The sequence below is a fragment of the Bradyrhizobium sp. CIAT3101 genome (assembly GCF_029714945.1).
In the GTDB taxonomy this organism is placed as follows: domain Bacteria; phylum Pseudomonadota; class Alphaproteobacteria; order Rhizobiales; family Xanthobacteraceae; genus Bradyrhizobium.
In genome coordinates this window covers 974,707-1,070,000 of the sequence record NZ_CP121634.1, presented here as the reverse complement: position 1 = coordinate 1,070,000, position 95,294 = coordinate 974,707, and the positions used below count along the sequence as shown (strand labels likewise).

88 protein-coding genes, 2 tRNA genes, 2 rRNA genes and 1 riboswitch (1 of these 93 running past the window's edge) are annotated in these 95,294 nt (G+C 64.4%); of the genes, 43 read left to right on the top strand and 49 right to left on the bottom strand.

The window, feature by feature from the left end; translation table 11 throughout:
• The 4 genes from QA645_RS04845 to QA645_RS04830 form a co-directional block, all read right to left on the bottom strand.
• Window positions 1–322 (bottom strand): 23S ribosomal RNA (locus QA645_RS04845) (it extends 2,524 nt beyond the left edge of the window).
• A gap of 406 nt (window positions 323–728) precedes the next feature.
• Window positions 729–804, bottom strand: a tRNA-Ala gene (locus QA645_RS04840).
• Between the two features lie 33 nt (window positions 805–837).
• A tRNA-Ile gene (locus tag QA645_RS04835) sits at window positions 838–914 on the bottom strand.
• Window positions 915–1,105: 191 nt separating this feature from the next.
• Window positions 1,106–2,592 (bottom strand): 16S ribosomal RNA (locus QA645_RS04830).
• The 16S and 23S rRNA genes sit together here with 2 tRNA genes alongside, the layout of an rRNA operon.
• Before the next feature lie 1,021 nt (window positions 2,593–3,613).
• Between QA645_RS04830 and QA645_RS04825 the strand changes: the two genes are divergently transcribed.
• Window positions 3,614–5,677 (top strand): M23 family metallopeptidase, encoded by a 2,064-nt coding sequence (locus QA645_RS04825; RefSeq protein ID WP_283048555.1) that lies wholly within the window; start codon window positions 3,614–3,616, stop codon window positions 5,675–5,677.
• Window positions 5,678–5,832: 155 nt separating this feature from the next.
• Window positions 5,833–7,452, top strand: coding sequence for an SMP-30/gluconolactonase/LRE family protein (locus tag QA645_RS04820; RefSeq protein WP_283048553.1), 1,620 nt, complete (start codon window positions 5,833–5,835; stop codon window positions 7,450–7,452).
• 94 nt (window positions 7,453–7,546) lie between these two features.
• Here QA645_RS04820 and clpB read toward each other — a convergent pair whose 3' ends face one another.
• A complete protein-coding gene (gene clpB, locus QA645_RS04815; RefSeq protein WP_283048551.1) occupies window positions 7,547–10,186 on the bottom strand; it encodes an ATP-dependent chaperone ClpB in 2,640 nt (879 codons plus the stop codon).
• Window positions 10,187–10,429: 243 nt separating this feature from the next.
• On the opposite strand from clpB, the gene QA645_RS04810 reads away from it, so the two are divergent.
• A complete protein-coding gene (locus QA645_RS04810) occupies window positions 10,430–11,233 on the top strand; it encodes an MOSC domain-containing protein (RefSeq protein WP_283048549.1) in 804 nt (267 codons plus the stop codon).
• 133 nt (window positions 11,234–11,366) lie between these two features.
• Here QA645_RS04810 and QA645_RS04805 read toward each other — a convergent pair whose 3' ends face one another.
• Window positions 11,367–12,026 (bottom strand): TIGR02594 family protein, encoded by a 660-nt coding sequence (locus QA645_RS04805; RefSeq protein WP_283048547.1) that lies wholly within the window; start codon window positions 12,024–12,026, stop codon window positions 11,367–11,369.
• Between the two features lie 216 nt (window positions 12,027–12,242).
• Here QA645_RS04805 and QA645_RS04800 point away from each other — a divergent pair, with 216 nt between their 5' ends.
• Window positions 12,243–13,106 carry an alpha/beta hydrolase gene (locus QA645_RS04800; protein ID WP_283048545.1) on the top strand — a complete coding sequence of 288 codons (864 nt, stop codon included), beginning with the start codon at window positions 12,243–12,245 and terminating at the stop codon, window positions 13,104–13,106.
• Window positions 13,107–13,120: 14 nt separating this feature from the next.
• Here QA645_RS04800 and metW read toward each other — a convergent pair whose 3' ends face one another.
• Both metW and QA645_RS04790 read right to left on the bottom strand, forming a co-directional pair.
• Window positions 13,121–13,783, bottom strand: a complete 663-nt coding sequence (gene metW, locus QA645_RS04795) for a methionine biosynthesis protein MetW (RefSeq protein ID WP_254134651.1) — start codon at window positions 13,781–13,783, stop codon at window positions 13,121–13,123.
• Between the two features lie 2 nt (window positions 13,784–13,785).
• Window positions 13,786–14,988 (bottom strand): homoserine O-acetyltransferase, encoded by a 1,203-nt coding sequence (locus QA645_RS04790; protein WP_283048542.1) that lies wholly within the window; start codon window positions 14,986–14,988, stop codon window positions 13,786–13,788.
• 92 nt (window positions 14,989–15,080) lie between these two features.
• A riboswitch (SAM riboswitch) is annotated at window positions 15,081–15,160 on the bottom strand.
• A gap of 194 nt (window positions 15,161–15,354) precedes the next feature.
• Between QA645_RS04790 and QA645_RS04785 the strand changes: the two genes are divergently transcribed.
• The 3 genes from QA645_RS04785 to QA645_RS04775 are packed head-to-tail and all read left to right on the top strand — an operon-like array spanning window position 15,355 to window position 18,270.
• A complete protein-coding gene (locus QA645_RS04785; protein WP_254134653.1) occupies window positions 15,355–16,203 on the top strand; it encodes a chorismate mutase in 849 nt (282 codons plus the stop codon).
• 34 nt (window positions 16,204–16,237) lie between these two features.
• On the top strand, window positions 16,238–17,332 hold the full coding sequence (gene hisC / locus QA645_RS04780) for a histidinol-phosphate transaminase (RefSeq protein ID WP_283048541.1): 1,095 nt from the start codon (window positions 16,238–16,240) through the stop codon (window positions 17,330–17,332).
• A complete protein-coding gene (locus QA645_RS04775; protein ID WP_283048540.1) occupies window positions 17,329–18,270 on the top strand; it encodes a prephenate/arogenate dehydrogenase family protein in 942 nt (313 codons plus the stop codon). Before hisC ends, QA645_RS04775 begins: the two co-directional genes overlap by 4 nt.
• Here the strand turns inward: QA645_RS04775 and QA645_RS04770 are convergent.
• From QA645_RS04770 to QA645_RS04755, 4 genes are all read right to left on the bottom strand, one after another.
• A complete protein-coding gene (locus tag QA645_RS04770; RefSeq protein ID WP_283048539.1) occupies window positions 18,267–18,710 on the bottom strand; it encodes a hypothetical protein in 444 nt (147 codons plus the stop codon). The genes QA645_RS04775 and QA645_RS04770 overlap by 4 nt on opposite strands.
• Before the next feature lie 17 nt (window positions 18,711–18,727).
• Window positions 18,728–20,305: a hypothetical protein gene (locus tag QA645_RS04765; protein WP_283048537.1), complete on the bottom strand. Its 1,578-nt coding sequence runs from the start codon at window positions 20,303–20,305 to the stop codon at window positions 18,728–18,730.
• 277 nt (window positions 20,306–20,582) lie between these two features.
• Complete coding sequence (locus QA645_RS04760; protein ID WP_283048535.1) at window positions 20,583–20,804, bottom strand: hypothetical protein; 222 nt, start codon at window positions 20,802–20,804, stop codon at window positions 20,583–20,585.
• Between the two features lie 139 nt (window positions 20,805–20,943).
• Window positions 20,944–22,128 (bottom strand): DUF2125 domain-containing protein, encoded by a 1,185-nt coding sequence (locus QA645_RS04755; protein ID WP_254195804.1) that lies wholly within the window; start codon window positions 22,126–22,128, stop codon window positions 20,944–20,946.
• A 110-nt stretch (window positions 22,129–22,238) separates the two neighbouring features.
• Here QA645_RS04755 and QA645_RS04750 point away from each other — a divergent pair, with 110 nt between their 5' ends.
• Window positions 22,239–22,838 (top strand): gamma-glutamylcyclotransferase, encoded by a 600-nt coding sequence (locus tag QA645_RS04750; protein WP_283048533.1) that lies wholly within the window; start codon window positions 22,239–22,241, stop codon window positions 22,836–22,838.
• Here the strand turns inward: QA645_RS04750 and QA645_RS04745 are convergent.
• From QA645_RS04745 to ftsE, 4 genes are all read right to left on the bottom strand, one after another.
• A complete protein-coding gene (locus tag QA645_RS04745; protein ID WP_283048531.1) occupies window positions 22,835–23,608 on the bottom strand; it encodes a lysophospholipid acyltransferase family protein in 774 nt (257 codons plus the stop codon). The two genes, QA645_RS04750 and QA645_RS04745, sit on opposite strands and share 4 nt — an antisense overlap.
• Before the next feature lie 11 nt (window positions 23,609–23,619).
• Window positions 23,620–24,324 (bottom strand): YdcF family protein, encoded by a 705-nt coding sequence (locus QA645_RS04740; RefSeq protein ID WP_283048529.1) that lies wholly within the window; start codon window positions 24,322–24,324, stop codon window positions 23,620–23,622.
• Between the two features lie 71 nt (window positions 24,325–24,395).
• Complete coding sequence (locus QA645_RS04735; protein WP_254134663.1) at window positions 24,396–25,364, bottom strand: ABC transporter permease; 969 nt, start codon at window positions 25,362–25,364, stop codon at window positions 24,396–24,398.
• Complete coding sequence (gene ftsE, locus QA645_RS04730; RefSeq protein ID WP_057746699.1) at window positions 25,357–26,016, bottom strand: cell division ATP-binding protein FtsE; 660 nt, start codon at window positions 26,014–26,016, stop codon at window positions 25,357–25,359. Before ftsE ends, QA645_RS04735 begins: the two co-directional genes overlap by 8 nt.
• A 161-nt stretch (window positions 26,017–26,177) precedes the next feature.
• On the opposite strand from ftsE, the gene QA645_RS04725 reads away from it, so the two are divergent.
• Window positions 26,178–27,053, top strand: a complete 876-nt coding sequence (locus QA645_RS04725; RefSeq protein ID WP_283048525.1) for an MJ0042-type zinc finger domain-containing protein — start codon at window positions 26,178–26,180, stop codon at window positions 27,051–27,053.
• Between the two features lie 34 nt (window positions 27,054–27,087).
• The gene (locus QA645_RS04720; RefSeq protein WP_027530607.1) at window positions 27,088–27,462 is read left to right on the top strand and encodes a response regulator; all 375 of its coding nucleotides are present in this window, start codon (window positions 27,088–27,090) and stop codon (window positions 27,460–27,462) included.
• Window positions 27,463–27,672: 210 nt separating this feature from the next.
• Here QA645_RS04720 and QA645_RS04715 read toward each other — a convergent pair whose 3' ends face one another.
• Window positions 27,673–30,282, bottom strand: coding sequence for a TIGR02302 family protein (locus QA645_RS04715; protein WP_283048521.1), 2,610 nt, complete (start codon window positions 30,280–30,282; stop codon window positions 27,673–27,675).
• A gap of 181 nt (window positions 30,283–30,463) precedes the next feature.
• Here QA645_RS04715 and QA645_RS04710 point away from each other — a divergent pair, with 181 nt between their 5' ends.
• The 3 genes from QA645_RS04710 (at window position 30,464) to QA645_RS04700 (ending at window position 34,002) form a co-directional block, all read left to right on the top strand.
• Window positions 30,464–30,847, top strand: a complete 384-nt coding sequence (locus QA645_RS04710; protein ID WP_014491654.1) for a carboxymuconolactone decarboxylase family protein — start codon at window positions 30,464–30,466, stop codon at window positions 30,845–30,847.
• 201 nt (window positions 30,848–31,048) lie between these two features.
• Window positions 31,049–31,957 carry an NAD(P)-dependent oxidoreductase gene (locus QA645_RS04705; RefSeq protein ID WP_283048519.1) on the top strand — a complete coding sequence of 303 codons (909 nt, stop codon included), beginning with the start codon at window positions 31,049–31,051 and terminating at the stop codon, window positions 31,955–31,957.
• Between the two features lie 311 nt (window positions 31,958–32,268).
• Entirely contained in the window at window positions 32,269–34,002 is a 1,734-nt protein-coding gene (locus tag QA645_RS04700) for a tannase/feruloyl esterase family alpha/beta hydrolase (RefSeq protein WP_283048518.1), read from the top strand.
• 39 nt (window positions 34,003–34,041) lie between these two features.
• Here QA645_RS04700 and lysA read toward each other — a convergent pair whose 3' ends face one another.
• From lysA to argH, 3 genes are all read right to left on the bottom strand, one after another.
• Window positions 34,042–35,307: a diaminopimelate decarboxylase gene (lysA, locus tag QA645_RS04695; RefSeq protein ID WP_254195811.1), complete on the bottom strand. Its 1,266-nt coding sequence runs from the start codon at window positions 35,305–35,307 to the stop codon at window positions 34,042–34,044.
• A gap of 23 nt (window positions 35,308–35,330) precedes the next feature.
• Window positions 35,331–35,621: a lipoprotein gene (locus tag QA645_RS04690; protein ID WP_254134669.1), complete on the bottom strand. Its 291-nt coding sequence runs from the start codon at window positions 35,619–35,621 to the stop codon at window positions 35,331–35,333.
• Between the two features lie 93 nt (window positions 35,622–35,714).
• Entirely contained in the window at window positions 35,715–37,112 is a 1,398-nt protein-coding gene (gene argH, locus QA645_RS04685) for an argininosuccinate lyase (RefSeq protein WP_283048516.1), read from the bottom strand.
• Window positions 37,113–37,213: 101 nt separating this feature from the next.
• Between argH and QA645_RS04680 the strand changes: the two genes are divergently transcribed.
• Window positions 37,214–37,879 (top strand): TlpA disulfide reductase family protein, encoded by a 666-nt coding sequence (locus tag QA645_RS04680; protein ID WP_254135550.1) that lies wholly within the window; start codon window positions 37,214–37,216, stop codon window positions 37,877–37,879.
• Between the two features lie 6 nt (window positions 37,880–37,885).
• Here QA645_RS04680 and QA645_RS04675 read toward each other — a convergent pair whose 3' ends face one another.
• The 6 genes from QA645_RS04675 to QA645_RS04650 all read right to left on the bottom strand — a co-directional run bounded on the left by QA645_RS04675 (window position 37,886) and on the right by QA645_RS04650 (window position 41,973).
• Window positions 37,886–38,080 carry a hypothetical protein gene (locus QA645_RS04675; protein WP_212297328.1) on the bottom strand — a complete coding sequence of 65 codons (195 nt, stop codon included), beginning with the start codon at window positions 38,078–38,080 and terminating at the stop codon, window positions 37,886–37,888.
• 193 nt (window positions 38,081–38,273) lie between these two features.
• Window positions 38,274–39,155 (bottom strand): 3-hydroxybutyryl-CoA dehydrogenase, encoded by an 882-nt coding sequence (locus QA645_RS04670; RefSeq protein ID WP_283048512.1) that lies wholly within the window; start codon window positions 39,153–39,155, stop codon window positions 38,274–38,276.
• Window positions 39,156–39,363: 208 nt separating this feature from the next.
• Window positions 39,364–40,314 (bottom strand): FAD-binding protein, encoded by a 951-nt coding sequence (locus tag QA645_RS04665; RefSeq protein ID WP_254134672.1) that lies wholly within the window; start codon window positions 40,312–40,314, stop codon window positions 39,364–39,366.
• Complete coding sequence (locus tag QA645_RS04660; RefSeq protein ID WP_283048510.1) at window positions 40,314–41,063, bottom strand: electron transfer flavoprotein subunit beta/FixA family protein; 750 nt, start codon at window positions 41,061–41,063, stop codon at window positions 40,314–40,316. Before QA645_RS04660 ends, QA645_RS04665 begins: the two co-directional genes overlap by 1 nt.
• A gap of 141 nt (window positions 41,064–41,204) precedes the next feature.
• On the bottom strand, window positions 41,205–41,777 hold the full coding sequence (locus QA645_RS04655; RefSeq protein ID WP_283048508.1) for a cob(I)yrinic acid a,c-diamide adenosyltransferase: 573 nt from the start codon (window positions 41,775–41,777) through the stop codon (window positions 41,205–41,207).
• 1 nt (window position 41,778) lies between these two features.
• Complete coding sequence (locus QA645_RS04650; protein ID WP_254134675.1) at window positions 41,779–41,973, bottom strand: twin transmembrane helix small protein; 195 nt, start codon at window positions 41,971–41,973, stop codon at window positions 41,779–41,781.
• Window positions 41,974–42,137: 164 nt separating this feature from the next.
• On the opposite strand from QA645_RS04650, the gene QA645_RS04645 reads away from it, so the two are divergent.
• The gene (locus QA645_RS04645; protein ID WP_254134676.1) at window positions 42,138–43,031 is read left to right on the top strand and encodes a YihY/virulence factor BrkB family protein; all 894 of its coding nucleotides are present in this window, start codon (window positions 42,138–42,140) and stop codon (window positions 43,029–43,031) included.
• On the opposite strand, the gene QA645_RS04640 is transcribed toward QA645_RS04645, so the two are convergent.
• The gene (locus tag QA645_RS04640; protein WP_283048503.1) at window positions 42,958–44,235 is read right to left on the bottom strand and encodes an ATP-binding protein; all 1,278 of its coding nucleotides are present in this window, start codon (window positions 44,233–44,235) and stop codon (window positions 42,958–42,960) included. The genes QA645_RS04645 and QA645_RS04640 overlap by 74 nt on opposite strands.
• Before the next feature lie 103 nt (window positions 44,236–44,338).
• On the bottom strand, window positions 44,339–45,211 hold the full coding sequence (gluQRS, locus tag QA645_RS04635) for a tRNA glutamyl-Q(34) synthetase GluQRS (protein WP_283048501.1): 873 nt from the start codon (window positions 45,209–45,211) through the stop codon (window positions 44,339–44,341).
• A gap of 102 nt (window positions 45,212–45,313) precedes the next feature.
• On the opposite strand from gluQRS, the gene QA645_RS04630 reads away from it, so the two are divergent.
• The 4 genes from QA645_RS04630 to QA645_RS04615 all read left to right on the top strand — a co-directional run bounded on the left by QA645_RS04630 (window position 45,314) and on the right by QA645_RS04615 (window position 50,025).
• Window positions 45,314–46,054 (top strand): DNA-3-methyladenine glycosylase, encoded by a 741-nt coding sequence (locus tag QA645_RS04630; protein ID WP_283048499.1) that lies wholly within the window; start codon window positions 45,314–45,316, stop codon window positions 46,052–46,054.
• Complete coding sequence (locus QA645_RS04625) at window positions 46,051–47,136, top strand: DUF2855 family protein (RefSeq protein ID WP_283048497.1); 1,086 nt, start codon at window positions 46,051–46,053, stop codon at window positions 47,134–47,136. Before QA645_RS04630 ends, QA645_RS04625 begins: the two co-directional genes overlap by 4 nt.
• A gap of 77 nt (window positions 47,137–47,213) precedes the next feature.
• Entirely contained in the window at window positions 47,214–48,989 is a 1,776-nt protein-coding gene (locus QA645_RS04620) for an NAD(P)/FAD-dependent oxidoreductase (protein ID WP_283048495.1), read from the top strand.
• Between the two features lie 58 nt (window positions 48,990–49,047).
• Window positions 49,048–50,025 carry a peptidyl-alpha-hydroxyglycine alpha-amidating lyase family protein gene (locus QA645_RS04615; protein ID WP_283048493.1) on the top strand — a complete coding sequence of 326 codons (978 nt, stop codon included), beginning with the start codon at window positions 49,048–49,050 and terminating at the stop codon, window positions 50,023–50,025.
• Window positions 50,026–50,030: 5 nt separating this feature from the next.
• Here the strand turns inward: QA645_RS04615 and QA645_RS04610 are convergent, their stop codons facing one another.
• Window positions 50,031–51,008, bottom strand: coding sequence for a tripartite tricarboxylate transporter substrate-binding protein (locus QA645_RS04610; RefSeq protein ID WP_283048491.1), 978 nt, complete (start codon window positions 51,006–51,008; stop codon window positions 50,031–50,033).
• Between the two features lie 162 nt (window positions 51,009–51,170).
• Between QA645_RS04610 and QA645_RS04605 the strand changes: the two genes are divergently transcribed.
• Window positions 51,171–51,728: an HNH endonuclease gene (locus QA645_RS04605; RefSeq protein WP_008142962.1), complete on the top strand. Its 558-nt coding sequence runs from the start codon at window positions 51,171–51,173 to the stop codon at window positions 51,726–51,728.
• Window positions 51,729–51,793: 65 nt separating this feature from the next.
• Here the strand turns inward: QA645_RS04605 and QA645_RS04600 are convergent, their stop codons facing one another.
• Window positions 51,794–53,422, bottom strand: coding sequence for a hypothetical protein (locus QA645_RS04600; protein WP_283048487.1), 1,629 nt, complete (start codon window positions 53,420–53,422; stop codon window positions 51,794–51,796).
• A gap of 280 nt (window positions 53,423–53,702) precedes the next feature.
• Between QA645_RS04600 and QA645_RS04595 the strand changes: the two genes are divergently transcribed.
• The 3 genes from QA645_RS04595 to QA645_RS04585 all read left to right on the top strand — a co-directional run bounded on the left by QA645_RS04595 (window position 53,703) and on the right by QA645_RS04585 (window position 57,359).
• Window positions 53,703–54,947, top strand: a complete 1,245-nt coding sequence (locus QA645_RS04595) for a glycosyltransferase family 87 protein (RefSeq protein WP_283048485.1) — start codon at window positions 53,703–53,705, stop codon at window positions 54,945–54,947.
• 108 nt (window positions 54,948–55,055) lie between these two features.
• The gene (locus QA645_RS04590) at window positions 55,056–55,277 is read left to right on the top strand and encodes a dodecin (RefSeq protein WP_254134686.1); all 222 of its coding nucleotides are present in this window, start codon (window positions 55,056–55,058) and stop codon (window positions 55,275–55,277) included.
• A gap of 180 nt (window positions 55,278–55,457) precedes the next feature.
• The gene (locus QA645_RS04585) at window positions 55,458–57,359 is read left to right on the top strand and encodes a diguanylate cyclase (RefSeq protein WP_283048483.1); all 1,902 of its coding nucleotides are present in this window, start codon (window positions 55,458–55,460) and stop codon (window positions 57,357–57,359) included.
• 189 nt (window positions 57,360–57,548) lie between these two features.
• On the opposite strand, the gene QA645_RS04580 is transcribed toward QA645_RS04585, so the two are convergent.
• Window positions 57,549–61,085, bottom strand: coding sequence for an autotransporter domain-containing protein (locus QA645_RS04580; RefSeq protein ID WP_283048482.1), 3,537 nt, complete (start codon window positions 61,083–61,085; stop codon window positions 57,549–57,551).
• Window positions 61,086–61,479: 394 nt separating this feature from the next.
• On the opposite strand from QA645_RS04580, the gene QA645_RS04575 reads away from it, so the two are divergent.
• Window positions 61,480–62,583 carry a helix-turn-helix domain-containing protein gene (locus tag QA645_RS04575; RefSeq protein WP_254195822.1) on the top strand — a complete coding sequence of 368 codons (1,104 nt, stop codon included), beginning with the start codon at window positions 61,480–61,482 and terminating at the stop codon, window positions 62,581–62,583.
• A gap of 89 nt (window positions 62,584–62,672) precedes the next feature.
• Window positions 62,673–63,296, top strand: a complete 624-nt coding sequence (locus QA645_RS04570; RefSeq protein ID WP_283048480.1) for an HAD family phosphatase — start codon at window positions 62,673–62,675, stop codon at window positions 63,294–63,296.
• A gap of 12 nt (window positions 63,297–63,308) precedes the next feature.
• On the opposite strand, the gene QA645_RS04565 is transcribed toward QA645_RS04570, so the two are convergent.
• The 7 genes from QA645_RS04565 to QA645_RS04535 form a co-directional block, all read right to left on the bottom strand.
• The gene (locus tag QA645_RS04565) at window positions 63,309–64,559 is read right to left on the bottom strand and encodes an MFS transporter (RefSeq protein WP_283048477.1); all 1,251 of its coding nucleotides are present in this window, start codon (window positions 64,557–64,559) and stop codon (window positions 63,309–63,311) included.
• Window positions 64,560–64,623: 64 nt separating this feature from the next.
• Complete coding sequence (locus QA645_RS04560; protein WP_254195824.1) at window positions 64,624–65,592, bottom strand: dipeptide ABC transporter ATP-binding protein; 969 nt, start codon at window positions 65,590–65,592, stop codon at window positions 64,624–64,626.
• Window positions 65,589–66,584, bottom strand: coding sequence for an ABC transporter ATP-binding protein (locus QA645_RS04555; RefSeq protein WP_283048474.1), 996 nt, complete (start codon window positions 66,582–66,584; stop codon window positions 65,589–65,591). The genes QA645_RS04560 and QA645_RS04555 overlap by 4 nt, the downstream gene beginning before the upstream one ends.
• A complete protein-coding gene (locus QA645_RS04550; protein ID WP_254134694.1) occupies window positions 66,584–67,501 on the bottom strand; it encodes an ABC transporter permease in 918 nt (305 codons plus the stop codon). Before QA645_RS04550 ends, QA645_RS04555 begins: the two co-directional genes overlap by 1 nt.
• Window positions 67,467–68,426 (bottom strand): ABC transporter permease, encoded by a 960-nt coding sequence (locus QA645_RS04545; RefSeq protein WP_254134695.1) that lies wholly within the window; start codon window positions 68,424–68,426, stop codon window positions 67,467–67,469. The genes QA645_RS04550 and QA645_RS04545 overlap by 35 nt, the downstream gene beginning before the upstream one ends.
• Window positions 68,427–68,455: 29 nt before the next feature.
• Window positions 68,456–70,246 carry a peptide ABC transporter substrate-binding protein gene (locus QA645_RS04540; protein WP_254134696.1) on the bottom strand — a complete coding sequence of 597 codons (1,791 nt, stop codon included), beginning with the start codon at window positions 70,244–70,246 and terminating at the stop codon, window positions 68,456–68,458.
• Between the two features lie 260 nt (window positions 70,247–70,506).
• Window positions 70,507–71,925: a M20 family metallopeptidase gene (locus tag QA645_RS04535; RefSeq protein WP_254134697.1), complete on the bottom strand. Its 1,419-nt coding sequence runs from the start codon at window positions 71,923–71,925 to the stop codon at window positions 70,507–70,509.
• A 286-nt stretch (window positions 71,926–72,211) separates the two neighbouring features.
• On the opposite strand from QA645_RS04535, the gene QA645_RS04530 reads away from it, so the two are divergent.
• From QA645_RS04530 to QA645_RS04520, 3 genes are all read left to right on the top strand, one after another.
• Complete coding sequence (locus QA645_RS04530) at window positions 72,212–73,201, top strand: S1C family serine protease (protein WP_254134698.1); 990 nt, start codon at window positions 72,212–72,214, stop codon at window positions 73,199–73,201.
• A 20-nt stretch (window positions 73,202–73,221) separates the two neighbouring features.
• The gene (locus QA645_RS04525) at window positions 73,222–74,292 is read left to right on the top strand and encodes a phospholipase (RefSeq protein WP_254134699.1); all 1,071 of its coding nucleotides are present in this window, start codon (window positions 73,222–73,224) and stop codon (window positions 74,290–74,292) included.
• Between the two features lie 81 nt (window positions 74,293–74,373).
• Window positions 74,374–74,580, top strand: coding sequence for a hypothetical protein (locus tag QA645_RS04520; protein WP_045005422.1), 207 nt, complete (start codon window positions 74,374–74,376; stop codon window positions 74,578–74,580).
• A gap of 78 nt (window positions 74,581–74,658) precedes the next feature.
• Here QA645_RS04520 and QA645_RS04515 read toward each other — a convergent pair whose 3' ends face one another.
• From QA645_RS04515 to QA645_RS04505, 3 genes are all read right to left on the bottom strand, one after another.
• A complete protein-coding gene (locus QA645_RS04515; RefSeq protein WP_254195829.1) occupies window positions 74,659–75,321 on the bottom strand; it encodes a DsbA family protein in 663 nt (220 codons plus the stop codon).
• A 98-nt stretch (window positions 75,322–75,419) separates the two neighbouring features.
• Window positions 75,420–75,896, bottom strand: a complete 477-nt coding sequence (locus QA645_RS04510) for a PaaI family thioesterase (protein ID WP_254134702.1) — start codon at window positions 75,894–75,896, stop codon at window positions 75,420–75,422.
• Between the two features lie 3 nt (window positions 75,897–75,899).
• Window positions 75,900–76,328 carry an acyl-CoA thioesterase gene (locus QA645_RS04505; RefSeq protein ID WP_283053660.1) on the bottom strand — a complete coding sequence of 143 codons (429 nt, stop codon included), beginning with the start codon at window positions 76,326–76,328 and terminating at the stop codon, window positions 75,900–75,902.
• Between the two features lie 106 nt (window positions 76,329–76,434).
• Between QA645_RS04505 and QA645_RS04500 the strand changes: the two genes are divergently transcribed.
• Window positions 76,435–76,983, top strand: coding sequence for a TetR/AcrR family transcriptional regulator (locus tag QA645_RS04500; RefSeq protein WP_283048466.1), 549 nt, complete (start codon window positions 76,435–76,437; stop codon window positions 76,981–76,983).
• A gap of 106 nt (window positions 76,984–77,089) precedes the next feature.
• On the opposite strand, the gene QA645_RS04495 is transcribed toward QA645_RS04500, so the two are convergent.
• On the bottom strand, window positions 77,090–77,596 hold the full coding sequence (locus QA645_RS04495; protein ID WP_283048465.1) for a hypothetical protein: 507 nt from the start codon (window positions 77,594–77,596) through the stop codon (window positions 77,090–77,092).
• A gap of 186 nt (window positions 77,597–77,782) precedes the next feature.
• On the opposite strand from QA645_RS04495, the gene QA645_RS04490 reads away from it, so the two are divergent.
• Complete coding sequence (locus tag QA645_RS04490) at window positions 77,783–78,064, top strand: PsiF family protein (protein WP_283048464.1); 282 nt, start codon at window positions 77,783–77,785, stop codon at window positions 78,062–78,064.
• A 100-nt stretch (window positions 78,065–78,164) separates the two neighbouring features.
• Entirely contained in the window at window positions 78,165–79,250 is a 1,086-nt protein-coding gene (locus QA645_RS04485) for an AbrB family transcriptional regulator (protein WP_283048463.1), read from the top strand.
• Here the strand turns inward: QA645_RS04485 and QA645_RS04480 are convergent.
• On the bottom strand, window positions 79,247–79,876 hold the full coding sequence (locus QA645_RS04480) for a pyridoxamine 5'-phosphate oxidase family protein (RefSeq protein WP_283048461.1): 630 nt from the start codon (window positions 79,874–79,876) through the stop codon (window positions 79,247–79,249). The two genes, QA645_RS04485 and QA645_RS04480, sit on opposite strands and share 4 nt — an antisense overlap.
• Window positions 79,877–79,999: 123 nt before the next feature.
• Between QA645_RS04480 and QA645_RS04475 the strand changes: the two genes are divergently transcribed.
• Window positions 80,000–80,884 (top strand): LysR family transcriptional regulator, encoded by an 885-nt coding sequence (locus QA645_RS04475; protein ID WP_283048460.1) that lies wholly within the window; start codon window positions 80,000–80,002, stop codon window positions 80,882–80,884.
• 3 nt (window positions 80,885–80,887) lie between these two features.
• Here QA645_RS04475 and QA645_RS04470 read toward each other — a convergent pair whose 3' ends face one another.
• Together QA645_RS04470 and pobA are read right to left on the bottom strand one after the other, a co-directional pair.
• Window positions 80,888–81,307 (bottom strand): PaaI family thioesterase, encoded by a 420-nt coding sequence (locus QA645_RS04470; protein WP_254134709.1) that lies wholly within the window; start codon window positions 81,305–81,307, stop codon window positions 80,888–80,890.
• Window positions 81,308–81,540: 233 nt separating this feature from the next.
• Window positions 81,541–82,710 (bottom strand): 4-hydroxybenzoate 3-monooxygenase, encoded by a 1,170-nt coding sequence (gene pobA / locus QA645_RS04465; protein WP_283048457.1) that lies wholly within the window; start codon window positions 82,708–82,710, stop codon window positions 81,541–81,543.
• Between the two features lie 265 nt (window positions 82,711–82,975).
• On the opposite strand from pobA, the gene QA645_RS04460 reads away from it, so the two are divergent.
• The 9 genes from QA645_RS04460 to QA645_RS04420 all read left to right on the top strand — a co-directional run bounded on the left by QA645_RS04460 (window position 82,976) and on the right by QA645_RS04420 (window position 91,753).
• The gene (locus QA645_RS04460) at window positions 82,976–83,992 is read left to right on the top strand and encodes a TRAP transporter substrate-binding protein (RefSeq protein WP_283048455.1); all 1,017 of its coding nucleotides are present in this window, start codon (window positions 82,976–82,978) and stop codon (window positions 83,990–83,992) included.
• Window positions 83,993–84,066: 74 nt separating this feature from the next.
• Window positions 84,067–84,573: a TRAP transporter small permease gene (locus tag QA645_RS04455; RefSeq protein WP_234684575.1), complete on the top strand. Its 507-nt coding sequence runs from the start codon at window positions 84,067–84,069 to the stop codon at window positions 84,571–84,573.
• Window positions 84,574–84,575: 2 nt separating this feature from the next.
• Complete coding sequence (locus QA645_RS04450; protein ID WP_283048452.1) at window positions 84,576–85,895, top strand: TRAP transporter permease; 1,320 nt, start codon at window positions 84,576–84,578, stop codon at window positions 85,893–85,895.
• An 11-nt stretch (window positions 85,896–85,906) separates the two neighbouring features.
• Window positions 85,907–86,368, top strand: coding sequence for a DUF3237 domain-containing protein (locus QA645_RS04445; RefSeq protein WP_283048450.1), 462 nt, complete (start codon window positions 85,907–85,909; stop codon window positions 86,366–86,368).
• Between the two features lie 227 nt (window positions 86,369–86,595).
• Window positions 86,596–87,405, top strand: a complete 810-nt coding sequence (locus tag QA645_RS04440; RefSeq protein WP_283048449.1) for a crotonase/enoyl-CoA hydratase family protein — start codon at window positions 86,596–86,598, stop codon at window positions 87,403–87,405.
• Window positions 87,402–89,285 carry a feruloyl-CoA synthase gene (locus QA645_RS04435; protein WP_283048447.1) on the top strand — a complete coding sequence of 628 codons (1,884 nt, stop codon included), beginning with the start codon at window positions 87,402–87,404 and terminating at the stop codon, window positions 89,283–89,285. Before QA645_RS04440 ends, QA645_RS04435 begins: the two co-directional genes overlap by 4 nt.
• 22 nt (window positions 89,286–89,307) lie before the next feature.
• On the top strand, window positions 89,308–90,069 hold the full coding sequence (locus QA645_RS04430) for an SDR family NAD(P)-dependent oxidoreductase (protein WP_254134716.1): 762 nt from the start codon (window positions 89,308–89,310) through the stop codon (window positions 90,067–90,069).
• Between the two features lie 22 nt (window positions 90,070–90,091).
• Window positions 90,092–90,511, top strand: coding sequence for a thioesterase family protein (locus QA645_RS04425; RefSeq protein WP_254134717.1), 420 nt, complete (start codon window positions 90,092–90,094; stop codon window positions 90,509–90,511).
• A gap of 90 nt (window positions 90,512–90,601) precedes the next feature.
• A complete protein-coding gene (locus QA645_RS04420) occupies window positions 90,602–91,753 on the top strand; it encodes an ABC transporter substrate-binding protein (RefSeq protein ID WP_283048445.1) in 1,152 nt (383 codons plus the stop codon).
• Between the two features lie 78 nt (window positions 91,754–91,831).
• Here the strand turns inward: QA645_RS04420 and QA645_RS04415 are convergent, their stop codons facing one another.
• Window positions 91,832–92,560 carry a glutathione S-transferase family protein gene (locus tag QA645_RS04415; RefSeq protein WP_254134719.1) on the bottom strand — a complete coding sequence of 243 codons (729 nt, stop codon included), beginning with the start codon at window positions 92,558–92,560 and terminating at the stop codon, window positions 91,832–91,834.
• 38 nt (window positions 92,561–92,598) lie between these two features.
• A complete protein-coding gene (locus tag QA645_RS04410) occupies window positions 92,599–92,862 on the bottom strand; it encodes a hypothetical protein (RefSeq protein WP_254134720.1) in 264 nt (87 codons plus the stop codon).
• Between the two features lie 112 nt (window positions 92,863–92,974).
• Here QA645_RS04410 and QA645_RS04405 point away from each other — a divergent pair, with 112 nt between their 5' ends.
• Window positions 92,975–93,673 (top strand): YafY family protein, encoded by a 699-nt coding sequence (locus QA645_RS04405; RefSeq protein ID WP_027530661.1) that lies wholly within the window; start codon window positions 92,975–92,977, stop codon window positions 93,671–93,673.
• Window positions 93,674–93,692: 19 nt separating this feature from the next.
• Window positions 93,693–94,007 carry a YkgJ family cysteine cluster protein gene (locus tag QA645_RS04400; RefSeq protein ID WP_283048439.1) on the top strand — a complete coding sequence of 105 codons (315 nt, stop codon included), beginning with the start codon at window positions 93,693–93,695 and terminating at the stop codon, window positions 94,005–94,007.
• On the opposite strand, the gene QA645_RS04395 is transcribed toward QA645_RS04400, so the two are convergent.
• Window positions 94,004–94,402 carry a hypothetical protein gene (locus QA645_RS04395; protein ID WP_283048437.1) on the bottom strand — a complete coding sequence of 133 codons (399 nt, stop codon included), beginning with the start codon at window positions 94,400–94,402 and terminating at the stop codon, window positions 94,004–94,006. The two genes, QA645_RS04400 and QA645_RS04395, sit on opposite strands and share 4 nt — an antisense overlap.
• Window positions 94,403–94,693: 291 nt before the next feature.
• Window positions 94,694–95,041 carry a DUF3307 domain-containing protein gene (locus QA645_RS04390; RefSeq protein ID WP_283053658.1) on the bottom strand — a complete coding sequence of 116 codons (348 nt, stop codon included), beginning with the start codon at window positions 95,039–95,041 and terminating at the stop codon, window positions 94,694–94,696.
• Between the last annotated feature and the right edge of the window lie 253 nt (window positions 95,042–95,294).

Genomic DNA, 95,294 nt, shown 5'->3' with positions numbered 1-95,294 from the left:
GTCTCTGTTGATGTCCTTTCCTCCAGGTACTTAGATGTTTCAGTTCCCTGGGTTTGCTTGAAACCTCCTATGTATTCAGAAGTCTCATACCTTCTCTTGATAACCGGAAATCCAAAACCTCGCGGTCAAGGATCCGATCATTTCTGGTCAAACCCCAAAACCAAAGGTCTTGGAGTTCCGGCTATCGAAGGTGGGTTTCCCCATTCGGAAATCCGCGGATCAAAGCTTCTTCGCAGCTCCCCACGGCTTATCGCAGCGTAGCACGTCCTTCATCGCCTCTCAGCGCCAAGGCATCCACCGAACACCCTTAAGGCACTTGATTGCTCTCATTATCAATGTCCACACACTCGGCAGAATGTTGTCTGCGAGATTGTCTTGCGACGCGCGTCCTCGATGAACGCTATTCTCGCAGCCGGACAATGATTAGAAAGACCAGCTTGCTTCGTAAGATCGTTCCGATAGCGAGGCGGTCAAGCTTCGCTAAAAGGATCATTTACAACTCGCTCGTCTTTCAGACGCAGCCTTGTGAGCCACACTGAAAAGCGCGCGAGCGCCGAAATGATCCGGAGATAATGAAGGCTCGCGCAGCAATCTGCTACACGACCCAACTCGGATCGATCTCCTCTTTACGATGTCAGAAAACACGCATCTTGCTGTCTATCCAGACTAGCAGGATGCGAAGTGATGTTTCGCGGACGACGGTACAAGATCTCGGTGATCAAACCATCTGGTGGAGCCAGACGGGATCGAACCGACGACCTCATGCTTGCAAAGCACGCGCTCTCCCAGCTGAGCTATGGCCCCGTAACCAGAAGACGAATGCTCACTCGATGAGTGTGGTGGGCCTGGGAAGACTTGAACTTCCGACCTCACGCTTATCAAGCGCGCGCTCTAACCAACTGAGCTACAAGCCCCTAACGCATATCCCGTTAAGGACCATGGGATCCTGCGCATGCAGGCCCAGCGCGTGTTCGTCCGCGAAGAAAGAGAAACGTAGACGGCGAAATCCCGCCAATGGAGCTCAACGATCTGGCGATCTGTTGGCCCCTGATGTTTCTAAAACGATCCGATAGTGAGCCGAAGCTCGCTGAAGGATCATCCTTAGAAAGGAGGTGATCCAGCCGCAGGTTCCCCTACGGCTACCTTGTTACGACTTCACCCCAGTCGCTGACCCTACCGTGGCCGGCTGCCTCCTTGCGGTTAGCGCACCGTCTTCAGGTAAAACCAACTCCCATGGTGTGACGGGCGGTGTGTACAAGGCCCGGGAACGTATTCACCGTGGCGTGCTGATCCACGATTACTAGCGATTCCAACTTCATGGGCTCGAGTTGCAGAGCCCAATCCGAACTGAGACGGCTTTTTGAGATTTGCGAAGGGTCACCCCTTAGCATCCCATTGTCACCGCCATTGTAGCACGTGTGTAGCCCAGCCCGTAAGGGCCATGAGGACTTGACGTCATCCCCACCTTCCTCGCGGCTTATCACCGGCAGTCTCCTTAGAGTGCTCAACTAAATGGTAGCAACTAAGGACGGGGGTTGCGCTCGTTGCGGGACTTAACCCAACATCTCACGACACGAGCTGACGACAGCCATGCAGCACCTGTGTTCCAGGCTCCGAAGAGAAGGTCACATCTCTGCGACCGGTCCTGGACATGTCAAGGGCTGGTAAGGTTCTGCGCGTTGCGTCGAATTAAACCACATGCTCCACCGCTTGTGCGGGCCCCCGTCAATTCCTTTGAGTTTTAATCTTGCGACCGTACTCCCCAGGCGGAATGCTTAAAGCGTTAGCTGCGCCACTAGTGAGTAAACCCACTAACGGCTGGCATTCATCGTTTACGGCGTGGACTACCAGGGTATCTAATCCTGTTTGCTCCCCACGCTTTCGTGCCTCAGCGTCAGTACCGGGCCAGTGAGCCGCCTTCGCCACTGGTGTTCTTGCGAATATCTACGAATTTCACCTCTACACTCGCAGTTCCACTCACCTCTCCCGGACTCAAGATCTTCAGTATCAAAGGCAGTTCTGGAGTTGAGCTCCAGGATTTCACCCCTGACTTAAAAACCCGCCTACGCACCCTTTACGCCCAGTGATTCCGAGCAACGCTAGCCCCCTTCGTATTACCGCGGCTGCTGGCACGAAGTTAGCCGGGGCTTATTCTTGCGGTACCGTCATTATCTTCCCGCACAAAAGAGCTTTACAACCCTAGGGCCTTCATCACTCACGCGGCATGGCTGGATCAGGGTTGCCCCCATTGTCCAATATTCCCCACTGCTGCCTCCCGTAGGAGTTTGGGCCGTGTCTCAGTCCCAATGTGGCTGATCATCCTCTCAGACCAGCTACTGATCGTCGCCTTGGTAGGCCATTACCCTACCAACTAGCTAATCAGACGCGGGCCGATCTTTCGGCGATAAATCTTTCCCCGTAAGGGCTTATCCGGTATTAGCACAAGTTTCCCTGTGTTGTTCCGAACCAAAAGGTACGTTCCCACGCGTTACTCACCCGTCTGCCGCTGACGTATTGCTACGCCCGCTCGACTTGCATGTGTTAAGCCTGCCGCCAGCGTTCGCTCTGAGCCAGGATCAAACTCTCAAGTTGGACTTGAACTTTGAACCGGCTGATCACAACGTTTGACGAGGTCCCACCATTGTCGACCGAAATCGACTTGCTGTCTGCGATTCACATCGCGGACAACGATGGTGTTTCCTTTGAAACGTGTACCGCCGAAGTCTTTCGTCCTCTCTCAGTACTCAAAAGCCGAAGCTCTTAAGTGGTCCGAGAGGCGCAAGGACTCCGCCGTCCACGTTTCTCTTTCTTCATCTTCACTTGTCAAACAGCCCGGGACCAGGAGGCCCCAACCTTCCAGAGTGGAAGGGTTCCGACACTCTTACCGACGTCGAATGACTCCAACCGATTGTGTCGGCTGTTGTGTCACTCAACAAGTTGAGGAGCATCAGTGGCGCGTTCGCTCGCCTTGGTCAGTGACCCGGCGGCGCCGCGCTCAGTGGTTGGGGTTATAGGCCCCACCTTCCGGGCTGTCAACGCCAATCGTCAACAAATCGTCGCACAGTGGATTGTGGAAAATAATCCAGCGATTCCAGTCAATTAGAAGGGCACTGGTTCGCCGAAGCGACGCCGCCCGGCAAAAAATCTGAAAAAAAGTTTGGGTCCCAGGGGGCTCGGAAGGGGCTCGGAAGGGGCTCCGGAGGGACCCGGGTGGGGACTCCGGAAGCGGCTTGGGGCGACCCTCTGCCTGGGGCCCTGGCGCCCGGCCGTTCAGGAAACTTTTTCCATATTAGGCGCCGTACTAGAGCCACAATCCCGCGGCGTTCTGGTATGAGACAAGCTTGAATCGCGGAATGCCAGTGGGGGCTGCCGGCGATTTTCATGGGGTTCAGAGAAGGCGATCTGATGATGACGCGGCCTTCTTCGGACCTTCGAAAGACATCGAGAGACCTTCACCTTCCCAGCTGTTCGTAATTTCGGCCGGGCCCTGCATCGGGGCCTTCTGAGCGCGAACACCTGTACGGCTCGGCTTTTCCCGCGATGCCCCTGCAAGAGGGCGACCAGGGAACAGCACGGAGCGAAGGGTCTCGGGTCGTTGATTGGGGGACTTGGGTTGAACCAGAGGACGTCACGCGGCGCTTACGGGCGTGAGACCGGGATCATCGATCTCGGCCACGAGCCGCCGCTGTCCGTCGATGGTTCCGAGGCCGCCGTGATTGATCGCCGTCGCGTCTCGGTGCAATGGTTCAGCGGTACAATTCTGACCGGACTCTGCGGCGCAGCCCTGATCGGCGGCGCCGTTTTCGCATCTCTCGACGGCGAAATGACCTTCGCCAAGGTTCCGGAGCGGGTCGAAGGCGCGCTGCGCGGTGCGTTCAGTGCCGCCGATCGTGCCGCCACGCTGCACAAGAGCGACCGCCTGCCGCCGCCGAACGATTCCACCGCCTCGCGTAACATCGTGCGCGTCTCGACGGTCGCCCGCGTCGGCAACCGCGACGTGATGCGCGTGCGTCCCTTCGTCCGGATCGCCGGCAATCTGTCGATGACGACGAGCGATCTGTCGGCGAAAATTCCGCCGTTCAACGCGCAGCGTCTGCTCACCGACGTCGGCTCCGATCCGAAGACCGCAACCGACGATCCGAACAATCCCGAGGCCGTCGAGCCCGACGCCGAGGTCTCCTTCGTCACGAAGGATCTCTCGCCGGTGCTGCCGAAGGCCAAGATTTCCGCCGTGGTGGCGCTCGACGACATCCTGATGCGGGTGCGCGATGCCGCCAATTGGCGCGGCAATGGCGGGGTTCGCTACGCCTCGCTCGCCAATGCCACCGCCGACATCTCCGGCGCGACCGGCCCGTCCGACATGAAGATGGCCTATGCCACCGAAGTGTCGCCGTCCGATCCCTATGCCGGCTTCGAGACCCGCGTGGTTCCGGAAAACGTCACGCTGCTGCCGAAGACCAAAGAGCAGATCACCGGCGGCAATCCCAACGGCGAGCGCGTCCACGTCGTCAAGAAGGGCGACTCGGTCTCCTCCGTGCTGCGCGATCTCGGCGCCACGCCCGACGAAATCAAATCGATCGCAGCAACCCTCGGCCCCCGCGGCCGCGACGGCGGCCTGAAGGACGGCGAAAAGCTTCGCATCCTGATGGCGCCCGCAAGCCCCGGCGCCAGGCTGCAGCCCTATCGCGTCGTCGTGGCCAACGACACCATGGTCGAGGCGATCGCGGCGCTGTCCGATCTCGGCAAATACGTCGCGGTCGACGTTTCCAGCATGAATACCGTCGCCGACGCCACGGCCAACGCCAACAGCGATGACGATGACGATGACGACGGCACCGGCGTGCGGCTCTACCAGAGCATCTACGAGACCGCGATGCGCAACAAAGTGCCGATGCCGGTCATCGACGACATGATCAAGATCTACTCCTACGACGTCGATTTCCAGCGCAAGGTCGCGCCGGGCGACTCGTTCGACGTGTTCTACGCGGGCGAAGACGAGGGCTCGACGGCGGTCGACAAGAGCGAGGTGCTGTTCGCATCGCTGACGGTCGGCGGCGAAACCAAGAAATATTATCGCTACCAGAGCCCCGACGACGGCGTCGTCGACTATTACGACGAGACCGGCAAGAGCGCGAAGAAGTTCCTGGTCCGCAAGCCCGTCAACAGCGCCATCATGCGCTCCGGCTTCGGCGGCCGCCGCCATCCGATCCTCGGCTATGTGAAGATGCACACCGGCGTCGACTGGGCTACCGCCTACGGCACGCCGATTTTCGCCGCCGGCAACGGCGTGATCGAAAAGGCCCAGCTCGAAGGCGGCTACGGCAAATACGTCCGCATCAAGCACAACAACGGCTACGAGACCGCCTACGGCCATATGTCGGCTTTCGCCAAGGGCATGGAGCCCGGCAAGAAGGTGCGGCAGGGCCAGGTCATCGGCTTCGTCGGCTCGACCGGCCAGTCGACCGGCCCGCACGTTCACTACGAAATCCTGGTCAACGGCCGCTTCGTCGATCCGATGCGCGTGAAACTGCCGCGCGGCCGTTCGCTGGAAGGGCCGATGCTCGCGGGCTTCGAGAAGGAACGCGACCGTCTCGACGGCATGATGAGCGGCCGCGGCGGCGCCATCGCCCGCATGTCGGACGCCACCGGCGGCCCGCTCCAGGTCAGCAACCGCTGATTGGATCAACGGTCGTAATCGACCGGACGTCTCCGCAAAAAAATGATCTGACATGACGTCGTGGTGCGACGTCATCCCACAGCGCTACAATTTCAAGTTTCGTTTGCCAAAGCGGTGCAACGGGCGAATACTTTCCAAAAAAGGGAGGTCTCGCCATGACGCACAGGCTCGCCTGCGCAGCGTTCATCGCTGCAATTTTCTCGAGCACGAGCACATTTGCGGAGAGCTGGGAGGTCACGAAGCTCGTCCCGGGCTCGGCGTTCCACGGCGTGCACGGACTAGGTATCGACAAGGCCGGCCATCTGTTTGCCGGCAGCGTCGCGGGCGCGGCCCTCTATGAGGTCGACATCGCGGGCGGCACGGCCAAGATCGCGATTCCCTCGCCGATCGGAATGGCCGACGACATCGCATTCGCGCCCGATGGCGCCATGGCCTGGACCGGATTCCTGGCCGGCGATCTCTATTCGCAAAAGGGCGACGGCCCGATCAAGAAGCTCGCCAGCGGCCTTCCCGGCATCAACTCGCTCGCCTACCGCAAGGACGGCCGGCTCTACGCCACCACCGTTTTCCTCGGCGACACGCTCTATGAGATCGACGTCGAGGGCGTCAAACCGCCCCGTCAGATCATGGAGAAGATGGGCGGCCTCAACGGCTTCGAGTTTGGTCCGGACGACAAGCTCTACGGTCCGCTCTGGTTCAAGGGACAGGTGGCCAGGGTCGATGTCGACAAGGCCGAGCTGACCGTCGTCGCCGACGGCTTCAAGGTCCCGGCCGCCGTGAACTTCGATTCCAAGGGCAATCTCTGGGTGGTCGATACCGCGCTCGGCCAGCTCGTTCGGGTCGATCCCAAGTCCGGCGCCAAGACCGTGGTCGCGCAACTGAAGCCGTCGCTGGACAATCTCGCGATCGACGACAAGGACCGCATCTACGTCTCTAACATGGCCGACAACGGCATCCAGGAGGTCGACCCGGCGACCGGCCAGGCGAAGCAGATCATCATCGGCAAGCTCGCTTTGCCCGGCGGCATCGGCGTCACCTCGGACAACGGCAAGGATACGATTCACGTCGCCGACGTGTTCGCTTATCGCACGGTGGACGGGGCGACCGGCGAGGTCACCGAGAAGGCGCGCATGCATGCCGACGGCGTCACCCTCGAATATCCGATGAGCGCGACCGCGAAGGGCAACGACGTGATCCTGTCGAGCTGGTTCACCGGCACGGTGCAGGTGATCGACGGCAAGACCGGCGCCACGCGCGAGATGATGCACGGCTTCAAGGCGCCGCATGATGCGATCGTGCTGGGCGACGGCACCATCCTGGTGGCCGAGCTCGGCACCAAATCGCTGGTCCGCGTCAGCGGCGAGCATGGCAAGGATCGCACCACGGTGATCGGAGGTCTCGAGGGCCCGGTCGGGCTCGTCGGCGGCTCCAGCGACGAGGTCTATGTCACCGAAGCCTTTGCCGGCACCGTCTCCAGGATCGACAAGAACGGCGAGAAAACCGTGCTCGCCAAGGAGTTGAAAATGCCCGAAGGCATTGCGCGCGCGAGCGACGGCAGATTGATCGTGGCGGAGGTCGGCGCCAAGCGCCTGATCGAGATCGCGCCCGACAGCGGCAAGGTCACCGAGATCGCGGCCAATCTTCCGATCGGCCTGGCCGGTGCGCCCGGCGGCCTGCCCAGCAACATCCCGACGGGCGTCGCCGTCGGCACCTCCGACGTCATCTATTTCAGCTCCGACATCGAGAACGCGATCTACAAGGTCGTGAAGAAATAGCGCGGTCCTCGGCCGGCCGACCGACGCCAACAAACATCGCCCCGGAGAGGATGACCTCTCCGGGGCGATTTTATCTAGTTGTGCGCGCCGATGATCAGTTCAGCTTGCGCTTCGATGTCGGCGCCTCGAACTGCGTGATCTCGGCGGTCTGCGACACCTTCCCGTTGAAGGTCAGCACATTGCCTGCCGACGAGATCGCAACATGATCGCCGTCCCTGACATCGCCGCCCAGGATCATCTCGGCCAGCGGATCCTGCAGATAGCGCTGCACCACCCGCTTGAGCGGCCGAGCCCCGTAGGCGGGATCCCAGCCCTTGGCGGCGAGCCAATCGCGGCCCGCAGCGTCGAGCGTCAGCACGATCTTGCGATCGGTCAGCAGCTTCTGCAGCCGCGCGAACTGGATCTCGACGATCCGACCCATCTCGCTCCTCTGCAAGCGATGGAACAGGATGATCTCGTCGACGCGGTTCAGGAATTCGGGGCGGAAATGTCCGCGCACCATCCCCATCACCTGCTCACGCACGGCAGAGGTGTCTTCGCCCTCGGGTTGATTCACCAAAAACTCCGAGCCGAGGTTCGAGGTCATGATGATCAGCGTGTTGCGGAAATCGACGGTGCGGCCCTGACCATCGGTCAGGCGGCCGTCATCGAGCACCTGCAACAGGACGTTGAAGACGTCCGGATGCGCTTTCTCGATCTCGTCGAACAGCACGACCTGATAAGGCCGCCGCCGCACCGCTTCGGTGAGCGCACCGCCCTCGTCGTAACCGACATAGCCCGGAGGCGCGCCGATCAGCCGCGAGACCGAATGCTTCTCCATGTATTCGGACATGTCGAGGCGGACCATCGCGGTCTCGTCGTTGAACAGGTACTCGGCGAGCGCCTTGGTCAGCTCGGTCTTGCCGACGCCGGTGGGGCCCAAGAACATGAACGAGCCGGTCGGCCGGTTCGGGTCCTGCAGGCCCGCGCGCGAGCGGCGCACGGCGGTCGCGACCGCACGCACGGCCTCGGCTTGGCCGACGACGCGCTGTCCGAGCTGCTCCTCCATCTTCAGGAGCTTCTCTTTCTCGCCTTCCAGCATCTTGTCGACGGGCACGCCGGTCCAGCGCGAGACCACCTGCGCGATGTGGTTGGCGGTCACCGCCTCCTCCATCATCTCGCCGGAGCCTTCACGCGCCTCGATGTCGGCGAGTTGCTTCTCCAGCTGCGGGATCCGGCCATAGGCCAGCTCACCCGCCTTCTGGAACTCGCCACGCCGTTGCGCATCGGCCAGATCGACGCGCAGGGCGTCGAGTTCCGACTTCAGCTTCTGGGCGTTGGAGAGCTTGTTCTTTTCCGAGCTCCAGCGCGCGGTGAGCGCCGCGGATTTCTCCTCGAGCTCGGCGAGCTCCTTCTGAAGCGACTCCAGACGGGTCTTGGAGCCGAGATCGCTCTCCTTCTTGAGGGCCTCCTGCTCGATCTTGAGCCGGATGATCTCGCGGTCGAGCGAATCCAGCTCTTCCGGCTTGGAATCGACCTGCATCTTCAGCCGCGCGGCCGCCTCGTCCATGAGGTCGATGGCCTTGTCGGGCAGGAAGCGGTCGGTGATGTAGCGATTGGACAGCGTCGTGGCCGCCACGAGCGCGGAATCGGTGATCCGCACGCCATGGTGCTGCTCGTACTTGTCCTTCAAGCCACGCAGGATCGAGATCGTGTCCTCGACCGAGGGCTCGCTGACGAAGATCGGCTGGAAGCGCCGCGCCAGCGCCGCATCCTTCTCGACATGCTTGCGGTACTCGTCGAGCGTGGTCGCGCCGATGCAGTGCAGCTCGCCGCGCGCAAGCGCCGGCTTGAGCAGGTTGGAGGCGTCCATCGCGCCATCGCCCTTGCCCGCGCCGATCAACGTGTGCATCTCGTCGATGAACAGGATGAAGGTGCCCTCGCTCGCGGTGACTTCCTGGAGCACGGCCTTCAGCCGCTCCTCGAACTCACCACGGTATTTTGCACCCGCAATGAGCGCGCCCAGGTCGAGCGACAGCAGCTTCTTGTCCTGCAGGCTCTCGGGCACGTCGCCATTGACGATGCGCAGCGCGAGCCCTTCCGCGATCGCGGTCTTGCCGACGCCGGGCTCGCCGATCAGGACGGGATTGTTCTTGGTCCGGCGCGACAGCACCTGGATGGTGCGGCGGATCTCCTCGTCGCGGCCGATGACCGGGTCGAGCTTGCCGTCGCGCGCAGCCTGGGTCAGGTCGCGGGCATATTTCTTCAGCGCCTCATAGGCATTCTCGGCGGTCGCGCTGTCGGCGGTGCGGCCCTTGCGCAGCGCCTCGATCGCGGCGTTGAGATTTTGTGGGGTGACGCCGCCCTTGGCGAGAATGCTGCCTGCCTCGCTGGTCTTCTCCAGCGTGAGACCGAGCAGGAGCCGCTCGACGGTGACGAAGCTGTCGCCCGCCTTCTCGCCGGCCTTTTCGGCGGCGTCGAAGGTGCGCGCGAGCTCGGGCGCCAGATAGATCTGGCCGGCACCGCCGCCTGAGACCTTCGGCACCTTGTTGAGGGCGTCCTCGGTCGCCTTCAGAATTGCGCGGGAATTGCCGCCGGCGCGGTCGATCAGGCCGGACGCCAGCCCCTCATTGTCGTCCAGCAGCACTTTCAGGACGTGCAGGGTCGAAAACTGCTGATGCCCCTCGCGCACCGCAAGCGACTGCGCGGACTGGATGAAGCCCCTGGAGCGTTCGGTATATTTGTCGATGTTCATGGTGTTTTTTGTCCCTCGGCCTGCCCCTGGGGCCCTCTAAGGCACCCCAAACGGCATCTTCATTGGGTTTCCGCATGCTGCGTTGACGTTCCTCAACCAACAGCGGTCGTTATCAGCCGACGCTGGCGCCGGCCTGACCCAGATGTGGGAAGCGTGCCCTCGGATCGGAAGAGGCGAGTTCACAATTTCGTGCTCTGATCAGCCTGCTTGGCGGCGGCGGGTCGAATCCCCATAAGTAGGCCCATGAACTTCAGCGCAAAGACAGCCAGCCGGACCGCCGAAATCACCGGCCTCTACCGCTACCCGATCAAGGGCCTGACGCCGGAATCCCTGCTCCGGGTTCCCCTGCGAACCGGCCAGACCCTCCCCGCCGACCGCCGCTACGCCATCGAGAACGGCCCGAGCGGGTTCGATCCGGAAGCTCCCGCCTGGAAGCCGAAAATCCAGTTCCTGATGCTGGCCCGCAATGAGCGGCTGGCGTCCCTCGATAGCCGGTTCGAGGACGCCACCAACAGCCTCACCATCCGCAAGGACGGCCAGGTCGTCGCCAGCGGCGATCTCGAGACCGCGGCGGGGCGCACCGCCATCGAGGGTTACTTCACGGAGAATTTCCAGCCGGAGCTGAAGGGGCCGCCAAAAGTGCTGTCCGGCCGGGACCACAGCTTTTCCGACGTCGCCCGCAAGGTCGTGTCGATCATCAATCTCAACAGCGTTCGCGCCATCGAGACCATGCTCGGCGGTGTCGCCGTCAATCCGCTGCGCTTCCGCGGCAATCTCTACGTGACGGGCTGGCCGGCGTGGTCCGAACTTGAGCTGGTCGGCCAGACGCTCGCGATCGGGCAGGCCCGGCTGAAGGTGGTCAAGCGCATCGTGCGCTGCCCGGCCGTCAACGTCGATCCCGACACCGCCATACGCGATCTCGAGATACCGCCGACGCTGTCGCGCAATCTCGGCCACATGGATTGCGGCATCTATGCCGAGGTGGTGGCGGACGGCGAGATCGGCGTCGGTGATGCTGTCGCGGTGGAAGAGCCGAAGCTCGTGTGAGCTGGCACCGGTCCCGTAGGGTGGGCAAAGCGAAGCGTGCCCACGTTCTTTCCGACTTCAGAGAGGTGGTGGGCACGGCGCGTGCGCGCCTTTGCCCACCCTACGACACCCTCGCTACGGCACTGTCACTCCGTCAATTCGGCATCACATACGCATAGATCCGGCCGCGCGAGATCGGAGCTTCGCGGACGCGGTTGCCGTTGTTGCCGGAGATCATGATCGGATTGCCCTGCGCGTCGATGCCGGTGATGATGCCGACATGACCGCCGCGGCGGCCACGCGACATCACCGCGATGGCGCCGACCTGCGGACCGGAGACGCGCGTACCGTAATGCGCGAACGAGCTCGCCATGTCGGAGCCGGTGCCCTGATGGCCGGTGTGCTGCAGCACCATGTTCATGAAGCGCGCGCACCACAGGCTGCCGCGACCGGTCGGGTTGCCGCCAATGTAGCGGCGCGCCTCGGAGACGAGACCGGACCCGCCGCCAACGCCGGCGCCTGCAGCCATGCCGTTATTGGCCATGCCACCGACATTAGCATTCGGATTGTAGCTGGCCTGGGTGTCGGCGAATCCGCTCGCCTGCAATTGCGCCGCGCCGCGCTCGAAGCGCGAACTGCGTGCATGATGGCGATAGTGATGATGTCTGGCGTGATGCACGTAAGCGTGCCGCTCTGCGCTATGACGATGATGCGGCCGCGCTGAGGCCGGAGAAACGAACACGGCAACCGCCGCGAAGAAAATCGCCAGCGCGATAACACAGCGCGACAGGCGAGACGCAAACAACTCCAACATTACTCATCCTTCGTTGACACCCCCACTTCCAATCGGCCCGTGCGGTGGCCGACCTCCGTCTGGCCGTTAAGCCGCCGGATGTGGCGAGAAAAAGACGCCGAGGGCGGCGAATAGCTGCGATGATCTTGCGTCAGTACTGGTGTGAAGCTGCCTCATTGCGGACAACAGCGTTAACTGCAATCCTGAAGTCACGGCCTGAAGAGAGGGAAACAGTTAATGCCCCACGCCACGACCAGGGACGACGTCCGCATCTATTTCGAAGAAGCGGGTCAGGGAACGCCAATCATTTTTCTGCACGAGTTCGCGGCCGACTACACCAATTGGGAGCCGCAGATGCGTTACTTCTCGCGCGGCCACCGCTGCATCACCTATTCCGCGCGCGGCTACACGCCATCCGACGTTCCGGCGGGCGAGGTCTACAGCTACGAACATTTCTACACCGATGCGCTCGCGGTGCTCGACCATCTCAAGATCGAGCGCGCGCATCTCGTCGGTCTTTCGATGGGTGCTTACTCGTCGCTGCAGATCGGATTGAACGCGCCGCAGCGCGCGCTGTCGATGACGCTTGCCGGTGTCGGCTCCGGCTCCGAGCTCGAGAACCTCGACAATTGGCGCAAGCAGTGCCGCACCAATGCCGAGCAATTCGAGACACTCGGCTCCGCCGAGGTCGCAAAGGTCACGCGCGAGGCGCCGAGCCGGATTCCCTTCCTGGTGAAGGATCCGCGCGGCCACGCCGATTTCTACGCCGCGCTGGCGCGGCACGATTCCAGGGGATCAGCGAACACGATGCGCGGCTTCCAGGGCGGCCGTCCCTCGATCTACACCCTGACGGATGCGATCAAGAAGGCCGCCACGCCGGCGCTGATCATCTGCGGCGACGAGGATGACCCTTGTGTCGGGGCGAGCCTGTTCCTGAAGAAGCATCTGCCGGCGGCGGGGCTCGCGATGTTTCCGAAATCGGGTCACGTGCTCAATCTAGAAGAGCCCGCGCTGTTCAACGCGAGCGTGGAGCGGTTCGTGGCGCTGGTGGAGGCCGGGAGATGGCCGGTGCGCGATCCGAGGTCGCTGGCGGCGCACTGACTGCCAGCTCCTCATCACTTCCCCTGCCCGCGGCTCAGCAGGAACACGCCCTGCTCGCCGAACAGATTCCACACCCACCAGGGCAATCGCAGCCGCAGCGGGCGGCCGTAGAGGTCGAGTGCCTCGGCGCGCTCCATCTTGACGCCGATGGCGTCGCAGAGCTCGACGAAGTCCTTGATGGTGCAGAAATGGATGTTGGCGGTGTCGTACCAGCTGGCCGGCAGATTCTCCGTGCGCGGCATGTGGCCGCCGACCAGGAGCTGCAGGCGCATCCGCCAGAAGCCGAAATTCGGGAACGACACGATGGCGCGACGGCCGATGCGCAGCAAATTCTCCAGCACGGCCTTGGGCTGCCGCGTCGCCTGCAGCGTCTGCGACAGGATCACGTAGTCGAAGGCGTCATCGGGATAGTTGACGAGGTCGGTATCGGCATCGCCCTGCACCACCGCGAGGCCTTTTGCCACGCAGCGGTTGACGCCCTCGCGCGACAGCTCGATGCCACGGCCGTCAATGCCGCGGGTCTCGAGCAACTGAAGCAGATCGCCGTCGCCGCAGCCGACGTCGAGCACTTTCGAGCCCGGCTTGACCATCTCGGCGACCAGCAGATGGTCGGCGCGAAACGGGCCGGACTGCTCCGCAGTGAGACCGTTGAGCGGCAGCACTTGCTGTACAGACATCGCTAGCCGTCCTTGCTGGTGAGCCCGCGCGCCTTGCCTGCCGATTGCAGGAAGGCGCGGGAGATGTCGAAGAATTCGGGCACGTCGAGCAGGAAGGCATCGTGGCCGCGGTCGGTCTCGATCTCGGCAAACGACACCCGCGCACTCGACGCATTCAGCGCGTGCACCAGCGCGCGCGACTCCGAAGTCGGGAACAGCCAGTCGCTGGTGAAGGAGACCACGCAGAAGCGGGTCTGGATTCCCGCGAACGCTTTCGCCAGCACGCCGCCATGGTCGCCGGCGATGTCGAAATAATCCATCGCGCGCGTGAGATAGAGATAGGAGTTGGCGTCGAAGCGCTCGACGAAGGACGAGCCCTGGTAGCGCAGATAGGACTCGACCTGGAAATCGGCATCGAACGAGAAAGTCGGCAGCTCGCGGTCCTGCATGCGGCGGCCGAATTTTCGATGCAGTGCTGCGTCCGAAAGATAGGTGATGTGCGCAGCCATGCGCGCGACCGCGAGGCCGCGATGCGGATGGATGCCCTGATCGGCGTAGGCGCCGTTGTGCCAGTCGGGATCGGCCATCACGGCCTGGCGGCCGAGCTCGTGGAAGGCGATGTTCTGTGCCGAATGCCGCGTCGAACAGGCAATCGCCAGCGCCGAGTAGACGCGCTTGGGATAGGCCGCGGTCCATTGCAGCACCTGCATGCCGCCCATCGAGCCGCCGACGACGGCGAACAGCGTGTCGATGCCGAGCCGGTCGATCAGCATCGCCTGCGCGCGCACCATGTCGGGGATGGTGATGACGGGGAAATCCAGGCCCCACACCTTGCCGGTTGCGGGATTGATCGAGGCGGGCCCCGTCGAGCCCATGCAACCGCCGATCACGTTGGAGCAGATGATGAAGTAACGGCTGGGATCGAGCGGACGGCCGGGACCGACCAGCGTCTCCCACCAGCCGGATTTGCCGGTGACGGGATGCACATTGGCGACGTGCTGATCACCGGTCAGCGCATGGCAGATCAGCACCGCGTTGGAGCGATCGGCGTTGAGCTCACCATAGGTCTTGTAGGCGATCTGGAACGGGGTGAGATCGATGCCACAATCGAGCCGCAGCGGCTGGTCGGCGCCGAACTGCGCGACCTCCGAACTCGGATGATCGACCTCATGCGACCGGTCGTCGGCACTGATCGCGGGACTGGGGACAGACTTGACGCCAACCATCTCTGACCATCGACCTCGTTTGCGATCAAACGTGAGACCGCGATGAAATCAGGCCATAAAAAACCCGGCCTGAACGATAGGTTCGGCCGGGATCGAAAGCGTCCCCGGCCTGTTTAGCGAGTTTTTTAACGTGGCTGCAAGCCGGCCGGCTCAAATGACCACGGAACAGGCAAAAACCTACCGGCTTGGGCCCTTTTCGTCAAGTCACGGTCCGGATAAGCCAAAATGGCCTCTCTGCGGGCTCCCTGGCAGGTCGTCATTTCTCTTTGCTTTCGCCGCCCTGACTGCCTAATCAAGACATCGACCGCAGCGGATCCGGCTTGCCCGATCCGCATTGGAACGCCACTCACAACAGCACTCGCAGATATGTCCCAACGTCCGCCCGCGCCACCATCTCTCCAGGAATTGCGCAAGGAGATCGACGCGATCGACGAGGGCATGCATCGCCTGCTGATGCAGCGCGGCGACATCATCGACCGCCTGATCCAGGTGAAGCAGACCCAGGAGGTCGGCTCGGCGTTCCGCCCGGCGCGCGAAGCCTCGATGATGCGTGACATCGTGCAACGCCACCGTGGCATTCTGCCGCTCGACACGGTCGAGAGCATCTGGCGCGTCATCATCTCGACCTTCACCTATGTCCAGGCGCCGTTCTCCGTGCATGCCGACATCTCGGTGAGCGAGCCGGCGATGCGTGATTCCGTGCGCTTCCATTTCGGCTTCACGGTGCCTTACGTCGCGCATTTCAGCGCGCAGGCGGCGGTCGAGGCCGTGGCGAAATCCAAGGGCGACCTGGCGCTGGTCTCGGCGACATCGAGCCGCACGCCGTGGTGGCTGGAGTTGGAGGCTGATGGTGCGCCGAAGATCATTGCGCGCATGCCCTTCGTCGAGCGCGCCGACCATCCGGCGGCGCTGCCCGTATTCGCGATCTCGCGCGTCGCCGACAGCGCCGTGGTGACGGAGGTCGAGACCTTCAGCGTGCGCGTGTCGGGGTGGAACGCCGAGGTCGCGCGGGCGCTGTCGCCGCTCGCCGATATCGTGGCGGTGCCCGATACCGCCTTCGACGGCGCAGCGTTGCTGGTCTCGGTCACCAGCGACACCAGCATCGACAAAATCAGGGCTGCTCTGATCGAGGCAGGGGCCTCGGTGCGCTCCACGGCTCTCGTCGGCAGCCACGCAACGCGCTATACGGTGCCCCCGACCGGGCCGAAATCGTAAATCGCGTACCGCCTAAGCCTATCCGGAGTTGAAGATGTCCCGCCCCGTGCCGAATCCCGGCATTCTCGATATTGCGCCCTACACGCCCGGCAAGACCCCGGTGCCGGAGCCGGGCCGCAAGGTGTTCAAGCTCTCGGCCAACGAGACGCCGTTCGGACCCTCGCCCAAGGCGATCGAGGCCTTCAAGCACGTCGCGGACCATCTGGAGGACTACCCGGAAGGAACCTCGCGCGTGCTGCGCGAGGCGATCGGCCGTTCTTTCGGGCTCGATCCGAACCGCATCATCTGCGGCGCCGGCTCGGACGAAATCCTCAACCTGCTCGCCCACACCTATCTCAGCCACGGCGACGAGGCGATCTCGACCACGCACGGCTTCCTGGTCTACCCGATCGCGACGATGGCGGTCGGCGCCAAGAACGTGGTCGCGGCCGAGAAGAACCTGACCTGCGACGTCGACGCCATCCTCAAGGCGGTGACACCGAAGACGAAACTGGTCTGGCTCGCCAACCCCAACAACCCGACCGGCACCTATATCCCGTTCGACGAGGTCAAGCGCCTGCGCGCGGGCCTGCCGTCGCACGTGCTGCTGGTGCTGGACGCCGCCTATTGCGACTATGTCTCGCGCAATGATTACGAGATGGGGATCGAGCTCGTCGCCACCACCGACAATACGGTGGTGACGCACACCTTCTCCAAGATCCACGGCCTCGCGGCCCTGCGCATCGGCTGGATGTTCGGCCCCGAGCACATCATCGACGCCGTCAACCGCATCCGCGGTCCGTTCAACGTGTCGACGCCGGCGATGTATGCCGCGGTCGCCGCGATCGAGGACACCGCGCACCAGGCGATGTCGAAGCAGTTCACCGAGACCTGGCGCAACTGGCTCACCGAGGAGATCACCAAGCTCGGACTGAAGGTGACCCCGGGCGTTGCCAATTTCGTGCTGATCCACTTCCCGCAGGAAGGCAAGACCTCGGACGCGGCCGATGCCTATCTCACCAAGCGCGGCCTCGTGCTGCGCGCGCTGAAGAACTACGGCCTGCACCACCAGCTGCGCATGACCATCGGCACCGAGGAGGCCAACCGCCTCGTCGTCGACGCCCTGCGCGACTTCATGGCCGACAAATGAGCGTGGACCCGCACTTCCAGCGCGTCGCGCTGATCGGCTTCGGTCTGATCGGCGGCTCGATCGCGCGTGCTGCCAAGCTTCAGGGCTTGGCTGGCGAGATCGTCACCACCGCGCGCTCGGAGAAGACGCGCGCGCGGGTGCTCGAGCTCGGCATCGTCGACCAGGTCGTGGCGACCAATGCGGAAGCCGTGAAGGACGCCGATCTCGTCATCCTCTGCATTCCCGTCGGCGCCTGCGGGCCGGTGGCACAGGAGATTGCGGCGCATCTCAAGCCGGGTGCCGTCATCTCCGATGTCGGCTCGGTCAAGGGCGCTGTCGTCAAGGACATGGCGCCGCATCTGCCGAAGCATGTCCATTTCGTGCCGGCGCATCCGGTGGCGGGCACCGAGCATTCGGGCCCGGATTCCGGCTTCGCCGAGCTCTTCATCAACCGCTGGTGCATTTTGACGCCGCCGGAAGGCACCGACGCCGCCGCAACCGCGCATTTGCGCGCCTTTTGGGCGGCGATGGGTGCCAAGGTCGAGGTGATGACGCCGGATCATCATGATCTCGTGCTCGCGATCACCAGCCATCTGCCGCATCTGATCGCCTACACCATCGTCGGCACCGCCGACGAGCTGCAGCAGGTGACGGAATCGGAGGTCATCAAGTTCTCCGCCGGCGGCTTCCGCGACTTCACCCGCATCGCGGCCTCCGACCCGACGATGTGGCGCGACGTCTTCCTCGCCAACAAGGACGCAGTGCTGGAGATGCTCGGCACCTTCACCGAGGATCTCGCAAAGCTCACCCGCGCGATCCGTCGCGGTGACGGCGAAGCGCTGTTCGATCACTTCACCCGCACCCGCGCCATCCGCCGCGGCATCGTCGAGATCGGCCAGGATTCGGCGGCTGCGGACTTCGGCCGCCAGCACGGGCAGCTCGACAAGAAACCCGGCTAGCCGCGGTCCTTGCCCCCTGCGATACGGCGCCGGCCGGCAAGACCGGCGCCGATCTGCATGCATACGCCCAGCATCCAGGTGGCGCCGAACAGCAGATTGCCAGCGGGATCGGACGTCTCGTCGAACACGAAAGCAAAGAGCGCGAGCAGGCCCGCTCCGGCGGCGAGGAACGTGCCGGTTGCGCTGGCGAGGCCGATCGCGGGCGATCGATGCGCCGGCCCAGGCCGAAGCTGCGGCCAGCGCGGGATGTCGATCCCGAGATAGGCGCCGATCATGCCGAGCACGATCAGCAAGACAGTGAATTCGACGGTGTCGAACCCAGGCAGCTCCGCCCGCATCAGCAATGCGGCGACGAAGGTGGCGCCGACTGCGCCCGTCATCGCCAGGCCAAGCCGGGCGACGACGTGCGCAAGCCGAAGGATCAGAAGACCGTCGGACAATGGCCGTCCTCTGGTGATTAGAACGGGTAGTACCGGACCTGCGTCATGACGATGTTGTCGTCGGTCTTGGGCGCGCCGCCGACACCGGCAAAGGCAAACCGCTGCGTGTACGAATACTGCACGCCGGCTTTGAGCGTGCCGTAATTGCCCTGGTAGATGGTGTCGTAGATGCCGGCGGTGATCTGCCGGACTTCCTTGGTGTTGCCGTTACAGGTCGCGGCCGGGGTGTTCTCGGTGAAGCAGCCGGTGTTGTTGTAGAGCGGATTGCCGTAGCCGAACGGCACCGTTCCGACATTGGCGAAGTTGGCCTTGGCTTTTTCCAGACCGGCGTAGCTGTAGACATCGAGGGTCGGCATCGCGTGCCAGACCAGGCCGACCGTGGCCGCCGTGATCGTTAGCGGCAGCACCGTCCCGTCCTGCGCCAACGCAGCGTCGGGGAACGGCGTTTGCGTAAAGCGTCCGAGCACACCGTGAGAGCCGTAGAGCTGGAGGTCGAGTGTTTTCGGAATCAGCTCGGCAAAGATGTGACCACCGAAGCTGCCGGTGTCGTAGGTGTGGTTGGCGCCGTTGAAACGGTCGAACAGCTGGCGATAAAGCGCCCAGGCTTCGACGTGCAGCTTGTAGGGCCCGAGCCGCGGGTCCCAGGCCGCCTTGACCGTGACGTCAGGTACCTGGTTGAGGCTTACATTGTTGAGGCTGTTGAAGAAGCTGCCGCCTGGCCCGGTCAGGTTGACCTGGAGGTTCGGATTGAGCACGCCCTGCGGCCCGACGGCGGGCGTGCCAACTGCCGGGACGTTACCGCCGAAGAACGACGTCTGGGCATTCTCGACGGAAGCAGCGAGCTTGAACTCAGGTCCGATGTCCTGCCAGACGCGCAAACCTGGCTGCCGCGCGGAGATGAATCCCGGGACGGATTCGAAATCGATCACACCGGGCGCATCGACGCCGCGTGGATCGATGCCCGCCTTGCTCGGCGAGTTCAACGACCATGATTGCCCGGCGAGGAAATGGAAACCGAGATCGCTGCGGTAGACCTCCAGGCTGAGCTGTCGCATGCGTGGATTGAACGAGTTGGTCGCCACTGAACTCGCCGTCTGCGCAGCGCCCTCGAAGTCGATTTCGCCGTAGCCGGCGAGATGCGTATCGGGATCGGCGTTGCCTTCAGCCAGCACCGAGAACCTGCTCTGGCGCGCGGAGAACCGCGTCTCCGGGACAAAGAAATTGTGAGCCTGCTGATAGGGAATGAAGTTGTAGACCGAACCGGTATCGGAAGCGATGTTGCGCGAGCGGTAGATGCCGGTGAGATCGACCCAGCCGCCGAATGTCAGCGTGATGCCCTTGTAGCAGATCTTGCCGGACGCCGACGCACAGGCATCGACGGGCAGCGCCTTGTAGGTCCCCGACATCGGCATGGCCTTGGCCTGCACGGCTTCGACCTGACGGGTCTTACGTGCCTCCGAGTCCACCTTCTGCTGCAGCTCCTTCAGCTTCGCCTTCAGCGCCTGGAGTTCGGTTGTGACATTGTCGTCGGCACGCGCCTGTCCCGAACAGGCAGCGAGTAGTCCCAGCATGAGTCCGCGAGTGATGATCCGCACGTAAGCCTCCCTCCACATGGGAAGCAGGTGCTGTTGGTTGCGCCCCCGGCGCGTGCATGCTTCCCTGGTGTGGAGTGATGCGAATGAGCGAGCTGTTATTCTCGGCGAGGCGCATCTTCTGCATCACGTTTTCCTGACGATCATGTTCGGAATATTTTCGTGGCTACCCCGATCCGCACGCGCGATTGCCGCGCTTACGACACAACGCGCATTGGGCCCGACCGGGACATGGCCGGGCCCAACTCCGCGACGCGCAAAGCCTCAAGGGGGATGGCGGCTATTGACCCTTGGTCGCGCGGATCACCGTGGGGCGCGGTGATTTCGCAGACGGCGCGTAAGCCATCGCATCGCGCGGCGCAGCGCTCGCGAGATGGCGGTCGCCGTTCGGATACTGGGCTTGGTGGGCGGCCGGCTGCTGCGATCGCCACTGCGCGAAGGCAGGCGTCGCGAGTGCGGTCGACATGGCGATGGCGGCAATGAACAGCTTGGACGTCGTCATGGGTATCTCTCCTGCCTCGGTGGCCCGCGTCATCGGGCAGCCGACATGGAGAGAGACCGGGCTTGGCGGCTCCGCATTCCCGGCGGACGATCACGATCCAGCGAAGAGACCGTGACGTCGCCGGTGAGAGCAACGACCGCTAGTACAGCGGCGGAATCTGGCCGACCGTGATCGGGCCGAGCAGCACGGCGCCGTCGACGAATTTCAGCGGGAAGCTGCGGGCCTTCTTGCCCTCGAGGGTGCTCTCGGTGCCGATCGAGTTGATGCCGGCGGCGACGCCGGCGTTGGCGTTCTGCTTGATGACCTTGCCGAGGCCGGGAACGGCACGGTCGAGCGCGCCGAAGAGATTGTTGAGGTCCTTCGACTTCACGCCGGGGGCGACGCGATCGAGCGTCGCCTGCGGTACGCCCTCTTCCAGCATCTTCTCGATCCCGAGCGCCGGAATGACGCGTTCGAGACCGGTCACGGTCATCTGCAATTCGCCATCGAGTCGGCCATTGGCCGACAGGCCCAGCGTGCCGGCCGCGACTGCGATCATCTCGCCCTGCTGGATCCGCGACTGCACGATTTCGATATGGCCGCCGGCGGCCTGGATCTCGCGGAAGCGCTGCGGCCAGGGTTTTGGGGTGAGATCGGAGAGCCCGGTGATCTTCGCACGCGTGTCGGCTTCGAACGGCTCGGCGAGCAGCGGGTGCACGCCCTGGATGCTGCCCTGCGCGACCTGAAGCACGGTCTCGATCACGGGGTGATCGGCCGGCGATCCGTCGGCGATGCGACCATGCAGCTCAATCTGCTTGGCGCGCGCGAGCGGCACCTGCACCGAACCATCGAGCCGGTTGATGCTGGGATCGTCGAACACGATGGAGGCGCGTTCCGGGATGGCCGGCAAGCCAACCACACTGCTGCGGCCATTGCTCCAGTTCACCACGAAGGTGTTTTGCGTGACGCCGTCGGTCAATGTTGCCGGCGCGGAAAACTCGGCGATGACGTGCTTGGGATCGTAGACCTGCGCCAGAACCAGAATGTTGTCGAGCTTGGCCGTGAACGGCGTCTTGCTCGCATTCTGTGACACCAGGGCGACGCTGGCGCCGGAGCACTGGACCTCGAAGCGGAACGGGAAGCCGGCAATCGAGCGCTTGGCGCAGTCATAGATGCGGCCGGATTTGGCCTCCTGCGCGCGCCAGGCATCGGCCGCGACCTCGGCCTGCGAGGCCGCATAGAACCAGAAGCCGCTCCAGGCGGCCGCAAGGATCAACAGGAGGACGGGAGCAATGAAAAGGCCCCAACGGGAGCGCCGGCCTGCGGCAATGGTCATATCGGACATGCGGCGACCCTTTGACCCCAGATTTTGTCAAATGTAAGCGAGGCTGGCCCCGGACGAAAGGCCGAGAATTCGCTTCGCTTGGAGACACGGTTCTGGTAGCCGTGCCCGAAATGTCGGAAATCACCCTTCCCACCGTCACGTCAGCCAAGGGCGACCTCTGGGTGTTCGGCTACGGATCGCTGATGTGGCGGCCGGGCTTCGAATTCGAGGAGCGCGTCCCGGCGCGGCTGGTTGGCGAGCATCGCGCGCTCTGCGTCTATTCCTTCGTGCATCGCGGCACGCCCGAGCAGCCGGGCCTGGTGCTGGGGCTCGACCGCGGCGGCGCCTGCCGTGGCATCGCCTTCCGTGTCGCTGAAAAGAACCGTGCCGACGTGGTCGCCTACTTGCGGGCGCGCGAGCAGGTGACGTCGGTCTATCGCGAGGTGATGCGCTCGGTGTGGCTGGAGAACGAAGCGCGCGAGCGCGTCTCGGCGCTCGCCTATGTCGTCGACCGCGGTCATGTGCAGTACGCCGGCCGGCTGTCGCTCGCCGACCAGCACCGCCATGTGCTGCAGGGTCACGGCCAGTCCGGCGCCAACCGCGACTACGTGACGGCGACCGTCAAGGCGATCGAGGCCGAAGGCTTTCGCGACACGCAATTGCATCAGCTCGCGACGATGCTGCATGGTGCGCACGCGCCGGATCCGGCGGAAGATCGAGAGAACCGCTAGCTCTCCGAGGGCGCGTAGCTCGGCGCGCTGCCGATCAATTGCTCCTGCTCCTTGCGGCCGGCCTCGACGAGGCGAGCGGTCGCATCCTCGATCGCCGTCTGCACGCGGGTGAGAAACTCATCCTTGGGCAGGCCCGGCGGCAACGGATCGAGGAACTCCACCACCAGCGTGCCGGGATAGCGCATGAACGTCCGGCGCGGCCAGAACAGGCCGGAATTGAGCGCGATCGGCAGGCACTGCACGCCGCAGGATGAATAGATCTGCGCAAACCCGGTCTTGTAATCCGGCGGCGCCCCCGGCGCACGGCGCGTGCCTTCCGGAAAGATCACGAGCTGGCCGCCTGCGCGCACCGCCTCGCGCGCGCGCCGCGTCATGTCGAGCAGCGCCTTGACGCCGGCATTGCGGTCGATCGCGATCATCCCGGTCTTGACCAGGAACTGGCCGAACACCGGGATCTGCATGAGCTGGCGCTTGAGGATGAAGATCGGGCGATGAAAGAAGCCCGGCAGCACGAACGTTTCCCAGAACGACTGGTGCTTCGCCACGATCACCAGCGGCCCCTGCGGGATCTTCTCGACCCCACGAAATTCAATTTTGATGTTACAGACCACGCGCATCAGGAAAAGCGTCGCCTTCGCCCACCATTCGGCGACCGTCAGCATCGCGCGCGGCGGCAATGCGAAGGTCGGCAGCGCCACGATCGCGAGGCACACCAGCACGGTGTAGAACAGCACGTTGAACAGCAGCGAGCGCACGAAAATCAGGAACATCGAAAATCCGATCAATTGGCCTGCGCCGTAGCCGGCCGCCTGGATTGCAGACCCGCAGGCTGCTCCGACACTTCGGGGGAAAGGTCAATGCCGAAATCTTCCAGCCGCACCCTGAGCTCGGCGGCGATGTACTTGACATATTCGGACAGGAGCAGCCGCAGCGTCGAGGCCGAGGTCCACCACGGTTCCTCGCGCCATTTGTCGCCGACCACGGCGAACGGGATCAGCGCGGTCTCCGGCATCGCATGCGAGAACTCCACCAGCGCGCGCGGCATGTGATAGTTCGAGGTCACCACGATCAGCGACTTGAAGCCGCGTCCGTCGGCCCAGCGCCGCGCCTCCGCAGCGTTGCCGCGGGTCGTCAGCGCAGTACGATCGAGATCGACGCAGCAGGTCATGAAGGACTGGTTCTCCGGCAGCGTCCGGGAGATGTCGCTCGCGGTCGAGGTCGGATGCACACCCGAGATCAGAAGCCTTTTGCCGTAACCGGCCGCCAGCAGCTCCATCGCATCCGAGACCCGCGAGGAGCCGCCGGTCAGCACCACGATGCCGTCGGCCTTGCGGTCGGGCGCCATCTCGGCGCCGCGCAATTGCGACAGGAACGCGACGAAACCCGCCGCCGCGCCGACAAAGGCGAATGCGATCGTCGACACGACGGTCGCGCGGAGCCAGCCGCGCGGCAGTTTCGGCGATCGATCGTCGGTCGGCGTGGTCATATGATGTCGGTGATCCCTTCCCGGATTATTTTAGGACGTTTTGAGGCGAAGTGGAGTCCGGTTTAACGGGCTCAATCCACGTCATTCAGCGTCGCGAACAGGGTCTGGCGCGAGGCGGCCGCTGTGATGGCACCGATCAGGACGGCCTGCACCGCGAGCACGACATAGCCGGACGGCCGCAGTGAGAAGGTGCCGAGCAGGGCTGCGAACTGGTCGCCGACCGGGGTGCCGGAGAACCAGCCGGCAATCGACTCGGAGAAGCCGAACAGCAGCATGGCGACGCCGCCGCCGATGACGCCGCCTTCGAGGCCGAGCCTGAGGAAGTGCCGCAGGAAATGATTGGCAATGTAGCGGTCGCCGGCGCCGACGAAATGCAGGACCTCGACGATCGGGCGGTTCGCCGCCATCGCGCCGCGGGTCGCGAACGAGACCGAGATGATGGTCGCGACGATGACGAGCGCGAGGATGCCGATGCCGGCGAACACGGTCGCATTGGTCATCGAGCGCATCCGTTCGATCCACGCGCGATGATCGTCGACGCTGGCGCTCGGTGCCACCTGCGTCACGCGGGCGCGCAGGGCGCCGAGATCGAGCGCGGTGCCCGGCTGCACGCGCGCGATGATCATGCGCGGCACCGGCAGATCGTCCATCGACAGCCCGGTGCCGAGCCAGGGCTCGAGCAGCTTGCCGCTCTCGTCCTTGGTGAACGGCTTGACCTCGACGATGCCGGCTTGCGCGCGCATCGCCTCGGTGACGGCGGCAGTGTCGCGCTCGATATCGCGGCCCGATTGCGGGCGAACCTGGATGGTGATCTCGCTCGCGACATCGGACTGCCATTCCGCAGCCGACGCGCTGACCAGCAGCACCGTGCCCGTCGTCATCGAGGCGAGGAAGGTCATGATGGCGACGACGGCGACCAGCGCGCGGCCATGGATCGAGGCGCGCGGCACGATCGGCGACATGTTGCGCGCCTTGGCGGGGAGCTGCGGACGTTCCTGTCCGAGATCGACCAATACGCCGCGCTCGTCGGTCTTACTCATAGACGTGCAACCGGCCCTGATGCAGCACGAAGCGGCGCGCTTCGTACTGGTCCATCAGCGCGATGTCGTGGGTTGCGATAATGACGGCCGTACCCGACTTGTTGAGCTCGATGAAGAGCCGCAGCAGACGGCGCCCGAGCGTCGGATCGACGCTGCCGGTCGGCTCGTCCGCGAGCAGCAGTTGCGGCCGCGAGATCACCGCGCGCGCGATCGCCGCGCGCTGCTTCTCGCCGCCCGACAGGATCGGCGGCAGTGCATCCATGCGGTCGCCGAGGCCGACCCAGCGCAGGAGGTCGATGACCTCCTTGCGGTAGCTGGATTCGCTGCGGCCCATGACGCGGAACGGCAGCGCCACGTTCTCGTAAGTCGTCATGTGGTCGAGCAGGCGGAAATCCTGGAGCACGATGCCGATGCGCTTGCGCAGATCGGCGATCTCATCCTTGCCGAGCGTCGAGATGTCGTGACCGAACAGATTGACGAGACCACGCGTCGGCCGGTGCGACAGGAACAACAGGCGCAGCAATGACGTCTTGCCGGCGCCGGACGGGCCGGTGAGGAATTGGAAGGAATGCGCAGGGATCTGGAAACTGAGATCGCGCAGGATCTCCGGCCCCAGACCGTAGCGTAATCCGACATTTTCGAACCGAACCAAGCTCAGCTCCGTTCGAGAGAGGACGCAAGCCGCACCGCGACGCACCGCCACAGACGTTCCACGGGTTTTGCGACCGTTATGGTTTCCGGTTCGTTAACGGTCGCCTTGTAGCATCCTGGCCGCCCGGTTTCGCACGACCGGGTTATCGTCGAGGCCCGTCCATGCATATCGTCTGTCCCCATTGTACGACATCCTACGCCATCAAGCTTGCGAGCCTTGGGGCCAACGGGCGGACGGTCCGCTGCTCCCGCTGCAAGGAAACCTGGATGGCGCATCCCGAGGATGCCATCGAGGAGGCCGTCGTGCCGGCGATGGCGGCAGCCAGCCAGGCTGACGACCAGTCCGACCTCGCCGAGCAGTGGAACTCCTATGCCAAGGACGACCCTGCTGCCGAAACCCCGATGGTCGAAAGCCCCTCGATTGCCAGCGACTGGCCGACCGAGAATGCCGAGCCCGAGGACGAGTGGTCCGCAGCGGCCCGCGCCGCCGAGGAGGACGTCGTCGGCGTGCAGCACCAATCCTGGTTCCGCGGCCTGTTCAGCCGGCGCGGGGCAAAGGTCAGCCGCCCGGCCCCGGCCGTGGTCCGACGCAAATCCTATTTTGGCCTGCCGACCGCCTGCGCGGCCATGGGCGCGCTGGTGCTGGCGCTGGTGATCTGGCGCGGCGACATGGTCCGCCTGCTGCCGCAGACCGCGGCGTTCTACAAGATGGTCGGCCTGGAGGTGAACCTGCGCGGGCTGGCCTTCAAGGACGTCAAGCTCTCGACCGAGACCGTGGACGGTAAGCAGGTGCTGGTGATCGAGGGCGTGATTGTCGGCCAGGGCAAGAAGCCGCTCGATATTCCGCGCCTGCGCTTTGCCGTGCGCGACGCGCAAGGCGCCGAGATCTACGCCTGGAATTCGGTGCTGGAGCAGACCGTGCTGCAACCCGGCGAGCGCGCCTTCTTCCGCTCGCGCCTGGCCTCACCGCCGCCGGAAGGCCGCAATATCGACGTTCGCTTCTTCAACCGGCGCGACATCGCCGGCGGCAGCGTGTAATCAGGCTTCGTAGAGTTCGCACGGGGTTGATCCCATGCCAAAAGTGTTGATCGCCGATGACGAGGATTCGATGCGCCAGTTGGTGGCGCGCGCCATCGCCATGGACGGCCACGAGACCGTCACCGCACAGGACGGCGCGGAAGCGCTCGAGATCCTGACCCGCGAGGACGGCGCGTTCGACCTGTTGCTCACCGACATCCAGATGCCCGTCATGGACGGCATCGCGCTCGCACTCTCCGCCGCGCGTGACTTTCCCCAGTTGACCATTTTGCTGATGACGGGCTTTGCCGACCAGCGCGAGCGCGCCTCGAACCTCAACGCGCTGGTGCATGACGTCGTGACAAAGCCGTTCTCGGTCGCGGATATCCGCACGGCGGTGGCCGATGCGCTAGCGGCGAAGAAGGGGTAGCGGCAGCGCCATTGCCGTTGTGAAGCAATCATGATTCCCCACAAATGGTGTCGTCCCGGCGAAGGCCGGGACCCATAACCACAGGCAGTGGTTTGGCGAAGGCTCTTGGTTAGCAGCTCGCGCAAGAACTGCTTCCCGGGAGTATGGGTCCCGGCCTTCGCCGGGACGACACTGAGATTGCGGCAACTTCGCAGCTAACTCACCAGAACCTCAAAAATCCTTCAGCAGCCGCTCGATGTAATCGAGCTCGATCTGCGGCCGCGAGGGGTCGCCGAGGCGACGGCGGAGCTCTTCGAGGATGCGGCGGACGCGCTGGACGTCGATCTCGCCGGGAATCTTGACCGTGTAGTCGTCGCCGAATTCGCGGCCATGCAGCGGACGGCCGAGCGGGTCGGTCTGGTTGCCGCCGCTCTGCTGGCGCCCGGCGCGATTGCCGGGACCGTCGCCCTGGCCGTCGCCGTCGCCCTGCTGCATTGCCTCGGCCATCTTCTGCGCACCCTTGCGCATCGCATCCAGTGCCTTGCCCTGGGAATCCACCGCGCCGTCGGCATTGCCGTCGCCGAGCTTCGAGCCCGCGTCGCCCATGGCGTTGTCGGCGGAATCGAGCCCGCCGTCATCATCGCCCTGGTCGGCGTCCTGATCGCCGTCCTGGCCCTGGTCGCCTTGCTGACCCTGCTGGCCCTTCTGTCCCGGCTGGCCTTTCTGGCCCTTCTGCGAGAGCCCGCGCTTGGCCATTTCGTCCTGGAGCTTCTTCAAGCGGTCGCGCAACGCCTGCTGATCCTGCTGCAGGTCCGACATCGACTGGTCGCCCTGCTGCTGCTTGCCGCGCATGCGATCGCGCCGGGAGTCCTGGCCCTGCTTGTAGGTCTTGTCGCGCAATTGCTGCTGCTTGCGGATCATGTCGCCGAGCTCGTTGAGCGCCTGCTCCATGTCGCTCTCGCCGGACTGTCCCGGCTGCGCCATCTGAAGGCCCTCCAGCATCTGCTGGAGCTGATCGAGCAGCTGCTTGGCCGCGTCCTTGTCGCCCGAGCGCGACAGGCGCTCCATGCGGTCGATCATGTTCTGGAGGTCCTGCTGGCGCAGGATTTTCGTGTTGGGATCGAGCGGACGCGCGAGCTGCTGGGCGTCCTTGTTGTTGCGGAACTGCTCGGCGAGCTGGCGCATGAAATTGTCGAGCGCCGCCCGCAGATCCTGCGTGAGCTTCTTGATCTCCTCGTCGCTGGCGCCGCGCTCCAGCGCCTGCTTCAGCGCATCCTGCGCCGCGCGCAATGCCTTCTCGACGTCGGAGATGTTGCCGTCCTCGATCGTCACGGCGAGCGCCCACAGGCTCGCCACGACCTCGCGCAATGCATCATCCGTGCGCGCGGCCTCGAGCTGGCGCGCGACGCTATAGAGGCCGAGATATTGCCCGGTCTCCTGCGTGAACAGCTCGGGCGCGATCATCAGCGCGTCGAGCGCGGTGTAGACGTCGGAATTCTTGTTGGCGTCGAGCGCGAGGATGCGGCGCTGCTCGATCAGCGCGCGCGCCAGGGGCTTGGTGAAGAGCCGCTCGGGCAAGCGCATGTTGAACGGCTCGCTCTTCGCCTCGTTGCCGGCCTCGTCCTTGGCGGAGAGCGTCAGCGTGACATCGGCGCCAGCATAGGGATCCTCGCTGAGATCCTTCACCGTCTGGCCGACACCGTTACGGGTCCGCGCATTCGGCAGCACGAGCGGGAATTGCGGCGGCTGGAACAGCGGCCGCGCGGCGGTCTTGGCGTCGCCGTCCTTGCCGGCATCGCTGGAGCGCGGAGCGACTTGCGCCTCGGCGCCGGTGACGCCGTAATCGTCCTCGATCTTGTAGACGAGCTGGAGCGCGCCGCGCGCCTGGCGCTCCGGATCCTTGGCCAGCGCGATCGTCGGCGGCCGGTCCGGCGTCGCCGCAAAAGCCCATTGCGGCTGGCCCGAAGGAGCGCGGACATGCGCCGTGCCGTCGCCGGTGATGGTGAAGTGCTTCTCGTTGGTGCCCTTGGGCGTGGCCTCGGTCGGCGCAACTTCCTTGAGGCCGCCGGACACAACGACATCCAGGCTGCCGCCGGAGGAGCGCACGATCAGCGTCGAGCCGGCGGGAACGGGAAGCGGGCCGGAGGCCGGAAGCGCTGCGGCTTCCTTGTTGGCGGCCGACAGGATCACCGGCGGCTTTCCGGTGTAGAGCGGCGGCGTGACCCAGGCGTCGACGCGGATATTGGCCGGCGCCAGCACGCCGTTCCAGTCGAAGGCGGCACCCAGCCGCATCGTGCGTTCGTCGCCGGCGGCAAAGAAGGTTGCGACCAGCATCACCATGACCAGCGCACGCAGCGCCCAGGGGTCGTGGATGGCGAGGCGCGGGTGCGGCAAACCGGCGCGGATGCGCTTGAGCGAGGCCAGCGTGCGCTCGCGCTGCGCCTGCCAGAGCGCCTGCGCGACCGGATCCTGCGAGGTCAGCGTGTCCGTGAGCGTCGTGGCCGGGCGATGACGGATGCCCGAGCCGCGGTCGAGCCGGGCGAGCGCCTCCTCGCGGCTCGGCCAGCGAAACCGAATCAGGGGGAACAGGGCGGCAGCCGCAAGGCCGGCGAAAATGACGAGACCGATGGCACGGGCGACGAAGGGCAGCGCCAGCCAGAGTCCGGCCCAGGACACCACCAGAAACAGGCCGACGACAGTGAGGACACGCGCCAAGCCGGGCCAGGCACGCTCCCACGCGATGGCATAAGTGGACCGCTCGAGGGCCTGCGCCAGCTTCAACCGCGACAGAGCATCGCCATCGCGGATCGGGTCTGACGGGTCGGGGGTGACGCCGTTCAATCAACTCTCCAGGTTACCCGGCAGAGTGGAGCGTACCACAACGGCAGCACTGAGGCATCCGTTCCTGTACGGGAGACACCCCTTTTCCCGCATAACACGAGGACGTGACTGCCCCGGCGCAACCCCGTAGTTTCCGCGGCGCAATTCCATCGGGACATGCAAGGGAAGTCGAGGAAACGCCATGGACAAGAAGATGCACGACAAGGGCCTGGAAGTCCGCAAAGCGGTGCTGGGCGAAGCCTATGTCAACAACGCGCTGAAGAACGTCGACGATTTCAACCGTCCGTTCCAGGAGATGCTCAACGAGTATTGCTGGGGCACGGTGTGGGGCCGCGAGGAGCTGCCGCGCAAGACCCGCAGCATGCTCAACATCGCGATGATCGCGATCCTCAACCGCCAGCACGAGTTCCGCGCGCATCTGAAGGGCGCGCTCACCAATGGCGTCAGCCGCGACGAGATCCGCGAGATCCTGATGCAGGTCGCGATCTATGGCGGCATGCCCGCCGCCGTCGACAGCTTCCGCATCGCGCGCGAGGTGTTCGCGGAGATCGACGGGAAGGCGTGAGGGGATCAGCCTCTCACCGTCGTCCCGGCGAAGGCCGGGACCCATAACCACCGTCGGATGTGGCTATGGGGACTCGGAGTCACCGCCATCACACAACGACTCCTCCCTGGGGTTATGGGTCCCGGCCTTCGCCGGGACGACAGCGGGGGATTGGGCGCGCACCTCGCTTCCAACAACGAAGAATCAAACAAAGGAAACACCATGGACATCGGATTCATCGGCCTCGGAAACATGGGTTTCCCGATGGCGCGGCGGCTGGTCGAGGCCGGGCACAAGCTCGTCGTGTTCGACACCCGCAAGGAAGCCGTCGACCAGTTGGTCGCGCGCGGTGCCATCGCTGCGACGTCGCCGAAGGACGTTGCCGACAAGGTCGAGACCGTGATGGCGAGCCTGCCGTCGCTGCAGGCCTCGCTCGAGGTTGCGACCGGCGCGAACGGCGTGATCGCGGGGAGCCGCGCCAAGCGCTTCATCGATCTGTCGACCGTCGGCTCGCAGATGGCTGCGAAGATTCACCGCCTGCTGGCCCAGCGCAACATCGTGCAGATCGACTGCCCCGTGTCCGGTGGCGTCGGCGGCGCCGAGAAGGGCACGCTGGCGGTGATGGTCTCGGGGCCGAAGGCGGAGTTCGAGCTGTTGAAGCCCGCGCTCGACGTGATCGGAAAGGTGTTCTTCATCGGCGAGAAGCCCGGTGCGGCGCAGACCATGAAGCTCGCCAACAATTTCCTCTCGGCGACCGCGATCGTGGCGACCTCGGAAGCCGTGGTGATGGGCGTGAAGGCCGGGCTCGATCCCGCCGTGATGATCGACGTCATCAATTCGGGCTCGGGCATGAACACCGCGAGCCGCGACAAGTTTCCGCGCTCGGTGCTGCCGCGGACCTTCGACTTCGGCTTCGCGACGGGACTGATGGTGAAGGATGTGCGGCTGGCGCTGGAGGAGATGAAGCAGCTCGGCCTGTCGATGGAGGTCGCGGATGCCGTCGGCCGCCTGTGGGAGACGGTGATCAGCGCGGAAGGCGCCGAATCCGATTTCACCGCGGCGATCAAGCCGATCGAGAAGAAGGCCGGCGTCGTGGTCGGCGGCAAGACCGGCGGGTTGGCGGGGAAATAGCGCCACCTTCTCCGCTGTCGTCCCGGACAAGCGAAGCGCCGATCCGGGACCATACCCACAGGGAGATGTTTGGCGAAGACTCGGAATGGGAGCTTTGCCCCACAGGCCTCCCTGGGGTTATCGGTCCCCGCGTTCGCGGGGACGACAGCGAGTTGATTGAACTGGCATCACACCTCATCACCGCTCGCGTCCTCGCAACCGACGCGCGAAGTCGTCGACCACTTCGCGACACCCTAATTCACCCTTGAGTTGTAATCTTCGTAAGTTATCCTGTCCGCCCTACACGACGGAAAAAAATCAGGGAGGACGGAATGAAGCGTCATCGACACTTACTTGTCGGTGCGACCACGGCCCTGTTTGCCTGTGTCGCATTCGGTACTTCGCCCGCCATGGCGACGGCGTGCACCAATCTTCGATCCTTGCAACTCCAGCACACGGTGATCAATTCGGCGGACGACAACACCACCGGCACCTTCGTCCCGCCTGGCTCGTGCCCGATCACCGGCCTTCCCGCATTCTGCCGCGTCACAGCAACCCTGATCCCCAGCTCGGACTCCGCCATCAAGATCGAGGTCTGGCTGCCCGAGACGAATTGGAACGGCAGGTTCCTCGGCACCGGCGGCGGCGGCTTCCAGGGCGTGATCACCTACAACGAGCTCGCCCTTGGTATCCAGGGCGGCTTTGCCGCGACCAACAGCGACCTCGGCACGGGATCGTCGGGATGCAACCCGCTGTTCTGCGGCTCGGCCGGCAACATGGGCAATCCGCTCGCGATCGACTTCGGCGATCCGACGGCGCCGTCGACGGGCCTGTTCGGACATCCCGAGCGGATCAAGGATTTCGGCTACCGCGCGATCCATCTGATGACCGAACGCGGCAAGGAGATCGTCAGCGCGTTTTACGGCCATCGATCGCAGCGGGCCTATTTCGCCGGCTGCTCCACCGGCGGCCAGAACGCCCTGATGGAGGCGCAGCGCTTCCCCAACGACTATGACGGCATCCTCGCCGGCGCCGCCGCCTTCAACCGCACCCACCTGCACATGGCGGGGCTCTATGGCTGGCAGAACACGCATGCGAGCCCCGGCCGGTTCATCCAGACCGGACAGATGACGCTGATCAACCAGGCCGTGCTCAAGCAATGCGTCGGCCAGGATGGCGGCGCCAAGACCGATCAGTTCCTGACCGATCCGCGCGACTGTCATTTCGATCCGAAGGTCCTGCAGTGCACCGGCGGCAACGCGCCGCCGGCCTGCCTGACCTCCGATCAGGTCACCACCATGCAGCGCTATTACGCCGGTACGATCGACCCGGTGAACGGACAGCTCGTCAATCCGGGCTCCGAGCGCGGCAACGAGACCGACGACATCCTTGCGCTTGGCCTGGCGTTCCAGGAGCGACTGCCCGAGCCGGGCTTCGACGGGTTGTTCTACTGGGTGTTCGGCCCGAGCTTCGGTTACCCCGCAAGCGCGACCAATTTTTCCAATTTCGATTTCCACCGCGACATCGACAAGGTCGACGACCAACTCGCCGCGGTGCTCAACGCGACCAGCACCGATCTCAGCGAATTCAGGGGGCATGGCGGCAAGCTGCTGATGTACCATGGCTGGGCCGACCCGCTGATCCCGTCGCAGAGCAGCATCAACTACTTCCTGGCGCTGGTGGGAAATGAAGGCCAGAGCGCCCAACCGGTCGGCTTCTTCGACCACGGCAACGGCAATCCGGCGCTGCGACGGACCCAGAGCTACGCGCGCCTGTTCATGGTGCCCGGGCTGTACCACTGTTCCGGTGGCCCCGGCCCCAACACGTTCGATGCGCTCACACCACTGGTCAAATGGGTCGAGGCCGGCGTCGCGCCGGAGACGATCCTCGCCACGAAATTCGTGGCCGATACGCCGCCCGCGGTTCAGATGACCCGGCCACTCTGCGTCTTTCCCAAGGTCGCGAGATACAACGGCAGCGGCGACACCAACGTCGCGGCGAGCTTCACCTGCGTCACCGACGAGAACGACTTCAACCAGAAGCCGGCTCCGAAATACGGGCCGTGAACAACAGGCAGCGCCGGCGAGTCCAACCTCGCCGGCGTCTCACAGCCACGGCGCCGGCGTGTCCATCGCGATGAGCTGCTCGACCTCGATGCGCGGGCGCACGACCGCGTATTGATCGCCCTTCACCAGCACCTCCGGCACCAGTGGCCGGGTGTTATAGGTGCCGGCCTGCACGGCGCCATAGGCGCCCGCGGTCATGATGGCGATGAGATCGCCCGGCTTCGGCGTCGGCAAGGTGCGGTCCAGAGCGAGGTAGTCGCCGGTCTCGCAGACGGGACCGACGACGTCGGCCATGATGGTCGCCGCACCCTTCGCCGGCTCCGTCACCGGCAGGATGTCGTGATGCGCCTCGTACAGCGTCGGGCGGATCAGGTCGTTCATCGCAGCGTCGATGATGACGAAGTTCTTGCCGTCGCCGTGCTTCACATAGATCACCTTGGCGACCAGGATGCCGGCATTGCCGACGATCATGCGGCCCGGCTCGAACATCAGCGTGCAGCCGAGATTGTGGCTGACGCGCTTGACCATCGCGGCATAGGCGTCAGGCGCCGGCGGCGCTTCGCGGTCCATGTAATAGGGAATGCCGAGCCCGCCGCCGAAATCGACGTGGCTGATGTTGTGACCGTCGGAACGCAGCGTCTGCACGAATTCGGACAGGATGCGGAACGCGGTCTCCATCTTGGAGAGATCGGTGATCTGGCTGCCGATATGCACGTCGGTGCCGGTCACCTCGATGCCGGGCAGCTTCGCAGCCCGCGCGTAAACCTCTCGGGCGTGGACGATCGGAATGCCGAACTTGTTTTCGGACTTGCCGGTCGAGATTTTTGCGTGCGTCCCGGCATCGACGTCCGGATTGACGCGGATGGAGATCCGCGCGGTCTTGCCCGTCTCGGTCGCGAGGCGCGACAGCAATTCGAGCTCGGGCTCGGATTCGACGTTGAGACAGAGGATGTCGGAGGCCAAGGCGGCGCGCAGCTCGGTCTCGGTCTTGCCGACACCGGAGAACACGATCTTGCTGGCGGGAATTCCGGCGGCCAGCGCACGCTTCAATTCACCGCCGGAGACGACGTCGGCGCCGGCGCCGAGCTTCGCCAGCGTGCGCAGCACCGACTGGTTCGAGTTCGCCTTCATGGCGTAGCAGACCAGCACCTTCTCGCCGGCAAAGGCATCGGCGAAGACGCGATAGTGCCGCTCGAGCGTGGCGGTCGAATAGCAATAGAACGGCGTGCCGACGGTCGCGGCCAGCTCGGACAGGTTCACCGCCTCGGCGTGCAGCACGCCGTTGCGATAGTCGAAATGGTTCATGGCGTTGGCTCAGTTGCCCCAGCCTATCGGCTGGGCTTTTCGTCCAGGAGCGGGTCGAGGATAAACGGTTTCTTCTTGCCCTTGGTCGCCGCCGGAGGGGCATCCGCGCCATAGGTCGGATTGAACACGCTCGGCGTTTTCTGGGCTTCGGTCTCGGTGTCGGTGGGCGCAGCGATGTTGGCCGTGGACGCGTTGGAGGCGGTCGGCGGCAGATCGAGCGGACCCTTGCGGCCGCAGCCGGCGAGCGCAAGCGCGCTCAGGCTCAAGACAATGATGGCCCACCCCGAGCCGGCCGGGCGAAACTTTGACGTCACGACGAAATCCCCACTACGCGGGCCGCACCATACAGAGATTGGCGCGCTCTGGCGAGAGCCGGATGACCATGAAACATAAGCGAAATTTTGCCTTCAGCCCAATTTTCGCTCTTTTTCCAACCGCTTCGCCCAGGCCTTGGCCTGCGACGTCACGTTCTTTGGCGCGGTGCCGCCGAAGCTGGTGCGGCTCTTCACCGACGATTCGACCGAGAGCACACCGAGCACGTCCTTGGTGATCTTCGGCTCGATCGCCTGCATCTCCTTCAGCGGCAGCTCGTGCAGCGCCACGCCGCCCTCGGCGGCCTTGGCCACGATGCGGCCGGTGACGTGGTGGGCGTCGCGGAACGGCATCTTCAGCGTCCGGACCAGCCAGTCGGCGAGGTCCGTCGCGGTGGCATAGCCCTCGCCGGCAGCCGCTTTCATCTTGGCTTCGTCGGGCACGAGATCGCGGACCATGCCGGTCATGGCGCGGATCGCCAGCGACAGCGCGGCAAAGCCCTCCATCGCGCCCTGCTTGTCCTCCTGCATGTCCTTTTGATAGGCGAGCGGCAGGCCCTTCATCACGATCAGGAGACCGTTGAGCGCACCGATGACGCGGCCGGTCTTGGCGCGCACCAGCTCGGCGGCATCCGGATTGCGCTTCTGCGGCATGATCGAGGAGCCGGTGGTGAACTTGTCGCTGAGGCGGATCATGCCGACCAGCGGCGAGGTCCAGATCACGATCTCCTCGGCGAAGCGCGACATGTGCACGGCGCAGATCGAGGCGGCCGACAATGTCTCCAGCACGAAGTCGCGGTCGGAGACCGCATCGAGCGAGTTCGCCATCGGACGGTCGAAGGCGAGCGCCTTTGCAGTGGCGTGACGATCGATCGGGAACGAGGTACCGGCGAGCGCAGCGGCGCCGAGCGGGGATTCGTTGAGCCGCTTGCGCGCATCCTGGAAACGGCCGCGATCGCGCGCAGCCATCTCGACATAGGCGAGCAGATGGTGGCCGAACGTCACGGGCTGCGCGGTCTGCAGATGCGTGAAGCCCGGCATCACCGTTCCCGCATGCTCCAGCGCGCGTTCCACCAGCGCCTGCTGGAACGCGGCGAGCGCGGCATCGGTCTCGTCGACGATGTCGCGGACATAGAGACGGAAGTCGGTCGCGACCTGGTCGTTACGCGAGCGCGCGGTGTGCAGGCGGCCGGCGGCGGGGCCGATCAGCTCCGACAGGCGGCTCTCGACATTCATGTGAATGTCCTCGAGCGCGCGCTTGAATTCGAAGCCGCCCTTGCCGATCTCTGACAAAATCGTGTCTAGACCCTTGCCGATATTTTTCGCATCAGAGGCCGTGATGATGCCCTGGCTGGCAAGCATCGCGGCGTGGGCCTTGGACGCGGCAATGTCCTGGGCAAAGAGGTGACGATCGACGTCGATGGAGACGTTGATCTCTTCCATGATCTCATCGGGACGTTCCGAGAACCGGCCGCCCCACATCTTGTTGCTCATGATCCCCTGCTCACGCCTTGCTTTGCCGCATGTTTGCTGGTGGAGGCCAGCCGTATTAAGAGGCCTCTGATAGCCATATCTGCGACCGGATGACAAACGATATGCTCGACAAGAAGCCCTCCGCCACGCGCCGGATCCCCATTGTCATCGCCACCGTGGTGGTCGGCGGACTGGCCGGCTTCGCCGCGCTGTATGGGCTCGGCCTGAGCCGGGCCCCGTCGGGCGATCCGGCCTGCCGGGCGGCGGTGGCGACGGCCCAAAAGATTGCTCCGCTCGCCCATGGCGAGGTGGCGGCACTGACCATGGCGAGCGCCCCCCTGAAGCTGCCCGACCTAGCTTTCGAGGATGCCGACGGCAAGCCGAGGAAGCTCTCGGATTTCCGTGGCAAGACCCTGCTGGTCAACCTCTGGGCGACCTGGTGCGTGCCGTGTCGAAAAGAGATGCCGGCGCTGGACCAGCTCCAGACCAAGCTGTCAGGCCCGAATTTCGAGGTGGTCGCGATCAATATCGATACCCGCGACCCCGAGAAGCCCAAAAACTTCCTGAAAGACGCCAATTTGACCAGGCTTGGCTATTTCACCGACCAGAAAGCCAAGGTTTTCCAGGATCTTAAGGCGATAGGCCGGGCCCTCGGCATGCCGACCTCGGTACTGGTCGATCCACAGGGCTGCGAGATCGCGACGATCGCGGGACCGGCCGAATGGGCCAGCGACGACGCGCTGAAGCTGATCCGGGCCGCGCTCGGGCCGGCCGCTGCGTCGCTTTAGGAAAGTTCAGGCGGTGACGTTGAGGTTGCCGCCGACGCCGGGGCCGACATTGGCAAGGGAGGGCTGACCGGCGCCCATCAGCGTCAGGACGGTGGATTTCTCCATGTCCATGTTCTGCTTCGTCAGCGTCGCCGCGATATTCGACTGCAGCGCGCCCTGCTGAGAGGCCAGCATGGTGCTGACCATCGCCATCATGTCCATACGCAAAACCCTCGTACCGCGCCGGACACTAGGGCGGATGGGTTAACGCGACATGAATTGATACACGGCAGAGCCACGGCGGAGGTGCCTTAGGGTGGGCAAAGGCGCGTTCGCGCCGTGCCCACGAGCTCTCTGGTTACAAAAAATGCGTGGGCACGCTGCGCTTTGCCCACCCTACGGCACCGAGACCGACTTATCGCGTCGGAACCGGCTTGGCGCCGCGGTAGTCGTAGAAGCCGCGCTGGGTCTTGCGGCCGAGCCAACCGGCCTCGACATATTTCACCAGCAGCGGGCACGGGCGATACTTGGAATCGGCCAGCCCCTCATGCAGCACCTGCATGATCGACAGACAGGTATCGAGACCGATGAAATCGGCGAGCTCCAGCGGGCCCATCGGGTGGTGGGCGCCGAGCTTCATCGCCGCGTCGATCGCCTCGACGTTGCCGACGCCTTCGTACAACGTGTAGATCGCCTCGTTGATCATCGGCAACAGGATGCGGTTGACGATGAAAGCCGGAAAATCCTCGGAGACGGCGACCTGCTTGCCGAGCTTGGCGACGAATTCCTTGGAGGCCTCGAAGGTCGAATCGTCGGTGGCGATGCCGCGGATCAGCTCCACCAGCTCCATCAGCGGCACCGGATTCATGAAGTGAATGCCGATGAAGCGCTCGGGCCGGTCGGTGGCGGCGGCGAGCCGGGTGATCGAGATCGAGGACGTATCGGAGGCGACGATCGCCTCCGGCTTCAGGATCGCGCAGAGGTCGTGGAAGATCTTGCGCTTGACCTCCTCCTTCTCGACAGCGGTCTCGATCACGAGATCGCAATCGGCGAGGTCGTCGAGCTTTTCGGCCAGCTTGATACGGGCGATCGCCTTGGCCTTGTCGTCCTCGGTCACGCCCTTCTTGGAGACCTGACGCGCCAGATTTCCGTTGATGGTCGCCATGCCCGACTTGAGGCGGTCGGCCGAGATGTCGTTGAGCACCACGTCAAAGCCGGCCAAGGCCGCGACGTGGGCGATGCCATTGCCCATCTGACCCGCGCCGATCACGCCGACCTTCTTGATTACTGCCGCCATAATGTCATCCACCGGAACGGCGCGCATATCGCGCCCTGCCTATCCCCTGAGCCGGGAGGTCTGATTGATCAGAAGCTCGATTAGATCAGAATCCTGGCTCGAAACCTAGATTGGATCGCTTCGAAGGCGTGCCCCACGCCAAAGAAAACGCCTCAGAAATGCGACACCGGCCGGAGTTTATGCCTCCGGCCGGTGTTTTTAACGCGTTTTACTTGCCGAGCTTGCCGAGTTCGGCCGTCAGCTCCGGAACCGCCTGGTAGAGGTCGGCGACCAGGCCGTAATCGGCGACCTGGAAGATCGGCGCGTCCTCGTCCTTGTTGATCGCGACGATCACCTTGGAGTCCTTCATGCCGGCCAGATGCTGGATCGCGCCGGAAATGCCAACCGCGACGTAGAGCTCGGGGGCCACGACCTTGCCGGTCTGGCCGACCTGCCAGTCGTTCGGCGCATAGCCGGCGTCCACCGCCGCGCGCGAGGCACCGACACCGGCGCCGAGCTTGTCGGCGAGCGGCTCGATGTACTTGGCAAAGTTCTCGCGGCTCTGCATGGCGCGGCCACCGGAGACGATGATCTTGGCCGAGGTCAGCTCGGGACGGTCGCTCTTGGCGACTTCCTCGCCGACGAAGGACGACAGGCCGGGATCGGCCACTGCCGCGACGCTCTCGACCGGCGCGCTGCCGCCGGCAGCTGCCGCCTGGAAGGTCGAGGTACGGACCGTGATGACCTTCTTGGCATCCTTCGACTTCACCGTCTGGATGGCGTTGCCGGCATAGATCGGACGCTCATAGGTGTCGGGGGCGACGACCTTGATGATCTCCGAGACCTGCATGACGTCGAGCAGCGCTGCGACGCGCGGCATCACGTTCTTGAAGCGCGAGGTCGCGGGCGCGACGATCGCGTCGTAGGACGGGGCCAGCGAGACGACCAGCGCGGCCAGCGGCTCGGCGAGATCGTGCGCGTAGGGCTCGCCTTCGGCGACCAGCACCTTGGCGACACCGGCGAGCTTCGAGGCCGCCTCGGCCGCAGCCTTGGTGCCCTGCCCGCCGCCTGCGACCAGCACGTGGACGTCGCCGCCGAGCTGGGAAGCCGCAGTGAGCGCCTTGTTGGTGGAGTCCTTGAGGACTTCGTGTTCGTGTTCAGCAATCAGCAACGTCGTCATCAGAGCACCCCGGCTTCGTTCTTGAGCTTCGACACCAGCTCGGCGACGTCCTTGACCTTGACGCCGGCCTTGCGGCCCGCGGGCTCAGCCGTCTTCAGAACTTCGAGGCGCGCGGTGACGTCGACGCCGTAATCGGCGACGGCCTTCTCCGCGATCGGCTTCTTCTTGGCCTTCATGATGTTGGGCAGCGAGGCATAGCGCGGCTCGTTGAGACGGAGATCGGTGGTGACGATCGCCGGTCCCTTCAGCTTGACGGTCTGCAGGCCGCCGTCGATCTCGCGGGTGACCTTGAAGTCGGCGCCTTCGACCTCGAGCTTCGAGGCGAAGGTCGCCTGCGACCAGCCGAGCAGCGCGGCCAGCATCTGGCCGGTCTGATTGCTGTCGTCGTCGATCGCCTGCTTGCCGAGAATGATCAGGCCGGGCTGCTCTTCTTCAGCGACCTTCTTCAGGATCTTGGCGACGGCGAGCGGCTCGACGGTGCCCTCGGCCTTCACCAGGATGCCGCGATCGGCGCCCATGGCGAGACCGGTGCGGATCGTCTCCGATGCCTGCGCCGGTCCGATGGAGACCACCACGACTTCGGTCGCCTTGCCGGCTTCCTTCAGGCGCAGCGCTTCCTCGACCGCGATTTCGTCGAAGGGGTTCATCGACATCTTCACGTTGGCGAGTTCAACGCCCGATCCATCGCCCTTGACGCGGACCTTGACGTTGTAATCGACCACCCGCTTTACCGGCACTAAGACCTTCATCGATCCTCTTTCACTCAATTTAGGAGGGGGGTTATTCAACTGGCGCGGAACCTAAAGGCCTGATCCGGCCCGGTCAACGCGCGACAGGGCCAAATTTTAGACCTTAGAAATGCGCGGCTCAATGGGTCAGTGACTTCGGGGTCAGCGGTTCTGGCCCGGAACCCAGAGCACGTCGCCGGCGCCATTATGGTTAGCGGCGCGGCTGGCCACGAACAGGAAGTCCGACAGGCGGTTCATATATTGGATGCCAGCGGCACCGACCGCCTCTCCGGGCTGGGCCGCCAGTTCCACCATCACACGTTCCGCCCTGCGGCAAATCGTGCGGGCGACATGGAGGCAGGCGGCGGCCGGCGTGCCGCCCGGCAGCACGAAGGACGTGAGCGGTGCGAGCTTGTCGTTGAGCGCGTCGATGTCGTGCTCGAGCCGCTCGACCTGGCTGGCCACCACCCGCAGCCGTTCCGCCTTACCCTCGCGTTCGGGCACCGCGAGATCGGCGCCGAGATCGAACAGATCGTTCTGAATGCGGCCGAGCATCGCATCGAGCTCCGGCGCATCGCTGGTGTGAAGGCGCACCACGCCGATCGCGGCATTGGTCTCGTCGACCGTACCGTAGGCCGCGATGCGCAGATCATATTTCGGACGACGCTCGCCGGTTCCGAGCGCTGTCGTGCCGTCGTCACCGGTCTTCGTATAGATGCGGTTGAGCACGACCATGTTAGCGCCCCATCGCCCAGACCGCGATCATCGCGATGACGATCGCGACGAACTGCAGGAGAACACGCAGGCGCATCAGCTTCTGCGAGGTGTTGGGCGAGCCGCCGCGCATCATGTTGACGAGACCGAGCAGCAGCACGATCGCCACGGCGCCGGCTGCCACCGGCAGGATGAAAGTACTCAGGAGAGATGCCATTTGGGGGTGATAACACCGTGTGCGGCGCTCCGCCATGGCGTTCCCAATCTGGCTTTTAGGCCAATAATATCAGAAGCTGGCTGGATGATTTCCGATTTGCGCGCATGGCCCGCCGTCTTCGCCTCTCCAGCCTTGTGGGGAGAGGGAGCATTACGGGGCAGGCTGTGAAGGTCATACGCACCGTCTATATCGTCGTTGAGGACGCCTTCTACACGTTCCTGGCCGACGACGGCTGGGCGATCTCGAGCCACATTGCGCTGTCGACGCTGATGGCGCTGTTCCCGTTCCTCATCGTGCTGACCTCGCTGGCCGGCTTCTTCGGCTCCAAGGAGCTCGCCGACCAGGCGGCCGGGCTGATGCTCGAGGTCTGGCCGAAGCAGGTGGCGGATTCACTGTCCGGCGAGATCCACGACGTGCTGACCACCACCCGCACCGGCGTGCTGACGATCGGCGCGGTGCTGTCGGTCTATTTCGCGTCCAACGGCGTCGAGGCGCTGCGGGTGGCGCTGAACCGCGCCTACGCGGTGGTCGAGATGCGGCGCTGGTACTGGCTGCGGCTGGAATCGATCGGCTACACGCTGGTCGCGGCCTTCACCGCGCTCGCCATGGCGTTCCTGATCGTGCTCGGCCCGCTCTTCATCGAGGCGGCGCGGCGCCATATTCCGCTGTTCGTCGAATCCAACGAGAGCATCCTCACCTGGCTGCGCTACGGCATCACCATCGGCGCGCTGGTGGTGGCGCTGCTTATCCTGCACGCCTGGCTGCCGGCAGGACGGCGCAGCTTCTTCCAGATCCTGCCCGGCATCGTCTTCACCATCGTGGCCTCGCTGATCTCGGGCATCGTGTTCGGACAATACCTGGCGCGCTTCGCCAACAATTACGTGACGATGTATGCGGGCTTGGCCTCGGTGATCATCGCGCTGGTGTTTCTGTATTTCATCGCCGCGATCTTCGTGTTCGGCGGCGAGCTCAACGCCGCGATCATCAAGTCGCGACTTCCTCACGGCGTTTCGCTTCAAGCAGCGCAGTCGCTAAGGCCCGCGGGGACACAGGCTTGACCAGGAAGGCGTCGGCGCCGGCCTCGCGCGACGCCGCCTCGTCCTCGCCGCGGCCGGACACGCCGATGATCGGGATCCGAGCCAGCGGCGCCTGCATTGTGCGGATCCGCCGGATCGCCTCGACGCCGTCGATGCCCGGCAACACCATGTCCATCAACACCGCATCGAAGCCGCCTTGCGCGAGCCGGTTCACGGCGTCCTCGCCGCGCCCGATGAACTCGGCATGATGGCCGAGCTCGGTCAGAATGGTGTTGAGCACGACACGGCCAAATGGATTATCTTCGACGCTCAGCACGCGCAGCGCCGCCAGCGCATCCGCCTCGCCGCGGCCCGGCTTGCGGGATTTCGCCGGCCCCGCCGCATCGAGAGAGACGGTCAGCGTGAAGGTGGCGCCACCGCCGCGCCGCGGCGCAACCACGATGTCGCCGCCCATCGCGCGCGCCAGTTGCTTCACCGAAGACAGACCGAGCCCGGCGCCGCCGAAGCGCGAGGCGATGGTGACATTGGCCTGGCTGAACGGGCGGAACAGCCGCTTGATCTCGGCCATGGTCAGGCCGATGCCGCTGTCGGACACCGAGAAGGCGACGCCGACCCGGCGCTTGTCCTTATCCCTGGCTTTGCCGCTTGCTTTGTCCTTGGCGGGACGCCAGGGCATAGCCGACATCGCTACGCCGCCCTGGTCGGTGAATTTCACCGCATTGTCGATCAGGTTCTCGAGCGCGGCGCGCAGGCGGACGGGATCGCCGACCACGAGGCCCGCCAGCTTGTCGGAGATCTCGACCTCGGCCTGGAGCCCCTTGGCGGCAGCGCGGCCGGCCAGCGAATCGCCGGTGCTGCGGGCGAGCGCCCGCAGATCGAACAGATCCTGCCGCAACGTGCTGCCGCCCGCACCCTTGCCGGTCTTGGCGGCATCGACGAACAGCGTGGCAAGGTTCGCCAGATGCTCGGCACCGGCTTTGATGGTGTCGGCCCAGCGCCGCTCCCGCTCGCCGAGATCGGAGGTCGACAGCAGATCGCTGATCGCGAGAATGCCGGTCAGGGGGGTGCGGACCTCGTGGGCAAAGGCTGCAAGCGCCGCCTGGATCACGTCAGGGGCAACGGCCTTGGTGCCGCGCTCGCGCAACCTCCCGGCTGCCCCGGACCGCTTCCGAGGCGGTTGCCTGGACTTTCGCGTGGTGCGCGCTGAGCGCGTTTTCGCCGCCATAAATCCCCTTCGAAGTATCCCTTCGAACCCCGGGCTATCGGCTCAGCATCGCACGGCGGAACCCCCGGAGTCACGGCGGCGTTTTGCTAACCCCCAGAGAAACTTAGCCTAATCCCACGGACCTGCGGATATCGGCAGGCGAGTGACCTGCAGCGCGCAACTCCCGCAGGCCGGTCGAGCGGTCCGATTTCGACAGCTTCCGCCCATCGGCGCCGCGAATCAGGGCGTGGTGGCGATAGGCGGGCTCCGGCAGGCCGAGCAAGGCCTGGAGCAGGCGGTGGACCGAGGTGGCGTGAAACAGATCCTGGCCGCGCACGATCTCGGTCACGCCCTGAAGCGCGTCGTCGACCACCACGGACAGATGGTAGCTGGTCGGGGTCTCCTTGCGGGCCAGGATCACGTCGCCCCACGCCTCGGGCCGCGCGGCGACCGTGCCGCGCTCGCCATCAGGGCCCTCGCCCAACTCGTTCCAACTCAGGCCGGTGACGCGCCGGCTGGCGGCGGTCATGTCGAGCCGCAGCGCATAAGGCGCGCCGGTATCGATCAGACGCGACCGCTCGTCGGCCGCCAGCGCTTTCGCCTCGCCGGGATGGAGCGGCGCGCCATCGGGATCGCGCGGCCATGGTCCACCGGCCTCGCGCGCAGCCACAAGCTTTGCGATCTCGGCACGGCTTTCGAAGGCGGGATAGACGAGGCCGAGCGCAGAGAGCTTCTCCAGCGCAGCGCGGTATTCGGCGAGATGCTCCGACTGCCGCCGCACCGGCATCTCCCAGCCGATCCCCAGCCAGGCGAGGTCTTCGTAGATCGCCGTCTCGAACTCCGGCCGGCAACGCGTCGCGTCGATGTCCTCGATCCGCAGCAACAGCCGCCCGCCGGTTTTGCGCGCGCGATCGAAATTGAGCAGCGCCGAGTAGGCGTGGCCAAGATGCAGATAGCCGTTCGGGCTGGGGGCAAATCGGAAAACGGGTGGCGGCATGTGGCAAGATCTCGTCATGGCCAAGACTCTGTATGACAAAGACTCTGTTACGATAGGAGATGGATGCGTGGGTCAAGCCTGTGCATGACAAGTAGAGCCATCATGACAATCCACCTCGAAACCCAGTCCGATCTCGAAGAGGCCGTCCACGCGCTGGTCAAGCGCGATCCGCGGCTCAAACCCGTGCTCGCGGTCGCGGGCATGCCGGCATTGCGGCGGCGTGAGCCGGGGTTTGCCGGGCTCGCCCATATCGTCTGCGGACAGCAGCTTTCGACCGCGAGCGCGGCTGCGATCTGGGGGCGGTTGTCCGCGGCCTTCGATCCATTCGACCACGAGGCCGTGCGCCGCGCCCGCACCGACCGGCTGGGACGGCTCGGCCTGTCGGCCGCCAAGATCAAGACGCTGAAACATCTCGCGCGTGAGCTCACCGCGCAGCGGCTGAACCTCGACGTGCTCGCGGAGGAGGATGCCGAGGCTGCGCACCACACGCTGATTGCACTGCCGGGCATCGGGCCGTGGACAGCCGATGTTTATCTGCTGTTCTGCCTCGGTCACGGCGATGCCTGGCCGGCCGGCGATATCGCCGTGCAAGAGGGCATCAAGATTGGCCTCGGCCTTTCGGCACGGCCGACGGAAAAGCAGATGGCACCGATCGCCGAGCCCTGGCGTCCGTTGCGTGGTGCTGCCGCGCATCTGTGGTGGAGCTATTATCGCGCGGTGAAGAAGCGCGAGGGTGTCATCGCTGGCGAAGTAAACGCCGTTTCAAACAATGTTGCTGTTGCAAAGCGCCCGCGGGTGAAAGAGAAGATCCCGGCACGGAAAAAGCCGGGACCCTCGCCATGACATCGACCGACTTCATCGTTGCGCGCAACGATCTCGGACAATGCAAGCTGATCGGGACCACCATTCCGGATGCAACCACACTCCCGGCCGATGCGCTTTTGGTGAAAGTCGAGCGCTTCGCCTTCACCGCCAACAACATCACCTATGCCGTGATGGGCGACGAGCTGAAATACTGGCAAATCTTTCCGGCCCCACAGGGCTTCGGCAACATCCCGGTGTGGGGCTTTGGCGAGGTGATCGCCTCGAAACATCCCGGCGTCGCGGTCGGCGAGCGGCTGTTCGGCTATTTCCCGATGGCGACCCATCTCGTCATCGAGGCCGCCGACGTCAGCAAGCGCGCTCTTCGTGACGGCGCCGAGCATCGCAAGCAGGTCTCGCCCGTCTACAATCTCTATTCCCGTGTCACCGACGACCCCGCCTTTGCGGGACATCGGGGCGATCTTCAGGCGCTGCTGCGGCCGCTGTTCATGCTGTCGTTCCTTGTCGACGACTTCCTCGCCGAGAACGACGACTTTGGCGCGAGCAGCGTGCTGCTCTCCAGCGCCTCCAGCAAGACCGCGTTCGGGCTTGCGCATCTCCTGCATAGCCGCGGCCGCAAGGTGATCGGGCTGACTTCGGCCGGCAACGCCGCCTTCGTCGGCTCGCTTCCTTGCTATGACGAGGTCATCACCTATGATCGCGTCAGTGCACTGGCGCCCGATGTACCCGTCGCCTTCGTCGACATGGCCGGCAGCAGCGCGCTGCGAACCGAGTTGCACCGACATTTCCGCGACCAGATGAAGTGCTCCGTGCGCGTCGGTTTGACGCATCGCGCCACCGATGCCGACGAAGCCGCGCTGCCCGGCGCGAAGCCGCGCTGGTTCTTCGCACCCGACCACATCCGCAAGCGGGCGAAGGATTGGGGTCCCGGCGGCATCGAGCAGCGCTTTGGCGCAGCATGGTCCGGTTTCGCACCGATGCTGGAGCGATGCCTGAGTGTCGTCGAAAGCTGCGGGCCCGAGGCGGTACGGCAAGTCTATCTCGACACGCTGAAGGGGCGCATTCCCCCTGAGCAGGGCCACATGCTCTCGCTGCTCGGGTAAAGCGCTTTTGACGTCGCCTGATCCAGTATAGCGTTCGACCTCAGAGGAAACGCCGCGAAGACGGCACGAGGTCGCGCATGCTGGATAAGACGAAGGATATTTCCGTCTCCGCGCAGGCCTGGCTGGACGGGTTCGAGCGCGCGCTTGCCAGACCCGATCCTGCTGCACTCGACCGCCTGTTCGTTGCCGCGTGCTTCTGGCGTGACGTGTTGGCGCTGAGCTGGAACCTGCAAACCATCGCCGGCCGCGATGAGATCGCACAAGAACTGACTGCACGCGCGCCCAACGCGTCACCGTCCAACTTCAAGATCGCCCCGAACCGCGCGGCGCCACGCTGGGTGACACGGGCCGGCACCAACAATATCGAGGCGATCTTTAGTTTCGAAACCGCGCTCGGCCGCGGCAGCGGCATCGTGCGGCTCGTGCCCGACACCGCCGACGGCGATCGTCTGAAAGCGTGGACGCTGCTGACCGCGCTCGAGGAGCTCAAGGGCTTTGAGGAGCAGCTCGGCACCTCGCGTCCGCGGGGACAAGCCTATTCGCGCGACTTCCGAGGGCCGAACTGGCTCGACCTGCGCAACGCCTCGCGCGACTATTCCGACCGAGATCCCACCGTGCTGGTGGTCGGCGGCGGTCAGGCTGGCTTGGCGATTGCCGCACGGCTGAAGCAGTTGCAGATCGATACGCTGATCGTCGATCGCGAAACACGCATCGGCGATAATTGGCGCAAACGCTATCACGCGCTCACCCTGCACAACCAGGTGCAGGTCAATCACATGCCCTACATGCCGTTCCCGCCGAGCTGGCCGACCTATATCCCCAAGGACAAGCTCGCGAACTGGTTCGAGGCATACGTCGATGCCATGGAGCTGAACTTCTGGACCGGCACCGAGTTCGAAGGCGGCGCCTACGACGAAGCCGCAGGCCGCTGGACGGTGACGTTGCGCCGCGCCGACGGCAGCAAGCGCACCATGCATCCGCGTCATGTGGTGATGGGGACCGGCGTCAGCGGCATCGCCAACGTGCCTGATATTCCAACCCTCGATCGTTTCAAGGGCACGCTGCTGCATTCGAGCCGCTATGAGGACGGCGAGAACTGGCAAGGCCAACGCGCCATCGTCATCGGCACCGGCAACAGCGGCCATGACATCGCGCAGGACCTCTATTCCAGCGGCGCCGCGGTGACGCTGGTGCAGCGTTCGCCGACGCTGGTCACCAACATCGAGCCGTCGGCGCAGCTCGCTTACGCGACCTACAATGAGGGCACGCTCGAGGATAACGATCTGATCGCGACCTCGATGCCGACGCCGCTTGCGAAGAAGACCCATGTGATGCTGACGGAGCAGTCGAAGGATCTCGACAAGGAGCTGCTCGACGGCCTCCGCCGGGTCGGCTTCAAGCTCGACTTCGGCGAGGCCGGCACTGGCTGGCAGTTCAAGTACCTGACCCGTGGCGGCGGCTATTATTTCAACGTCGGCTGCTCCAACCTCATCGTCGACGGCGCGATCAAGCTGACGCAATTCGAGGACATCGACAGCTTCACGGCCGATGGCGCGCAGATGAAGGATGGCACGGCCATCACCGCCGATCTCATCGTGCTGTCGACCGGCTACAAGCCGCAGGAATACCTCGTGCGAAAGCTGTTCGGCGACGGGGTCGCCGACCGCGTCGGCCCGGTCTGGGGCTTTGGCGACGGCTTTGAGCTGCGCAACATGTATGCGCGCACCGGGCAGCCCGGCCTGTGGTTCATCGCCGGCAGCCTCGCGCAATGCCGGATCAACTCGAAATTCCTCGCACTGCAGATCAAGGCGATCGAGGCAGGGATTTTGCCACGTGGGGTGGGCGCCGCTTGAGCCTCGCATCGACGCGGAGACAGTGTAGCCCCACGGCAGCGAATGAAGGAGAATACCAATGCCAGCCATTCTCGGTGCCGGCGAGCACCGCTATCGTGTCGTCGAAAATTTCGCAAAGCTTCCGGACGGCTGGCGGCTGACCGACGTCGCGTCCGTGGCGGTCGACAGCAAGGACCGGGTCTACGTCTTCAACCGCGGTGAGCATCCGATGGTCGTGCTGGACCGCGAGGGCAATTTCCTTCGCAGTTTTGGCGAGGGCCTGTTCTCCCGTGCCCACGGCCTGCACATCGACGCCGACGATAATCTCTACTGCACCGATGACGGCGACCACACCGTGCGCAAATGCACGACCGACGGCAAGGTGCTGCTGACGATCGGCATCCCGGCGAAGCCTACCCCCTTCATGAGCGGTGAGCCGTTCCACCGCTGCACCCACACCGCGTTGTCGCCGAAGGGCGAGATCTACGTCTCCGACGGCTATGGCAATGCGCGCGTGCACAAATACACGCCCGACGGCAAGCTCATCAAAAGCTGGGGCGAACCCGGCACCGATCCCGGCCAGTTCAACATCGTGCACAACATCGCCACCGACGCCGATGGCTGGGTCTACGTCGCCGATCGCGAGAATCATCGCGTGCAGGTGTTCAACGGCGAGGGCAAATACGAGACGCAGTGGAACAATCTGCACCGCCCTTGCGCGCTGTGCTGTTGCGGCGGGGGCAAGAACCCGACCTTCGTCATCGGCGAGCTCGGCCCCGGCCTGGCCGTCAACCGCAAGGTGCCCAATCTTGGTCCGCGCCTGTCGATCGTGGACGCCACTGGAAAGCGCATCGCGCGGCTCGGCGGCGAGGACGGCCCGGGTGTCGCTAGCGGCAAGTTTCTGGCACCACATGGCATCGCGCTGGATTCGAAGGGTGACATCTATGTCGGCGAAGTCGGCGTCACCGACTGGAAGACGAGCTTTCCGGACGAGGAGATGCCGGCCGTCGTGCGCGCGACGCGTTGCCTGCAGAAGCTGGAACGGGTGCGGGAGTAGTCCCCCTACTCCACCTTGATCCCCGACGCCTTGATGATCGGCCACCAGCGGTCCGCCTCCTCCTTCTGGTAGGCGCGCAGCGCGTCCGGTGACTGCTGCACGAGCGGCGAGACCTGGATGCCGAGTTCGGCAAAGCGCTGCTTCAGCTGCGGGCTCGCCAGGATCTGCACCATGGCGGCATTGAGCTTTGCGGTGATGTCCTTCGACGTGCCCTTCGGCACCCACAGGCCGTACCACAGCGAAGCGGAGTAGCCTGACAGACCTGCTTCATCCGCGGTCGGGATGCTCGGCCAGGATGGAGAGCGCGCCTTGCTGGTGACCGCGAAGGTTTTGATGCTGCCGGCGCCGACCAGCGCCTTGAAGTTCGAAGCCGGCTCGATCATCGCGTCGATCTGGCCGGCGACGAGGTCCTGCATCGCGGGGCCGTTGCCGCGGTAGGGCACGAATTGGAATTTCGCACCGGTCTCCTTCTGGAGCGCGATGCCGGCGAGATGACCGGTGGCGCCGACGCCGGCGATGCCGACCGACGCCTTGTCCGGATTGGCCTTCAGCCACGCGATCAATTGTCTGAGATCATCCGCCGGCAGATCCTTGCGTCCGACGATCAGCAGCGGCTCGCTGCCGATCAGGATCACCGGATCGAGGTCGCGCAGCAGATCGAACGGCAGCGCATAGAGCCCGCCGGTCAGCATGTGCGTGGTCGAGGTTCCGATCGACAGCGTGTAGCCGTCGGGGCTGGCACGCACCGCACGACCGACACCGAGCGAGCCGGCCGCACCGCCGACATTCTCGATCACGACCGGCTGTTTCAGCACGATGTTCAAGCGCTCGCCGAGGAACCGCGCCAACGTGTCGGTCGCCCCACCGGCCGGGAACGGCACGATCATGGTGATGGGGCGCGTCGGATAATCCTCAGCCGCGGCGGAGCCAATCGGCGCCGTGCCGAGCACGGCTGCGAGCAGCTTGGCGAACCAGCCTCGCATCGCCCCTCCCCAAATCGCGGCGTTTTTGAGCGTTTGCCACCCCGCCGCCGTATTGCTTGCACCTGAATAAGTCGCTCAACGGGCTTCACAATCCCGTCACGCTGCATGTAGTATGTCAATACATGCTGCTTCGCAGCGTATATTGGAGGCCGGGAGCGTTACTTGAACGCACATGTCTCGCAAGGCAGTTGGCCGGTGCTGGTCCTCAACGCGGACTTTCGGCCGCTGAGTTACTACCCACTGTCTCTGTGGTCGTGGCAGGACGCGATCAAGGCGGTGTTTCTCGATCGCGTCAACATCGTAGCGCATTACGATCAGGCGGTTCACAGTCCCACGCTGCAAATGCAGCTACCGAGCGTGGTCTCGCTCAAATCCTTCGTCAAGCCGACCACCCACCCCGCCTTCACCCGGTTCAACGTCTTCCTGCGCGATCGTTTCGCCTGCCAATATTGCGGCTCGCCGGAAGACCTCACCTTCGATCACATCATCCCGCGCAGCAAAGGCGGCCAGACCACCTGGGAAAACGTGGTTGCGGCATGTTCGCCCTGTAACCTGCGCAAGGGCAACCTCACGCCGGCGCAAGCCAAGATGTTTCCGCGCCAGAGTGCGTTCGCCCCGACCGTGCACCAGCTCCACCGCAACGGCCGCCTGTTCCCGCCGAACTATCTGCACGACAGCTGGCTGGACTATCTCTACTGGGATACGGAGCTGGATCCGTAGCGGACGGCCTCACGCACCGATCACGTTGCGTGGCGTTGGTCTTGCGCTTGATGCGCGATGCCGAGTTACGGCGCGATGATGTCGAGCCTGTCCCGCGGCGGAATAGTCGCCTTGAATGCCTCGAGCGCTGAAGTCACCTCTGCCGCGTCTGCCAACGGCGTGCGGTAGAAGGCAACGTCTCGTTGCGACAGGATCACGGTCGTGGTTCGCAACACGGCCACCTTTGTCCAGGTCGATGGCACACCTTTTGGAAACCAGGCGTCGTAGATCATCACCAGGCCGACGCCGTGATCGCTCGCGAGAGCTGCCATTTCCGCGGGTCCATACTGCCCCGCGGTCCTTGCCTTCCGCACCTGTTCCGAGCCAAGGCCCCAGAGATCCAGCGTGTAGTTGGGATTGCGGTAGGCGACCATGCCAAGATCGTTGACCGCGACCGGATGCCGATAGAACGATTTGGCGAAGCGAGCCAGCTGGTGTTGCTGCTCGTAGATATCGCTGGCGGCGATCGGCGTGACCAGCGCAGTCGTCACGTAGGGCATCGCTGCAATGCCGAGCCCGAGCACCAGCGCGATCTTCGTGAGCGACCATTGCAACGCTGGCAGACGCGGCCAGACCTGCGCGACGCTCCAAAGCAACGCGGCCACCGCAAGCGCCATGATGTAGACTTCATAGCGGTTGAACCAGCCATATTGGCCAAACACCAGATGAGCACCGATGGCAGCGAGAACGGTCAGACAGACGATCACCGCCTTGCGATCGGCACGCAACCAGGAGGCGCAACCGGCAAGCGCAAGACCCAGCATGATGAGCCGCAGGCCATAGGAGCTGCTGATGCTCCGCAGCATGTTCTTGACGACGGCAGGCAGATTGCTCGTGGATTCGCCATCGAGATTTGCGAGATAGCCCTTCAGCAGCACCGAACTCGGCAGCAGCGGCAGGCCGCGCGAGGCCATCAATGCAAAATAGCCGGACAAGCTGACGATGACGGCGAGCGCGGCGCCGCCGGCAAAGCGCCGGTGGCCGAGCAGCGCGAAGCCGGCAATGGCCGCACAGGCAAGGGCAATACCTTCGAAGCGGATCAGGGGAAGCAGCACCAGCGCGATGAAGTGGAGCGGCGTCGGCGCGAATCCGCGCGCCGCCGCGGCGAGACCGAGAAAGGTCACGACGGAGGCCCACACGTGAGCGCTGTGCTCCATGCCGGTCATCGGCAGCGCGATTGCGCTAACGTTAAAGATCAGGAGCAATGCGATCAGATAGCCGAACGGGCGATCATTGGCGTCGTCGAACAACCCGTTCGCCTCCAGCGCACGCAGAAGCGCAAACACTGTCGCACAGGCGGCGGCAGCGTTGATCAGCAGCGGGCCGAACGGGCCGAGATGGATGGCCTCGGTCAGCGCGAGAATATAAGGCCAGATGATCGAGGAGCTTGGCGATGAAAATTCGCCGGCGTTGACGCCATATCCGCCGGAGAGGATTTGGTCGGCAACCGCGAGATGGATGTAGGCGTCGTCCAGAGCGAAGATGAGCCCGAAGTCGCACAGCGCCACCATCGCGGCGAGCTCCGCCGCAAACAGCGCCGACCAAAGCAGCACGGCGACGGTCGAAGGACGGGTCCACCGCCCCGCGCCGGAAGCCGCAGACGACTGCCGAGCTGACCGGTCCAGGCCATCGCAATGGTTCACGGCAATGGTCACAAAGCTCTCCCCGCGGGCCACGCCCAGCCCATCGCATTCGATACGATCAAGAGTTTAATCCCGCATTTCCGCCGGGCCGCAGCCGACCCGTTGCGTCAGCATTTCGTTAACGACGATGCGCGCCCGGGGGCCTTGGTTCCCCGCTCGCCACGAATCCGGGGAACCGTGAACGGTCCGTTACCGTCCGTTAAGCCAGAGCCGGCAAGCTCAGCCGCAAGGTTCCGTGGCACGTCGCGGTCTTCGATCCACCATCATATTCGGGCCAAGTCGCTTCATCCCCATGCTTGCCGAAACGCTGGAGTCTGTTCGATCGTCGCCGTCGAAACGCACGCTCTATGTGCGCGTCGTCGTCGCGGCACTGGCGGCAATCCTCGTGCTCAAGATCTACTGGTTTGTCCGGTGGGGTTTCTGGCACGACCAGCAGGTGCCCGATTTCGCGGCGTTTCATCTCGTCGCACAGCGGATCTGGCTCGGCGATCTCGACCTGACCTACCAGTTCTCATTGTTCATGAAGATGCAGGCGAGCCTGTCGGGCGGCGCGAGCGGCTTCATGCCCTGGACGTACCCGCCCCAGTTCGACCTGCTGCTCGCCCCGCTCGCCTTCCTTCCGACCTGGGCCGCCTACGCCTTGTTCACCGGCACGACGCTCGCGGCTTACTTGATGACACTGCGCAAGCTCGCCGGAGAATACTTTGCCCAGGTCCTCGTCATCCTGTTTCCGGCGATCGCGATCACGATCGGCTGCGGGCAAAATGGATTACTCACGGGTGCGCTGATCGGGCTCATCTGCGTCCATGCCGAGAGGCGCCAGGTGCTCGCGGGCCTCGCGCTCGGCGCCATGGTCATCAAGCCGCATCTCGCCGTCGCCATCAGCCTCTATCTGCTGGCGACGCGGCAATGGGCGACGATCGCCGTCGCAGCCGCGCTCGTGCTCGTGAGCTCGCTTGCGTGCACGCTGGCCTTCGGGCCGCAGATCTGGCTCGCCTGGCTCGGTGCGATCAGGGAGTCGGCGAGCTTTCTGGAGCAGGGCTCGTACCCCCTGTTCCGCATGATCTCCAGCTACGCCGCGCTGTACAATTTCGGCGTCCCGGCAAGTGGCGCGTTCTGGGGCCAGATCGCCATAGCCGGCCTTGCGCTCAGTGCCGTCGCACTTGGCATCGCTCGCCGGATGCCCCCTTCGTTCACGCTCGGCGTCGCCGCGCTGGTCTCCGTGATGATCAGCCCGTACGCCTATGATTACGACCTGCCCATCGCCGGGATTGGTCTGGCACTGGTCCTTCCATATCTCCCCAAAGTGGCGAACCCGCGCGAGCGCAGCGTGATGTACGCTCTCATCATGCTGGCCGGCGCCTACGGCTTGCTGCAATCGACGAACCTCGCCTCCAGCTTCGACGAGCACTTCAAGCCGGCGATCGCCGGTGCCGCACTGATGGTCCTGCTGGCGATGCTGCTGCGGATAATGTGGCGCGATGCGCCGCCGGTTACCGCTGCCGAACTCGGCGCACCGGCAGGCGCGCTCGAATAGCCCGCATCCGCGGGGCCATGGCGGACCATGGAACCGGAAGGGCAGGCTGCCCGTTCAGATGAACGCCACGCGGAGATCGTGGTGCAGCGCAAGCTAGGGAGGCCCGCCATGCCCGCAGCCGAGAAGGATCATGTCTACAAGATCCTGGAACTGGTCGGATCGTCCGAGAGCTCGATCGAGGACGCGATCAAGAACGCGATCAGCCGCGCGTCCAAGACCGTGCGCGAGATGAAATGGTTCGAGGTGGTACAGACGCGCGGCCACATCGAGAACGGCGCCGTGCGTCACTACCAGGTGACGCTGCGAGTCGGGTTTACCCTCGACGGGTGATGCGATGAACGCGAGGCAGACCGTCCCGCCGCGGCAGCGTGGTTAACATCCACCGACGAGCGTTGATTAAAACGCCGACTATCCCCGCCGATTGACCACGGCCCCGCGCAATCATCACGGTTCTTGCAACAAGCCGTTAAGACCAAAGTGAGAGGTTTGCGCCGAATTGGAGCAGACCCGATGGCCCCGAGCCGCGAACTCGGCAAAACGCACCTTCCGCTCTGGGCGGCGGGGTTCGTTGCCCTGATCTGCGTGACGATCCTGGGCTTGAGCGTCTGGCGCGAATGGGAAACGCGCAACGCGGAGCTCAGAAGCGCCGAGATCGACGTTGCCAATCTGGCGCATTCGCTGGTCCAGCACGCGGACGACACGTTCGAGCTCGCCGATACGATCCTGGTCGGGCTGGTCCATCGGCTCGAGCTCGACGGACTGGGCCCGGACACAATCTCGAAGCTCCAGACCTATCTGCCGACCCGCAAATCATCGGACCGCATCCGCGGCATTTTCGTCTATGACGAGACCGGCCGCTGGCTGGCGACGACCGAGCACATCGACTTCTCCGGGCTCAACAACAGCGATCGCGAATATTTCCAGCAGCATCGCGCCTCCCCGGACAAGGGCACGCTGATCGGGCGCCCCATCAGGAGCCGCGCCGGCGGCCAGTGGATCATCACGGCGTCGCGCCGGATCGACCATCCCGACGGTAGCTTTGCCGGCGTCGCCCTGCTCACGATCGACGTCGCCTATTTCGCAAAATTCTACGAGCGATTCGACTTCGGGCCGAATGGCTCAGCATCGCTGCTCAACAACACCGGCATCATGCTGGCGCGGACCCATGACGAGAGCGAAACTTTCGTCGGACGGGATCTCTCCAATTCACCCTTGTTCAGGGACTGGGAAAGCCGTCCCGCCGCGGCGGTCTATTACTTCACGTCGCCGCTCGATGGCGTGCAGCGGCTGAGCTATTACCAGCGCAGCAGCCACTATCCACTGATGGTGCTGGCGAGCAAATCGCAGGACGACGTGCTGGCTCCCTGGCGCCACGCCGCGGCCGCGCGCATGATCTTCGTCCTCGGTCTTGTGCTGCTGATCGCCGTGATCGGCTTCTATCTGGTCCGTCAGTTGTTGCAACGGCAGCGCATGGCGCAGGTCCTGGTCGCCAAGGAAGCCAATTTCCGCCTGCTGGCCGAGCAATCCAGCGACATGGTGACCCGGATCGGACTCGATAACCGGCTGCTCTACGTTTCTCCCTCATGCGTGCGCATCACGGGCTGGTCGGCCGAGGAACTGCTGGATACATCGGCCCTCTCCGGCATTCATCCCGATGACATGGAACGGGTCGAGCAGGTCATTGCCGCGCTGAAAAACGGCGAAGCCGAGGAGGCGCGGTTCGTCTATCGCCAGCGTCACCGCGACAAGGGCGAGATCTGGGCCGAAGCGGCGCTGCACGTGACCCTGGGGTCGGACAGTGGCGAGATCGACGGCGTCGTCGCTGTCATGCGCGACATCACTGAGCAGAAGGACCTTCAGGACAAGCTCGCCTCGCTTGCGACCACCGACGCTCTCACCGGCCTCGCCAACCGGCGCGCATTCGACGAACGCCTCGCCGAGGAGTGGGCGCGTAGCCGGCGCGACGGCACGCAGCTCTCGCTCCTGCTGATCGACGTCGACCATTTCAAGAAGTTCAACGACCATTACGGACATCTGGCAGGCGACGGATGCCTGCGCGCGCTGGGCCGGATTCTATCCACCACCGCCAGGCGTCCTGCCGACCTCGCGGCGCGCTACGGCGGCGAGGAGTTCGCCGTGCTGTTGCCGAACACCGGTCCGGAGGGCTGCGCCGAGGTCGGCGAAGGGATTCGCCAGGCGCTGCGCGATCTCGCCATGCTGCACGCGCAAAATCCACCTTCCCGCCTGGTGACTGTCAGCGTCGGCGCCGCGACGAGCCTGCCATCCCAGGCCACGGACTCAAGCACGCTGGTCGCTGCCGCCGACCGCGCACTCTACGCCGCCAAGGACAGCGGCCGTGACCGGCTGGTGATGTCGGGACAGGTTGTCCCCTGGCCCGCGAAGAGCGCGTGACGGGATCGGTTGCTCCTCAGGCGCAACACATGCCACCCTTGCCGACGGAGCTTCAGTCCCAGACCGCGACGGATTGCAAAGCGGTGGTGCCGCCGACCGCTCGCTCTACAGCGCCACGGCGGCGACCGGCTGGAGATGTCGGGTCAGGTCGTGCCTGGCCGATGCAGAGCGCCGGAGGAAACTGACCGCTCACCAAGCGTAGCGCACGCTGCCCTTCCCCGCATAGCTGCGCGTGACATTCGAGAATTCGCCTTCGAAGGTCGCTGCTGCCGACCAGCCGTTCAGCCATTTCATCTCGAGCGATGCGGAGGTGAGCGCCGAGTCGCGCGCCTGTGCGGCACCGTTGACGACCAAGCTTGCGCCCGGCAACGCCTGGAAAGTGGCGGCGATCGAACGATCCGGATTGAAATCATGCGCCCAGGCGGCGCGGCCGCGCAGCGTCAGAACACCGTTCTGGACTGCGAAGGATTTGTCGCTGCGCAGGCCAAGCTCGCTGCGCGTGTCAGTCACGCTCCTCGCGGCATAGCTCAGCGCAAAGGCAGACGAACCGGAGACGACCTGCTCGGCATAGGCCGGCAGATCGAACGTCGTGAACTGCGCAGCAGCATAGGGCGTGAGGCCGATGCCCCCCATCCAGGGCGCAACGAAGCGATAGCCGCCTTCGAGGCGACCGGAATACGCGTTGGCGTCGAACGCGGCCCGCAGGCGATCGGCGCCGGCGATGGTCACCGTGCGATCGGTGGTGATGTTCTGCCAGCCATAAGCGAGCGCAGCAGAGATGTAGGCCGGACCATTGGTGTGACGCAGATAGGCGCCGACCTGAAACAGGTCGGAGCGGCCCGAGCCGAGACCGTTTGCGACGCTGAAATTGGTCCCGCCGCCGGCCAGCGCAAAGCCGGCGAGCGTATCTGCCGAGAACCGGTAATCGGCCCCGGCGGCGGTCCCAAACACGTGGCTGGTCGAGTCGTTCGAACCGGTCGCCGCATTGCCCATCGTGGATTGCGAGCCACCAAAGCCCGCGGCCCATACACTCCAGCGCGGTGCGAATGCCTGAGACGGCGCCTTCGTGACCATGGCAAATGCATCGGTGCGCTTGCGCGCGGCATAGGCACTGGCCTGATCCTCCTCGGTAAAACCGGCCGCGCCGCTCGCCGACCCCGGTCCGCCATCCCGTTGCGAAATCGGATCGGTCAGCAAGCCCACGAACTGGCTCATGGCGTTGAAGCTGGTCTGCTGTGAGCCGGTTCCGGGTTCGCCGGAAGCTTGCGTCAGGCCGGCCGGCGTCAGCGTACCGTAGACCGCGGCGATCCCGCCATTGGCGTTGAAGAAATTCGTCAGCGCGTTGCCGACGCGCTGCTGGTTGCCGTTGAGGCCGGACGGAATGGCAAAGTTCAGGGCCAGATCGAGATAGACGTCGTTGGTATCATAGCTCAGACCCACGCTTCTGATGTTGCCCGGCAGGCCGGCTGTAACCAGCGAGCCAAACGTGCCGTTGACCCCGCCACTCGCGGTCAGGATTGTGTAGCGCCTGGAGATGTAACTGCCGCTTGCGAAAACGGCATCTACGGTCGCACCGCCGAGCGTCGCCGTGCCGGTGACAGCCGCGAACGAGGCCGCCGAAGGAGTGACCTGAACCAGATAGACCGCGCCGGAGTGGAAGGCGAGATTGCCGCTCACAGTCATCGCCGTCCCCGCGTTGCCGTTGCCCGGTGCGAAGATGGCTCCGTTCTCGATAACGGTAGATCCGACCGTGCCGCTGCCGCTGAGTGCCGCTCCCGATTGGACGGTGGTCAGGCTGGATGATGCAATCGATCCGTCGACCTGCAACGTTCCGCCGCTGACGATGGTCGCGCCAGTGTAAGTATTGCTGCCGGAGAGCAGCAAGAGGCCGGTGACGGCCTTGGTCAATGCAATCGATCCCGCGCCGTCCTGGATCGTTCCGGAAAAGACCGTTGAGGTGGTATCGCCGCCCGCCGTCAGCGTGGCCGCGCCGCCGCTGTTGGTGACGGTGCCGGCACCGGCGAGCGAGCCGATCGCGTTGGAGAAACCGGCGAGATCGAGCAGCGCACCGCTTGCGACCGTGACCGCGGAGTTATTGCCGAAGGCGCTGGTCGAGCCGGCTTGCAGAGTGCCGGCGTCCACGGTGGTTGGACCAGTATAGGTGTTGACGCCGGAGAGGATCAGCGTGCCGGCATAGCCGTTCGCTGCGTTGACGACGACGTCGCCGGAGCCGGACAACACGCCCGTCAGGTTGACCGTGCCGCCGGTGATAACGTTGTAGATGGGATCGCCGGTCGCGGCGATGTCGTTGGCGATGGTGAAGCTGCCGTTGAAGTTGACCGTCACGCCCGTGGTGCCGCCATTGAGTGTCAACTTACCGGAGCCGAGCGCCTGGTCATTGCCGACGACGAGCGTCGATCCCTCGTCGATGGTGGTGCCACCGCTATAGCTATTGGCACCCGAGAGCGTCAGCGTGCCCCCATTGCTCTTGGCGATCGCGACGTTGCCGCCCTGGTCGGCCGCGTTGGTCCCCCCGCCGGGATTGGCGCCGCCGGAGCCCATATAGTCGGCAATACCGTCGGCGATCGACTGGTTGCCCGCACCAAAGCCGAGAGTGCTGGTGGTGCCGCTCGTCCCCTGGAAAAAGATGCTGGAGCCGAGGGCACTGCCCGCAGCGGCGCCGGTGCCGCCACCGCTTCCGCCTGCGACGCTGTTTCCGCTGACATCCAACGCGCCATTGACGGTAACCGTACCGCCCGTCTGCACATAGACGGCGCCGCCGGCGCCGAGGCCACCACCACCGCCGTCGACCGGAGCCCCCGAATTCGCGTGCGCCGCGCCGCCACCGAAGCCAGTTGCTCCCACGACCGTGCTCCCGCCGTTGTATCCGCCGCCGGCTCCGCCGCCAAAACCGCCACTGCCGCCGGTGGCGGGCCGACCGCCTGCCGCGCTCGCCGCGCCGCCGCCTCCACCATAACCTCCATTGCCGGCGATTGCGGACGAGTGCGCATGGGCACCACCGCCGCCGCCACCGAAACCACCCTGACCACCTGTCGCAGTGGTCCCGGGGACGCCGCCAGCACCGCCGCCGCCACCACCAAATCCCCCGGCACCGCCGGTGGCCGCACCCGTTGCGAGGCCGCTGCCCGCACCACCATTGGCCCCGCCGCCATTCGTCCCTGCTGTACCAGAACCGGAGAGACTGTTGCTGCCGACCGCGAGTCCACCGCCACCATTTCCCACGCTGAATGGGGCGCTTCCTCCGTTTCCGCCCATACCACCACCGCCGCCACTCAGATTATTGACGAACGCGCCCCCGTCACCGCCATTGGCACGGTTGCTGGCGAGACTGACGTTACTCAGCGTCAGGGCGCCGTTGCTCGAAACGAACACCGCACCGCCGAGCCCGGCCCCTCCACCGCCGCCGTCGACACCATTGCCGCCCTGCGCCGCGGCATTGGCGATGGCCAGATTTTTCAGGGTTACGGAATAGGTCGAGCCGGTGGTGCCAGCATCGCCGATGAAGAACGGGCGATAGGTGCCGGCGCCGCTGATGGTCGGGTTGTTGCCGTTGCCGTCGATGGCGATGTTCTTGGTGATGACCGGCAGTTCGCTCTGGAGCGTGATCGTGCCACCGACCTGGAATTGGATCGTGTCGCCACTCGCGGCGCTGATGATGGCGGCGCGCAAGCTGCCGGCGCCGCTGTCGGCTGTGGAAGTCACCATCAGCGTCGCCGCACGCCCCGCCTGGGGCAGGCCAAGCGCCATCGCCCAAACTGCAAGGCCGACAAGCGCCACGGGCCGGCCAACGGCATACGGCGAGATCGTCCGCCCAATCAATAGGCAAAGCGGGAGACGGAATCTCGTTGTCATGAAGGGCCTCGGACGCGAACCGGCCGCAAGCGACCGCGCGGCAAGGTTGGGATTTCATCGGCTCGTAGCAGACCGGCGATTTCCGCGATGTGCCCGGCGTCTCAGCCGCTGATTTCGACATGCACTGATGCATAGATGGCACAGCGATGCTGTTTCCACGTGGCGTCCGCCGACACCGATCGGCGACTGTGCTTGTCGTTGCTTGCGCGCCGAATTCAGGATGTTTACATAATGAAATGATGTTGCTGTGCTGCCGATCCGCGAAATTCGGGTCCCATGCGGTTCTGCCTCATCGCGCGATGATGGGGACGGCACGGCCTTGAACGAGAATATGCTGGCGGACACCCCGGGGCGCGGGGCATTTGCGCTTGCACAATTGCGCGCGATGACGGCCGACATCTGCGACGTGATTCCGCTCACGGCGGATGACGATTTCCATGTCACCAGCTTGACGATGATGACCCGCAATGCGTTGCTGGTCGATACGCGTTCGACCGATCTGGAATACGATCGGACGCCCGCACACGTCGCCCGCGGCGCGATGGACCATTTCCAGATTACGCTCTGCGTCAAAGGCGAGATGCGGTTTAGCTCGGGTCCGCGCGGGGTGACGTTGGGGCCGGGCGACATCTGCCTGCTCGACATGGCGCAGCCGAACCGAACGGTGTTTCGCGGCGGCGCCGACCGCACCCATGTGATTGCGATCATCCTGCAGCGTGCCATGCTCGCGCCGCGGCTCGCACATCCGGATTCCGCGACGGCCATCTTGCTGCCGTCAGATCACCCGCATGCGCGCCTGCTCGCCAACCATTTTGCGGCGCTTGAACTGCCCCCCGAACCCGAGGCCGGCAATGCCGAGACCACGGTCGAGGCAATCGCCGATCTCATGGCCGCGGCCGCCGGCGGTACGGCCGACATCGTCGCCGGCGTCGAACGGGCCGAGCGGCATCTGTATCTCGCGATGATCAAACGCCACATCGCGCATGGTCTCGATACCGACGCACTCTCCACCGCGGAGCTTTGCCGCCATTTCCAGATCTCGCGGGCAACCCTCTACCGGCTGTTCGAGGCCGATGGCGGGCTGGCACATTACATCAGGGAGCAGCGGCTCAATCTGGCCTTCCGGCAACTGATCTCGCCGTCCGCACAGGACGGGCGGCTGATCGACCTCGCCATCGGGATGCGCTTCAGCAGCGACTCGACGTTCATACGGGCGTTCCGCCGAAAATTCGGACTGACGCCGGGCGAGCTCAGGGAGCAGGCGGACCAATGGCTGCGCGAAACCGGAGCCGTTCCGGCCATCGACACGGTGCTTCACCAACTGGCCCGGCGTCGGACATCGCGGCCGTGAGCGACGCCAACGTCCGGGTTTGTCGCCTGCGCTTCGACCGGATATGACTCCGGTCACGGCCGAATGTTCGGCCATCCGAGAGTGCGGCCGTGCCTGGTGACATCAAGCTCGTCCTGTTCGATATGGACAACGTCCTCTGCGACTACGACAGGGGAAAGCGCGTCGCGCGCCTGGCGAAGCTTGCCGGATCGACCGACGAATTCGTTCACCAGGCGATCTGGGACAGCGGCTTCGAACTGCTCGGAGACTCCGGCGCGCTCGATGCCGTCGATTATCTGCGGGGCTTCGGCGAACGGATCGGCTATCCGCTGTCGCTCGACGAATGGGTGGAGGCGCGACGCTGTTCGATGCGGGCCGATCGCGCGATGCTGGAGATTGTCGGGCAGCTCCGCCGAACCGTCGATATTGCGATCCTGACCAACAATACCACGCTGGTCGCCGATCACATCGATACGTTGCTGCCGGAATTGCGGCCGCTGTTCGGCTCCAAAATCTACACATCGGCCGAGTTCAAGACGGCGAAGCCCGACCCGCAGTGCTACCGTCTGTGTCTGTCGGAGCTCAAGGTGAAGCCGGAAACCGTCCTGTTCGTCGACGATCTGGCGGCGAATGTTGCCGGCGCGCGCGAGGCTGGCCTCCTGGCCCATCATCACACATCGCTGGAGACGTTCAGGCAGGCCCTTTCAGGCTATGGCCTGCTTCGCGAACGGTGAACGCATGCGACGTCAGGCGAGATCGACCCCGCGCCGCTCCGGGATCAGCGTGAGCAGCGCCACGATGTCGATGAGATAGAGCAGCGCAAGACCCGCGATTGCGGTCGGGAAGCCGTACGCGGCACTGACGATGCCGACGACCAGAGGTCCGAAGCCGGCCACCGCCCGACCGATGTTGAAGAACACGTTTTGTGCCGTCGCGCGCGCCGCGGTCGGATAAAGCTCGCTCATCAGCGCGCCGTAGCCGCCGAGCATACCGTTGACGAAGAAGCCCATCACGGCGCCGCCGACCAGCAGCGCACCGGCGGTCGTCAGCTGCGAATAGACCACCACCATGACGGCTGCGCCCAGCATGTAGGTCAGAAACGCCGCACGGCGGCCGAAACGATCGGCCGCATGACCGAACAGGAAGATGCCGAGCGCCATGCCGGCGACGGTGACGGCCGTCCAGAGCGCCGATTGGGTCAGGCCATAGCCGAACCGCGTCGAGAGATAGTTCGGCAGCCAGATCATGATGCCGTAATAGCCGAAATTCTGCACCGAGCAGAGAATGATCATTCCGATGCCGATCCGGGTCGTCTCCGCATCAGCCACGAGCGCGCGAAGTGACGAACCGGTCTTCGTCGCCTTCGCCTTGTGCGCGATGAAGACGTCCGGCTCGTGCAGCTTGCGCCGGATCACGTAAGCAACCACTGCCGGAAACACGCCGAGCGCAAACATCCCGCGCCAGCCAATGATCGGCAACAGCACCGGCGTCACCAGCGCCGCCGCGAGCACGCCGAACTGCCAGCCGAGCCCGACATAGGACGTGGCCCGGGCGCGCTTGCTCGCGGGCCAGGTCTCGGCCACCAGCGCCATGCCGATGCCGAATTCGCCACCGAGGCCGATGCCGGCAATGGCCCGGTAGGCCAGCAGGTCCAAATAGCCCTGCGCCAGCGCACACAGGCCGGTGAAGACCGCGAACAGGACGATACTCCAGGTCAGAACCCGCACGCGGCCAAGCCGGTCCGACAGCATGCCGAAGACCAGGCCGCCGACGACCGCGCCGACCAGGGTCCCCGTGACCAGCGAGGCCGCCTGCGGCTGGGTAAGATGAAGGTCTTTCGAAATCGCCGTCAGCATGAAGCCGAGGATGAGGAGGTCGAACCCATCCATGGCGTAGCCGAGCGCTGATCCCCACAGCGCCCGGCGCGCTGCCGCATCGCGGTCCGTCGCACGGTCCGTATCGACCGCGCCGAGAGTCACATCCTGTAGCTGGCTCATGCGTCCCCCTACGCCAGCCAGTCCGTTGGGATCAAGGCCTCCGAGGACCTATGCACCGCGCAACTCAGGCCAGATGACACGCCACGAAATGCCCGCCCGCGCCTTCCTTCAGTTCCGGCGCACTTTCCGCACAGCGCGGCTGGGCGATCGGGCAACGGGTGTGAAAGTGACAGCCCGACGGCGGCTTCATCGGACTCGGCACGTCGCCCTTGAGGCGGATGCGGTTGCGCTTGAGCTTGGGATCCGGCACCGGTACGGCGGAAAGCAGCGCCTTGGTGTAGGGATGCTGCGGATTGCGATAGAGGTCGCTCGCCTTCGCCAGCTCGACGATGCGGCCGAGATACATCACGGCGACGCGGTCGGAAATGTGCTCGACCACCGAGAGGTCGTGCGCGACAAAGAGATAGGTGAGGTTCAACTCGGCCTGGAGATCTTCCAGCAGGTTGATGACCTGCGCCTGGATCGAGACGTCGAGCGCTGACACCGGCTCATCGCAGACGATCAGCTTGGGTTCGACCGCGAGCGCCCGCGCGATCACGATGCGCTGGCGTTGACCGCCGGAGAACTCATGCGGATAGCGCCGCATGTGCTCGGCCTTGAGGCCGACCTTGACCAGCAGGCCCGCGACGCGCTCTTCGCGCTCCCTGGCGTTCGATGCGAGATTGTGGATGGTGAAAGCTTCGCCGAGAATGGAGCCGACCGTCATGCGCGGGTTGAGCGAGGCGAACGGATCCTGGAACACCAGCTGCATGTTCCGCCGCATCGCGCGCAGATCGTTGCCGCCGAGCTTGCCGATGTCCTGGCCGTCGAACATGACTTCGCCGTCGGTCGGCTCGATCAGGCGCAGCACGCAGCGCCCGGTCGTCGACTTGCCGCAACCGGATTCGCCGACGAGACCGAGCGTCTCGCCCCGATTGACCGAGAACGACACGCCGTCGACCGCATAGACGGTACCGACCTGGCGAGACAACAGGCCGCCGAGCACGGGGAAATATTTCTTCAGGCCGCTGACGCGGAGCAGAGGCTCGCTCATGCCGCGCCTCCCAACTGTGTATCTCCGAGATGGCAGGCCATGCGGTGGCCGGGCGCGATCTCGCGCAGCAGCGGCTCCTTCTCGGTGCAGACGTCCATGGCAAACTTGCAGCGCGGCGCGAAACGGCAACCGACCGGCGGGTTGATCAGGATCGGCACCGAGCCACCGATCGCCTCGAGGCGCGTCTTGTGCTCGCTGTCGAGATCGATCCGCGGGATCGAGCGGATCAAGCCCTGCGTGTAGGGATGGCGCGGATCGGCGAAGAGCGCGTCGACATCGGCCTCCTCCACCACCTTGCCGGCATACATCACGACGACGCGCTGCGCCGTCTCGGCGACGACGCCCATGGCATGGGTGATCAGCATCACCGCCATGCCGAAGCGCTCCTTCATGTCCTGGAGCAGGTCGAGGATCTGCGCCTGGATGGTGACGTCGAGCGCAGTGGTCGGCTCGTCGGCGATGATCAGCTTGGGCTTGCAGGCCAGCGCCATCGCGATCATCACGCGCTGGCGCATGCCGCCGGAGAACTGGTGCGGATAATTGTGCACGCGGCCTTCGGCATTGGGGATCTGCACCAGCTTCAGCATCTCGATGGTGCGATCGAGCGCCTGTTTCCTGGTGACGTTCTCGTGGCGACGCAGGCTCTCGGCGATCTGCTCGCCGATGGTCAGCACCGGATTGAGCGAGGTCATCGGCTCCTGGAAGATGAAGCCGATCTCCTTGGCGCGGATCTCGTCGAGCTGGTTGCTCGTCAGCGGCACCAGATCGCGACCCTCGAAGATGATTTCGCCCGCCGCAATGCGGCCCGGCGGCATCGCGATCAGCTTCAGAATCGACATTGCGGTGACGGTCTTGCCGCAGCCGGACTCGCCGACGACGCAGAGCGTCTCGCCCTTGTTGATGGTGATGTCGACGCCGTCGACGGCCTGCAGGATGCCGTCGTCGGTGGAGAAGTGGGTCTTGAGACCCTTGATCTCGAGCAGCGGCGCCATCAGATCACCCGTCGCGCATCGAGCGCGTCACGCAGACCGTCGCCGATGAAATTGATCGCGACCACCGCGATGAAGATCGCGCCGCCCGGGAACAAGGCCCAGTGCGGGCCGATGTCGAGGAAATCCTTGGCATCGTACAGCAGCCGGCCCCAGGTCGGGGTATCCGGCGGAAAGCCGAGGCCCAGGAAGGACAGCGTCGATTCCGCGATGATCGCGGCGGCGACGTCGATGGTGCCGGCGATGATCACCGGACCGAGCGCATTGGGCAGGATGTGCTTCACCACCTGCCGCACCGGGCTCGCACCGAGCGCGCGCGCGGCCTCGACGAACTCCTTCTCGCGGATCGACAGGAACTGCGCGCGCACGAGGCGCGCCACTGGCATCCAGCGCAAGCCGCCGATGACGAGGACGATCAGGATGAAGATGCCGCCTTCGGGACCGAACATCTGCTTCAACCCGTCGCGGAAGAGATAGATCAGCAGCAGGAGCAGCGGCAGTTGGGGCAGCGACAGAAAGAGGTCAGTGAGCCACATCAGACCATGCCCGAGCGCGCCGCGGGACATGCCGGCGAGCGCACCGATCAGCGTGCCGATGAACACCGAGACCAGCATCGCGGCCAATCCGACCGCAAGCGAGATGCGCCCGCCATAGATCATCCGCGCCAGGATGTCCTGGCCGAGGTCGTCGGTGCCGAAGGGATGCGCGAGCGACGGCCCTTGCATGCCCGCCACGATATCGATGTCGTTGATCTTGATCCGCCAGATGAAGGGGCCGACCACCACAGCAAGAATCAGGACGAGCAGCAGGATCGCGCTGACGACGGCGAGCTTGTGGCGGCTGTAGCGCCGCCACGTCTCGCGCCAGGGCGAGTAGACGCCCCGCTCAGCGGAGGGAGATGCGAGGGTCAAGCCAGCCATACAGCACATCCGCGATGAGATTGAAGAGCACCACCAGACAGGCGAACACAAAGGTCACGGCCATCACGACCGGGGTGTCATTGGAGAGAATGGAGGAAATCAGCAGCGAGCCGATGCCGGGAATGCGAAAGATCTGCTCGGTGACGATGGCGCCACCGAACACCGCGGGCATCTGCAGCGCGATCAGCGTGACGACCGGAATCATGGCGTTGCGCATCACATGCTTGACGATGACCTTGGCCTGCCCGAGCCCCTTGGCCCGCGCCGTGGTGACGTAATCGAGCCGGATCACGTCGAGCATCGCCGAGCGCACGAAGCGCGTCATCGAGGCCGCCTGGAACAGGCCGAGCACGGCGACCGGCATGATCGCCTGCCGGATCATCTCGAGCACGTAGTGGATGCCCGTGGCCTTGATGTCGGTGGTGTAGACGAAGGGCAGCCAGTCCAGCGTGACCGAGAAGATCAGGATGAACAGGATGCCCGTGAAGAAGGTCGGCAGCGAAAAACCGACGAAGGCGAGCGTGTTCGCGACCTGGTCGAACAGCGAATAGGGCTTTGTCGCCGCATAGACGCCGACGGGAATCGCGATCAGCAGCGCCAGGATCTGTGCCGAACCGATCACGTAGAGCGTGGCCGGCAGGCGCTGCAGGATGAGCGTATCGACGTTCATCCGGCTGACGAAGGAGAAGCCCCAGTCGCCGTGCACCATGGCAGACAGCCAGTGCAGGTAGCGCAGATAGATCGGATCATCGAGCCCGAACCTGGCCCGAAGTGCAGCCTGCACTTCGGGTGGCACGTTCGGATTGGTCGCCAGTTCCGAGAAGGGATCGCCGGGCGCGAGCGCCAGGACGAAGAACAGCACCGCCGAGATGCCGAGCAAGCTCGGAATGGCGATCAGGAGGCGGCGCAGGACATATTGGCTCATGGGGAAGAATCCCGTCTATGCCCTCGCGATCATGCCTCCCGGTACCAATCCTGGATGTTGTCGGTCCGATTGGCCCAGCCCGAGATGACCGGCTTCAGCGTGTTGGCACAGGCGTCCACCGTAAGACGGTGCATCACCGGAATGAACACGGTGTCCTGCCACAACAGGTCGTTGCACTTGATGTAAAGCGCCGCCCGTTTGACCAGGTCGATCTCGGTCTCGGCCGCGGCAATCGCCGCATCATAGTCCTTGTTGACATAGCGGGGATAATTCGGGCCCTGCCACTTGTTCTCTTTGGTTGCCACATTGGCCGAGATGTAGCGGCGCATATGCAAAGCCGGATCCGGTTGTGTCATCGGGATCTGGAACATCTCGATGTCGGCGTAAAACTTGGGATAGGTGTCGTTGTTGGCAACGTCCGACGAGAAGAACACCGAGGCAACGACCGACTTCAGCTCGACGTCGATGCCAGCCTTCTGGCAGGCCTGCTTGACGATGGCCTGAGTCTTCTGGCGCGGACCGTTGGTCGAAGTCTGGTACAGGAGCTTGAATTTCTTTCCATCCTTCTCACGGATGCCGTCTGCGCCGACCTTCCAGCCGGCGTCGTCCAGCATCTTCGACGCTTTCTCGATGTTGAACTCCCAGGAGGTGTTCTTGGAGACGAACTTCTCGGGACCGTTGAGGTAGTTGGCCGTGGTGCGTCCAGCGCGACCGTAGATCGCCTTCTTGACGGACTCGCGGTCCACCAGGAGAGCCAGCGCCTTGCGAACGTTCGGATCGGAAAAGATCGGATGCTTGGTCTTCATCGAGGACCGCTCGCCATCGACCTCCGTGTTCGGGTCGGTGAAATTGATAGCGATGAACTCGATGTCGCCGCCTACGGCATAAACGGTCTTACCCTTGCCGCCCTTCTCCAGGCGCAGCAGCACGTCGTCCTCGACTTGCATATTCCAGGCAAAATCGAACTCGCCGGTCTGGATCACCGCGCGTGCCGCGGAGACGGCATCGCCGCCGCCCTTCATATCGATGGTGTCGAAATACGGACGGTTGGGCATGTGGTAGTCGGGGTTCAACGCACCACGGACGAGATCGCCCGGCTTGAACTCGACGAATTTGTAGGGGCCGGTGCCCACCGGGGCCAGATTGGTCGGCGCCTCACGGGATTTCGATCCGATGTAGTCGCCAAACAGATGCTTCGGGATGACGCATCCGTACGCGCCCACGAAAGCATTGGCCCAGAACGGCGTCGGGTTCTTGAACAGGATACGAATGGTAAGGTCGTCCACCTTCTCGACCGTCATGTCGGCATAGGTGCTGATAGAGACAGCCGCCGTGGCAGGATCGCTGGCATAGGTGAAGGTGAACACGAAATCGTCGGCTGTCAGCGGCTTGCCGTCATGCCATTTGACGCCGGGCTTGATCTTCCAGATCACCGACTTGCCGTCGGCGGCGAGGCCGCCATTTGCTGTTGACGGAATTTCGGCGGCGAGAATCGGGTTGAGATTGCCGTCCACGTCCCAGCTTGCGAGCGGTTCGTAGAACACGCGCGAGCCGTCCTGGTCCTTGGTGCCGGTCGCGAAATGCGGATTGAGCAAGGTTGGTCCCTGCCACCACAACAGCTTGAGCGGGCCGCCGCCGCCACGCTTGGTCGGCGGATAGGGGGACGGGCTCTGCGCCATGGCGACGCCGCCGATGGCGAGGATCTGGTTGGCCATGGGAGCGGTGAGGCCGACGGCGGCCAGGCGCTGGATGAAGGCGCGGCGATCCATGCGCCCGTCCTTCACGTCACCGATCATCGAACGCAGTTCTTTATCCAGCATGGTTGTCCCCCGTCTGGTTCCCGTATGGATGCAGGCGGCCGCAGCCCGGCCGCCGAGTTTGGCTGGCGGTAGATGGCACACTGAATAGGCCGCGCGTCAACTGCGGCCGTGTGTGTGCAAACGGTGTTCTGGCTTTCTGTTGAGCAAAACTTCCTTCCGCAGCCCAACGGTTCGGCATTCCCGCGCCAAAATCCGCGGGAAACCAAGTTGCACTGCGGAAAATTTGCTCTTCAGATCAGACGAAGTATCGAGATGGAATTCTACGCCACGGACATATTGAGTGGCGGCGCGACGTGGTCCGGCAGCGGGCAGATATAAGGCGTTTTGGTCGTCCGCTTCGTGAGATCGGCCTTCGCGGCCTTGATCAGTTCCGGTTCGGTCATCGCCTTGATGCCAAGGCCGGCCATGGCCTTGGCCGCCTGCACCATCGCCTTGTGGGCATGCGGGCTCTTGCCCTGCGCGACAACCTGCCAGGTGTGGAACGGGGTGCCGATTGCAACCGTTGGTGCGTGTACCTGCACGGTCGGCACCACCCAGCTCACATCGCCGACGTCCGTCGAGCCAACCAAGGGGTTGCGCTTGGCGTCGAGCGGCACCAGGAAGTCGGCCAGCGGCCGATCGGTCGGCTCCATGCCGATCGCGTAATAGACCGACGCGATGTCCTTGTCGGTCAGCGTCGCGCGGATCTGGCTGGCAAAGCCATTGTCGGCATCGTCGAAATGCGGCGGTCCGAGCTCTTCCATGACCCGGTGCAGCGCCTGTTCCAGCGGTGTGTTGGGCAGGATGTTGGAGACCGCGGAGATGATCTTCATCTCGACCTTGGTCTCGGTCATCAAGGCCGCACCCTCTGCGATCTTGCTGACGCGCCCGACCAGTTCGTTCATGCCGGGCAGATCACGGGCGCGAATGGAATAGCGCACGCGGGCATGGGCCTGCACCACGTTGGGCGCAATGCCGCCGGTGTCGAGCAGCGCGTAGTGCACGCGCGCATCGCTCGGCATGTGCTCGCGCATGTAGTTCACGCCGACATTCATCAGCTCCACCGCGTCGAGCGCGGAGCGGCCGAGATGGGGCGACGCCGCAGCATGCGAGGTGCGGCCGGTGAAGATGAAGTCGGCGCGGGTGTTGGCGAGCGACGGCGTCACCGCGACTTCCCAGAAACTATGCGGATGCCAGGTGATGGCAATATCGGCGTCCTCGAACGCGCCGGAGCGCACCATGAAGGCCTTGGCCGCGCCGCCCTCTTCCGCCGGACAACCGTAGTAGCGCACACGGCCGGGCACCTTGTTCTCGGCGAGCCAGTCCTTGACGGCGGTGGCGGCGAGGAGCGCTGCGGAACCGAGCAGATTGTGACCGCAGCCATGGCCGTGACCGCCGGTCTCGACCGGACGATGCTCGGCGACACCGGCCTCCTGGCTGAGGCCCGGCAGGGCGTCATATTCACCCATGAAGGCGATGACCGGACCGCCCTCGCCCCATTCGCCCATCACCGCGGTCGGAATGCCCGCCACTTTCTCGGTGATGCGGAAACCCTGGTGGCGCAACTCGGCGAGATGCTCGGCGGCGGAACGCGCCTCGGTGTAGCAGACCTCGGGCATACCCCAGACCTTGTCGCTCAGGTCGATGAAACGTCCCTTGATCGTGTCGATGCCACGCCAGATGTCGCTGCGATTGTCCATGGTTTGGTCCGTGATCTCTTGGTCAAACGAAGCGGCAATGGTTAGCAGCTTCATTGAACTCCGCCTAGCATCTCGCGGGACACCAGCCATGCGACCGATGCCGGATTGGGCGGTTGCCGCCCGGCTTTAGGTGAACAATGCCTGTCATCTTCGGAAACCGGCGGCGCGACATCTGGAATAGTTGCGGTCAAGCCTTTCAAGACGGCCTCCTCCGGCCTAAATTATGCTTGCTTCGCGCGTCGTTCCGCAGCCATGGCGGAGCGATGCTCTCAGCCAGGAGAACTCCATGCCCGCCTTGACCGAATGGAGAGTGCCGCCGGCCAATCAGCCGCGTGCGAGCGATTACGGCTTCGATCTCGATCGTGCGCTCGCCTCCGTCGTCGGCCTGCACGCCATCATTCCGCCGGACGCTTTCAGCGCCGAAACTCTCGGCACCGAGCGCGCCGGCAACGGCGTCGTGATCGACGACGGGCTGGTGCTCACCATCGGCTATCTGATTACCGAGGCGGAATCCGTCTGGCTTCACCTCGGCGACGGGCGCGTGGTGGAGGGACATGTGCTGGGCTTCGATTCCGTCACCGGCTTCGGCCTGGTGCAGGCGCTCGGCCGGCTCGACATCGAGCCTCTGCCGCTCGGCTCCTCGGCGGACACCCGGCTCGGCGACCGCGTCGTGGTCGGCGGCGCCGGCGGGCGAACGCGATCGGTCGCGAGCCAGATCGTCGCCAAGCAGGAATTCGCGGGCTACTGGGAGTATCTGCTCGACGAGGCCTTGTTCACCTATCCGGCTCATCCGAACTGGGGCGGCACGGGACTGATCAACGAGCGTGGCGAGCTGATCGGCATCGGCTCGCTCCAGCTCGAGCGTGAACGCGACGGCAAGGCCGAGCATGTCAACATGATCGTGCCGATCGACCTGCTAAAGCCGATCCTCGACGACCTCCGCAAGTTCGGCCGTGTCAACAAGCCGGCACGCCCGTGGCTCGGACTCTTTTCGACCGAGATCGACAACCGCGTGGTGGTTATCGGAATCTCCGCCAACGGTCCCGCCGCGCGCGCCGAACTCAAGACCGGCGACGTCATTCTTGCCGTGGATGGCGAGAAGGTCACGAGCCAGACCGACTTCTACAAGAAGATGTGGGACCTCGGTGCCGCCGGCGTCGACGTGCCTCTCACCGTGCATCATCAAGGCACCGCGCATCATGAAGGCGTCACCTTCGACGTCACGGTGACCTCGACCGATCGCTTCAAGCTTCTGAAAGCGCCGAAGCTGCACTGATCCAGACAGAGGAAGCAGCGATGACCGAGGCCGTCGTTGACGACATCGTGGCCGTGCTGCCGCCGTTGCTCAATGCACTGGAGGCGCTCGGCTACTTCGCCCGGCACTTGCATCCGCCGGCCTTCGGCTCGGTGATGAACGCCATCGGCGCACCGGACGACGCGCTTCAGTCGGCACGCGCAGCGATCGGAGCGTGGCCGGAGCAGTTCGCCGGACTGCGCGAGCGGCTCGATCGCGCCTGCGACGAGACGCTGTCCGCCTTTGCCGGCATTCGCGACGTCGAGCGCGGCAATGGCGATCTCGTCGCGGTGTTCCGCGCGCTGCGCCATCTGCCGCGGGCACAAGAGGCGCTTTATCCGCTGTCTGCGCAGTTTCCACCGGTGAGCAATTTCTTCCTCAACACCGGCAATCGCGAGAATGGTGAGTTGCTGGCGCGGCTGGAGGTCGCCGCCGGCGAGGACACCGGCGTCTTCCATGATCACAACGAGCCCGGCAGCCGCGGCGGCTTCTCGGTCTACGTTCCCGAGTATTACACGCCCGATCGCAACTGGCCTCTGGTGATGGCGCTGCATGGCGGCAGCGGCAATGGCCGCGGCTTTCTGTGGAGCTGGCTGCGCGATGCCCGCAGCCTTGGCGCGATCCTGGTGGCACCGACCGCGACCGGACAGACCTGGGCGCTGATGGGCGACGACACCGACACGCCCAATCTGATGCGGATACTCGAAACCGTGCGCGGCCGCTGGCGGGTCGATGCCTCGCGGATGCTGCTGACCGGCATGAGCGACGGCGGCACGTTCTGCTATGTCAGCGGGCTGGATGGCGCCTCGCCCTTCACTCATCTCGCACCGGTGTCGGCGACCTTCCATCCGCTGATGGCGGAGATGGCCGATGCCACGCGCCTGCAGGGCCTGCCGATCTTCATCACTCACGGCAAGCTCGACTGGATGTTTCCGGTGCAGACCGCACGGCAGACGCAAGCGGCACTCGCGGCCGCCGGCGCCGATGTGACCTATCGCGAGATCGACGACCTCAGCCATACCTATCCGCGCGAGATCAACGCCGTGCTGCTGCAATGGCTGAATGAAGGATGAACGAGCCGTCCTTACCCGCGCCGTAGTGCCGCGGAACCATCACTCCGGGCCGACGTTATCCGCCCACACCGGAGGTTCGCCATGCAGACTTTTTTCGGAATGATTTTGGGTGCGCTGCTGCTCGGCTGCGGCGTGTATGTCTATGATTCCATGCAGACGTCGTCCGTCGCCAATGGCGAGGTCGCGACTGCCAATCGCACCATCGTGAACTGGGATGTAGCGAAGGCCGACTGGAATGCGCTGCAGGACCGCGCGCACAAGGACTGGGTCCGGATTTCGTCGAAGTAATCTCGCCCGCAATGAACAAGGCGCCGTCGCGATCCGCGGCGGCGCCTTTGTGTTGGCTGCGATGAACGCTGCTGCGCGTCAGTTCATCTTGGCCTTGCGGGCGTCGGCGATGACCTGCTCGAACTCGGCCATGCTGAGCGCACCGGGTACGCGATATTTGCCGACAATGAAGGACGGCGTGCCGCGGAAGCCGAAGGCCTCGGCCTGCTCGTTGTTGCGCTTGAGGATCGCGTCGATGTCCTTGGCGCGCGCGGTGAGGTCGCCCTTGAGGCGGTCCATGTCGACGCCGGCGGCCGCGAGCAGCTCGTTGATGCGCGACTCGGTCAGGCGCGAGCTGACACCCATCATGGCGTCATGGGCCTTGTGGTACTTGTCCTGGTATTTCGCGGCGAGTGCGATCCGGGCGGCCGTCACGGAGACGGGCCCGAGGATCGGCCAGTCCTTCAGAACCAGCCTGACCTTGCCGTCGTCCTGGATGACCTGGCGCAGCTCGGGCTCGAGCTTGCGGCAATAGGGACAATTGTAGTCGGACCACTCGATGATGCTGATGTTGCCATCGGGATTGCCGGCGACGGGGACGTCGGGATCGCGCAACACCCTGGCTTCGGTCAGCACTTCGTCTTCGCTGCCAGCAGCCGCGCGCGCCAACGTCACCCCGCCAGCCGCGAAGACGCCCGCCCCGATCAACGTCAACGCGGCGCGTCGTGTCGGCCCAAAGCCCTTAGTCCTGAATCCAGTCATATCTCGTCCCGTTTCGGTCCTATCGCCGCAAGTACGGCCCCGGACCGGGAATTGTTACGGCTCATATAGGACGTTGTGGGTGGGATGTCATTGCCGCGTTATGACACGACAATGGCCTGCGCGCCCCGAGTGTCGGCGCGGGGCAGCATCGCCATGAGCGTTCCGGTCATGGTGGCAATCAGCGTGGTCCTACCCTCGTGCTCGGCAAACGCCTTGGCCTCGCAGAAGGTCAACGTACGGCCAGGCTTGATCACCTCGGCCTTGAACACGAAACGCTCGCCGCGGGCAGGGGCGAGCAGCGTGGTCTTGAACTCGACGGTGAGGATATCGGCCTCCGACGGCATCAGTGTGAAGGCGGCGACACCGCAGGAATTGTCGAGCCCGGCGGTGATGATCCCGGCATGGATAAAACCGTTCTGCTGCGTGAATTCAGGGGAATGCAGCATCGCCAGCTCGACCTCGCCCGGCGCGAGGCGGACAATCACGATGCCGAGCGTGCGCATCGCCGGCTGGCCCTCGAACATCGCAATGGCCGCCGCACGATAGCCGGGGTTTTTCGGCTCGAACGCAGCCATGGCTCAGACCTCGGCCGGTTCGACGAGATATCTCAGTGCGATCTCGCGGATGGCATCCGCGAACGCCGCGGATTTGCGCTGGCTGCGATCCATGTGCACGGCGGTGATTTCGCAGAACGCAGCCATCTCGCCGGTCTCGGCATTCGTCATCTCGTGCCGGAAGCGGATTGACTTGTCGCGAACCTCCAGCAGATGGCTGCGTATCTCGACGATGTCGCCGGCGAGCAGCTCGCGCTTGTAGGTGATGTTCTGCTGCACCGCCGCCATGCCGCGGCCGGAGGAGCGGAGATAGCTCGGCGTCAGCCCGAGCCGGGCGAACCAATTCCAATTGGCCTCGTCGAATTTGCCGACGTACCACATGATGTTCATGTGACCGACATGATCGCACTGCCATGGATAGACCGTGCCGCGATAGGTCGCCTCTTGCTCCATCGCCATTCCCTGCCCTGTCTGTCTTTTGATCTTGATACGGTAGCGTATCAGGCGTTGGACGCGTTAGCAATACGGCACCGTATCAAGAACCGGTGAGGCTTCCTTCATGAACGACGGCAAGGGCGATGTCTGGGTCGAGGCAGGGTTTACCGAGCTCGCCCGCGCTGGGGTCGAAGGGGTACGGGTCGAGGTGCTCGCCAAGAATTTGGGCGTCACCAAGGGCGGCTTCTACCGCCGCTTCGCCGACCGCGCCGCGCTGCTCGACGCCATGCTGGTGCACTGGCGCGAGGGACGCTCGGCATCAATCGCACAGCAGACCAGCCTGGACGGGCAAGCGCCCCGCGAGCGGCTGAGGGCGGTGATCCAGCTCTATTCCGAGCGGCTCAATCCGGAGGGCATGGCGATCGAGCTCGCGATCCGGCAGTGGGCGCGCTCCGACGAGAGCGCCGCTGCGGCGGTGGCGAGCGTGGATACAGCCCGGCTGAAGCACGTTGCCGAGCTCTATCGCGCGACCGGTCTCGAGCCCGAGGAGGCCGAGGCGCAGGCGTTCCTGTTCTATTGCTTCATCTTCGGCCAAAGCCTGTTGTTCGTCGAGCGCGGCCCGCGCAAGCGGTCGCAGCTCGTGGCGAAATCGGCCGAGAAATTGCTGGATTAGAGCATGATCCGGAAAAGCGTGAAGCGGTTTTCCGAAAAGATCATGCTCTAACAATAACCTAAGCAAGAGGCCGGAGCTTGGCTCCGGCCTCGGCGTCAGTTGAAGCTCAGGCGGCGCCCTTCAGCTTCTTGTTGCATTCGCTGTAATAGCCGCCGCCCTTCTCGATCCACTTCATGCCGCCATTGCCGTTGGTGGCCTTGTTGGCGTTGTACTGGTCGACGCAGGTGTGGAGGCGAGCCTTGCCCGCGCTCTCCTTGGCGTATTTGGCATCGACCGCGTTCGGGAAGACGGCGTTGCCCACCGGCATGGTCGGCATCGTCGACGCCGGAGCAGCAGCGGGGGCTGCCTCCTTCTTGGCCTGCTTCGGCTCGGCGGCGGGCGGAGGCGCGGCCGGGGCCGCCGCGGTCGGTGCGGCGGCCGGCGTTGCATCGGCGCCGCACTGGGCCTTGCGGAAGTCATTCCACTTCATGGTGCCGAGCGAGCCGTCCTTCTTGGCGGCCTGGTATTTCGCACTGCACTCCTGCGAGGTCAGCGCCTGCGCCGGCGCACTCGCCATCAGCGCGGCAACGCTCGACGCCGCAATCGCACACAACAATTTGGCTTGAATGGTCATCCTTGGTCTCCCTCAGGGAAGCAAACGAGGATTGCTATCCTAGCGTGCCCCGGACTTCCGACAAGGAAGCGATGGGGCTCGGAGCCAAAATATAGTGATCGCACCGTTCAGGATTATTCATGTGGCGTTCAGCAAGGCAGGCCGACGTTCCCGCTCCTCCGCAACTCTCGCAAGAAGAGCTACACCATGACCCTCGCCACCCGCCTCGCCGTCGTCGTGATCGCCTCGCTGTTCGCCACCGGCACTGCCTTCGCGCAGACCGCTGCGCCGGCCGCAAAGACCGATGCCGCTGCCACCACCGACAAGAAGGCGCCGAAGGAGCACTCGGCCGAGTCGCTCGAATGCTCCAAGCAGGCGGACGCCAAGGGCCTGCATGGCAAGGAGCGCAAGAAATTCCGATCCGACTGCATCAAGACCGCGAAGGCCGGTGGCGCTGCTGCTCCTGCGCCTGCCGCCGACAAGAAGTAAATCCGTCACAATCCTCCCCTCGCCTTTGGCGGGAGGCGCACGCATTGCGGCATGACGAGCCTGCAATTGTGCGCCTCTCGCCGATTTGCGATAAGGCGGCGTGAAGCAAATCACCGCCTCCCTCCCGTTCGAATGGCCGAGCCGTGCCAAGGTTTTGAGCACCGCGGAGACGCTCGTCATCGGCGCCGCCGGGGGCTTGGCCTTTCTGGCCGCGGGCCTTCCGGGCGGATTGCTCTCGGGATCGATGATCGCGGTCGGGATTGCCGCGATTGCCGGACGCCAGCTTTCGGTGCCGCCGCTCCTGACCCAGACCGTGCTGGTGCTGCTCGGCATTTCGCTGGGCTCCGTCGTTTCGCGCCATCTGATCCAGCAGGTCAGCGCCTACCCGCTCACCATCGGGCTGCTGGCGCTCGCGACATTCTGCTCGACCTTCGGCTCGAGCTATTACTTGCAGCGTGTCCACGGCTGGGACCGCACGTCGGCTTTCCTCGCCGGCAGCCCCGGCGCGCTGTCACAGATCACGATTTTGGCGGTTGAGCGCGGCGCCGACCTGCCAGGCATCGCAGTGGTGCAGACCATGCGCGTGATCATCCTCACCGCGGCGCTGCCGATGGTGCTGGCGATCGCGGGCGTCGCCCCCTCCGTCGCGCCATCGCTGACGGCGGCCATTGCTTCGCCGCTCGATCTTCTGGAACTGGTCGCCGCATCGCTGGCGGCGTCGCTCATGCTGCGTCTGATCAAGTTTCCGGCAAGCTGGATGTTCGGCGCGATGATCGCCTCCAGCGTGCTGCATGGCGCGGGGTGGGTCGAGGGCGGCCTGCCGAACTGGGTGCGCGGCGTCGCGCTGGTCGGCATCGGCGCGCTGATCGGCAGCCGCTTTGCCCGGATGCGGATCAAGACGCTCGCCGGCCACATCAACGCCGCGCTCGGCTCGTTCGCCGTGGCGATCGCCGTCTCCTCGATCTTCGTCGGTATCGTGGCAGTCACGACGCAGGTGAAGTTCTCCGACGTCGTCGTTGCCTTTGCGCCCGGCGCGATGGACGCGATGCTGGCGCTGGCACTGACGCTACACATCGATCCGATCTTCGTCGGCGCCCATCACCTTTCGCGCTTCGTGTTCGTCACCATCGCGACGCCGGGCATCGTGCATCTGTTCGGCCGCACGCAGGACGACGTCGACGATTAGCCTTCTGCTGGCGTCGCCTGCCCCGTCAGCGCCGCGACCTGCGCCTCGAGCTCCGCAATCCGCTGGTCCCTCGCCGCCAGCGCCGCCGCCACATCCGCGGCGTCGAACTTCTGCGGAATGTGCTGCGGGCAGTTGGTGTCCCAAGCCGCGATCTTGAACACGATCACCTGCTCGGGCCGGGCGCGATAGCCCTTCGGCATCAGTGCGTCCGTCAGCGCATCGTCGTCCTCGACCACGCGCGCCTCGCCCCAGATCTTGACCCGGCGGCGATGGGCATAGTCCATCACGAAGATGTAGGCCTTGGGGTTCTCCGAGAGATTGCCTTGGGTCAGATATTGCTGGTTGCCGGCATAGTCGGCGAAGGCGAGCGTCTGCTTGTCCTGCATCTTCAGAAACCCCTTCGGGCCGCCGCGATGCTGGATATAGGGCTGGCCGTCCGCCGAGGCCGTGGAGAAATAGAAGCTGTTGGCATCGGCGAGAAATGCCTCGAGGTTTTCATCGACCTCGGTGCGCCAGCCGCGCTGCTCGACGCGGCCATAGGCCTCGCGCGAACCCTTGCGCGCCTGGATCGCCTTCACCGCGGGGGTAAAGGCGACGTCGCTGGCATAGGTGTGAACTGTGGTCATCGGAATATCTCCTGAAAATTCCGGCGCATCTCTGCGTCTTTCGGGGATTAAAATGGACCTTCCGGCGATCAAAACAATCGGACCTATTGACACTTCATCGTTGCAATATATGCAATAATGCCCATGGATCGCCTGGAAGCCATGCACGTGTTCGTCACCGTCGCCGATCTGCGCGGCTTTGCGCCCGCGGCGCGCAAGCTACGGCTGTCGCCCTCGGCGGTGACACGGCTGATTGCTGCGCTGGAAGAGCATCTCGGCGCGCGGCTGCTGCAGCGGACCACCCGACAGGTGCGATTGACCGACGTCGGCACCCGCTATCTCGAACGCGCCCGTCGAATCCTCGCCGACGTCGAGGAGGCCGACGGCTCGGCGCGGGAGGAGCGCAACCGGCCGAGCGGAAAGCTGGTGGTGTCGGCCCCGGTCGGCTTCGGGCGGCTGCATGTCGGCCCCGTCATGACCACCTATCTCAAACGCTATCCCGAGGTCGCCTGCGAGCTCAGGCTCTCGGACAACCTCGTCAACCTCGTGGAGGACGCCGTCGATGCCGCCGTCCGTATCGGCCACCTCGCCGATTCCTCGCTGGTTGCACGCCAGGTCGGCGAGATGCGGCGGATCACGGTGGCCACACCGGGTTATTTGAAGCGCCATGGCGAGCCGAAGACGCCGGAGGCGCTGACCGAGCATCAGACCATCCTGTTCGGTCCCGCGACCGCGTGGCGCTTCGCGCAGGACGGCCGCGATATCGAGGTGGCGCCGTCCCCGCGCTTCACCAGCAACAGCGCCGACGCCGCCCTGCAATATGCCGAGGCCGGCGGCGGCATCACGCGCGTGCTGGCCTATCAGGCCGCCGACGGCTTGAAGACCGGGCGGCTGAAGATCCTGCTGGCGAAATACGAGCAGCCGGCCCTGCCGATCCACATCGTCTATCCGACCTCGCGCCTGCTCTCGGCCAAGGTGCGCGCGTTCATCGATCTCGTCGTGGAGACGGCGGATTGGCGATTTGGGTAGGTCTTACGCCTTCCTCGGCACCACGCGAAACGTCCCGCTGGCGCGCGCGATCACGACATCATCGGCCTTCGCCAGGCACTGCGCGAAGCAGATGGTCTTGCCGGTCTTGATCACGTCGCTCTCGATGGCAAGCCACTGGCCGATCCCCGCTTGGCCGACGAAATCAACCGTGAGCGAGACCGTCACGAACGAGGTGGTCCAGCCCGTCGCCTGCGCGCAGCTGTAGCCCATCGCATTGTCTGCAAGTGCTGCGATGAGGCCCCCGTGAATCATGCCGCGACCGTTCGTATGCGGCCGGTCCAGCCGAAGACCGAGGATGAAGGCCTTCTCGGTTTTCTTTGCGTAGATCGGTTTCCAGGGCTCCGTGAGCGGACCGCTGCGGAGATGCGGCTCGAAGCCTGCGGGGATGGCGGTGTCGGTCATGCGTGTCTCACTTTGCTGGTGGATTGCCAGCATTGAACGCGATGCGGATAACAGTTTCACCGCCTACAAAGTTTTAAACGAGATTTGCGCGGGTGTTTGAAATGGGCGGCGCCACAGTGACGATGCCGTAGGGTGGGCAAAGGCGCGAAGCGCCGTGCCCACGATCTCTTCATGATCGAAACAGATGGTGGGCACGCTTCGCTTTGCCCACCCTACGGCACTACGGCACCTTCCTAAAACGGCAACCCCACGTAATTCTCCGACAGCGATGTCATCGCGGCCTGCGACTGCGTGACGTAGTCGAGCTCGGCAACCTGGATGCGCGCGCCGATGCTGCCGTTATCAGGGAATTTGTGCAGCATCGATGTCATCCACCAGGAGAAGCGCACGGCCTTCCAGACCCGCGCCAGCGCCCTGGCGGAATAGGCATCAATCCCCGCGCTCGATTTCTCGTCGTAGAATTCGCGGAGCGCGCTCGACAGATAATGCGCATCGCTTGCCGCCAGGTTCAGCCCCTTGGCGCCGGTCGGCGGCACGATGTGGGCAGCATCGCCGCACAAAAACATCTTGCCGAAGCGCATCGGCTCGGCGACGAAGCTGCGCAGCGGCGCGATGCTCTTCTCGATCGAGGGGCCTGTCACAAGACTGTCGGCGGCCTCCTGGTCGAGCCGGCGCTTCAATTCGTCCCAGAAGCGATCGTCGGGCCACTCGTCGACATGGTCGTTGAGCGAGCACTGCAAATAATGTCGGCTGCGCTTCAGCGAGCGCATGGTGCAGAGTGCAAAGCCACGGGCATGGTTGGAATAGATCAGCTCGTGGCTGACCGGCGGCGTCTCGGAGAGAATGCCGAGCCAGCCGAACGGATAGACCCGCTCGAACTCGGCGATCGCCGAGGCCGGAACGCTGGCGCGGCTGACGCCGTGAAAGCCGTCGCAGCCGGCGATGAAGTCGCAATCGAGCGTGTGGGTGATACCGTCCTTGACCCAGGTTACGCGCGGGTGACTGCCGTCGAAATCGTGCGGCTGCACATCCTTGGCTTCGTAGACGGTGGTAAGGCCCGCTTCTTTCCGCGCATTCATCAGGTCGAGCGTGACCTCGGTCTGGCCATAGATCATGACCGTCTTGCCGGTCGCGGCCTTCATGTCGATGCGATGACGGCGGCCATCGAAGGCGAGCTCGATGCCCTCATGCACCAGGCCTTCGGCATGCGCCCGCGCGCCGGCGCCGATCTGGTCGAGCAGCCCGACCGTTCCCTCTTCCAGGAGACCGGCGCGGATGCGGCCCAGCACGTAATCCGGGCTCTGCCGCTCAAGAATGACATTGTCGATGCCGTATTGATGCAGAAGTTGCCCAAGCAACAATCCTGCCGGCCCGGCCCCGATGATTGCGACTTTTGTCCGCAATACTTGCTCCTCCCGATCCTGTAGGCTTTCGTCGCGGCTCGCTTGTGGCGGTCGTCCGCGCGCGATAATTATATCATATAACGGTTGGGCAAAAGGGGAGTGCTCGTCGCCGCATCGCGACAAATCCATGCAACATGGCTGACATAGATGACGCGGCGGCACGCCGCGGCAGTTCCGGCTTGAACCCGCCAGCCAATTAGATAACATGTTAATTAATGAGACCGGGCCAGCGAAGCCCGCCGTCGAAAAGAGGGAGACACGACCGATGAGGAAAGCCTGTCTGGCTTTGCTGCTGGCAGCAAGCGTGACGCCTGCGTTCGCGCAGGACAAGACTTTTGACCTGAAGGTCTCGCATTGGGTGCCGGCGTCGCATCCGCTGCAAAAATCTCTGGAAGACTGGGTGGCCGCGGTGAACAAGGATTCCGGCGGCACCATCACGGGCAAGGTGTTTCCGGCCCAGCAGCTCGGCAAGGCTTTTGACCATTACGACATGGCGCGCGACGGCATCGCTGACGTCACTTATGTCAATCCCGGCTACCAGCCCGGCCGCTTCCCGATCATCGGCGCCGGCGAATTGCCGTTCCTGATCTCGGATGCCAAGGGCGGCTCGGAGGGCCTGGACGCCTGGTATCGCAAATATGCCGCGAAGGAGATGAAGGACGTCAAGTACTGCCTCGCCTTCGTCCACTCGCCCTCCTCCTTCCACTCCCGCACCAAGAAGATCGTGATGCCGGAGGACGTGAAGGGCATGAAGATCCGCCCGGCTCACGCCACCATGGCGAATTTCGTCACCGCGCTCGGCGGCACCAATGTGCAGTCCTCCGCGCCTGAAGTGCGCGACATCATCGAGCGCGGCGTCGCCGACGGCGTCACCTTCCCCTGGGGCTCGCTGGTGCTGTTCGGCATCGACAAGGTCACGAAGTACCATATGGAGGCGCCGCTCTACACCACGACCTTCGTGTTCGTGATGAACAAGGACAAGTACGACGCAATGTCCGACAAGCAGAAGGCCGCGATCGACAAGAACTGCTCGACCGAAATGGCCGGCGTGGTCGGCGAGCACTGGGGCAAGTTCGAGGATGCCGGCATCGACAAGGTGAAGGCGGAGGAAGGCCACGAGGTCTACGAGCTGACGCCGGACCAGACCGCCGCCTGGAAGAAGGCGTCCGAGCCGCTGGTCAAGACCTGGGGTGATGGCGCCAAGAAAGCCGGCATCGATCCCGACGCAGCGCTGGCGGACTTGAAGGCGTCGTTGAAGAAGTACAACGCGCTGGCGGAGTAGTTTTCACCGAAACAGAAGCGGCGGCGGTAATCGTCCCGCCGCCGCTTTCCTGCAAATTTGAGGACCCTCCACCCATGAAGCGCTGGATGGATCGCGTCATTGATTCGATCGAATGGATCGCCGCTGCCTTCGTCGGCATCGTCGCGCTCGACATCTTCCTGTCGGTGCTGCTGCGCAACACGCTGAACTATTCGATTCCCGACAGCTTCGACATCGGCCGCATGCTGCTCGGCATCCTCATCTTCTGGGGCATCGCCGCGACCTCCTATCGCGGGACCCACATCACGGTCGACCTGGTCTGGGGCAATGTCGGGCCGCGCTATCAGCGCTGGATCGACGTGTTCGCGACGCTGGTGCTGCTGTTCGTCGTCACCGTGCAGACCTGGACGCTGTTCGACAAGGTTCGCGGCACCTACAACGACAACGTCCAGACGTTCGACATGCACATGCCGACCTGGCCGTTCTTCGCGATCGCCTGGATCGGTGACGTTTCGGCTGTTCTACTGATCGCGATCCGCACCTACCGGCTGATCTTCCATCCCGAAGAGATGCACGACCCCAAGCTCAAGGCGACGGAGTAATCATGAGCACCGATGCCGTCGCCGTTATCGGCTTCGTTTCCCTGTTCGCTCTGATGCTGCTGCGCGTGCCCGTCGGCATGGCGATGGGCCTCGTCGGCGTCTCCGGCTTCTCCTATCTGGTCGGCGCAACGCCCGCGTTGAAGCTGGTCGGCCAGACCTCGATGCGCACGGTGACCGACTACACGTTCGGCGTCATCCCGATGTTTCTGCTGATGGGCTCCTTCGTCAGCAATTCCGGCATGAGCCGCGAGTTGTTCCGCGCCGCCAACGGCTTTGTCGGGCACTTGCGCGGCGGCCTCGGCATTGCCACCGTCGGCGCCTGCGGCGGCTTTGCCGCGATCTGCGGCTCGTCGGTCGCGACCGCGGCGACATTCTCTGCGGTCGCCTATCCCGAGATGCGCCGCTTCGGCTATCCGCAATCCTTTGCCACCGGGGTGATTGCGGCCGGCGGCACGCTGGGTGCGATGCTGCCGCCCTCCACCGTGCTTGCCGTCTACGGCATCATCACCGAGCAGGACATCGGAAAACTGTTCATCGCCGGCATCATTCCGGGCCTGCTGGCGATGACCATGTACATGATCACGATCTTTCTGATCGGCTATTTTCGTCCCGACTTCCTGCCCAAGGGCAAGGTGCTGCCCTGGCGCGAGCGCTTCGCCGGCCTGAAGGACATCTGGGCGCCGGTGCTGCTGTTCGTATTCGTGATCGGCGGCCTCTACGGCCTGCCATTCCTGCCGCGCTTCACGCCGACGGAAGCCGGCGGCGTCGGCGCCACCGGTGCTTTCATCATCGGCGTCGTCACGGGCCGGCTCGACCGCGAGAAGATCCTGGCTTCGCTGCTCCAGGCAACGCGCACGGCGGCGGCCGTGTTCACCGTCCTGATCGGTGCGCTGATCTTCGGCTATTTCCTCACGGTGACGCAGACGCCGCAGAAAGTGACGGAATTCCTCACCGGCCTGGGCTTGGGCCCCTACGGCGTGCTGGCGCTGATCATGGTGATGTATCTCGTGCTCGGCTGCCTGATGGATGCCATGGCGATGATTATCCTGACCGTGCCGATCATCTTCCCGGTCATCACCCATCTCGGCTTCGATCCGATCTGGTTCGGCGTCATCATTGTCATGACCGTCGAGCTCGGCCTGATCCATCCGCCGGTCGGCATGAACGTCTTTGTCATCAAGAGCGTGGTGAAGGACGTCTCCTTCTCCACCATCTTCAAGGGCGTGATTCCGTTCGTGGCGACCGATTTGGTGCGTCTGGTGATTTTGATCGCGTTCCCGCTGTTGGCGACCTGGCTGCCGACGCGCATGATGGCGCATTGAAGGGTGAAGCGATGCCCACACCGACACTCGAGACAAGATACGCCTTCACCATCACCGCAAAAATCGGCGACGTCATCACCGCCGGCGAAACCGGCATCGGCGTCCGTCGCATCATCCCGATCATCGGTGGCGAAGTGACAGGTGCGATCACCGGCAAGGTGCTGCCCTTCGGCGCCGACTTCCAGACCATCCGCCCGAACGAGCTGATCGATCTCGAAGCCAAATACGCCTTCGAGACCGACGACGGCGCCATCGTCTATGTCGAGAACAAGGGCATGCGCTTCGGCCCGGTCGACCTCTTGCAAAAGCTCAAGCGCGGCGAGCCGGTCGATCCGAAACTGATCTACTTCCGGACCGTGCCGAAATTCGAGACGGGGCACGAGACGTACCGCTGGCTGATGGAGCACATCTTTGTGGGCTCAGCGGCGCGGCATGCGGACCGGGTGGTGATCGACGTCCACCAGGTGGTGTGAGCTACACACTCGGCCGTCGTCCCGGCGAACGCCGGGACCCATACCGCGTGATCTATCGATCGCGGACGGTTGGAGCGCCGGACAACGAATCTTCGCCAAATTTCTCCCTGGGGCTATGGATTCCGGCTTTCGCCGGGACGACATCGAATGTGAAGGCCACGGCGCCGGCCCCATATTGACTCCCGCATAATTCGTTATACAACATAACTATTCTGATAAGGACGCAAATGACACAGGGAAACGCCGAAACCGCTGCCGCGGGCGCCTCCGGGCTGCTTCAAATCGAGAGGGTGGACCGGGTTCTGACCGTGGGCCTGAACCGGCCGGCCAAGCGCAATGCGCTCAATGATGGCATCATCCTCGAGATCGGCGAATGTTTTGCGTCCCTTCCCGAGGACATCGGCGCGGTCGTCATTCACGGCATCGGCGATCATTTCTCCAGCGGCCTCGACCTCTCCGAACTTCAGGATCACGACGCCACGGGCGGGCTCCTCCACTCTCAAATGTGGCACCGGGTGTTCGACCGCATCCAGTACAGCCGCGTGCCCGTGATCGCGGCGCTCAAGGGTGCGGTGATCGGCGGCGGGCTCGAGCTTGCCTGCTCCGCCCACATTCGCGTCGCCGAGCCCACAGCCTATTTCGCGCTGCCTGAGGGCCAGCGCGGCATCTTCGTCGGCGGCGGCGGCTCGGTGCGCCTGCCACGGCTGATCGGCGTCGCGCGCATGATGGACATGATGCTGACGGGCCGCGTCTATAGCGCGACCGAGGGCGCGTCCTATGGCTTTGCGCAATATGTCACCGAAGCCGGCAACGGCCTCGCCAAGGCGCTGGAGCTCGCGACCAAGATCGCGTCGAACGCGCCGCTGACGAATTTCGCCGTGCTCCAGGCATTGCCGATGATCGCGGAGGCCAATCCGCAGACCGGCCTGCTGATGGAATCACTGATGGCCACCGTCGCGCAGAGCGACAAGGAGGCCAAGCGCAGGATTCGCGAATTCCTCGAGCACAAGACCGCCAAGGTGAAGCCGAAATCATGAGTGCGAAGCCGTCCTCTTCCAGCACAGAGCGCGGCGAGAGCAATTCTCCGCTGCGGCCGATCTCGTTCGGCGATCCCGTCATCGACATCGATCGTCGCGCCGATGGCACGATCTATTTGCGGCCGAAGCACCCGCTCGGCGACTATCCCGTCCGCATCACCGACCGCCTGCATCACTGGGCGACGGCGACGCCGGACCGCGTGTTCATGGCGGAGCGCGAAGGCGGCCGCGGCTGGCGCAAGATCACCTATGCCGAGCTGCTCACGGCGAGCCGCCACATCGCCTCGGGCCTGATCCAGCGCGGCTTGTCGGCGGAGCGGCCGGTCGTCATCCTCTCCGGCAATTCGATCGATCATGCGCTGCTGGCGTTCGGCGCGTTCTATGCGGGCATTCCGTTCTGCCCGGTATCACCGGCCTATTCGCTGGTGTCGAAGGATTACGGCAAGCTCTCTTACCTGATGAAGCTGCTGACGCCCGGCCTCGTCTTCGCCGAGGACGCCGACAAGTTCGCGGACGCCCTTGCCGCCAACGTGTCGCTCGGCACCGAGATCGCCGCATCCTATGGCAGCGTGCCCGGCCGCGACGTCACCTTGCTCGCCGACCTCATGGCAACGCCTGTTCGCAGCGACCTCGACGCGGTGCATGGCAAAATCGGCCCCGATACGATCGCAAAATTCCTGCTGACGTCGGGCTCGACCGGCAATCCCAAGGCCGTCATCAACACCCAGCGCATGATCTGCGCCAACCAGGTCATGCTGCGCGAGACGCTCGCCTTCCTCAAGGACGAGCCGCCCGTCATCATCGACTGGCTGCCCTGGAATCACACCTTTGGCGGCAACCACAATATCGGGCTGACGCTCTACAACGGCGGCTCGATGTATCTCGATGCCGGCAAGCCCATGCCCGGCGGCATCGAGGAGACCGTGCGCAACCTCCAGGAGATTTCGCCGACGGTCTATTTCAACGTGCCCAAGGGCTACGAGTCGCTGCTGCCTTATTTGCGCGACGACCAGGGCCTTCGTGCCAAGTTCTTCGACCGGCTGCATGCGATGTTCTTCTCGGGTGCGGCGCTGTCGCCCTTCGTCTGGAACAGTCTCGACGAACTCGCGGTGAAGGAAAAAGGCTATCGCGTGCCGATGCTGACCGGCCTCGGCGCAACCGAGACCGCGCCATTCTTCATGTCGGTCAATCCGCGCACCAGCCGCTCCGGCCATGTCGGCCTTCCCGTCTCGGGTAACGACGCCAAGCTGGTTCCGAACAACGGCAAGATGGAGGTTCGCGCCAAGGGCCCGAACGTGATGCCCGGCTACTGGCGCCAGCCCGACATCACCGCAAAATCCTTCGACGAGGAGGGATTTTACAAGATGGGCGACGCGCTCAAGCCCGCCGATCCCGATGATCTCAACGCCGGCTTCGATTTCGACGGCCGTGTCAGCGAGGATTTCAAGCTCGCGAGCGGCACCTGGGTCAGCGTCGGCCCGCTGCGTGCGCGCTTCGTCGCGGCCTGCGCGCCGCTGGTGCGCGACGTCGTCATCGCCGGCATCAACCGCGACGAGGTCTCCGCGCTGGTGCTGCTCGATCTCGACGGTTGCCGCCTGATCAACCCGACGCTGCCGGCCGACAGTCTCGCCGTCACCGCCCGGGACCGATTGGTGCGCGAAGCTTTCCGCGAACGGCTCACGCGTTTCCTCTCTTCGGCCACCGGCTCCTCGACGCGGATCACGCGCGCGATCCTGCTGGACGCGCCGCTATCGATCGACAAGGGCGAGGTCACCGACAAGGGCTCGATCAACCAGCGCGCGGTGCTCGAGCATCGCGGCGCGCTGATCGAGGAGCTCTACGCTGCCAATCCATCGGACCGTGTGATATCGGTCGGCTAAGAATTCATCGAAGGAGAACGCCATGTTGTTGAAGGATCAGGCAGCCGTCGTCACCGGCGGCGCATCGGGACTGGGCGCCGCCACCGCTCGCAAGCTGGCGGCACAGGGTGCCAAGGTCGCAGTGTGCGATCTCAACACCAAGCTCGCGGAAACCGTTGCCGCCGAGATCAAGGGCGTCGCCGTGACCTGCGACGTCTCCGACGCGGCCTCCGCTGAAGCCGCGATTGCACAGGCCGCCAAGGCCCATGGCCCGGCCCGCGTGCTGGTCAACTGCGCCGGCATCGGCGTCGCAAAGCGCGTCGTCGGCCGCGACGGCCCGATGGCGCTCGCCGATTTCGACAAGGTGATCAAGGTCAATCTGATCGGCACCTTCAACATGCTGCGCCTCGCCGCGACCGAGATGTCCAAGCTCGAGCCGCAGGCGAGCGGCGAACGCGGCGTCATCATCAACACGGCCTCGGTTGCCGCCTATGACGGCCAGATCGGCCAATCGGCCTATTCGGCCTCGAAGGGCGGCATCGTCGGCATGACGCTGCCGATCGCGCGCGAGCTGGCCCAGTTCGGTGTTCGCGTGCTGACGATCGCGCCCGGCCTGTTCCTGACGCCGCTGCTGGCCAACCTGCCACAGGAAGCCCAGGACTCGCTCGCCGCCGCGATCCCCTTCCCGCGCCGGCTCGGCCATGCCGACGAGTTCGCCGCGCTCGCGCTGCACATGGTCGAGAACTCCTACCTCAACGGCGAAGTGGTGCGCCTCGACGGCTCGCTACGCATGGCGCCCAAGTGACTTCGTAGAGTAAGAGCCCCGCATGTTCGTGAACCGGCGCGACGTCCAGATCCAGTGGGGCGACTGCGACCCTGCCAACATCGTCTACTACCCGCGCTATTTCGCGATGTTCGACGATTCGACCTCGACCCTGTTCGAGGTCGCCGGGTTCTCAAAACAGGACCTGGTCCGCAAATACGGCCTGGTGGGCATCCCCATGGTCGACACGCGGTCCAAGTTCTACATCCCCTCGACCTATGGCGACTGGATCACCATCGAAACGAAGATCGAGAGCATCAAGCGCTCGAGCTTCGAGGTGAAGCACAATGTCTACAAGGGCGATGCGCTCGCCATCGAAGGTTTTGAGACCCGCGTCCTGGTCGGCCGCGATCCCGTTAACCCCGACAAGCTGAAATCGGCACCGTTTCCGCCGGAAATGGTAGCGAAATTCATAGGGAGTTAGATCCGGAGCTAAATCGCCGCATCACCAAAAGACGGGGCTGAAATAGCCCCGAATTTCTGCTTTCAAAGAAATACGAAAAGGGAGGAATCGATGAAACGCTTTTACCTGACCGCCGCCATCGCCGCGGCCACGCTGGCGCTGCCGGCCCTGCCGGCGCTGGCGCAGACCGCTGAAATCACCGTCGGCATCACCACCACCACGACCGGCCCGGGCGCAGCGCTCGGAATCCCCGAGCGCAACGCGCTGGAATTCGTGCCGAAGGAGATCGGCGGCGTGCCGCTGAAGGTGATCGTGCTCGACGACGGCGGCGATCCCACCACCGCCACCACTAACGCCCGCCGCTTCGTGACCGAGTCGAAGGCGGACGTGATCATGGGCTCAGCGGTGACGCCGCCGACGATTGCCGTGTCGAACGTCGCCAACGAGGCCGGCATTCCGCATTTCGGCCTCTCGCCCTTCCCGATCACGCCGGAACGCATGAAGTGGTCGGTCGCCATGCCGCAGCCGATTCCGATCATGGGCAAGGTGCTCTACGAGCACATGAAGGCGCACAACGTGAAGACGGTCGGCTATATCGGCTATTCCGACTCCTACGGTGACCTCTGGTTCAACGACCTCAAGGCCCAGGGCGTACCGATGGGCCTGAGCATCGCCGACGAAGAGCGCTTCGCCCGTCCCGATACGTCGGTGACCGGGCAAGTGCTGAAGCTTGTCGCGGCCAATCCCGATGCGATCCTGGTTGGCGCCTCCGGCACGGCCGCGGCATTGCCGCAAACCGAGTTGCGCGAGCGCGGCTATCAGGGCCTGATCTACCAGACCCACGGCGCGGCCAGCATGGACTTCATCCGCATCGCGGGTAAGGCCGCCGAAGGGGTGCTGATGGCATCGGGCCCGGTGATGGATCCCGAGGATCAGCCGGACAGCGCCCTCACCAAAAAGCCGGGCCTGGCGCTGAACTCCGCCTATGAAGGCAAGTACGGCCCGAACAGCCGCAGCCAGTTCGCCGGCCATTCCTACGACGCTTTCGAGATTTTGAAGCGCGTCATTCCGGTTGCCCTGAAGACGGCCAAGCCCGGCACGCCGGAATTCCGCGAGGCGATCCGCCAGGCGCTGCTGTCGGAGCGGGAAATCGCGGCGAGCCAAGGCGTCTACAACTTCACCGAAAAGGATCGCTACGGCCTCGACGACCGCTCGCGCATCCTGCTCACGGTCAAGGACGGCAAATACACGCTCGCGAAATAAGTAGCGACCAGTTTCCAATACAACGAGAGCCGGCCCGGTGGGCTGGCTCTTTTGTTTTGCGTTACCGGCGCGACTGCATCAGGCCGCCTGCCGCAGCGGCGTCCAGGCGAACTCCGGATAGTAGGTGTCCATCATCCGGTCGACATAGGCGGTGAGGTTCTGAAATCCTTCCGCGCGCTCGCGCAGACGGGATTCGAAGAACGGCGTGAGGATTCCGGCGAGCGCGCCGAACGCCGTCGCGTCGACCCCACTGGGCCTGTTGCCCATCAGATAGGATTTGTCGCCGAGCTGCACCGAGAGCGCAAACAACGAGCGCACCGCGAGCTCGACATCGTCATCGGGCCCATGACGGCCGAGGCCGGAGAGCAGGTAGTTCTCGGCGACGCGGAATTGCGCGTCCTCACGCAGTTTCTCGCGGCTGTGCTCGGGCGCCCCGTCGAAGAAATGCGCAGGGCCCTTGGCGAAATTGGCAGCATCGACCCAGCGCGCGCCGACCAGCGACCAATAGACGTGGTGCTCAATCATGCGCTCGAACGCCCAGGCCTGGGCGCGTTCGTGCAGGGAAAGGCCGGCGTCGAAGTCGAAGCCGTAGCGGCGCTCGATATGGGCGCGGATGAAGGTGGAATCGGCCACCGCCTCGCCGCCGTCGTCGATGAAGGGCAGCTGCCCTTTGGGCGAAGCCGGGGGCATTGCGCGCTCCTTCCGGTAGGGCAGTCCCGCCATCTTGAGCTGCACCTCGGTCTTGGTGACGAAGGGGCTGATTTCCGGCAGGCCGAAGCCGGTGCCAAAGCCGTAAAGCGTGATCATTGGAGCTCTCCTGAACCTGCCGAAAGAGTTGACGGAACCTAGTGACGGGCTGCTGCCACCATGGTGGCAGCAGCCGTGATATCTTCTGCGAAACGGGCCCCCCGCCAGGCGCGGCTCATGACATGGCGGACCAGCGCGTCCGCAGCCTGGATCAGCGCACGTACCAGCAGGGTCGCAAGCGCAACGCGGAGATCGACGACGGTGAGATCGAAAAGCGCAAGACGGCCAGGGACTCTGGCATGCAACGAGGTCTGCGCCCGCCACAACGGACCGACCAGGCCGAGATGGATTGGAATGATCATGGACAAACCCTCTTCAGTCGATGTGTTGTCCCGGTATAGAACTCCCCTGCTGCCAACATCCTGTCAGCAGCCACGCGCCGTTTTCTGATCTGCCCCCGATGAGAGAATTGTCATGAGACGCGCCGACCGGCTGTTTCAGATCATCCAGGTGCTGAGACGCACCCGTAAGCCGCTGACGGCGGACGCAATTGCGGCCGAGCTCGAGACGTCGAAGCGAACGATCTATCGCGACATCGCGACGCTGATGGGCCAGCGCGTGCCGATCCGCGGTGAAGCCGGCATGGGCTACATCCTGGAGAAAGGTTTCGACCTGCCCCCCTTGATGCTGACACCCGACGAGATCGAGGCGGCGGTGCTCGGCGCGCAATGGGTCGCGGGCCACGCCGATTCCACGCTGGCGCGCGCGGCCGAAGATTTGATGGCCAAGATCGCCGACACCGTGCCCGAGCGCCTGCGCCCCTTCGTGCTGGAGCCTGCGAGCCGCGCGCGCCCGAGCTGGAACAGGGAGCCTGACCGCCTGGACATGGCGCGCACGCGCACCCAGATTCACGAAGGCAAGAAGATCATGCTGCGCTATCGCGACGAGCAGGGCCGGCCCAGCGAGCGCATGATCTGGCCGATCTCGGTCGGCTATCTCGAAGCCGTGCGCCTGCTCGCGGCCTGGTGCGAGCTGCGCAGCGATTTCCGCAGCTTCCGCACCGACCGCGTGGTGGATGCGACCTATCTCGACGAAAGATATCCGGAGCGGCGCGACGTGCTGCGCGCGAAATGGCGGCAGAGCCTGGTCTGGGGCCCGCCCAAGGACACCTGACAAGGGACACGTGACGAGGATGGAAGAAATCGATCTGTCGAGCTGTTGCCAGAGCTGCGGCGCCTGCTGCGGCTATTCGCAGAACTGGCCGCGCTTCTCGATCGAGAGCGACGAGGAGCTTGCAGCGATTCCGGAGACGCTCATCAACGAGCGACAATCCGGCATGCGCTGCGAAGGCGATCGCTGTTCAGCGTTGCAGGGCGAGATCGGCAAGGCAACCGCGTGCGGCATCTACGCGATGCGGCCGGAGGTGTGTCGCACCTGCATGCCGGGCGACGCCGAATGCGCGATGGCGCGGCGGAAGTACGGACTGCCTGTGATCGTGACCGCTTAAGCGGGGACGGCTTCGCTGATCTCGTCGTCGATCTCGTCGTCCAGCGGTGCGAGCACCGAGAGCGGCTTGGTCGACAGGGTGATCGGCTTGCGGCCGCCCGACAGCGACGGCGGCGATTTGGACGAGCCCTCGCGCGACAGCGCATAGAGCGTCGAGCCGACACGGCCGCCGTTCTCGATCAGGTCGCGCTCGCTGCAGCTGGCTGCGATCGCGACGGCCAGCGAATGAAGATGGCTGCGGCGATAGCAAAACAGCGCCAGCCTGGCGCGCGCGTCAGGGGAAACACTCTCAACCAGCCTCGGCAGGCCACTCTCGCTGGCGCGGTACATCTCGCCAAGGAGCTCGTCGCGAACCGGGCAGAAATCGCTTTCATAAGCGTCGCGGCTTGAAAACATTGCAGTTCTCCCTCGTGTCCGGAAGATGCAGCGCAATTCTCTAATGAAAGGTTAACCACCCTGGGCGGTAGTCACCCGGGGTGCTTGCCGCTATGCCGCGAATCAGAGCGGCCCCCTACCGGGCTGAATACGGGGGCGGCGGTGCCGTTGCGGCCATCCTTCGAGACGCCCGCCTCTGGCGGGCTCCTCGGGATGAGGTTTGTTTCCACCGAAAAATTCCAACGCCTGATGGCGAGGCGGCGCGAAGCGCCGTCTCGGACCACGAGGCCCAGCAGCCGACCGCAGGCAGCCTCAGTTCGCCGCCATGAAGATGGAGAGGCCGAAGCCGGTCAAATGGTGCAGCGCCTGATCGACGCCGATCAGGGTCCAGAACCAGGGGTGCTCCTGGTTGACGCCGAAATTGGCCGAGACCAGTCCCTTGGCGCGGTCGATCGTGATGTGAATGACGAAATCGATGAGCGCCACGAACCAGAATTTCGGCGCGACGATCACGATCAGCGGCAGCGCAACTGCAAGGTGAATCAGGCAGTGCACCAGGAGCGGCAAAGCCCAGCCGTGCTTCTGGTCCTTGCCGTGCGCCATCCATGCGGTCTGCAGCACGAAATCGGCGATGATGTGCTTGAAGGTGAGCAGCAACATCCAGCCAATGAGCGCTTCAACCGGAACCGCCGATGACAGAGGTGGAAACGACAAAGCTGACGCCCTCGTTGAATCGAAAAGAAAGAATGGAGCGTTCAGCGCAACTTCTTCTTGGACCCGTCAGATCATCGGGACCGCTGATTTATGACATCTCCCGCGACGGAATGCAGCCGGGGGGAACTGGAAAATCGCCAACTGTGGCTAAACGGTGATAGCATGACCAAACGACGCGGATCGGTCGGGTAAGGTTACC

Coding starts and splice junctions, on each gene's coding strand:
- QA645_RS04820 (WP_283048553.1), top strand. CDS start 5,833: ATGACGCACAGGCTCGCCTGCGCAGCGTTCATCGCTGCAATTTTCTCG.
- clpB (WP_283048551.1), bottom strand. CDS start 10,186: ATGAACATCGACAAATATACCGAACGCTCCAGGGGCTTCATCCAGTCC.
- QA645_RS04810 (WP_283048549.1), top strand. CDS start 10,430: ATGAACTTCAGCGCAAAGACAGCCAGCCGGACCGCCGAAATCACCGGC.
- QA645_RS04805 (WP_283048547.1), bottom strand. CDS start 12,026: ATGTTGGAGTTGTTTGCGTCTCGCCTGTCGCGCTGTGTTATCGCGCTG.
- QA645_RS04800 (WP_283048545.1), top strand. CDS start 12,243: ATGCCCCACGCCACGACCAGGGACGACGTCCGCATCTATTTCGAAGAA.
- metW (WP_254134651.1), bottom strand. CDS start 13,783: ATGTCTGTACAGCAAGTGCTGCCGCTCAACGGTCTCACTGCGGAGCAG.
- QA645_RS04790 (WP_283048542.1), bottom strand. CDS start 14,988: ATGGTTGGCGTCAAGTCTGTCCCCAGTCCCGCGATCAGTGCCGACGAC.
- QA645_RS04785 (WP_254134653.1), top strand. CDS start 15,355: ATGTCCCAACGTCCGCCCGCGCCACCATCTCTCCAGGAATTGCGCAAG.
- hisC (WP_283048541.1), top strand. CDS start 16,238: ATGTCCCGCCCCGTGCCGAATCCCGGCATTCTCGATATTGCGCCCTAC.
- QA645_RS04775 (WP_283048540.1), top strand. CDS start 17,329: ATGAGCGTGGACCCGCACTTCCAGCGCGTCGCGCTGATCGGCTTCGGT.
- QA645_RS04760 (WP_283048535.1), bottom strand. CDS start 20,804: ATGACGACGTCCAAGCTGTTCATTGCCGCCATCGCCATGTCGACCGCA.
- QA645_RS04755 (WP_254195804.1), bottom strand. CDS start 22,128: ATGTCCGATATGACCATTGCCGCAGGCCGGCGCTCCCGTTGGGGCCTT.
- QA645_RS04750 (WP_283048533.1), top strand. CDS start 22,239: ATGTCGGAAATCACCCTTCCCACCGTCACGTCAGCCAAGGGCGACCTC.
- QA645_RS04745 (WP_283048531.1), bottom strand. CDS start 23,608: ATGTTCCTGATTTTCGTGCGCTCGCTGCTGTTCAACGTGCTGTTCTAC.
- QA645_RS04740 (WP_283048529.1), bottom strand. CDS start 24,324: ATGACCACGCCGACCGACGATCGATCGCCGAAACTGCCGCGCGGCTGG.
- QA645_RS04735 (WP_254134663.1), bottom strand. CDS start 25,364: ATGAGTAAGACCGACGAGCGCGGCGTATTGGTCGATCTCGGACAGGAA.
- QA645_RS04725 (WP_283048525.1), top strand. CDS start 26,178: ATGCATATCGTCTGTCCCCATTGTACGACATCCTACGCCATCAAGCTT.
- QA645_RS04720 (WP_027530607.1), top strand. CDS start 27,088: ATGCCAAAAGTGTTGATCGCCGATGACGAGGATTCGATGCGCCAGTTG.
- QA645_RS04710 (WP_014491654.1), top strand. CDS start 30,464: ATGGACAAGAAGATGCACGACAAGGGCCTGGAAGTCCGCAAAGCGGTG.
- QA645_RS04705 (WP_283048519.1), top strand. CDS start 31,049: ATGGACATCGGATTCATCGGCCTCGGAAACATGGGTTTCCCGATGGCG.
- QA645_RS04700 (WP_283048518.1), top strand. CDS start 32,269: ATGAAGCGTCATCGACACTTACTTGTCGGTGCGACCACGGCCCTGTTT.
- lysA (WP_254195811.1), bottom strand. CDS start 35,307: ATGAACCATTTCGACTATCGCAACGGCGTGCTGCACGCCGAGGCGGTG.
- argH (WP_283048516.1), bottom strand. CDS start 37,112: ATGAGCAACAAGATGTGGGGCGGCCGGTTCTCGGAACGTCCCGATGAG.
- QA645_RS04680 (WP_254135550.1), top strand. CDS start 37,214: ATGCTCGACAAGAAGCCCTCCGCCACGCGCCGGATCCCCATTGTCATC.
- QA645_RS04675 (WP_212297328.1), bottom strand. CDS start 38,080: ATGGACATGATGGCGATGGTCAGCACCATGCTGGCCTCTCAGCAGGGC.
- QA645_RS04670 (WP_283048512.1), bottom strand. CDS start 39,155: ATGGCGGCAGTAATCAAGAAGGTCGGCGTGATCGGCGCGGGTCAGATG.
- QA645_RS04665 (WP_254134672.1), bottom strand. CDS start 40,314: ATGACGACGTTGCTGATTGCTGAACACGAACACGAAGTCCTCAAGGAC.
- QA645_RS04660 (WP_283048510.1), bottom strand. CDS start 41,063: ATGAAGGTCTTAGTGCCGGTAAAGCGGGTGGTCGATTACAACGTCAAG.
- QA645_RS04655 (WP_283048508.1), bottom strand. CDS start 41,777: ATGGTCGTGCTCAACCGCATCTATACGAAGACCGGTGACGACGGCACG.
- QA645_RS04650 (WP_254134675.1), bottom strand. CDS start 41,973: ATGGCATCTCTCCTGAGTACTTTCATCCTGCCGGTGGCAGCCGGCGCC.
- QA645_RS04640 (WP_283048503.1), bottom strand. CDS start 44,235: ATGGCGGCGAAAACGCGCTCAGCGCGCACCACGCGAAAGTCCAGGCAA.
- gluQRS (WP_283048501.1), bottom strand. CDS start 45,211: ATGCCGCCACCCGTTTTCCGATTTGCCCCCAGCCCGAACGGCTATCTG.
- QA645_RS04630 (WP_283048499.1), top strand. CDS start 45,314: ATGACAATCCACCTCGAAACCCAGTCCGATCTCGAAGAGGCCGTCCAC.
- QA645_RS04625 (WP_283048497.1), top strand. CDS start 46,051: ATGACATCGACCGACTTCATCGTTGCGCGCAACGATCTCGGACAATGC.
- QA645_RS04620 (WP_283048495.1), top strand. CDS start 47,214: ATGCTGGATAAGACGAAGGATATTTCCGTCTCCGCGCAGGCCTGGCTG.
- QA645_RS04615 (WP_283048493.1), top strand. CDS start 49,048: ATGCCAGCCATTCTCGGTGCCGGCGAGCACCGCTATCGTGTCGTCGAA.
- QA645_RS04610 (WP_283048491.1), bottom strand. CDS start 51,008: ATGCGAGGCTGGTTCGCCAAGCTGCTCGCAGCCGTGCTCGGCACGGCG.
- QA645_RS04595 (WP_283048485.1), top strand. CDS start 53,703: ATGCTTGCCGAAACGCTGGAGTCTGTTCGATCGTCGCCGTCGAAACGC.
- QA645_RS04590 (WP_254134686.1), top strand. CDS start 55,056: ATGCCCGCAGCCGAGAAGGATCATGTCTACAAGATCCTGGAACTGGTC.
- QA645_RS04585 (WP_283048483.1), top strand. CDS start 55,458: ATGGCCCCGAGCCGCGAACTCGGCAAAACGCACCTTCCGCTCTGGGCG.
- QA645_RS04580 (WP_283048482.1), bottom strand. CDS start 61,085: ATGGTGACTTCCACAGCCGACAGCGGCGCCGGCAGCTTGCGCGCCGCC.
- QA645_RS04565 (WP_283048477.1), bottom strand. CDS start 64,559: ATGAGCCAGCTACAGGATGTGACTCTCGGCGCGGTCGATACGGACCGT.
- QA645_RS04560 (WP_254195824.1), bottom strand. CDS start 65,592: ATGAGCGAGCCTCTGCTCCGCGTCAGCGGCCTGAAGAAATATTTCCCC.
- QA645_RS04555 (WP_283048474.1), bottom strand. CDS start 66,584: ATGGCGCCGCTGCTCGAGATCAAGGGTCTCAAGACCCACTTCTCCACC.
- QA645_RS04550 (WP_254134694.1), bottom strand. CDS start 67,501: ATGGCTGGCTTGACCCTCGCATCTCCCTCCGCTGAGCGGGGCGTCTAC.
- QA645_RS04545 (WP_254134695.1), bottom strand. CDS start 68,426: ATGAGCCAATATGTCCTGCGCCGCCTCCTGATCGCCATTCCGAGCTTG.
- QA645_RS04540 (WP_254134696.1), bottom strand. CDS start 70,246: ATGCTGGATAAAGAACTGCGTTCGATGATCGGTGACGTGAAGGACGGG.
- QA645_RS04535 (WP_254134697.1), bottom strand. CDS start 71,925: ATGGACAATCGCAGCGACATCTGGCGTGGCATCGACACGATCAAGGGA.
- QA645_RS04530 (WP_254134698.1), top strand. CDS start 72,212: ATGCCCGCCTTGACCGAATGGAGAGTGCCGCCGGCCAATCAGCCGCGT.
- QA645_RS04525 (WP_254134699.1), top strand. CDS start 73,222: ATGACCGAGGCCGTCGTTGACGACATCGTGGCCGTGCTGCCGCCGTTG.
- QA645_RS04520 (WP_045005422.1), top strand. CDS start 74,374: ATGCAGACTTTTTTCGGAATGATTTTGGGTGCGCTGCTGCTCGGCTGC.
- QA645_RS04515 (WP_254195829.1), bottom strand. CDS start 75,321: ATGACTGGATTCAGGACTAAGGGCTTTGGGCCGACACGACGCGCCGCG.
- QA645_RS04510 (WP_254134702.1), bottom strand. CDS start 75,896: ATGGCTGCGTTCGAGCCGAAAAACCCCGGCTATCGTGCGGCGGCCATT.
- QA645_RS04505 (WP_283053660.1), bottom strand. CDS start 76,328: ATGGAGCAAGAGGCGACCTATCGCGGCACGGTCTATCCATGGCAGTGC.
- QA645_RS04500 (WP_283048466.1), top strand. CDS start 76,435: ATGAACGACGGCAAGGGCGATGTCTGGGTCGAGGCAGGGTTTACCGAG.
- QA645_RS04495 (WP_283048465.1), bottom strand. CDS start 77,596: ATGACCATTCAAGCCAAATTGTTGTGTGCGATTGCGGCGTCGAGCGTT.
- QA645_RS04490 (WP_283048464.1), top strand. CDS start 77,783: ATGACCCTCGCCACCCGCCTCGCCGTCGTCGTGATCGCCTCGCTGTTC.
- QA645_RS04480 (WP_283048461.1), bottom strand. CDS start 79,876: ATGACCACAGTTCACACCTATGCCAGCGACGTCGCCTTTACCCCCGCG.
- QA645_RS04475 (WP_283048460.1), top strand. CDS start 80,000: ATGGATCGCCTGGAAGCCATGCACGTGTTCGTCACCGTCGCCGATCTG.
- QA645_RS04470 (WP_254134709.1), bottom strand. CDS start 81,307: ATGACCGACACCGCCATCCCCGCAGGCTTCGAGCCGCATCTCCGCAGC.
- QA645_RS04460 (WP_283048455.1), top strand. CDS start 82,976: ATGAGGAAAGCCTGTCTGGCTTTGCTGCTGGCAGCAAGCGTGACGCCT.
- QA645_RS04455 (WP_234684575.1), top strand. CDS start 84,067: ATGAAGCGCTGGATGGATCGCGTCATTGATTCGATCGAATGGATCGCC.
- QA645_RS04450 (WP_283048452.1), top strand. CDS start 84,576: ATGAGCACCGATGCCGTCGCCGTTATCGGCTTCGTTTCCCTGTTCGCT.
- QA645_RS04445 (WP_283048450.1), top strand. CDS start 85,907: ATGCCCACACCGACACTCGAGACAAGATACGCCTTCACCATCACCGCA.
- QA645_RS04440 (WP_283048449.1), top strand. CDS start 86,596: ATGACACAGGGAAACGCCGAAACCGCTGCCGCGGGCGCCTCCGGGCTG.
- QA645_RS04435 (WP_283048447.1), top strand. CDS start 87,402: ATGAGTGCGAAGCCGTCCTCTTCCAGCACAGAGCGCGGCGAGAGCAAT.
- QA645_RS04430 (WP_254134716.1), top strand. CDS start 89,308: ATGTTGTTGAAGGATCAGGCAGCCGTCGTCACCGGCGGCGCATCGGGA.
- QA645_RS04425 (WP_254134717.1), top strand. CDS start 90,092: ATGTTCGTGAACCGGCGCGACGTCCAGATCCAGTGGGGCGACTGCGAC.
- QA645_RS04420 (WP_283048445.1), top strand. CDS start 90,602: ATGAAACGCTTTTACCTGACCGCCGCCATCGCCGCGGCCACGCTGGCG.
- QA645_RS04415 (WP_254134719.1), bottom strand. CDS start 92,560: ATGATCACGCTTTACGGCTTTGGCACCGGCTTCGGCCTGCCGGAAATC.
- QA645_RS04410 (WP_254134720.1), bottom strand. CDS start 92,862: ATGATCATTCCAATCCATCTCGGCCTGGTCGGTCCGTTGTGGCGGGCG.
- QA645_RS04405 (WP_027530661.1), top strand. CDS start 92,975: ATGAGACGCGCCGACCGGCTGTTTCAGATCATCCAGGTGCTGAGACGC.
- QA645_RS04400 (WP_283048439.1), top strand. CDS start 93,693: ATGGAAGAAATCGATCTGTCGAGCTGTTGCCAGAGCTGCGGCGCCTGC.
- QA645_RS04395 (WP_283048437.1), bottom strand. CDS start 94,402: ATGTTTTCAAGCCGCGACGCTTATGAAAGCGATTTCTGCCCGGTTCGC.
- QA645_RS04390 (WP_283053658.1), bottom strand. CDS start 95,041: ATGTTGCTGCTCACCTTCAAGCACATCATCGCCGATTTCGTGCTGCAG.